The sequence below is a fragment of the Cupriavidus necator genome, assembly GCF_013141915.1.
Lineage (GTDB): Bacteria > Pseudomonadota > Gammaproteobacteria > Burkholderiales > Burkholderiaceae > Cupriavidus > Cupriavidus necator_B.
This window is the reverse complement of sequence record NZ_SROX01000006.1, coordinates 1-114,149: the sequence shown is the minus strand read 5'-3', so window position 1 is coordinate 114,149 and position 114,149 is coordinate 1. Positions and strand designations below refer to the sequence as shown.

Here is a 114,149-nt window from a genome sequence, read left to right as displayed (position 1 = left end):
GCGTCAGGGAGGAGGGGGCTTTTGCGCTGACCAACTATAGCGTGCCCGCGGTGGGCAGCCCTGTATTTGGGGTGGAAGGCTACCGGTCGGTCGCACTGGAGTGGGTTGCGCAAGGTTGCCGGCCCGACCATGTGGTCGTGCCCACCGCGCGCGGCGACCTGTTGTGGGGCATCTATAGCGCGCTACGGGATCTTGTCGCGCTGGGACATCTGCCGAAACTGCCGCGCCTCTGGGCGGTCGAGCCGTTCCCGCGGCTTTCACTGGTGCTTGCGGGTGCCTCCCAGCAGTCGGAGTTCGCCGGCGCGACGCAGCAATTCTCCACGGCCGGCTCGACCGTGACCGCGCAGCAAGTGCTTGCCGTCAGGCGGTCAGGCGGCGGCGCGGTGGTCATCGCCGACGCTGCTGCGCGCGCGGGCACGCGCCATCTCGCCGCCGCCGGATTCTGGGTCGAGCTGTGCGCCGGAGCGGGATTTGCGGCGCTGCAAGCACTGCGCGCCGACGGGCGCATCGACACCACGGAAGCCGTCATGCTGATGCTGACCGCGCGCGGCGACCGCGATCCGGGACAAGCCTAAAGATCGAGAACCTTGCGGAGACACTCATGAACGTCCGTTATCTGTTGGCTGCCATCACCTGCTGCCTGGCGGCCCACGCACCGGCGGCGCTGGCCGGCTATCCGGAAAAACCGATCCGGCTGATCGTGCCCTGGGCGGCCGGGGGCAGTACCGATGCGCTGGCGCGGGCAGTCGCCCAACGCATGAGCGAATCGATGGGCCAGCCCGTAGTCGTCGACAACCGCGCGGGGGCGTCCGGCCGCATCGGCGCCGACGCGCTGGCCAAAGCCGCGCCAGACGGCTATACGCTGGGCGTGATCGAGCTGGCGCACACGATTGCGCCCTCCGTGTTCCGCCAGATGCCATACGATGTGCTGCGCGACTTTACGCCGGCTTCGCTGCTGGGCGAGGCGCCGCTGATCTTGTTCGCTGACAGCACGCAGTATCGCGCCGGAGAGATCCAGCGCTTCCTGGCGGACTCGCGCAAGGCGGGAACGCCGCTGCAGCTGGCCACCAGCGGCAACGGTTCGATCAGCCATCTGGCCGCCAAGATGCTCGAGGGCCAGGCTGGCATCGCGGTCGACCCGGTGCCGTACCGGGGTTCGGCGCCGGCGCTGACCGATGTGTCCGCGCAGTTGGTCAAGGGCCATTTCGCCACGCTGGCAAGCGGCAGCAGCCTGCTGGGCGGCAACAAGATCTCGGCCTTGATGGTGACGGGGCCGGTGCGAGTGCCGGCGTTGCCCGGGGTGCCGACAGCCGCCGAAGCCAGGCTGCCGGGTCTGCAGGTCAGCCAGTGGTGGGCGCTGGTGGCGCCCGCACGGACACCGACGGCGGTAGTGGGCAAGCTTGCCGAAGAAGTCCGCCTGGCATTGGAGAACGCGCAGACCAGGGCCCGCCTTGACAGCCAGGGCATCGAACTCAAGGCGTCCAGCTCGGCCCAGCTTGGCGATCGGCTGCGCGCGGAAGTGGCCCGCTGGGGCAGCCTGGTGAAGCAGTCGGGTATCCAGCCTGAATAGTGCGCTTTCGAGGCCGGGCGCACATGCCTGCAAGTCCACGTCTTGACTTCCTCTCCCTGCACACTAGATTCAAGCCAGGCCGCCCGTCGTGCGGGGACGAGAGGCAGGCGCTCATGACGTCAGGCGCAAGGAGAACTGCCATGATCCCCTGGGAAATCGAAGGCACCGAGCTGATCAATTGCAATTGCTCATACGGCTGCCCGTGCCAATTCAACGCGCTGCCAACCCACGGCTTCTGCGAAGCCATGGGCGCAATCTCGATCAGCACCGGCTACTACGGCGACGTGCGACTCGACGGTACCAAGCTGGCGGTTGTGTTCCAGTGGCCCGGCCCGATCCACGAAGGGCGGGGCAAGTGTCAGCCGATCGTCGACGAACAGGCAACCCCCGACCAGCGCGAAGCCATCCTGAAGATCATGACCGGCCAGGACACCGAGCCGTTCGCGACAATGTTCGCGGTGTTCGCGTCGACGCTCGAGCAAGCATTCGATCCGATCTTCACGAAGATTGACTACGACGTCGATGTCGATGCCCGCCGCGGCCGGATCCATGTCGAAGGCGTGTTCGATACCGTCGGCGAACCGATCCGCAATCTGGTGACCGGCGATGAGCATCGTGCCCGGATCGACCTGCCGCACGGCTTCGAATACGAGCTTGCCGAGATTGGCTCCGGCACCAGCCGGTCGCAAGGCAATATCGCACTGGATCTCAAGGGCACCTACGCGCAGTTCGCGCGCGTGCACATGAACAACAAGGGACTGGTTCGACATCGCACTGCCGCATGAGCAGCCTTGAAAGCGTCCTCGGACGCGAGCGCGCCATCACGTTGCTCGGCATCGTCGTCATTGTCGCGTTGTCGTGGGGCTATCTGTGGACGGGGGCGGGAACCGGCATGTCCGCGCTCGACATGACGGCGATCACGCTTTTCCCGCATCGGCTGCCGGGTGGCATGGGCGGCATGGATACGTCGTTGGCCACCGTAATCCTGATGTGGTGGGTGATGATGATCGCGATGATGACGCCCAGCGCGGCGCCGGTCGTGTTGCTGTATCGGCGCGTATTGCGGCATCACGACGCCTCCGAGGGCAGGTCTGCCGCAACCTCGGTGTTCCTGCTGGCCGGCTACCTCACGGCATGGCTGGCATTCTCGATCGGCGCGGCAGCGCTGCAGTTGGCGCTGCAACCGGCCGGCCTTATTTCGGCAATGATGCTGTGGTCCAGGAGCGCGCTCCTTTCCGCGCTCGTGCTGCTCGTGGCAGGCGTCTATCAGTTCTCGCAACTCAAGCGCACGTGCCTGGCACAGTGCCGCGCGCCCGCGGAATTCCTCGTCGCGCACTGGCGCCCCGGCGTCGCCGGCACGTTCCTGCTCGGCATGCGTCACGGCGCTTACTGCGTGGGTTGCTGCTGGATGCTGATGACCTTGCTGTTCGTCGGTGGCGTGATGAATGTGGTGTGGATTGCTGCGCTGTCCCTGGTCGTCTTCGTGGAAAAAATCCTGCCCGGCGGCGACCTTGTCGGCCGTGTGCTGGGTGCCATGCTGATCGTCTGGGCCGGCGCCACCCTGGTGGTATAGGGTCCGGTCCGCCTGCCAGCCTTCCCTGACGCGTGCAGGCAGGCAGCCCTGCTGGATACGGCACGGCAACGCCCGGGAAGTTGACCTATAATGCTTGACAACGCAACGATTGATCGAGCAATAAAATGAACCCCGAGCCACACAGTGCTCCGCCCGCCGGCCAAATCCTGCCTTTTCGCGAATCGCTGATGGCCATGCTGGGCGTGGCCTTCGTGGTGATGCTGGTGGCGCTGGACCAGACCGTGGTCGGCACGGCACTGCCCACGGTGGTGGCGGAGCTGCAGGGGTTCGAATACTACGCGTGGGTGGCTACGGCCTACCTGCTGACCTCGGTGATCACCGTGCCGGTGTTCGGCAGGCTGGGAGACTATTACGGCCGCAAGCCGTTCGTGCTGGCCTCGATCGTGGTGTTCTCGGTCGCCTCCGCGCTGTGCGGCATGGCGCCGAGCATGCCGTTCCTGGTGCTGGCGCGCGCGCTGCAGGGCATTGGCGGCGGCATGCTGGTCGGTACGGCCTTTGCCTGCATTGCCGACCTGTTTCCGGATTCCCATGTGCGGCTGCGCTGGCAGGTGATGCTGAGCGCGGCGTTCGGCGTTGCCAATGCGGTCGGGCCGTCGCTGGGCGGCCTGCTGACGGAGTGGTACGGCTGGCGCGCGGTGTTCTATGTCAACCTGCCGGTCGGGGTGCTGGGCCTGTGGTTTGCCTGGCGCTACCTGCCGCATCTGCGCCAGCAGACGCATCGCGGGCCGATCCGCGTGGACTGGTTGGGTGCGGTGCTGATCGCGGCCGGGCTCGGCAGCCTGCAGATGAGCGTGGAATTGTTGCCGGCGCGTGGCCTCGATGGCTACACCGCGGGCCTGCTCGCGCTGGCCGTGGTCGCACTGCTGGCGCTGTGGCAGTGGGAGCGGCGCTGCGCCAATCCGATCCTGCCGGTGGAGATGTTCCGTGACCCGGGGCTGGCGCCGCTGTTCAAGCTGGCGGTGTTCACCGGCTTCACCATGTTCGCGCTGTTGCTGTATGCGCCGCTGCTGTTCCAGGGCGGATTTGGTTATTCGCCGAAGCAGGCGGGCGTGTTGATCACGCCGCTGGTGGTCTGCATCACCGTGGGCAGTATCCTCAATGGCCGCATCGTGACGCGCATCCGGCGCCCGAACAACATGCTCTATGCCGGCTTCGGCATGCTGGCGCTGTCCTGCCTGGGGTTGTCGCAGGCAACCCGCGGCATGCCGCACAGCGTGCTGCTGGCCATCATGCTGGTGGGCGGGCTCGGCCTGGGTTTCATCATGCCCAACCTGACGGTATTCGCGCAGCAGACTGCGGGGCGCGAGCACCTCGGCATCGCCACCGCCATGCTGCAGTCGCTGCGCATGGTAGGCGGCATGGTCGGCACGGCGATCGTGGGTACGCTGGTGACGCGCAGCTACACCGGCGGCGTCGAACAGGCGCTGTCCGGCGCCAATGCCAGCCAGTGGGCGTCGCGCATGGCCGACCCGCAGGTGCTGATCGACAAGGCGTCGCAGGTGGCGCTGCTCGGCCAGCTGGACCAGGCCGGGCACAATGGCGCATTGCTGCTGGAGCAGGCGCGGGTGTCGCTGGTGGGATCCATCCACCTCGGCCTGGTGGTGGCAGGCGCGGCGGCCGCGCTGGGCGTTTGGTGTGCGCGCCAGGTGCCGTCGATCAGGCTGACCCGCGGCCCCGCGCCGGCGATGGCGGCGGACTGAAGCCGGCGGCAACTTACCCTGAGGAGAATGGATGGAACTGGAGCGACAGAGCGTGGCCGTATTGCAGCAGTTCGGCCGAACCTATCGCGCCTATGCGGGGGCGTTCGAGCAGCGCATGGGACTGCCCTTGCCGCGCTGGCGCATCCTCCATGCGCTGCATCACCAGGAGGGCGCCATCGGCCAGAAGGCACTGGCCGACCTCGTCGTCATGGACCCCGGTGCGCTGACGCGCCAGCTCAAGGCCATGCAGGAACTGGGCTGGGTCGAGCGCTCCACGTCCGAGCGCGACAACCGCGTGACCCATGTCACGCTCTCGCCGGCCGGCCGCGAGGTGGTGGCCCGCGCCATGCCGCTGCGCTCGGCCTTTCTTGAGGACGTGCTGTCGGAGGTGTCGCCCACGACCATGCGCGAGCTGTCGCGCGGGCTCGCCCGCCTCGAGGCGGGCATTGCCCACGCGCAGGCGCGGGCGGCGGAGCAGGCCGACGCGGCCTGATGCCGTGGCGCCATCAGAGGCGCGCGGCGTGGCGCTCAGCCGCTCAGCAGCAGGCCGTTGAGCGCGGCAAACTCGAACAGCTCGCGGTCGTTGGTTACGCCGAGCTTCTGCATGGCGCAGTTCTTCTGCCGGCTGATGGTCTTGACGCTGCGGCACAACTGGATGGCGATCTCGCTGACCGAGCGCCCGGTCAGGTATAGCCGCAATACCTCCATTTCCCGCCGCGACAGGCGTTGCGCACCGGCCCGTCCCGTTCCCAAGGGGCCGCCCGGATCGGCATGCGACAGGACTTCCATGGCCGACTTGCCGATGTAGTGAAAGCCGCGCTGGATCCGGTAAACCACCGTGACCAGTTCGGTCAGCGGGGCGTCCTTCAGCACCAGGCCATGGATCTGGGTGTCGAGAATCGAGCGCAGCACCAGCGGGTTGGTAATCATGGTCAGCACGATCACGGCCATTGACGGGTGCCGTCGCCGCAGGCTCGCCAGCAGCCGCAGTCCGTCGCTGTTGCGTTCGCCCTGCGCGGGCATGTGGTAGTCCGTGATGACGACATCGGGGCGCAGGCTGTCGATGCTGTTGAGCAGCGCGGTCGCGCTGGTGACGCTGCCGCAGACTTCCCAGCCGGTCTGGGTGTGCAAGCGGTCTGCGACGGCCGCCGAGACCAGCGGGTGGTCGTCGGCAAGCAGGATCCTCAATGCCATCGGGTTGCTCCTCGATTCTTGTTCAGGCGGCGCAGCCTTCGGCGAACGTCAAGAAAACGCCGCACGCCAAGGGGACGTGCGGCGCAAAAATGACGCCAGACAGCAAGGCGCCGGACAACTGCTTGCATCGCTGCCGGTCCGGGCCAAACGGGAGACGGCCGGACTGCGGCAATGCCATGGCAGCATAGCGGCGCATCAGTCCGCCCGAACTAGGAGGATTCGTAAATCATGGCCCGGCATGACGCCTGGGCCAGCCAGCGCGCCGCCCCGCAGCCTCAGGTGGCAGCGGTCTCGGCCTGGAATGCGGCGCGTGCGTTGCGGCGTCCGTCGATGGCCTTGAGCGGGTCGCGCAGCACGGCGCTGCCGACTTCCATTACGTCGCGCAGCACGCCCTGGTCGCGGCTGCGGTCCGGCCCCCAGAAATGCAGCGCGGCCCATTCGGGGAAACTGCTTGGCGGCGCCAGCAGCCGGGTCTTGCGCTCGCGCGTGACCAGCGGCACGTTGAAATCCAGCACCGGGCAGATGCCGCCGGCGGAATGCAGCAGCGTGATCTGTGTATGCCAGGATGGCACCACAGTCTCGCGATGGCCGGGTGTGATGGCTTGCCGGCTCAGGAAGGCTCGCAGCGGGCTGCCGGCCTCGCTGTCTTCCTGCAACAGGATCCAGGCACTCTCGCTGTCCGGGCTGCCGCCGCGCGTGGCGCTGACCAGCCGCCGCGGCGTCGCCATGATGTTGTGCTGGCGCACGCGTTCGGGATCGTGCGCGCTGTCGACCACGAAGGCGCAGTCAAGCTCGCCATCGCCCAGCTGGCCGGCAAGCGCAGCGTCGGCAATCACCGGGCGCGTGACAAAGCTGTCTTGCGGAAATTGCTCGCACAGCGCGGTCAGGATCTCGGTGATGACCGGATCGCCGATCGACGAAGAAAAGCCGATGGAGACACGCCGGCCGCCGTCGCGGCGCTTGTTCAGGCCAGATTCGCCGGGCCGCACCAGGTGATTCCATTTGGCCAGGATCTGGCGCGCCGTCTGTTCCAGGCGCAGCGCGTGCGGCGTGGGCTCTAGCATGCCGTTGCGCTTGACGAACAGCGGGTCGCCGGTGATTTCGCGCAAGCGCGCCAGGCTGTAGGCCACCGTGGGCACGCGTCCCTGGGTGCAGGCGGCAACCGCGGTCAGGTCGCGGTATTCCATGACGAGAACAAAGACATGCAACAACTTCGTGCTGACATGACGCATTCCGACTTCTCCCGATACATGACTTCGCTTTCTTTTTCTGTCGGTCCGACGCAAACAGCAAGGCGCCAGTCATGACGCGCATGAAACCAGGGCGCACCGCGCGCTTCAGCCAGGTACGCTGGCGATGGCGCCACGCAGGGCGAACTGAGTGGACTAATACGAAGCCCGCAAGCAAAGTCTCGGGCACGATGCTTCACGACACGCGTGACACGCCGGTGTCCGACAGGACTCGACCAACTGCGTCGCGCCGCTTTGATCCACCAAAATCCGGCGCGTGCCGGCGGCCCGGGATGGAACCGGCGTACTGGGCGACTCCTTGACGGTGCACGCTGCCAGGACCGCGCTTCTGCCGGTGCCGTGGGGCATCGTGCGAAGGCGTTTGAAATTTAGTTGTGCCGAGGAAGCTTAATACATGCTTAGAAAAAGTCATAGAAACTTGAATTGATGACTGACTTATTGAATTCTTTTCCCTAGTTTTGTATCGCGCCCAAGACATGGCTTAAAATCAGCGTTTGCGGCCTGGTTTGGCGCCAAATGCCGGTTTCCAGAAAACTCGTCATCCCCCGCTTGGGTGAGGTTTAGTAACAATGAGTTCGCGCTCGTTCCAAATTGGAATAACGAAATTTCGTAATCCGTACCGAGGTTACGGCACCGGTGTGCCCCGATAATTTTCTTAACTCGCACCGCGAAGACACTGAATTGCCTTTTGCGGCGGCCGTAGGCTAACTTACGGCGAGAGTCGGCACGGTGGGCGTCGCGGCTATGCGACGCCTGCGCCTCGCCGTTGCGAAGCGGAGAGATTCGTGAACAGACGGTATTCGGAAGAGCAGATCCGTGGTTATCTGGCCGAGGCGGCCAGCGGCGTGCCGGTGCGCGAGTTGTGCGCGCGCTATGGCTTCAGCGATGCATCGTTCTACGGATGGCGCAGCCGCTACGGCCAGCTGGGCAACGGCGAGGCGCGTGACGGGCGCAAGCTGCGCGAACTGCAGGAAGAAAATGCGCGGCTGAAGAGTATGCTTGCGGATGCGCTGCTCAAGCTTGAGTTGATGCGCAACCGTACCGGCCGCCGTGGCGGCAGCGACAAGGGCCGCTAGCGGCGGACGGTTCCTGCAACCTGCCCACGGCAGGCACAGATTTGTCGTGGATGGCTCTGGAGTCTAGGTTTGACGAAGTTTCTGATCAAGGCGGGCATGCTGGCCTGCACCGCCATGGCGGCGGCCCCGTTGTGGGCAGCCGGCAATGCCAGCGCGGCTTCGGCCGCGGCGGCCGGCACGCCGATGGTGGCGCCGCCACCGCCACGAATGCTGGATGAGGCCACGGCGGTGGTGGAAGGGCCTGGCGGCACGCTTTCAGCGTCGCAGCGCCAGCACTGCCAGGGCTTGCTCGACCAGATCAATGCATTGCCCGGTGGGCCCCAATGGTCCACCGGCAAAGAGTCGGTCACCACGGCTGACGGGCGCACCTACCCGACGCTGGAACGCCAGGCGGATCGCAAGCGCCTGGAAGAAGCGTATCGCCAGCAGTGCGCGCAGGAACGCCGCTGAGCGGCGCACCGCGGCCGGCCGGCTGTCACTTGCTGACTTGTGGAGCGTCACTATGCATCGTCTTCAACAGCTCTTCGCATGGTGCCTGGCACTGATGTTGACGGCGCCGCTGCAGCCCGCGCTGGCGCAAACCACGCTGAGCCACGCACAGCTGGACCAGCTGACCGCGCCGGTGGCGTTATATCCGGACGCGCTGCTGTCCCAGGTGTTGATGGCGGCCACCTATCCGGCCGACGTGGCCGCGGCGGCGCAATGGTCCAAGGCCAATCCCAGCCTGTCGGGCGACGCCGCGACCAAGGCAGTGGCCAGCCAGAACTGGGATCCCAGCGTGCAGTCGCTGGCCGCCTTCCCGTCGGTGCTCGACATGATGGGACGCCAGCCGCAGTGGGTGCAGTCCGTCGGCGATGCGTTCCTGGCGCAGCCCAACGATGTGATGGACTCGGTGCAGCGGCTGCGCTTGCAAGCGCAGAACGCGGGCACGCTCAAGACCACCGAGCAGCAGAAGGTGGTGACCCAGAGTTCAGGCGGCACCACCATCGTGCAGATCGAGCCGGCCAATCCGCAAGTGGTCTACGTGCCCGCCTATAACCCGACCACGGTGTACGGCACCTGGCCGTATCCGGCCTATCCGCCGGCGTATTACCCGCCGCCGCCTGGCTCGGTGTTCGCCACGGCACTGGTGTCCGGCATCGGCTTCGGGCTGGGCGTGGCCGCGGTCGATGCGATGTGGGGCGGATTCGACTGGCACGATCACGATGTCAATATCAACGTGAACCGCTACAACAACATCAATGTCAACCAGCGCCTGGATGTGAATCGCGCCAACGTGAACTGGCAGCACGACCCGGCCCGGCGCGGCAATGTGCCGTACAACAATGCGGCGGTGCGCGGCCGTTATGACCAGCAGCGCCAGGCCGGCCTGGCCAATCGCCAGGCGGGGGCGCAGCCGGGCCAGCGCGTCGGCGGCGCCGGGGCCGTGCCGCGCGAGCCCTCCGCGCGCGACCAGGCACGCGAGCGCGCCGCCCGTTCGTTCGAAGGCCGTACCGGCCAGGCGATTCCTGGCCATGCCGGCGGCGTGGCCGGTCGCGCCGAGGGCGCGCGGCCCGGCGCGGGCACGCGCACGCCGCGGCCCGCGGGTGCCGAGCACCAGCGCGCGGACCAGGCCGCAGCGCGCGAGCGCGCGCACCACGCCAATCGCGACAGCGCGCTGCGCGACGCCGGCAATGGCGACCGCATGCGCCAGCAGACGCAGCGCGCCGCGTCGTTTGAGCACCATGCGGCGCCGGTGCGTCCGGCCGGGTTCCACCAGGGGGCCGTGCGTCAGGGCGGTGGACCGGGGGGCGGAGGCCGGCTGGGCGGCGGTGAACATTTTGGCCATGGCCGGAGGTAAAGCATGATGCGCAAGACCGGTAACCTGATTTTTGCGCTCGGCTTTGCGCGCGGGGCGCGCGTGCTGCCGCTGGTGGCTGCTGCCCTTGCCTTGTCGCTGGCCGTTCCCGCCGCGGCGCAACAGGTTTTTCCGAGCCCGCAAGCGGCGGCCGATGCGCTTGGCGATGCCATCGCGCGCAGCGATGGCGACGCGCTGCAGCGCGTGCTTGGCCGGCAATACCGGTCACTGGTGCCGCAGGGCTCGATCGACCAGGACGACGTCTATGACTTCCTGGGTGCATGGGCGCGCCACCACGCCGTGCAGCCCGACGGCGACCGCCGCGCCCGCATTGCAGTGGGAGAGAGCGGATGGACCTTCCCCGTGCCGCTGGCCCGGCAGAAGGACGGCTGGCAGTTCGACCTGCCAGCCGGCAAGCAGGAAGTGCGCCGCCGCCGCCTCGGGCGCAATGAGCTGGTCACCATGGAAACCCTGCTGCAGCTGGCGGACGCGCAGCAGCGCTATGCCGAGCAGGTGGGCCAGGGCCGCTACGCCAGGCGGCTGATCAGCACGGCAGGCAAGACCGACGGACTTTACTGGCCTGCCGCCAGCGAGGAGGATGCAAGCCCGCTTGGCCTCGACGCACTGGCGATGGGCCCCGAAACGCCTGCCGCCGACGCGTTCTACGGCTATCACTACCGCATCCTGCCTGCTGGCCCCGGGGGCGATGGCGGCTACGGCCTGATCGCATGGCCTGCGCGCTACGGCGATACCGGCGTCCATACCTTCCTGCTCGGCAGCGACCGCGTGTTCTACGAACGCGACCTGGGTCCCGGCACGGCCGCGCGCGCCAAGGCCCTTCGCAGCTTCTCGCCCGACGGCTGGAAGCGGGTGGCCGATCGCTGACCTCTGCGGCTTGCGCTGTCCGGCGGTCGTGGGGCCGCCGGAGGGCACCGCGGCACTTCCGCCGTTGCACTCCGGCTTACCTCGCCGCCGATGGCGGGTGGGCTTCTCTTGGCTGTGGTATGCTGCAACGCAACAATACAGGCATAGGGGGAGATTCCGTCATACAGGAGTCCTCATGACCAAGAGTCTTGCCACCGACTGGCAGGCGCGCATGCGGCGCCTAAGCCGAGTGCAGGCCCGTACGGAAGCCCAGGTAAAGTCCTGGCTCGAGCACATGGATTCGCTCAATCCGCTCACGCCGGCACGCCCGGCGGCCCCTTCCCGGCGGGGCCGAACCGCGCGGCAGTTACCTCCGTCAGATACCTTGCGAGGCACCTGGCAGGCGCACCGTTTGCGCCTAGCGCCCATGCCGGGCGAACTGGTGCCCCAGCTTTCCTACCACCTCTACATCCCCTCCAAGGCTCACCGCGGTCCGTTGCCGGTGGTGGTGTTGCTGCATGGCTGTCGGCAGACGCCCGATGATTTGTCCGCGGGCACGCGCATGAATGCCCTGGCCGAACGCGAGGGCTTTATCGTCGCCTACCCGCAACAGCCATTGCGCCGCCAGATGCAGCGCTGCTGGCAGTGGTTTGACCTGGGCGCGGCCGACGGCGGACGCGAGGCGCAGGCGGTGGCGGCGCTGGTCGACGCGCTGGCGGCGCGCCATGATGTGAGCGAGCGCGAGATCTACCTGGCGGGCATGTCGGCCGGCGCGGCGATGGCCGCGGTGGTTGCGCTGCGCTACCCGGACAAGGTGGCGGCGGTGGCGCTCCATTCCGGCGTGGTCATCGGCGCGGCAGATAATCCGCGCGCCGGCTTGCGCGCGATGCAGGCAGGCTCCGAGGCCGAGCCCGCCTGGCTGCTCGATGCCGCCGGCGTGACGCCGGGCGGTCCCGAGATGCCCGCGCTGGTGATCCATGGACTCGCCGACGATGCGGTGCATCCGGTCAACGGGCGCCTGCTGGCGCGGCAGTTCCTGGCCTACAACGGCCTTGAAGACCGCCTCGCCGGCCGTCCCGCGCGGTTCGAGCCGGAGGGTAATGTCCCCGGCCGGTCTCATGAATACCGCTTCGGCCGCTGGCGCCGCGACCTGGTGACGCTGGTCGAGGTAGAGGGACTGGGCCACGCGTGGAGCGGTGGCGACGACCGCTACAGTTATCACAGCGATATCGGGCCGGATGCCAGCACGATGATGTGGCAGTTTCTCCGCCAGCACCGACGCTGAGGCGCGCCCGCGCGTGCACATGACAAAGGGAGGGCGTCAGCCCTCCCTTCTTGCCTGCCGCAACGGTGGCATCAGCCGCGCGCCCGGTCCTTGACGAACAGCGCGGTCACCATGCCAAGCACGCACAGCGCCACCACATAGTGCGCCGGCGCCAGCGGGTCGTTCTTCAGCATCAGCGTCACCGCCATCGGCGTCAGCCCGCCGAAGATCGCATAGGACACGTTGTAGGAGAACGACAGCCCCGAGAACCTGACCTGCGCCGGGAACGCGTTGACCAGCACGAACGGCACCGCGCCAATGGTGCCGACCAGGAAGCCCGCGAGCGCATACAGCGGCAGCAGCAGGTCCGGGCGGGTGAAGAGGGTGGTGTAGAACACATAGGCGCACACCGCCAGCAGCAGCCCGCCGAAGAACAGCGTGCGGCGTGCCCCGATGCGGTCGGCCAGCGCGCCGGAAACGATGCAGCCGGCCGTCAGGCACAGCGTGGCCACGCTGTTGGCAACCAGCGCCGTGCGCGCGTCGAAGCCATACAGCTTCTGCAGGAAGGTGGGCGTCATCAGGATCACCACCACGATGCCGGCCGACAGCATCCAGGTCAGCAGCATCGACACCGCAACGCTGCCGCCGTGGTCCCGCATCACCGACTTCAGCGGCATTTCGGCGGCCAGCGCCTTGCGCTGCTGCAATTCGGCAAAGACCGGGGTCTCGTGCAGCCAGCGCCGCAGGTACATCGAGGCGATGCCGAACACGCCGCCGATCAGGAACGGCACGCGCCAGCCATAGTCAGCCAGCTGCGCCGGGGTGAAGACCGTGTTGATGCCGGTCGCCACCAGAGAGCCCAGCAGGATGCCGGCGGTCAGCCCCGCGGTCAGCGTGCCGCAGGCATAGCCGACATGGCGCGCCGGCACGTGCTCGGAGACAAAGACCCAGGCGCCCGGCACTTCGCCGCCGACGGCCGCGCCTTGCAGGATGCGCAGCAACAGCAGCAGCACCGGCGCGGCCAGCCCGATCGACTGGTAGGTCGGCATCAGCCCCATCAGCAGCGTGGGCACCGACATCAGCAGAATCGACAGAGTGAACATCTTCTTGCGGCCGAGCAGGTCGCCGAAGTGCGCCATGATGATGCCGCCGAGCGGCCGCGCCAGGTAGCCCGCGGCAAAAATGCCGAAGGTCTGCAGCTGGCGCAGCCAGTCGGGCACCGACGGCGGGAAGAACAGCTCGCCGATCACCGTCGCGAAGAACACGAAGATGATGAAGTCGTAGAATTCGAGCGCGCCGCCCAGGGCGGCAAGGGAAAGGGTCTTGTAATCCTGGCCGGTGAGCGCGCGCGCGCCGGCGCGCGGCGTGCCGACACCCGCGGCGGTACTGCTGGTGGTAGACATGGAATGGACTCGCATGGAAGAGGACGCATGCGAAGCGGGCAGCACGGAATAACGTGATGGATGTGGCCGGAGGGTACAGCGCAGGGGAGGCAGGCACGACGCGGCGGGTAAGCCACAGGCTTGCGACGCTTCGCAAAGGACGTAAAGATACCAGATCGGCCCATTAGGCGTTGAGCGGTCAAGCTGGCGCCGATCCGATTTCTTTGCTTTGTCTGTAACCGTTGCCATAATGTCGAAAAATGTGAAATCCGGGGCACAAAGAAGCGTGCAGCGCCGGAGCGCGGGGTCAGATCTTCTGGAACATCATGGCATTCAAGCAATCCATCCAGGCTGCAGCCACCGTGGCTGCCACGCCGCGCGGCCGGCTGGCCATGCGTATCGCGGGCGGCGTGGCGGCGGCGCTGGCGGTGTTCGGGCTGGCGGGGTATTTCGGCGGCCCGCCGCTGATCCAATACCTGGTTGAAAAGCACGCGACCGAGGCACTTGGGCGCAAGGTCACGCTGGGGCAGGCGCATGTGCGGCCGTTCGAACTGGCGGCCACGCTGACCGACCTGACCATCTACGAGCGTGACGGCAAGACGCCGGCGCTGACGCTGGGCGAGGCGCAGGCCGATACCTCGCTGGCCTCCATCTGGCACCTGGCGCCGGTGGTGGACAACCTGCATGTCGACCGCCTGGCGGTGCACGTGGTGCGCGGCGCCGACGGCCGCATGAGCTTTGCCGATGTGCAGGAAAAGTTTGCGGCGCTGCCGCCCAAACCGGCCGATGCCGAGCCGGCACGCTTCTCGGTGAACAACATCGCCGTGACCGGCAGCAGCCTGCGCTATGACGACAAGCTCCTCGACACCACGCTGCGCGTCGACAACCTGACGCTGACGCTGCCGTTCCTCTCCAACCTGCCGCACGACGTCGAGATCGTGACCCGGCCCACCCTGAGCGCGCAGGTCAACGGCACGCCGCTGGCGCTGGACGGCGAGGTGCTGCCCTTTGCCGATTCGCGCCAGACCCGGCTCAACGTCAACCTGGACGGGCTCGAAGTGGCGCGGCTGATGGCGTTCGCGCCGACGCTGCGCGATGCCGAGGTCAAGTCCGGCAAGCTTGATACGCGCCTGAGGGTGGCGTTCCGCCAGCAGCAGGACACGCAGGAGATGGTGGTGATGGGCACCGCCGCGCTGCGCGATGCCGAGGTGCGCACGCGTGCCGGGCAGCCGCTGGTACGCAGCGGCAAGCTGGCGGTCGATATCGCCAGGCTGGAGCCGCTGGCACACCGCGCGCAGCTGCGCAGCGTCGAGATCGAAGGGCTGGCGGTGGAGGCGGCGCGGCGCGCCGACGGCTCGCTAAACCTGGCCACGGCATTCCTGCCGCAGGCGGCGAGCCGATCCACCGATGGGGTGGCGCCGGCGCCCACGCCGGCCTCGGCCCCCGCGGCAGCTTCGGCGGCGCCGGCTAACCCCGCGACGGCGGCGGCCAAGGAAATGCCGTGGCGCTATGCCGTCGACCGCATCGTGGTCCGGCAGGCCCGGCTGGGATTCGCAGACGCGCTGGCGCCATCGGGCCCGGGCAAGCTCGCGCTCGGGCCGCTCGATGCCGAGGTCAAGGGCTTGGCCGGCACCGACGGCGACAAGCCCGTGCGCGTCGAGGCTACGCTGACCGTGGCCGATGGCCAGACCCTGCACCACACCGGCGACCTGCTGCTGCGCGACGGCTCGATGGCCGGCACGCTCGAAACCACCGGCTTGCGGCCGCAAGGGTTTGCCGCCTGGTGGCCGCGCGAGTTGCGCAGCCAGTTCGGCACCACCGCGGTCAATGCGGAACTGCATTACCGCATGGCATGGGGCGCGCCGCAGTTCCAGTTCGTACTGGAAAAATCGCGGCTGGAGTTGGCGCCGCTGTACCTGGCCACGCGCGAGCCGGTGGTGATGCCGGCCGCCGCCGCGCCGCCCGGCACTGAAGCCAATGCGCCGGCCGCGGACCGGGCGCAGGGCGCCGGCCGCCGTGCGCGCGACCGCGCCGGCGACCGCGACGGTGCCGCACTGCCGCTGCTGCAGGCGCAGAAGCTGGTGCTGGAAGATATCGAGTTCGACCTCGCCAGACAGACCTTTGCCACCCGCCAGGTCACGCTGGCACAGCCGCAGATCGCGGCCACGCGCGACCATCGCGGCGAGCTGAGCGAGATGGCGCGGCTGTGGGCGGGCGAATCCGCGCAGCAGGCGCGCGCCACGCCGCGGCGCGCGGCGCCGGCCAGCGCCAATGGCGCTGGCGCGGGCGCGGGCGGCGCCTGGAAGGCCAATATCGGCAAGGTCGTGGTGGAAGGCGGCAGCGCCCGTCTCGCGGACTACCAGCCGGCCCAGGCCAACCGTGGCCGCCCGGTGATCCACCAGTTCCGCAATATCGGCCTGACCACCGGCGCCGTGGCCTGGCCGCTGACGCCGGCAGCGGTGCCGCTCAAACTGCATGCGGAGTCCGGCCGCCGCGGCGTGATCGGCATCGATGGCACGGTGTTGCCGGCCGTCCCGGCCAGCCGCCTGCAGCTGGACTTGCGCCAGGTCGACGTGAGCCCGTTGCAGCCTTACCTGGCCGACCGCTTCAACGCCGCGCTGCGCAGCGGTACGCTCACGGTCAAGGGCCGGCTCGATGTCGATGCGCCCACCGGCAAGCCGCTGTCCACGCATTTCAACGGCAATGTGCAGACCGGCAATGTGCGCACGGTGGACCGCGTCAGCGGCGACGACTTCCTGCGCTGGCGCTCGCTGGCGGTATCGGGCATCGACTTTGCGATGGACGACAGCAAGGGCCCGATGCGCGTGAGCCTGGGCAATGTCGCGCTGTCCGACTTCTACGCCCGCGTGATCCTGAACGCCAACGGCCGCCTGAACCTGCAGGATGTGATGTCCGGCGGCGCGGAGAAGGGCGAGGCCGCACCATCGACCAGCCTGACCCAGGCCAACCCGGCCTCGGCGCCGGCCGCGCCGCCGGTGCAGGCCGGCGATACCCGCACGGCCCAGGTCGAGCAGAAGCCCGGCGGGCCCAAGCCGCAAATCCGCATCGGCGGGGTCTCGGTCGACAAGGGCAACATCAATTTCTCGGACTTCTTCGTCAAGCCCAACTACACCGCCAACCTGACCGGCATGAAGGGCTCGGTGTCCAGGGTGTCGTCGGGCGATCCCACGCCGGCCGACCTGGTGCTGGACGGCCGCATCGACGACGACGCGCCGGTCAATATCAGCGGCAAGCTCAATCCGCTGGGCGAGCAGCTGTTCCTCGATATTGCCGCCAAGGCCTCCGGCGTCGAACTGACGCGGCTCACCCCCTATGCCGCCAAGTACGCCGGCTATCCCATCACCAAGGGCAAGCTGACCGTCGACGTAGCCTACAAGATCGAGAACGGCAAGCTCGATGCGCGCAACCACCTGTTCCTCGACCAGCTGACCTTTGGCGAACGTGTCGACAGCCCCGACGCGACCAAGCTGCCGGTGCTGCTGGCGGTGTCGCTGCTCAAGGACCGCAACGGCGTGATCGACGTGAACCTGCCGGTGTCGGGCTCGCTGTCGGACCCGGAGTTCAGCATCGGCGGCGTGATCGTGCGTGTGATCGTCAACCTGCTGACCAAGGCAATCACGTCGCCGTTCTCGCTGATTGCCTCGGCCTTCGGCGGCAGCGGCGAGGAACTGGGCTATGTCGAGTTCGCGCCCGGCACCGCCACGCTGACCCCGGCGGCGAAGGACAAGATCGCCAAGCTGGGCCAGGCGCTCAATGACCGGCCCTCGCTGCGGCTGGAGATCAGCGGCCGTATCGATCCCGCCACCGATGAAGCCGGCGCGCGCCGCGCGTGGCTCGATGCGCGCGTGGCGGAGCAGAAGCGCCGCGACCTGCGCGACAACGCGCAGGCGGGTGCCGACGCCGGCGAAGCCGAAGCCGGCGCGCAGGGCGCCGAGGTCAAGGTCAGCAAGGCCGAGTACCCCAAGTACCTGGAGCAGGTCTACCAGCGCACCTCGATGAAGAAGCCGCGCAACTTCGTCGGCTTTGCCAAGAGCTTGCCGCCGGAGGAGATGGAGAAGCTGCTGATGGCCAACGCCACCGTTACCGAGGCCGACCTGAAGCGCCTTGCCGAACAGCGCGCGCTGGCGGTCAAGCAGTCGCTCGAGCGCGATGGCAAGGTGCCCGAAAGCCGGCTGTTCCTGACCGCGCCAAGGCTCAGCGCCGAGGGCATCAAGGACAAGGGCACGCCCAACCGCGTGGACTTTTCCATCCGCGGCTAGTCCGGGTGGCGGCGCCGCACCGCGCGGCGCCGCCGCAGGCCCTGCGCCGAAAACCGGTATGATTCGGCCCGAACAATCCGTTCCATCGCCGAATCAGGAGTGAGTTTTGCAGCAGGACCAAATCGAAGCGACCGTCGCCTTCAAGACCTGGGTATGCGTGATCTGCGGCTGGGTCTATGACGAAGAGCAGGGCTGGCCGGAAGACGGCATTGCCCCCGGCACGCGCTGGGAGGACATCCCCGATGACTGGCGTTGCCCGGAATGCGACGTCGGCAAGGGAGAATTCGCCATGATCGAGTTGTAACGCCGCAGGCACTTCCAGTTATGGCCTTGGCCGCGGCCCACCCAAGGCCCGGCACCAGGCTAGCCGGCAAGGCCGGCGTCCATGCCGTTGAAGAAGGCGCGGCCATTGGCGGCAAGCGCGTCAAGGTGATACCCGCCTTCCTGCACGACCAGCGTTGGCAGGCCCATCGCCACAACGCAGCGGCCCAGGCGGCCAAAGCCGTCGGTCGATACCTCCACCAGCGACTGCGGGTCTTCGCGATAGATGTCGAAGCCAAGTGCCAGCACCAGCACGTCTGGCGCGAAGCGCTCGTAGCGCACGCGGGTCTCGAAGACACCGCTGACAAAACCCGCGATCACCGCATAGAAGGCGGCCATGCACACCACCGCCAGCGCGATGCCAAGCACGATGGCCGGGGCCTCGCGGGTCTGCACCAGCAGGAACATCGGATAGGGAGAAGCCATGGCCAGCAGCGCGGCCAGCTTGAGGAAGCGCGCGCCGGTGTGAAGCGGCGTGAAGCATCGCCAGGGCACGGCTTCAGTGGTGGTGCCCGCCGTGCTTGTGCAGCGCGTGTCGGCACAGCCCCGCGCGCTGGCGCTGTGCCGCGCAACGCCGGTAGCGCATCCGGTAGGGATGGCTGCAACGCCATAAGGCGCGCAACACGGTAACGCACAGCAGCGCCGCCATGAGGGCGGCAAGCAGGCCGATCGACATGGCGGCCCCTCCTCTCACTGCGCGTGCAGCAGACCCCGGCGGAGTCAGATCAGCAGCGGTAATGCCTCCAGCACCAGCACCGCGACCAGTGCGCCGATCAGCGCGCCCATGGTGCGGCAACTGATGCGCAGGAACCTGGCGGTCACCGGGATCGAGCCCATGGCGATCACGCCTACCAGCGCCATCGGAATCAGGAATACAAGATCATGCGCGGTGAAGTGCATGGCGGTCTCCTGTCTCTCTTTTGTGGTTCCAGTATAGGCAGTGTGTGCCGGATGCACGGTACGCGCATCGGGATTGTCCCCGATGCGCCGCTTGCGGCTGGCCCTCCAGGTATCGGGGGCCGCACTTGCGAATCGACGATCGTTGCGCCACGTACGCATTCCGAGCCTTTTTTCGGCTGGCCGCCTTCGAAGCGGGAAACACGTGTCCTATGCTGAGCAGAGACGCGGGGCGTGTTTCCCCTTTCGTGCGATGCCCCGCCGACGAGAGACGGAGGTGGGCTATGGAACTTCACATGCAATCGCACCACTACGTGCGGCGACTGCCGGACTGGACCGCGGCAGCGGTGTCGGGGCTGGCGGCGGGCGCGTTGCTGCTGGTGCTGGAACTGTTCTGGTCATCGATGGTGTCTGGCGTGAACCCGTGGGTGGTCACGCGCATGATCGCCGCGATCGTGATGGGGCCCGAGGTGCTGCAGACCTCGCTGTTCAGCGTCGGCACCGTGGCCGCGGCACTGGTGATCCACTTCGTGCTGGGTGCCGTGCTGGGCATGATCCTGGCTGCGATCCTGGCGCCGTTTACGCTCGATTCCAGCTTGGGCATGGCCATGCTGGCTGGCGCGGTATTCGGGGTGGTGGTCTATGTCTTCAACTTCTATGTGATGACGCGAGCGTTCCCGTGGTTCGTCGAGGTGCGCGGCTGGCATACCTTCGTCGGCCACCTGATCTTCGGCATCGCGGCGGCGGCATCCTACTGGAAGCTGGAGAGCAAGGACGTGTCGCACTGACCCGGCGCTGGCCCGCACACGGACCGGCACATGGCGCTGCGGCGGCGGGGACCAGGGGTTCCCGCCGCCGCTTTTTTCCTTGCGCCGCGCGCTTGTGCAGCGCGACACCGATGTGCCGGCGTGTCGCCTTGCAGTGACCTGACGGCATGCACTAGTCTTATCTCTACCTGCGTGACTTGCGCATCCCTCGCCGCGTGCGAGGAGGAGGGTGGATATGGCGATGGCCATCGCACTCGTCGTCATGGTTGCCGCTTCGGTGCTCTTCCATTTCCTGAGCCCGTGGTGGGCGACGCCGCTGGCGTCCAACTGGAAACAGATGGACGACACGCTGACCATTACCCTCATCATCACCGGCATCTTCTTCATCGGCATCAACCTGTTCGTCGGCTACATCGTCTGGCGCTTCCGCCATGACGCGCCGCATCCCGGCGGCGGCACCGGTCACCGCGCGTCCTATCACCCCGAGAACAGCAGGCTGGAACTGTGGCTGATCGGTGGCACCACGCTGGGCGTGATCCTGCTGCTGGCGCCGGGCCTGTTCGTCTACGCCGATTACGTGCGCGCGCCGCGCGAGGCGATGGTGATGGAAGTGGTCGGACAGCAATGGTCGTGGGCCTTCCGCTTTCCCGGCAAGAGCGGGCAGCTGGGCGCTTCCGACGCGCGCTTCGTCACCGGCGCGAATCCGCTCGGGCTGGACCCGGACGACCCGCGCGGGCTCGACAACATCGTCATCGTCGGCCCCGAAGTGCACCTGCCGCTGAACAAGCCGATCAAGGTGCTGCTGCGCTCCAAGGACGTGCTGCATGACTTCTACGTGCCGCCGTTCCGCGCGCGCATGAACATGGTGCCGGGCATGGTGACGTCGTTCTGGTTCACGCCCACGCAGGCGGGACGCTTCGACATCCTGTGTGCGCAGCTGTGCGGCGTGGGCCACTACAACATGCGCGGCACGGTGGTGGTGGAAGAGCCGGCCGCCTACGAGGCGTGGCTGGCGAAGCAGCAGACCTTTGCCATGACGCTGGCGAAAGCCGCGGCGCCACCCGCGGCCATGGCCGCCGCCGCGCCCGGCGCGGCGGGCGCTGCCGGCACCATCGAGAAGGGCCGCGCGCTGGCGCAGAGCAAGGGCTGCGTGGGTTGCCACAGCATCGACGGCAACCCCGGCGTGGGCCCGACCTGGAAGGACCTGTACGGCAAGACCGAGACCTTTGCCGACGGCAGCAGCGCCAAGGTAGACGATGCCTTCCTGCACAAGGAGATCGCCGAGCCGCAGGCACGCCTGGTCAAGGGATTTGGCCCGGTGATGCCGAAACTGCCGCTGAGCGACGATGAGATCGCCGCGCTGACCGCCTATATCAAGTCGGCCGGCAGCGGCGCGGCGGAGGCGGGCACGGTGGCGCCGGTCGCCCCTGCCGATGTGCCCGCCGGCCCCGCCGCCGCGACCAGTGCCGCCACCACGGCAGCGGCGCGCTCGGCCGCGCCCGCGGCTACGCCCGGGGCCGCGTCCGGCACCTATACGACATCGACGGCCGTCGCCGTGCCGCCGTCGGCGGCGCCCGCGCCGCCGCGCAAGTGAGGAGACCTGCATGGCTTACGCCGACGATGCTGCCCATCACGCGCCGCAGAGCTTCTGGACCCGCTATGTCTGGAGCCAGGACCACAAGGTCATCGCCGTGCAATACACCATCGTGGCGATCGTGGTGGGCCTGGTGGGCGTGGCGCTGTCCAACCTGATGCGGATGCAGCTCGGCTTCCCGGGCCGGTTCGAGTTTATCGACGCCAACCGCTACTACCAGTTCGTCACCATGCACGGCATGATCATGGTGATCTACCTGCTGACCGCGCTGTTCCTGGGCGGGTTTGGCAACTACCTGATCCCGTTGATGGTCGGCGCGCGCGACATGGTGTTCCCGTTCCTCAACATGCTCAGCTTCTGGGTCTACCTGCTGTCGGTGATCGTGCTGCTGACCAGCTTCTTCGTGCCGGGCGGGCCCACCGGCGCGGGCTGGACGCTGTATCCGCCGCAGGCCATCCTGCCCGGCACCCCGGGCCATGACTGGGGCATCATCCTGATGCTGGTGTCGCTGGCGATCTTTATCGTCGCCGCCACCATGGGCGGCCTCAACTACGTCACCACCGTGCTGCAGGCGCGCACCGAGGGCATGACGCTGCTGCGCATGCCGCTGTCGGTGTGGGGCATCTTCATGGCCACCATCCTGGCGCTGCTGGCGTTCCCGGCGCTGTTCGTGTCGGCGGTGATGATGCTGCTGGACAAGACGCTCGGCACCAGCTTCTTCATGCCGGCGATGGTGTCGATGGGGCAGCAGCTGCAGTACAAGGGCGGCAGCCCGCTGCTGTTCCAGCATCTGTTCTGGTTCTTCGGCCACCCCGAGGTGTACATCGTCGCGTTGCCGGCCTTCGGCATCGTCTCTGACCTGGTCAGCGTGCATTCGCGCAAGAGCATCTTCGGCTACCGCACCATGGTCTGGGCGATCCTGGCGATAGGCGTGCTGTCGGTGGTGGTATGGGCGCACCACATGTTCGTCAGCGGCATGAACCCGTACTTCGGCTTCTTCTTCGCCACCACCACGCTGATCATCGCGATCCCGACCGCGATCAAGGTCTACAACTGGGTCATCACGCTGTGGCGCGGCGATATCCATTTCACCGTGCCGATGCTGTTCGCCATCGCCTTCATCAGCACCTTCGTCATCGGCGGGCTGACCGGGCTGTTCCTGGGCAATGTCAGCGTCGACATCCCGCTGTCGAACACCTACTTCGTGGTCGCGCACTTCCACATGGTGATGGGCGTGTCGCCGATCCTGGTGGTGTTCGGCGGCCTCTACCACTGGTACCCGAAGGTCACCGGCAGGATGCTGGACGACACCATGGGGCGCATCCATTTCTGGGTGACCTTCGTCGGCACCTATGCAATCTTCTTCCCGATGCACTACCTGGGCGTGCTGGGCATGCCGCGGCGCTACTACGCCTACGAGAACTACGCCTTTATCCCGGAGTCGGCGCATGTGATGAACATGTATATCTCGTTGGCGGCCTTCATCGTCGCCACGGCGCAGCTGCTCTTTGTCTTCAACCTGGTCTGGAGCCTGCGACACGGACGCAAGGCCGACGCCAATCCGTGGCGCGCCGCGTCGCTGGAATGGCAGACGCCGCAGACGCCGCCGGCGCACGGCAACTGGGGCCCGCACCTGCCGGTGGTGTACCGCTGGGCCTATGCCTACAGCGTGCCGGGCGCGCCCGAAGACTTTATCGCGCAGAACGCGCCGCCCGAGGCCGGCGGGACGGACGGGTCCGAGCCTGAACCGCATGAAAGCCGAGGAGCCGTCGCATGAATGCCGAGGCGCTGTACAAGGTCAGCCGCGATGATTTCGGCGGCAATCCGTCCGGCGAGAATGCCGCCAACCACCGGCCGCGCGGGCGCGCGCCCGCAAGCCTGGGGCTGTGGGTGTTCATGGGCGTGGTGAGTTCGCTGTTCGCGCTGTTCCTGACGGCCTATGCGCTGCGCATGGACAGCCCGGACTGGCACCGCATCGGGCTGCCGTGGCAGGTGTGGTTGTCGACCGCGCTGCTGGCCGCGGGCAGCGTGTCGATGGCGGTGGCGTCGCACGCCGCGCGGCGTGGCGAGATGGCCATGGCCCGGCGCGCGCTGCGCCTCGGCGGCCTGGGCGCGGCCGGCTTCGTCGCCTCGCAGCTGTGGGCCTGGCAGGCGCTGGGCGCGATGCAGGTGATGCCGGCTGGCAACCCGGCCGGCAGCTTCTTCTACCTGCTCACGGCGATGCATGGCCTGCACGTACTGGGCGGGCTGGCCGGCTGGGGCGTTGCCATGTCGGCACGCGGCAGCGGCGCCACCGCGGTGCTGCGCATGCAGCTGTGCGCGCGCTACTGGCATTTCCTCCTGGCGGTATGGGTGGTGCTGCTGGCGGCGCTGGGGTGGCTCACGCCCGAGCTGGTGCGTTACATCTGCGGCACGGCCTAGCGGCGGCGGCAAGGAGGAGGACCGGCATGTCCACGCAACTGTCTTCACCATCGGCCAACCCGGCGGTGGCGCCCGCGCCCCCGGTGGGCGGCGTGCGCGGCCTGCTGGCCGACTGGTCGTCGGACCAGCAGGCCTTCAAGGTGTCGTGGGGCAAGGCGATGATGTGGATCTTCCTGCTATCCGACACCTTCGTCTTCAGCTGCTTCCTGACCGGCTACATGACCGTGCGCATGTCGACCACGGTGCCGTGGCCGAACCCGAGCGAGGTGTTCGCGCTGCATGTGGGGGGCGCCGACATCCCGCTGCTGCTGATCGCCATCATGACCTTCGTGCTGATCACCAGCAGCGGCACCATGGCGATAGCGGTCAACTTTGCCTACCGCCGCGCGCGCCGCGAATGCGCGACGCTGATGCTGGTCACCGCGCTGTTCGGCGTGCTGTTCGTCGGCATGCAGGCGTTTGAATGGACCAAGCTGATCGTCGACGAGGGCGTGCGTCCGTGGGGCAACCCGATGGGCGCGGCGCAGTTCGGCTCGACCTTCTTCATGATCACCGGCTTCCACGGCCTGCACGTGTCGTGCGGCGTGGTCTACCTGGTGATCGTGGCCACGCGCGTGCTGCGCGGACGCTACGAGGCGACCGGCAACTACCAGATCGTCGAGATCGCCGGGCTGTACTGGCACTTCGTCGACCTGGTGTGGGTCTTCATCTTTGCGCTGTTCTATCTCTGGTGAGGGCGGCCATGGCATCGAATCCGGCATCTCCCGCAACCCCTGCCACGCCCGCGCACGGTACGCCGCAGGGCATGTCGCACGGCCCCGGCCCGGACGCCGGGCCTGCCGCGCACCACGGCCAGCAGCACCCCATCGGGCTGTACCTGAAGATCTGGGCGCTGCTGTTCGTGCTGTCGACGCTGTCGTACCTGGTCGATTATTTCCACTTCACCGGGTATCTGCGCTGGACGCTGATCCTGCTGTTCATGGCGATGAAGGCGGGACTGATCGTGGCGGTGTTCATGCACATGGCGTGGGAACGCATGGCGCTGATCTGCGCCATCCTGATCCCGCCGATGTGCCTGCTGGTGCTGGTCTGGCTGATGGCGGAAGAAGCGAATCATACGTTCCTGACGCGCGGCATCTTCTTCCGCTGACGGGGAGGCGCCGCCGGCCCCGGGGAGGGAGCCGGCGGCACGCCGCCCTGCACCTACCCGGGCGCTCAGGCCTGGGTGATGAACTTGGTCACCAGGTAGCCGTCGAAGGTCTCCTGGCCACCTTCGCTGCCGATGCCCGAGTCCTTGGTGCCGCCGAACGGGGTCTCGGCCAGCGCCATGCCGAAGTGGTTGATGTTGACCATGCCGGCTTCCAGGCCGTTGGACACTTCGGTCGCGGTCTTCAGCGAGTTGGTGAACACATAGGAAGCCAGTCCGAAGGGCAGGCTGTTGGCGCGGCGCAGCACCTCGGCGGTGTCCTTGAAGCGCGTCACCGGGGCCACCGGGCCGAAGGGCTCGTCGGTCATCAGGCGCGCGTCGTCGGGCAGGTCGGTGACCACCGTGGGCGCGAAGAAGTAGCCCTTGTCGCCCAGGCGCGAGCCGCCCGCCACGACCTTGCCGCCGCGCTGGCTGGCATCGTCGAGGAACTGCTCCATCGACAGCACGCGGCGCTCGTGCGCCAGCGGGCCCATCTGGGTGCCGTCATCCAGGCCGTTGCCGACCTTGATCGAGCCGATCACCTCGGTAAAGCGCGCCAGGAAGCGGTCATAGGCCTTCTCCTGGACGTAGAAGCGCGTCGGCGACACGCACACCTGGCCGGCATTGCGCAGCTTGAAGCGCGCCAGCATTTCGGCGGCCGGATCGATGTCGGCATCGTCAAACACCAGCACCGGCGAATGGCCGCCCAGCTCCATGGTCACGCGCTTCATGTGCGCGCCGGCCAGCGCCGCCAGCTGCTTGCCCACCGGCACCGAGCCGGTGAACGAGATCTTGCGCACGATCGGCGATTCGATCAGGTAGGTCGAGACCTCGGCGGGCACGCCCCAGACGATGTTGAGCACGCCCGGCGGCAGGCCGGCATCATGGAACAGCTGCGCCAGCGCCACCACCGCGCTGGGCGAGTCCTCGGGTCCCTTCAGGATTAGCGTGCAGCCCGCGCCCACCGCGGCGACGATCTTGCGGATCGCCTGATTGAACGGGAAGTTCCACGGCGTGAACGCGGCGCACACGCCGATCGGCTCGCGCACCACCAGCTGGCGCACATTGGGCTGGCGCGGCGGGATCACGCGGCCGTAGATGCGGCGGCATTCCTCGGCGTGCCAGTCGGCGTGCTCGGCGCAGACCATGATCTCGCCGACCGCTTCGGCCAGCGGCTTGCCCTGGTCCAGCGTGATATTGCGGCCGATGTCCCGGGCGCGCTCGCGCGCCAGTTCGCCGACGCGACGCAGGATCTTGCCGCGCTCCAGCGGCGAGGTCTTCTTCCAGGTTTCAAAGGCGCGCTGCGCGGCGGCCAGCGCGCGATCCAGGTCGGCGCGCGTGGCGTGCGGCAGCTGGCCCAGCACTTCCTGGGTGGCCGGATTGATGACCTCCTGTTCGCGCCGGTCGCCTCCCTTGATGAATTCCCCGTCGATATAGAGGGCGAGATCCTGGTACATGCGTGTTCTCCTGGTGGGCGGTGAAACCGCAAGCTTAACCCGCCCGCCGCGATCATGCACCGCGCCGGGCGGGGGGGCCCCCAAAGAAAAAGTGCCCGGAGCGGCGCTCCGTCCAGCCGGCCGCGCTGTCTCGTCAGTCCGCTGATCGTTGAAATCCTTGTCAGGCCGGATCGCGCGTGCGTGCCATGGCGGCGGGTCCGGCCACGGCGCCGGTGCGGGTGGCTTCCACCACCAGGATCACCAGCAGCGTGATCAGGCTCAGCCCGAATACCGCATAGCCGATGCTGTCGCCCTCGATCGCAAACAGGCTGGGCGCGTAGGCCGGGCTGGTGCAGATCATGGTGCCGGCCGACATGCCGGTGTAGTGCATGCCGCAGACCGCCACCCCCATCACCACGGCCGCCGCCAGCTGCTTGCCGCCGGTCTTCACCGTGACCGCCAGCCACAGCGCCACCACCGACACCACCACGGCGATCACCACCGACAGCGCGATGATGGCGAGGTCCCAGTCGAAGCGCGTGTTGGAGCGGATCGCCGCCATGCCGGTGTAGTGCATCGCCACCACGCCCAGCCCGGTCAGCACGCCGCCCTGCACCACATTGCCGGTGCGGCTGCCGCGCGGGCGCGACGCGAGCGCCAGGCCGGCGCCCGCCAGCACCATCACCACCAGCAGCGAGGCCAGCGTGGTGAACAGGCCGAACTCGCGATGGGTCGGGGTCTGGTAGGCCACCATGCCGATGAAATGCATCGACCAGACCGCGCCGCCGCCCAGAGCGACGCTGGCGCACAGCAGCCGGTCGACATCCAGGCGCCCGTCGGGCTGGCGCACCCGGCGCGACCAGCGCAGGCCGACGTAGGCGCCGCATACCGAGATCAGGAACGACAGGCCCACCATCGGCCAGTCATAGGCAAACGGCACCAGCGCGCCGGCAACAGGCTCGAAACCGACAAACATGACCCCACCTCCTTGTTTTGACTGCGACGGATGGCGCGTGCGCATGCCGGATCGATCCGGATAAGACCCGGATAACCCCGTCCGGCAGCCGGCCCGGGACGCAGTAGTCCCCCGCGGAGTATGGGGTCGCCGGCTATCGCCGGGAAATAACTCATTCAGGTAAAAAGCGGGGACGATGCGCGGCCAGGCGTGCTTGAAGGGCGGCGTGGGCAGGCATAGACTGGGCGGATTTCCGCCTTCCGACGCCCCATGAAGCCCGATGCCAGACTGACCACCGGCCCGATCGGCCGGACCTTGCTGCTGTTCTCGCTGCCGGTGCTTGGCAGCAACATCCTGCAGTCGCTGAACGCCTCGATCAACTCGGTCTGGGTCGGGCGCTTCCTGGGCGAGGCCGCGCTGACCGCCACCTCCAACGCCAACATCATCCTGTTCTTCCTGCTGGGCGTGGTGTTTGGCATCAGCATGGCCAACACCATCATGATCGGCCAGGCCGTCGGGGCGCGCGATGTGGACGAGGCCCGCCGCGTGGTCGGCACCAGTACCACCTTCTTTGTCGCGCTGTCGGTGCTGGCGTCGGCGCTCGGCTACTTCTATACGCCGGACATCCTCGCCGCGATGCGCACCCCGCAAGATGCCGCGCCGCTGGCCGTGGCTTACCTGCGCATCATCTTCCTGGCGCTGCCGTTCATGTACTTCTACAACTTCGTCATGATGACGCTGCGCGGCGCCGGCGATTCGCGCACGCCGTTCTGGTTCATGCTGTTGTCCGTGGTGCTGGACGTGGTGCTCAACCCGATACTGATCTTCGGCGTGGGGCCGATCCCAGCCATGGGCATCGCGGGCTCGGCACTGGCCACGCTGATCGCCCAGCTGACGAGCCTGGTGGCGATGCTGGCGCTGCTGTACCGGCGCCGGCATTTCCTGCTGCTGCATCGCGGCCAGCTGGCGTTGCTGGTGCCGGATCCGGCGATCCTGCGCGCGCTGGTGGTCAAGGGCCTGCCGATGGGGCTGCAGATGGTGGTGATCTCGTCGTCCGCCATCGTGATGATGGCGCTGGTCAACACCTATGGCTCGCAAACCACCGCTGCCTACGGCGTGGCCTCGCAGCTGTGGACCTATGTGCAGATGCCCGCGCTGGCAGTCGGCGCGAGCGTGTCGTCGATGGTGGCGCAGAACGTCGGTGCCGGGCTGTGGCAGCGCGTGTCGCGCATCACGCGCATGGGGCTGCTGTTCAACGTGGCCATGACCGGCGCGCTGGTCGCGCTGATCTACCTGTTCAACCGCCATTCGCTGGGCCTGTTCCTGGGCAGCGACGGCGTGGCCATCGGCATTGCCCAGCATATCAACGTGGTGGTGCTGTGGTCGTTCATCCTGTTCGGCTTCACCATCGTCATCTTCGGCACGGTGCGCGCCACCGGCGCGGTGATGGCGCCGCTGGTGATCCTGTTCCTGTCGATGTGGGTGATCCGGCTGCCGTTCGCGTGGGCGCTGGGTCCGCGCATTGGCGCCGACGCGATCTGGTGGAGCTTTCCGCTCGGCTCGGTGGTGTCGCTGGCCCTGGCGCTCGGCTACTACCGCTTCGGCAACTGGCGCCGCAGCCAGATCCTGCCGACCGCGCCGCACCCGGCAGAAGCCGTGGGGCAGGCGCCCGATACCAGCATGGGCACGCCCTGCGAAGACGCGGGCGAGGTGGTCGACGCGGCCAGCACCGCACGCGCAACGGCCGAAGCCGCGCGTTGATTGCAGGGCAAGTCCCGCATTGAAAGCCTTCCGAAAGATCGATGTGTCATCGTGTCACCGCTGGCACTCCCTCCCAGCGCACGCGCACCCCTGCCGGCGCGGCAGGGGTGCGTGTCTTTGCGGCCGCGCCTTGCTTTGATGCAAGCGCGCGCGCCGTCTTGTTCGTCTGACGTTCCTGTCGTCCTTCCCTCGATTTCAAGGCTGTTTAAATACATCACGTTGTGATGTATTCCGTCGCGCGTTGCGGCTGGATTTGCCTTGTTTTAAGGGGTCATTGGTAAATACCCCTAAAACAGGACAACTGAAAGGCACCTGAAAGATCACGTCTCTAAGGTTCGGGTCGACCGTCGGGAGAGCATGCCATCTTGCATGCGTGGCGCGCTTGAGCCAGTGCGCCCCCGGCACGGCATTTCGTGAACTTTGAGGAGAATCGTTTTGCGCATACGCAGCCAAAAGGACTTTGCCTCCGGCCTGATGTTCATTCTGGTCGGTCTGGGCTTTTCCTGGGTCGCTCGCGGCTATTCCATGGGAACAGCCGCCAAGATGGGACCCGGTTATTTTCCCTTCCTGCTGGGCCTGGTGCTCGCTGTGCTGGGCGCGGTGGTGTTGCTGACCTCGATGACGCCGAAAGGCGAGCAAGACCATCTGGCGCGCTGGGACCTGAAGACGTTGCTGTGGATCCTCGGCTCGGTGGTGCTGTTCGGCCTGCTGCTCAAGCCGCTGGGCATGGTGCTGTCGGTGTTCGTGCTGGTGCTGGTGTCGTCGATGGCCAGCCATGAATTCAGCTGGAAGGGGGCGCTGCTCAACGCGGTGGTGCTGGTGCTGATCAGCCTGGGCGCGTTCGTGTACGGCATCAACCTGCAGATGCCGGTGTGGCCGGCCTTCATCACCGGTTAAGGAACCCCGACATGGAATTGTTTGATCACCTTGCGCTGGGCTTTTCCACGGCCCTGTCGCTGCAGAACCTCGCCTACGCCTTCCTCGGCTGCGTGCTGGGCACGCTGATCGGCGTGCTGCCGGGCCTGGGGCCGCTGGCCACCATCGCCATGCTGCTGCCGATTACCTACACGCTGCCGCCGGTGGCCGCGCTGATCATGCTGGCCGGCATCTACTACGGTGCGCAGTACGGCGGCTCGACCACCGCCATCCTGGTGAACCTGCCGGGCGAATCGTCGTCGGTGGTGACCACCATCGACGGCTACCAGATGGCGCGGCGCGGCCGGGCAGGGGTGGCGCTGGCCACTGCGGGCCTGGGCTCGTTCTTCGCCGGCTGCGTGGCCACGCTGATCCTGGCCGCATTTGCCACGCCGCTGTCCGAAATCGCCTTCAAGTTCGGCCCCGCCGAGTATTTCTCGCTGATGGTGCTGGGCCTGATCGGCGCCGTGGTGCTGGCCTCCGGCTCGCTGCCCAAGGCGATCGCGATGATCGTGCTGGGCCTGTTGCTGGGCCTGATCGGCACCGACGTGAACTCCGGCGCGGCGCGTTTCTCGTTCGACGTGCCGGAGCTGACCGACGGCATCGACTTCGTGGCGCTGGCGATGGGCATGTTCGGCTTTGCCGAGATCATTGCCAACCTGGAGCAGAAGGAAGCCCGCGAGACCTTCACCAACAAGGTCACCAACCTGTTCCCGACCCGGGAAGACTTCAAGCGCATGATCCCGGCCGTGCTGCGCGGCACCGCGCTGGGTTCGGCGCTGGGGATCCTGCCGGGCGGCGGCGCGGCACTGGCGTCGTTCGCGGCGTACTCGCTCGAGAAGAAGACGTCGAAGTACGCGCATGAATTCGGCAAGGGCGCGATCGAAGGCGTGGCCGGTCCGGAATCGGCCAACAACGCCGCGGCGCAGACCTCGTTCATCCCGCTGCTGACGCTGGGCATTCCGCCCAACGCGGTGATGGCGCTGATGGTGGGGGCGATGACCATCCACAACATCCAGCCGGGCCCGCAGGTGATGACCAGCAACCCGTCGCTGTTCTGGGGCCTGATCGCCTCGATGTGGATCGGCAACCTGATGCTGATCATCCTGAACCTGCCGATGATCGGCATCTGGGTGAAGCTGCTGACCGTGCCGTACCGCTTCCTGTACCCGGCGATCCTGGTGTTCTGCGGCATCGGCGTGTACTCGGTCAACAACCAGACCTTCGACGTGTTCATGGCCGCCGGCTTTGGCGTGATCGGCTATCTGTTCCTGAAGCTGAAGTGCGAACCCGCGCCGCTGCTGCTGGGCTTCGTGCTGGGGCCGATGATGGAAGAGAACTTCCGCCGCACGCTGCTGCTGTCGCGCGGTGATTTCACCGTGTTCGTGACGCGCCCGCTGTCGGTCGGCCTGCTGATCGCCGCCGCCGCGCTGGTGGCCGTGGTGGCCCTGCCGTCGATCAAGGCCAAGCGCGAGGAAGCGTTCCAGGAAGAATAGCGCCCGCGCGCCCCGGAATGGCGCCGGCGCCCTGGACGCGACCGGCGTACGCCATGCAAGCATTCGGGGTGCCTTCGTGCACCCCGTTTTCATTTGCGGGCTGAGCGCTGCGCGTTCGCTCGCAATACCACCAGAGAGTGCCCGACTGCGGCAGCAGTCATGGCCGCGCATGATGATCAGGATTCCCGCACCATCGGTGCGCCGACAGCGCCCATGAAACCGCCTACCTTCGACCGGTTTTTCTCACGCATCTATGTGCTCAAGCTGGTCCAGTCCAGCCCGTCGACCGTGCTCAGCCTGGTGGACCGGCTGCGCGAGCGCGGCATCGACAAGAACATCCGCTCCCTGCGGCCGATCCTGCGCAGCCTGATGATGGCCCGGGCCATCACCGCGGAGCTGGTCGAAGGCAGTGGCCGCGTGTATTGCATTACCGCGCAGGGGCGGGCGGAACTGGAGGCGTATATCTCGCACCTGGCCGTGCTGAAGGCAGAGCTTGAACCTGCCGCCGAACCGCCGGGGCGGCCTGTCGCCGAGCCCTGAAATAAAAAGAGGCCGGTCCTTCCGGACCGGCCCCCCGCGTTGCCCGCCTGCCGCAGGCAACCGCGACAGCGGTTATTGCGTCACCAGTTCCAGACCGGCTTGCGATTCGTCGTCGCCACGCGCCACCAGCACCTTGATCTTGTTCGGCGTCAGGCCGCCGATGCCATCCACCGGGATCGTGGTGATCAGCCAGTCGGCGTTGTTGGCCAGCGTCAGTGCGCCCGAATCAAAGATGACAGTCTTGGTGCCGGCCGTGGTGATGCGCAGGCGATAGGTGGTGTTGCCGTCCAGGTCGATCGAATCCTGGCCCGAGGCCGGCGATGCCTGCTTGTAGCCCACCGCGGCAAAGGTCGGCGACACGGAGTTCAGGTCGACGGCCGGCAGGGTGATGTAGACATCGATGTTCTGCGCATTGAACGACGCGTTCAGCGAGCGCACGCGGGCCTTATTCGACAGCAGGCCTTTGCCGTACGGATCATCGATGGTCACCGTTTCTGCCGTGGTCGCACCGGGCAGCGTCACCACGGTGTACTTGTGGCCGGTGGCGGCGACCAGGCTGGCGCGGCCCAGTTCTGTCTGCGTGCCCGCCACGTTGAACGAGATCAGCTGGTTGCCCGTTTCAACGTTGAAGTAGGTCGAAACGAACTTGTAGGGCTTGTTCAGGAAGCTGGTGCGCGCGCCGTTCTGCAGCACGTCGACATTGGGGCCGCCGGTAATGGCGTGGATCGCGCGGATCGAGGGCTTGCTCAGGCCGATGCGGTCGTCGATGCCGTCATCGCCGCCGCCGCACGCTGTCAGCACGGCGGTCGCGGCCAGCGCGAGGCCGAGGAGAAGGGTCTTGGATCGAAGCATGGGTCACCTCTTGCTGTTGGAGTCAGAGACGAGCTGGCCCATGCCGGCGCGGATCGCGGCGGCCGCTTGGCCAGTTGCTATCTGGTATGCAGGCGCGGGATCACGCTTGCCGTGATGCAACGATAGGTTTGAAGCGGTAGGCCAGACAGGCGCGACGCTCCGAATTCAGTGTCGGACGATTCCGACAGGAAGTGATGCAGGCGCGCGGCGCCAGGCGGCGCGCCTTGGCAGCACAAGCGCGGCGGCGCGACGGGCCGCGGCCGCAGGTGGCCGTGCCGCCTGCGCAGATGTGTAACTGCTTGTTGCCGCCACGTTGGTGCCATGGTGGCGGGCAGCCGCGCCGGCGTGCGGACGCGGCTCAGGGCGGCGACATCATGACCAGGTTGCGGCCATTGCGCTTGGCCTGGTAGAGGCCCGCATCGGCCGCTTCCACCAACTGGCTGGGCTGCGCGCCGGCCTGCGGCACCAGCACCGCACCACCGATGCTGACGGTCACGCAGTCCAGGGTAGGCGAGCCGCTGTGGGCAATGGCCAGCCCCTGCACCGCGCGCCGCACCTTTTCGGCCAGCAGCCGCACGCCGCCGGGCGAGGTAGCCGGCAGCACCATGGCGAACTCTTCACCGCCGAAGCGTGCGGGCAGGTCGGCGGCGCGCACGCAATTGTCGCGGATCACGGCGGCCACGCGGCGCAGCACCTCGTCGCCGGCGACGTGGCCGTAGGTGTCGTTGTAGGCCTTGAACGCGTCGACATCGATCATCAGCAGCGCCAGCTGGGTCTGCTCGCGCAGTGCGCGGCGCCATTCCGCGCCGAGGTATTCGTCGAAATAGCGCCGGTTGGACAAGCCGGTCAGGCCGTCAGAGTTGGTCAGGCGCTGCAGTTCCAGGTTGGTTTCCAGCAGTTGCTGCTGGCTTTGCCGCAGCGCACGGTAGGCTTCGTCGCGCTGCAACTGGTTCACGTAGGAGCGCGAGTGATAGCGGATGCGTGCAATGAGTTCGATGCTGTCCGGCAGCTTGACCAGGTAGTCGTTGGCGCCGGCGGCAAACGCCGCGCCCTTGGTCGCGGCTTCTTCCTTGGTCGATAGCACGATGATCGGGATATCGCGGGTGGCGGGGTTGTCGCGATAGCGTTGCACCAGCGTCAGGCCATCGACGCCCGGCATCACCAGGTCCTGCAGGATCACGGTGGGCTTGGTGCGCTGCGCCACGGCCACCGCTTCATCCGGCTGCGCGCAGTAATGGAAGTCGATGTCCGGCTCGCTGGCGAGCGCGCGGCGCACGGCTTCCCCGACCATGGCCTGGTCGTCCACCAGCAGCACCATGGCCAGGTATTCCTGCTTGTCGACGGCCGGCGCCGGTGCGGGCATGCCGGATGGGTTAAGGGATTCGGGTTGCATATTCAATTCCAGGTCTCGCGGTCCCGGCGCGGCCGGGACCCATTGCATGCATTCAGGCGGTCGGGGCGGGCCACGGCAGTGCCGCGGGCCCGCACGCCTGCACCAGCCGTGCCGCGATGCGCGGCAGCGGCAGGATCTCGGCGGCGGCGCCAAGGGCGGCGGCGGCCTTGGGCATGCCGTACACGGCGCTGGTGGCGCGGTCCTGGGCGATGGTCAGGAAACCGCGGTCGCGTATCGCCTTCAGGCCGAGCGCGCCGTCGCGGCCCATGCCGGTGAGCAGCACGCCGATCACGTCGCCGCGCCAGTGTTCCACCACGCTTTCGAAGAACACATCGATGGAGGGGCGATAAAGGTAGTCGCAGGGTTGCTCGGTGTAGGCCAGCCGGCTCGGTCCGGCCAGGCGCAGGTGGTCGTTGGTGCCGGCCAGCAGCACGGTGCCGGCCTGCGGCGCCTCGCCGGCGCGCGCAATGCGCACCGGCAGCGCGCATTGCCCGTCGAGCCAGTCGGCCATGCCGGCGGCAAAGGCCTCGTCGACATGCTGCACGGTGACCACCGCGGCGCTGAAGTCCGCCGGCAGCGCACCCAGCAGCGTGGCCAGCGCGGCCGGGCCGCCGGCCGAGGCGCCGATCGCCACCAGCCGCGGCGCGCTGCCGGCGCGCGGCGCCGCCGGCAGCGCGTGCTGCGGCGCCACCCGGCCCGCCAGCAGGCGCGCAATATTGCGCAGCTTGCGCAGCAGCGGCCCGGCGGCCAGCTGCGCGTCGGCTTCGGCCAGGGTCGGGGTATCGACCGCGTCGATGGCGCCATGGCCCATGGCGTCGAACACCTGCGACGCGTTGCGGCCCAGGTCCATGGTCACCACCACGATGGCGCACGGCGTGGCGGCCATGATCAGGCGCGTGGCCTCGACGCCGTCCATGACCGGCATCAGCAGGTCCATCAGGATCAGGTCGGGGGTCTGGCGCGCAGCCAGTTGCACCGCCTGGGCGCCGTCGCCGGCAACCCATGCGATCTCGAACGCCGGATCCAGCGCCAGCGCGCGGCGCAGCGCGGCGACCGCGAGCGCTGAATCATTGACGATGCCGATTTTCATGGACGTGCCTCGCCGATCAGGTCCTGGACCGCGTCGAGCAACGCGGCGTCATGGAAACTGCCCTTGGCCAGATAATAGTCCGCGCCGGCCTCCAGCCCGCGCTGGCGGTCCTGCTCGCGGTCCTTGTACGACACCACCATCACTGGCAACTGGCGCAGCGCGGCGTCCTGGCGAATCCGGCGCACCAGCTCGATGCCGTCCATGCGCGGCATGTCGACGTCGGTGATGACCAGGTCGAAGGGCTCGGCGCGCAGCACGTTCCAGCCGTCCATGCCGTCGACCGCGACCGCCACGTCATAGCCGCGCCCGGCCAGCAGCTTGCGCTGCAGCTCGCGCACGGTGAGCGAGTCGTCCACCACCAGCACGCGCCGCGCGCGCGCCTGCACGCTGGCCGCTTCGGCCTGGCGCACGCCTTCGATGCGGCCCTCCGACACCAGCTTCTCGACCGAGCGGATCATGTCCTCGACATCGAAGATCAGCACCGGCGTGCCATCGTCGGTCAGGCTGCCGGCGGCAATGTCGCGGACCTTGCCTAGTGCCGCGGGTAGCGGCTGCACCACCAGCAGGCGTTCGCCCAGCATGCGGTCGACCGCAATCGCATAGGTCCGCTCGGCCTCGCCGATGATCACCACCGGTACCTGCGCCTGGGCCGCGCCGGCCTCGGCGCCGTCCCGCTGCAGCACCTGTGCCGCGCTGACCAGCCCGATGGCACGGCCCTCGTGGCGGAAATGCTGGTGGCCTTCGGTCTGTTCGATCTCGCTACGCGCCACCGAGGTCGCGCGCAGCACGCGGCCGAGCGGGAAGGCATAGGCTTCGCCGGCCACGTCCACCAGCAGCGTGCGCACCACCGACAGCGTCAGCGGCAGCTCGAGGCTGAAGTGCAGGCCCTGGCCAGGCTGCTGCGTCAGGCGCAGGCTGCCGCGCACGCGTCGCACCATCTCCTGCACCGCGTCGAGGCCGACGCCGCGGCCGGAGACTTCGGAGACGGTGTCGCGCATGCTGAAGCCGGGCAGCAGCAGGAAGTCGAGCAGCTCCGCCTGCGACAGCCGCGCCGCCGTGTCTTCGGAGGCCAGCCGCCGCCGCACGATGGCGCGTCGCAGCGCGTCCAGGTCGACCCCGGCGCCGTCGTCGGAAATCTCGATCTGCAGCCGGCCCGCGTTGTGGCGCGCGTGCAGCATCACGCGGCCTTGCGCCGGCTTGCCCTGGGCCTGGCGCACCGCCGGTGCCTCGATGCCATGGTCCACGGCATTGCGCAGCAGGTGTGCCAGGGGTGCGTCCAGCGCCTCGAGGATGTCGCGGTCCACCTGCGTGCCGGCGCCGGACAGCTCCAGGTGCACTGGCTTGCCCAGCGAGCGGCCCAGATCGCGCACCATGCGCGCGTAGCCGGCCAGGCCGTCGGAGAGCGGGCGCATGCGCGAGGCCAGCGCGCTGTCATAGAGCCGCCGCGCCAGCCGCGTGGCGCGATGATCGTACTGCTCGAACTCGTCGAGCCGCGCCGCCAGTTGCTGGTGGCCATCGTCGAGCAGCTGGCGCAGTTCGGCCAGCGCCGCCTGTGCCGCCGCTGACGCATGCGCGCCGCCGCCATCCTGGGTCTCGCGCAGGGCCTGCTGCAGCGTATCGGCCGCGGACAGCGCGCGCGCCTGCTGGCGCCGCGCCTTTTGCAGCGCTTTGCCGAAGGGCCGCAGCCAGTGCGATTCGACCATGGCCTCGCCCGACAGTGCCAGCATCTGGTCCAGCGCATCCGCATTGATGCGCAGCATGCGCTCGTGGCCGTCTGTGCTGTGCGCGGCCATCGGTGCCGGCGGCGCGATGTCGGGCTCGAGCGTCGGCGCAGGGGCGGGGGTGCTGACCGGGGCGGCAGCGGGGGCGGTCGCGTCGGCAGCGGCGCGCTGCGCCGGCGCGCCGCCGCCGTCGAGCGAACCCAGCCGCTGCACCACCGCGTCGATCTCGGCGCGGCCGGCCTGCTCGGACCAGTCCGGGTCGCCTCCGGGCGGATGGCCGATGCGCAGCAGCAGGTCGGTGCCCTGCAGCAGCGCATCGATATGCGCGGCAGCCAGCGGCATGCCGCCCTGGGCGGCGACCAGGCAGTCTTCCATGGCATGCGCCAGCCGCACGCCGCCGTCGAGCCCGACGATGCGGGCCGCGCCCTTGAGCGAGTGCGCCGCGCGCATGCACGCCTCGAGCTGCTCGGGTGCGCCCGGGTTGCGCTCCAGCGCCAGCAGCCCGGCGTTGAGGATCTCGGCCTGGGCGTCGGCTTCGAGCGCAAACAATTCCAGCAGCGAGGCGTCGCGCAATTGTTCCGGGTTCATGCCAGGCTCCGTGCCAGTGCCTGGCGGACTTGCGCGGCGTCGAGCAGGCCGACGCTGCGGCCCTGGTCGAGAAAGAGCGCCTGGGTATAGCGGGCCGAGCCGCGCGCCAGCGTGGCGGGCAGCGGCAGCAGCGCGGCGCGCCGCACCCGTACAATGCCGGAGATCTCGGCCACCGGCAGGGCGATCGCGGCGCGCCCTTGTCCAAGGATCAGGAAGCGGCTGCCGGCAGCGTTGAGCTCGGCGCGGGCTGCGCCCGTGTCGAACACGTGCGCCAGCGACAGGCAGGCCAGCAGGTTGCCGCGCACCGCGGCCAGCCCCAGTACGGCGGCATCGCGCCGGTGCGGCAGCGAATGGATCGGGCCTGGCGCGGTGACTTCGCCCAGCGCGGCGGTCGGCAGCGCCAGCCATTCATCGCCGATGCGGAACACCAGGCAAGCCAGCGCGGTGCCGCTGTCGTTGCGGTCGTCGCCGGCATGGCCATCATTGCCATCGCTGCCGCCGGCATCGGGCAAGACCTGCAGATCCTGCTCCAGCTCCCGGGCGTCCAGCAGCCGGGCAGCGGCCTGCGCGTAGGTTGGGCAGTTGCGGCAGTGGGCGTGCTCGGCCAGCGCCGGGCAACTGCCGTCGCCGCGCACGCCGATGCGCCGCCAGCAGTCGTCCACGCCGTCGGCGTCCACCACGGCGGCAAAGGGATGGGCGCGGGTCTCAGCCATGGTGCTTGCGGGTGTGGCGCTGCGCGCGCTGGCGCAAGCGGGTGGCGCCATCGTGGTCGCCTTCGGTGTCGAGCAACGCGGCCAGGTGATACAGGCTTTCCTGGTGCGATGGGTCCAGGTAGAGCGCCTTGCGGTAGGCCGCGTGCGCCTGGGCGACGCGGCCGGCGGCGTCGTGCAGCACGCCGAGCATGCCATAGGCATCGGCCATGGCGGCGCCATCGGTATCCGGCGCGGCACGGTCGAGCAGCGCCAGGCACGCGGCCGTGGCGGCGTCCAGTTCGCCGCGGTCGGCCATTGCCGCGATCGCGGCCAGCTCCGATGCGCGCGCATCGGAAGCTGATGGTGCGGCCGGCGCGGAGGGCCGCAGCGCCGGAGGACGCATGGACGCGGGCGGCCGCGGCAGGCGCGGCGGCGCGGCCATGCGGCGTGGCTGGGTGGCGTGGACCGGCGGGTGGGACGGGGCCCGCGCACGCAGCGCCGCGGCGGTGGGCTTGCGGAAGGCAAAGGTCAGCGGGATGCCGACCGGCTCCAGCCCCTGCGCGCTCAGCACGCTGGCCTCGGCCGGCCCGACGAAAAGCAGGCCGTCGGGCATGGTCAGGCGCACCAGGGTCTGCACCGCCTGCCGCTGCCCGGCGGCGTCGAAGTAGATCAACAGGTTGCGGCAGAATACAAAGTCATAAGGCGCTTCGCCGGCGAGCAGGCCAGGCTCGACCAGGTTGCCCTGCAGCAGCCGCACCTGCGCGCGCACGCGCGCGTCCAGCGCGTAGCCGGTAGGCGTGGCGGTGAAATAACGGTCGCGGAAGTCCAGCGGCGCGCTGCGGAAGGCGTTGGCGCTGTATTGCCCCTGGCGCGCACGGGCCAGCGCACGCGCGCTGATGTCCACCGCGTCGATATAGAAGCGCCCCGGCGGCACGCCGGCATCGAGCAGCGCCATGGCGATCGAATACGGCTCTTCGCCGGTGGAGCAGGGCAGGCTCAGCAGCCGCAGCGTGCGCCGGCTGTCGGCAAAGGCGCGTTCGGCGGCAAAGCGGCCCAGCGCCAGCAAGGCTTCGCGGTGCCGGAAGAACCAGGTCTCGGGCACCACCACGGCCTCGATCAGCGCCTGGAATTCGTCGGCCGTGCCTTGCAGCAGTTGCCAGTACGCCTCGGTATCGGGCGCGTGCCGCGCCTGCTGGCGTTCGCGCACGGCGCGCGCCACCGCGCCGCTGCCGATGGCGCCGGCGTCCAGGCCGATGCGGGCCTTGAGCAAGGCTTCGATATGCGCGGCGGTGCTCATGCGGCGTCCTCCCCGGCGGCTTCGGCGAACAGCATGGCATGGACCTCGTCCGGCAGCAGGGCGCCGACCCTGACCCATTGCACCAGGCCGCGCGCGTCATGCCGCACCGGACCGAGATAGCGCGGGCTGGCGCCGGACACGCCGGCGTCGAGGAACGATTCCGCCGGACAGCGCAGCGTCTGCGTGGCCGCTTCCAGGCGCAGGCCGAGCAGCCGCACGGGTTCGCCTTCAGCGCGGCGGTAATGGACCAGCACCGTGCGCGTGCTGGTGCGCAACGCGGCGGGCACGCCGGTAGCCAGCGCGGGCAGGTCGAGCACCGGCACCGGCTGGCCGCGCCGCTCCATCAGTCCCGCCACCCAGGCCGGCGCGCCGGGAATTTGCTTCAGCCGCGTCAGCGGCAGCACTTCCGCAATCTCGGCGGCATCGAGCGCGTAGTGGTCGGCGCCCAGGCGGAACAGCAGGAAGAGTTTCATGGCGGCGGCGCGCGACGGCCCGGTGCGGGAACCGGCAGCCTAGACCTTGAAGCGCGACACGCCGCTGCGCAGGTCGTTGGCGACCAGTGTCAGTTCGTCGATCGCCTGGCTCGACTGGCGCAGCGATTCGACGGTCTGCTGCGCGGCCTCGGACAGCTGCATCAGCGCCTGGTTGATCTGCTCGGCGCCGCCGGCCTGGGCCTGCATGCCTTCATTGACCATCAGCACGCGCGGCGCCAGCGACTGCACCTGGGCGATGATCTGCGACAGCTGGTCGCCCACTTGCGTGACCTCGGACATGCCCCGGCGCACTTCCTCCGAGAACTTGTCCATGCCCATCACGCCGGCCGACACCGCCGACTGGATCTCGCGCACCATCTGCTCGATGTCATAGGTGGCCACCGCGGTCTGGTCGGCCAGGCGGCGGATCTCGGTGGCCACCACGGCGAAGCCGCGGCCGTATTCGCCGGCCTTCTCGGCTTCGATCGCGGCGTTCAGCGACAGCAGGTTGGTCTGGTCGGCGACCTTGGCGATGGTGGTCACCACTTGGTTGATATTGCCGGCCTTTTCGTTGAGCGTGGCCAGCTTGGCGTTGACCGAGCCGGCGGCATCCATCACATGCTGCATGGTGCCTTCCATGCGCGACAGGCCGCCCTGCCCGGTGCCGGCCAGCGCCGCGGCCTGCTCGGCGGCGCTGGAGACTTCGTGGATGGTGCGCACCAGGTCGCGCGCGGTGGCCGAGATCTCGCGCGAGGTTGCACCGATCTGCGTGGTGGTGGCGGCGGTCTCGGTGGCGGTGGCCTGCTGCTGGCGCGCCGTGGCGGCGATCTCGTTGACCGAGGTGGTGACCTGGATCGCGGTGCGCTGGGCCTGGCCCACCAGCGAAGTCAGCTCGCCGGTCATCTGGTTGAAGCCTTCTTCCACTTCGTGGAACTCGTCCTTGCGGCGCAGCGCCATGCGCAGGCGCAGGTCGCCGCCGCGGATGCCGGCCAGCAGGCCGACGATCGACTGCATCGGCACCGTGATCGCGCGCAGCAGCAGGTAGCCGCATACCAGCGCCACCCCCAACGCCACGATCAGCGCCGCTTCGATGCCAAGCTTGGCGGCATTGACGGCATCGTCGATGCCTTGCGCGGCGCGGGCGTTGACCGCGCTGTTGTCGTCCACCAGGTGCTGGGTCGCCTTGCGTGCCTCGATCCAGCGGTCATGCGCCTCGCCGCGCAGCGCTGCCGAGGCGGCGGCGCTGCTCCAGTCGCCCTGGCGTGACAGGACCTGGGCCGCCTGTTCATAACGCGCGCGCACGTCGCGATAGGCCTTGAAGGCGGCCCGGTCTTCGTCGCGCGTGATGGTGGCCTCGTATTGCTGCTCGAGCTTGTCCAGGCGGCCGGCAGCCTCCTGGCCTTGCTGCTGGAAGCTGCGCCGCTGCGCTTCGTCGGTGGCGTTGATGGTCTGCCATGCCAGCACGTAGCGCTCGCCCCAGACGCCGCGGATGCCGGTGCTGTAGTTCAGCCCGGGCAGCGCGTCCTGCAGCATCAGCGTGGTGCCTCGTTCAATCGCGCTCAGGCGGGTATAGGCGACTACGCCCATCAGCGCCATGACAAGCAGGATCAGCGAAAAGCTTGCCAGGATGCGCGTGCGGATGGTCCATTCATTCACGGTGTTATCCCGGTGATGTTCTTGTTCGGGGCGCGGCCGAAGCCGGCAAGGCGGGCCGTGGGGAGGGCCGGGACTGCAGGGGCGGGGCGCCGATGCGCGGTAGGGTACTGTATGCGGCCGCCCGATTCAACGCGCACGCGGCTCCCGGCAGGCCCGGCGTTGCGCCGGCGCCTAGGGGTTTTGGCCAGTATGGGAACTGCTTGATTTTTTCCAAGTTTTCGTCACACTTGCTAAATTGCTAGCGGGTAACAATGTCGACAATTACAGATGGGGCAGGGATGGTGGCCAAGTCGGGGGCGAAGTCGGCTGGCGCCTCGCCAGGCTCGGATCTCGATCCGCTGACCGGCGTTGACAATCGTCAGGGCTTTCTGGAACGGCTGGAAGCACGCCTGCATAGCGAGGCCGTGCCGCGCTGCGCATTGCTGCTGATCGGCATTGATGACTTCCGCGCCTTCAACGACATGCATGGCCATGCCGAAGGCGACATCATCCTGCAGCGCGTGGCCCGCCGCCTGCGCGATGCCTCGCCCCGCGACGCCGTCATTGGCCGCATCGGCAGCGACGAATTCGGCGTGCTGCTGCCTTCTATTGCCGATCCCACCCTGGTGCGCCACGTCAGCGCCGCGATCCTGTCGATGCTGTCCTCCCCGCACGAGCATGCCGGGCGCCGCCACCACGTGCTGGCCAGCATCGGCGCCTGCGTGGCGCCCGCGGCCGGCGAACAGGGCTCGGACATGCTGGCGGCGGCCAGCCTGGCGCTGGCGCGGGCCAAGCACGACGGCGGCCGCACCATCCGCTTCTTCAAGCCGCAGATGCGCTCGGACGTGACCGCGCGCCTGTCGCTGGTGCAGGCGCTGCACGAAGCCTATGCCCAGCGCCAGTTCGAACTGCTGTACCAGCCCCAGGTCGACCTGCGCGACGGCCGTGTCCATGGCGCCGAGGCGCTGATGCGCTGGCGCCATCCCACCCGTGGGCTGCTGTCGCCCGCCGCTTTTATCGACGCGCTGGCTGGCAGCAGCATCGCCAGCGATGTCGGCATGTGGCTGCTGCAGACTGCCTGTGCCCAGGCGCGTGCCTGGTCGCTGGCGTTTCCGCGGCCGCCGCGGGTGGCAATCAACCTGTTCGCGGCCCAGCTGTCCGAAAGCCGCCTGCTGACCGAGGTGCGGCACGTGCTGCGGGCGCTGGAACTGGCGCCCGACTGCCTCGAGATCGAGATCACCGAGACCATCGCCCTGCAGCAGGGCGACGAGGTCTCGGACCAGCTGCAGGCGCTGCGCCGCGACGGCATTACGCTGACCTGCGATGACTTCGGCACGGGCTATGCCTCGCTCAGCTTCCTGAAGTCGTTCCCGGTGGACCGGCTCAAGATCGACCAGTCCTTCATCCGCAACGTGACCGAAGACCCGGTCGACGCGGCCATCGTGCGCTCGGTGATCAATGTGGGCGCCAGCCTGCACATCGGGGTGGTGGCCGAAGGCGTGGAAACCGCCGAGCAGCGCGATTTCCTGCTGGCAAACGGCTGCCATGAGGCGCAGGGCTACCTGTACGGGCGTCCGATGACCGCCGAGAACCTGACCGAGATGCTGCGCCAGCAGGACGGCCGCTGAGCGGCATCCGGCCCGGACCTTGCCGCCGCGCGAGCAAAAGTTGTTTCCACCTTTGACGGCAGGCCCGGCCCCGCCAGGCCGGCGCCGGCCGCCTGCCCGCCCGCAGCCTGCCGCGCGCCCCGGCCCCCGCGGCCCGCCGTCGCCACCTGGCGAAATACCAGCTTACAAACTGTGCCGCGCCGAACGCGCCGCCGCACCCCGTGCCATGTATGGTGACAATAGGGTTGCCGCCGGCGTGGGCCGGCCTGCCCGCCGACCCCAGTGGTTGTCCTGTTCCTGCCCTTCCATGTCCGATCCCTTCCAATCCGCCGCCCTGGCCCGTGGCCGCTCTGGCGGCAGGCTGGCGCTGACCGCGCTGGCGACAGCTGTTGGCCTCGCAGTGGCGGCTACTGCACTGGCGCAGGTGCCCGCCGCGCCCGGCGAACCTTATCTCGATGCGCCGGTTGCCGACGCCGCGCTGCAACAGGCGGATCCCTCCTCGCGCATCGCCACGCTGACCGCGGTCGACGGCCAGTTTAGTTTTGCGCCCGCGGGCTCGGACGACTGGGCCGCGGCCGGGCTGAACCGGCCGGTGACCACCGGCGACCGGCTCTGGCTGGAGCCCGGCGGACGCGCTGAGCTGCACGCCGGCACGGTAGCGCTGCGCATGGGCGGCGCCACCGCCGCCAGCATCCTGAACCTGGATGACAGCGCGACGCAGGTCAAGCTGACGCAGGGTACGTTGCAGGTACGGGTGCGCGCGTTGCCGCCGGGCCAGACGGTCGAGGTCGATACCCCCAACCTGGCCTTCGTGCCGCGCGAGCCCGGCGACTATCGCCTGGACGTGGCGCCTGACGGCAGCACCACCACCGTGACCCTGCGCCATGGCAGCGCGGTGGTTTACGGCGACAGCCGCACGGTCGAGCTGCGGCGCGGCGACCGCATGCGCTTTGCCGGCACCGACCTGGCGGATGCGGGCGGCGGCGCGGTGCCGGAAGACGCGTTCGACCGCTGGACCGCGGCCCGCGACGCGCGCGAAGACGCGTCGCAGTCGGCGCGCTACGTGCCGCGCGAGATGCCGGGCTACGCCGCGCTGGACGGCTATGGCGACTGGCAGGAAGACCCCGGCTACGGCGCGGTGTGGTTCCCGCGCGTGGTCAGCGTGGGCTGGGCACCTTACAGCGCCGGCCACTGGGCCTGGATTGCGCCGTGGGGCTGGACCTGGATCGACGACGCGCCGTGGGGCTTCGCGCCGTCGCATTATGGCCGCTGGGCCTATGTGGGCGCGCGCTGGGGCTGGGTCCCCGGGCCGCGGGTGCGCCCGTGCTACGCGCCGGCGCTGGTGGCCTTTGTCGGTGCCGGGCCTGGCTGGAACGTGCGCGTGGGCAGCGGGCCCGGCGTGGCCTGGTATCCGCTGGGACCGCGCGACGCCTACCGGCCGGTCTATCGCGCCAGCCCGACCTACGTCGCCCGCATCAACCGGGTCACCGTCAATAACTTCGTGATGGGCGACCGCCGGCCGCCGCTGTATGCCAACCGCAACGTGCCCGGCGCCATCACCGGCATGCCGGCGCGCAACTTTGTCGAAGGCCGGCCGGCGCGCGGCCTGCACCGGCCCGAGTGGCGCAACCTGCCGGCGGGCGAAGCCCGCGGCGCGCCGCCGGTGGCACCGGTGAAGGGCAGCCTGGTGGGCGCGGCGCCGCTGCGGCCGCTGCCGCCGCAGGCGCGCCATGGCTTCGAACGCCAGGCCATCGCCGCGCGCGAGCCGGGCCGTCCGGCGACGGATGACCTGGCCCGGCGCTTTGCGCGCGAGGGCGGGGTCGTGCCCGGAGCTGGCCCCGCCTGGCGCGGCGGCAATGAACGGCGGCCCGGCCGCGACGCACGGCCGGTGCGCGACGTGCGCATGAGCCAGGCGGCCATCGCGTCGCGTGACCACGCCCAGGGCCAGCCACGCGGCGGGCGCCCGGATGCCGGTGCAGACGACCGTGCCGAGCGCAACGATGCCAGTGTCCGGGGCGAGCCGTGGCGTGGCAATGGCCGCGGCCAGAGCACCCGGCCCGACGAGGCACGCGGCTTTGCCGGACAGCCAGGCGTGGCGGGTGGCGCCCAGCCGCAGCAACCGGCCCTGCAGCGCGAACCGCAGCGCCAGCAGATGGAACAGCAGCGCGCCCTGCGCGAGCAGCAACGGCAACTGGACGAGCAGCGCCAGCAGCGCATGCCGCCGCGCCAGTGGGCTGACGGGCAGGAGCGCCCCGATCCGGCGCGGCAATCGCAGGAGATGCAGCGCCAGCGCTTCGAACAGCAGCGACAGATGCAGCAGGCCCAGCAGCAGCGGCAGATGGAGGAAGCGCGGCAGCGCCAGCCCGACGCGCAGCGCCAGGCCGCCGAGCGGCAGGGGCAGGAGATGCAGCGCCAGCGTTTTGAGCAGCAGCGGCAGATCCAGGAAGGCCAGCAGCGCCAGGCGCAGGAACAGCAGCGCCAGCAGGCGATGCAGCACCAGGCCGAACAGCAGCAGCGGCAGATGCAGGAGCAGCAGCGTGCCATGCAGGAGCAGCAGCGCCAGCAGGTCATGCAGCGGCAAGCGGAACAGCAGCAGCGCCATATGCAGGAGCAGCAGCGCGCGATGCAGGAGCAGCAGCGCGCGATGCAGGAACAGCAGCGCCAGCAGGCGATGCAGAGGCAGGCGGAACAGCAGCAGCGGCAGATGCAGGAGCAACAGCGCGCGATGCATGAACAGCAGCGCGCCATGCAGGAACAGCAACGCCAGCAGGCGATGCAGCGGCAGGCGGAACAGCAGCAGCGCCAGGCCGAGCAGCAGCAACGGCAGATGCACGAGCAGCAACGGCAGATGCAGGATCACCAGCGTCAGCAGATGGACCAGCAACGCCAGCAGCAACAGCAGCAACATCAACAACAACAACAACGCGTGCAGCATGAGCGCGGCCAGCTGGAGGCGCGCCAGGGCCGCGACGGCGATCGCCGCTAGCCGCCGCCCACGCAGCCGCCGCAACAAAAAACCCCGGCAAGCCTGGCGGGCCCGCCGGGGTTTGTGCTGGTGCGCCGCCGTACCGGCAGCGCCGCCGCGTGTCGCTTTACTTGGCCAGTTCGGACAGGCGCACCTGCGAGATCTTGCCGTTCTGCACCCATCCGACCACGGTGTCGGCCATCGAGCCACCCTTGGCGTCGATACCGTCGACCTCGTTGGGGTTGACCTCCTTGGCCAGGCCCTTGACGGCATCGGGCATCTTCGCGCGGATGGCCGCGGCGTCGCTGGTGGTGCCAGCCAGCTTCATCGCCCCGGCCAGCGCATACACCATGGTGTAGTTCAGCGACATCTCGGTGGTGGCGTCGCGTCCGTCATGCAGCTTCTTGTACCTGGCATTGAACGCCTGCGCCGCCGGGCGGTTGTCGTTGACCAGCGGCAGCACGCCGATCGAGCCTTCCAGCATGCCCAGGCCGTTGGTAACCTTCGCCATCTCGTCCATCTTGGCCTGGTCCATCACGATAAAGCCGCCCTTGAAGCCGAGTTCTCGCGCCTGCTTGACCACCAGCGCGGTCGGCTCCGACGGGCCGCCTACGAACATCACGTCCGGCTTTTCGCTGATGGCGCGCGATACGCCGCTATAGAAATCGGTGGCCTTGGTGTACGACATCGGGTTGTTCGCCACCACCTTGCCGCCCGCGGCTTCCCAGGCCGGCAAGAAGGCCTGCACCCAGGCCTTGGCGTAGTCGTGGTCGGCCGGGGCCAGCGCCACGTTCTTGCCATAGCGCTTCATCTGCGCCTTGATAAACGGCTCGATGTAGCCGGTATAGGCGGGCGGGATGCGGATGGTCAGCTTGTTGCCGGCGTCGGTGATGCGCGGCACGCTGGAGTAGGCCATCACCAGGAATTTCTCCTGCTCGTTGAAGGCCTGCAGCGCGAAGATGCCGCCCGAATGCGGCACGAACACCGCCGGGGTCTTGTGCTGCTGCACCAGGCGGCGGCCGTTGATGGCGGCCTCGGCCGGCGAGTACTTGTCGTCCAGCGCCACCACTTCCAGCTTGACTTTCTTGCCCTTCACCTCCAGGCCCGAGGCATTGATCTCGTCCACCGCCATCTGCATGCCCGACAGCACGTTCTTGCCATACAGCGCGGCGCCGCCGGACAGCGGGCCGGTAAAGCCGATCTTGACCACTTCCTGCGCCAGCGCGGCGCCCGAGACCAGCATCGCGGCCACAGCGGTGGCGGCCAGCGGGAAGATACGGCGCATGAATTTGCTTTGCATTGCTTTGTCTCCTGAATGTACTGCGCTTGTTATGTCTGAAATTCGTTGACGACCGCTCGGTATGCGCCCCTCTCCCGCTTGCGGGAGAGGGAGCACCCCATCGCAAGGGATAGGGCATTCGATCTTTTTTACCCCCCGATATACGCCTTGCGAATCCCCTCATCCTTCAACAACGTATCCCTGTCGCCCTCCATCACGATCTTCCCGCTCTCGATCACATAGGCGCGATGCGCAATCCCCAGCGCCGCGTAGGCGTTCTGCTCCGCCAGCAGCACCGTGGTGCCCGCGCGGTTGATGCGCTGGATGATCTCGAACATCTGCTTGACCACCAGCGGCGCCAGCCCCAGCGACGGCTCGTCGAGCAGCAGCGCGCGCGGGCGGCTCATCAGCGCCCGCCCCAGCGCCACCATCTGCTGTTGCCCGCCGGACAGCGAGCCGGCCGGGTCGTCCTTCTTCTGGCGCAGGATCGGGAACAGTTCATAGACCTCGTCCAGCGTCTTGCGGATGCCGGCGCCGTCGCGCCGGTGCACATAGGCGCCCAGCACCAGGTTCTTCTCCACGCTCATCGCCGGGAACAGCTTGCGGCCCTCCGGGCAATGCACCAGCCCGGCCTGCACGATCTGCGACGGCTTCATGCCGGACAGCTCGCGCCCGTCGAAGCGCATGCTGCCGCCACTGATGCGGTGGATCGCGCTCATCGCCAGGAAGATCGAGCTCTTGCCGGCGCCGTTGGCGCCCAGCAGCACCACCAGCTCGCCGGCGCCCGCGTGCAGCGTGATGTTGTCCAGGGCGCGGAAGCTGCCGTACGACAGCGAGACGCGTTCAAGCTGCAACATGGTCGGCTCCCAGGTAGGCCTCGATGACATGCGGATCCTGCTGGATCTGCGCGGGCGTGCCTTCGGCAATCTTCTCGCCGTAGTTCAGCACCATGATCTTGTCGGCCAGCCGCATGATCATGTCCATCTTGTGTTCGATCAGGCAGACGGTCTTGCCATGGCGCACCATCTTGCGGATCAGCTCGGCCAGGCCCACGGTTTCTTCGGGATTGACGCCGCCGGCGGGTTCGTCGAGCAGCAGCAGTTCCGGGTCGGTGGCCAGTGCCAGCGCAAAGGCCACGCGCTTGCGCGCCTCCTGCGTGATGTCGGCGGCCACCTCGTGTGCCAGGTGCGACAGGCCGACGAAGTCCAGCGCGGCTTCGGCCTTGTCGCGGCACAGCCGCTCTTCCTCGCGCAGGCGCCGGGTGTTGAACAGCACGTCGCCCAGGCCGGAGCGCGTGCGCAGGCGATGGCCGACGATCAGGTTGTCGAGCACCGTGGCGCGGTCGAACAGCGCGGTGGCCTGGAAGGTGCGGGCCACGCCGAGGCGCGCGATCTGGTCGGCGCGCAGGCCGGCCACGTCCTGGCCCTTGAACAGGATCTGGCCGGAGCTGGGCGCATGCGTGCCCGCGACCAGGTTGAAGAAGGTGGTCTTGCCCGCGCCGTTGGGGCCGATGATGGCGTTGATACGGCCTTGCTCGAAGGTCACCGAGACATCGTGCACCGCGGTCAGGCCGCCGAATTTCTTGGTCAGGTTGCGGATCTCAAGCATGGTCGGCTCCGGCGCGGGTGGTCGGGACAGCGGTGGTGTTGCTGCTGCCGGCGGCAGCGGGCTGGGCCTGCTTGCCGCGGCGTGCGGCGGCGGCCTTGCGCGCCTGTTTCTTCAGGTACGAGCCGACGATGCCGTCGGGCACGAAGATGATCAGCAAGATCAGCACCGGGCCGAACACCAGCATGCGGTAGTCCTGCATGAATTGCAGCGACTGCGTGATCCACGGCACCAGCACCGCGCCCAGCAGCGGCCCGAAGATGGTGCCGATGCCGCCCACCAGCATCGACATCACCATGTCGAAGGTCAGGTCGGTGCGGGCGATGTCCGGGCCCAGGAAGCGCACCTGCCCCGCGTACAGCGCCCCGGCAAAGCCGGCGTAGCCGACCGACAGCACGAACGACAGCACCTTGGTGCGCATCAGGTTGAGGCCCAGCGCCTCGGCCAGCGCGTCGCTGTTGCGCACCGCCATGAAACTGCGGCCCAGCAGCGAGGTGACGATGCGGTGCATCAGGAAGGTGCCGACCGCCAGGAAGGCCAGCACCAGGTAATACTGCGCCTGCACGCTGTCAAAGCTGAGCGGCCCGATCGCCGCCGGTACCGGGATGCCGATCAGCCCCACCGTGCCGTGCGTCAGGCTCTCCCATTTCTCGATCAGCAGGTAGATGATGTAGCCCACGCACATGGTGAAGATCGAGAAGTAATGGCCCTTCAGGCGCAGCGAGACCACGCCGACCACATAGCCCAGCACCATGCAGATCACCCCGGCCAGCACGAAGGCCAGCCAGAATGGCACCTGGTGGTCCACGGTCAGGATGCCCAGCGTATAGGCGCCGATGGCCATGAAGCCGCCATGCGCCAGGTTCAGCTGGCCGGTGTAGCCGGTGATCAGGTTCAGCCCGAGCGTGGCGATGGCATAGATGAAGGCCAGCGTCATCACGGTCAGGTAATAGCTGTTGGGCGTGATCAGCGGGAAGGCGATGGCCAGTGCCAGCAGCAGCATCCAGCCGGTTTTTCCTTGCAGTGCTTTCATGTCTTCAGACTCCCTCAGGCGGCCTTGCCGGCAAACAGGCCCTGCGGCCGGATCGACAGGATCACCACCAGCAGCACGAAGGCGATGATGTCCTTGTAGTCGGTGGAAACGTAGAACCCGCCGAAGCTCTCGGCCATGCCGATGATCAGCCCGCCGACGATGGCGCCGGGGATGCTGCCCATGCCGCCGAGGATGATGATGACGAAAGCCTTGGTGATCACCAGGTTGCCCATGCTCGGGTAGACCAGGTTGATCGGCGCGTAGAGCGTGGCGGCGATCGCGGCCAGCGCGCCGGAGATGGCAAACACCAGCAGCGTTACGCGCGTGGCGTCGATGCCGACTAGCGCCGCGCCTTCGCGGTTCTGCGCCATCGCCATGATGGTGGCGCCGGTCATGGTGCGCGTGAGGAACAGGTGCAGCAGCACCATCAGCGCGAATGCTGCACCGATGATCAGCAGGCGCTGCAGCGGCGCGGTCAGCCCGAACACCTCGACGATCTGGCCATAGGGCGTGGGCATGCGGTGGAAGTCCGCGCCCCACAACGCCTGCGCGCCGGCTTCCAGGAACAGCAGAATGCCGATGGCGGCGATCATGTCGTGCAGCTCGGGCGCATTGCGCAGCGGGTGGAACACCAGCCGGTCGGCCAGCATCGACAGCAGCGCGACCACCAGCGCCGCGCCCAGCATCGCCAGCCAGTAGTTCACACCGAGCGTGGTCATCAGGTAGTACGACACATAGGCGCCGGCCATGTAGAAGGCGCCGTGCGCAAAGTTGGGCACGTGCAGGATGCCGTAGACCAGCGTCAGGCCAAGCGCCACCAGGCTGTACACGCCGCCCAGCGTCAGGCCGTTCAGGAACTGTTGAAGGAACAATGCCACAGGGGTACCTCGTACGGTTCGGGAAACCAGCACGCGCCGGCGAGTGCCGCGCGTGTGCCGTCGCGGCGGCGTCAGGCGCGGCCGCGCGGATCAAAAAACAAGCGGTGGGATCAGGCGGGCGCCAGCACCCCCAGTGGTGCCGGGGTGTGCGTCAAGGTATGCCGGCACGGGTTCACGTGCGGTCCGTGGCGATGGCGTTGCGCGATGCTGTGCTGCGGATGCTGCATGGCGGTGTCTCCTGTGCGATGCGGCACGATGGCCGCCCGGCAAGCCGGGCGGCATTGCCACCCGGTGACGCCGTGTCGGGAAGTATTCCCGCACGATCGTTCGTTTTCACCGACTTTTGCATAGGCCCACAGGCACCGTCAAGGAAAGCCGCCGGCTATTCCGCACGGCGAAATAGCAGCGGCGAGCGTGAGGGTAAGTCCCGACAGGGCTGTCCCGCAATCATGGCGCTGCGGCATGGCCTGCATGCCGCGCCTGCATGGTACGGACCAGCTTGAAAAAGCCGCCGCCGCTTTCTATGGTGCCTTCATCAGCCCAGGCACTGTCGCGGCAATCCACTCTGCAGCCTGCTTATCAGACGGGGGAAGCCGATGAAGATTGCGCAGATTGCACCACTCGCCGAACGCTGTCCGCCCTGCTTGTACGGGGGGACCGAGCGCATCGTCTCGTACCTGACGGAAGAACTGGTGCGGCAAGGCCATGAGGTCACGCTGTTCGCCAGCGGTGATTCGGTCACGCGCGCCGAACTGGTGCCGTGTTGCGACATGGCGCTGCGCCTGGATGCGCGCGTCGGCGAGCATCTGCCCTACTACGTCACGATGCTGGATCGCGTGATGGCGTGCGCCGGGCGCTTCGATGTCCTGCATTTCCATATCGACATGCTGCATTTCCCGCTGCTGCGGCGCATGCCGGTGCGGGCGGTGACCACCTTGCACGGCCGCCTGGACCTGCCGGAGCTGCAGCCCTTCTATGCGCACTTCCCCGATTTTCCGCTGGTGTCGGTGTCCGCCGCGCAGCGCGCGCCGATGCCGCCGGTGAACTGGGTGGGCACCGTGCACCACGGCATCCCCGGGGCGCTGCTGGACTATTGCGCCAATCCCGCCGGCGACTACCTGGCCTTTCTCGGACGCATCTCGCCGGAGAAGCGCCCGGACCATGCCATCGAGGTCGCCGTGCGCGCGGGCATGCCGTTGAAGATCGCGGCCAAGGTCGACCGCGTCGACCGCGCTTATTGGCAGGATGTGATCCGGCCGCTGGTGGCGGCGCACCCCAACGTCGAGTACATCGGTGAAATCGACGAGTCCGCCAAGTCCGCCTTCCTTGGCAATGCGCGCGCACTGCTGTTTCCCATTGCCTGGCCGGAGCCGTTCGGCCTGGTGATGATCGAAGCCATGGCCTGCGGCACGCCGGTGATTGCGTTCGCCTGTGGCTCGGTGCCGGAAGTGATCGAGCCGGGCATCAGCGGCTATATCGTGCACGGCATTGATGAAGCGGTGGCCGCCGTCGCCAGCGCCGCCAGCCTGCCGCGCGCCGGCGTGCGCGCGGCGTTCGACGCGCGCTTTTCCGTCGAGCGGATGGCGCGTGACTACGTGCGCATCTACCAGGGCTTGTCGAATCCCGGCGACGCGGGCGCGGCACATGGCGAGGCCGGTGAACTGGCGCTCGCGTAACCCGACACGACCACAGCTGGAGAAACCTTCTCATGCCCGCGGAATCCACGGAACATCCCAACCGGTCGGTGGCGGTCGCCGGCGCCAGTGACGTCGCGCAGTTCTATATCCCGGCGGCGGCGTCGCTGCAGGAGCGGCGTCCGCGCACCCTCAAGCATGGCGACACCTTCGCACTGTTCGACCATAACGGCGATGCCATCGGTGCACCGGGCAGCCCCGAGGGGCTGTTCCATTTCGATACCCGCCATCTGTCCTTCCTGCGGCTCACGGTGGAAGGGCAGCGCCCGATGCTGCTGTCGTCAACGCTGCGCGATGACAACGCCGCCCTGACCTGCGACCTGACCAATCCCGACCTGTTCGACCCGGAGGGCGCGCTGTGGCTGGAGCACGACCTGATCCACCTGCGCAGGTCGCGGTTTCTGTGGAACGGCGCCTGCTATGAGCGCCTGAGCTTGCGCAACTTCGACGACCGGCCGCGGCGCGTGCGCATCGACATCGCCTTCGATGCGGACTTTGCCGACCTGTTCGAAGTGCGCGGCACGCAGCGGCTGCGGCGCGGGACCCTGCATGCACCGCAGGTCGACGGCGCCGCGGTCACGCTGAGCTACACCGGCCTGGACCAGGCGCGGCGCGAAACCCGCATTTCGTTCGATCCGGTGCCACAGGCGCTGAGCGGTAGCCGCGCCAGCTTCACGCTGCTGCTCAAGCCGTCATGCGCGCAATTGCTGCGCATGGAGATCCGCTGCAAGTCGGTGGACCGGGAAGAGGAGGAGAACCAGTCCTTCCTCGGCGCACTGCTGCAGTCCAGGCGCGAGCTGCGGCGCTCGTGCGGGCGCGCGGCATCTATCACCACCTCCAACGAACTGTTCAACGAAGTGGCGCGGCGCAGCATCTCCGACCTGTACATGCTGCTGACCAACACCGCGCACGGGCCTTACCCGTATGCCGGCATCCCATGGTTCAGCACGGTGTTCGGCCGGGATGCGCTGATCACCGCGTTGCAGACGCTATGGCTCGATCCCGAGATCGCCCGCGGCGTGCTGCAGTACCTCGCCGCGATGCAAGCCGAAACGGTCGACCCGCACGCCGATGCCGAGCCCGGCAAGATCCTGCACGAAATGCGCCATGGCGAAATGGCCCGCCTGGGCGAGGTCCCGTTTGCGCTCTATTACGGCAGTGTCGATGCCACGCCGTTGTTCGTGCTGCTGGCCGGCGCCTACCTGCGGCGCACCGGGGATGTCGACACCATCCGCGCGCTGTGGCCGAACCTTCAAGCCGCGCTGGACTGGATCAGCGATTATGGCGACCGCGACGGCGACCTGTTCGTCGAATATGGCCGGCTGTCGCCGGAGGGCCTGATCAACCAGGGCTGGAAGGACAGCCGCGATTCAGTGTTCCATGAGGACGGGCGGCTTGCCGCCGGCCCGATCGCGCTGGCCGAAGTCCAGGCCTATACCTATGGTGCCTGGCTGGCCGCGGCGCAGATACGCGCGGCACTGGGCGACAGCGAGGGCGCGGCGATCTATGCCGCCAAGGCGGAAGTGCTGCGCGACGCCTTCGACAAGCATTTCTTTGATGCAGCGCTGGGCACCTATGTGCTGGCCTTGGACGGCAACAAGCAGCCGTGCCGCATCCGCGCGTCCAACGCGGGCCATACGCTGCTGACCGGCATCGCGCTGCCGGAGCGGGCGCCGTCAGTGGTGGCCACGCTGATGCAGAGCAGTTCCTTCTGTGGCTGGGGCATCCGTACCGTCGCCGCGGATGCGGCGCGTTTCAACCCGATGAGCTACCACAACGGCTCGGTATGGCCGCACGACAATGCCCTGATCGCGGCGGGCATGGCGCGCTACGGCTACCACCCCGAGGCGAACCGCATTTTCGAGGGGCTGTTCGCGGCATCCAGCTATATCGACCTGCGCCGCCTGCCCGAGCTGTTCTGCGGCTTCGCGCGCCAGCGCAGCCAGGGCCCGACCTTCTATCCGGTGGCGTGCGCGCCGCAGGCGTGGGCCGCGGCCGCGCCGCTGCTGATGCTGCAGGCCTGCCTGGGGCTGGACTTCGACACGCAGGAGCCGGCGATCACGTTCGAGAACCCGTCGCTGCCGCCGTTCCTGGATGAGGTGGTGTTCCGCAATCTGGGGGTCGGCGGCGGCAGCGCCGACGTGGCGGTGCGCCGCTCCGGCGAGCGCGTGGTGGTCGACGTGCTGGAGCGGCGCGGGCCGGTGCGCGTGCTTACGCGCAACTAGGCGCGGCGCCCGGCCACGCGCGGCGGGCTAGGCCACGTCTGCCGGCAGCGCGCGCAGGCTGGCGACCAATGCCGCCACCATATCGTCCTCCACCGGCTGGCGCCGCCACATCACGCCTACCGGCGGCAGGTCCCAGCTCAGCATATGCGGCAGCGTCATCGCCCCCTTGGACTCGGCCAGTTCGGCGGCGACCGCGCGGGGCACGATGGTGGTCGCGCCCGGATGCTTGCGCATCAGCGTGGCCATGGTCTTGATCGAATAGGTCTCGACGATGGGGGTGGGCTGGGCCACGCCCGCCACCGCGAAGATGGTGTTGATAGTGCGCCGGATCGGCGTGTTGGGCGGCGGCAGGATCCAGTCGCGCTGGGCCAGCTGGTGCCAGTCGAGCGCGCCGCGCGCCAGCCGCGCCGCGGCCGCGGCGGGCACCACCAGCGCCGGTTCTTCGCGATACAGCGGCTGCTGCACGAGATCCGCGCCCGGCGCATAGAAGGTGCGCGCGATGACGCAGTCCAGCTCATGCTCGCGCAATGCGCTGACCAGTTCGTCGGTGGTGCCCTCACGCACCAGCACCGACACCCGCGGGGCCTGCGACAGGCCGAAGGTGCACGCCGTATCGAGCACGCCGCGGCTGATGTAGGGAATCACGCCAAGGCGCAGCCGGCCCGACAGCCCCGCTTCGATTGCCGCCAGTTCGCGCCCCAGCGCATCGGCATCGGCCAGCGTCAGCCTGGCGTGCGCCAGCACCGCACGGCCGGTGGGGGTGGGCTCCAGCCCGCGCCGGGTGCGGGTAAACAGCGGCACCATGAAGATGTCTTCGATCTCGCGCAGGGTCTTGGTGACGGCGGGCTGCGACAGGTTGAGCTCGGCCGCCACGCGCGACACCGAGCGCTGCCGCGCCAGCGCCAGCAGCAGCGGCAGGTGCCGCAGGCGCAGCCGCGATACCAGGTTGTGGACCACTTTGTCGGGGGCGATGGACATGGGGCTTGCCGCCATGCAGCGGTCTAGTCGTATTACCAAATGGTAATACCACAATAACCAATCAGACGCTGCTGGTTATCCGCTAATCCTATACTGGCCGGTATCACAGGAGCATCGACCATGTTCACCACCCGTCCCGAGATCATTGGCACCTTCGGCGTCGCCGCCTCCACGCACTGGCTGGCCACGCAGACCGCCATGGGCGTGCTCGAGCGCGGCGGCAACGCCTTCGACGCCGCGGCCGCCGCCGGCTTTGTGCTGCAGGTGGTCGAGCCGCACCTGAACGGCCCCGGCGGCGAGGTGCCGATCCTGTACTGGAGCGAGCGCGAGCGCGCCATGCGCTCGGTGTGCGGGCAGGGCCCGGCGCCGGCTTTGGCCGATCCGGCCGCGCTGCGCGCGCTGGGCCTGGACCTGATGCCCGGCATCGGCCTGCTGCCGGCCGCCGTGCCCGGCGCCTTCGGCGCATGGCTGACCATGCTGCGCGAGCATGGCACGTGGTCGCTTGCCGACGTGCTGGCGCCGGCCATCGGCTATGCCCGCGACGGCTTTCCGCTGGTGCCGCGCATCGCCCGCGCGATCCTCGCGGTGCAGGCGCTGTTCCGCGACGAATGGCACAGTTCGGCGCAGACGTGGCTGCCGGACGGCAAGGTGCCGCGCCCCGGCAGCCTGCATACGCTGCCGGTGCTGGCGGCCACCTATACCCGCATCGTCGAGGAGGCCCAGCGCCGCAGCGATACCCGCACCGGCCAGATCGATGCCGCGCTGGACTGCTGGTACCGCGGCTTCGTCGCGCAGGAGATCGACGCGTTCTGCCGCCAGACGCCCGTGCGCGACACCACCGGCGAGCAGCACACTGGCCTGCTGCGCCGTGACGACATGGCCAGCTGGGCACCCGAGATCGAGACGCCGGTGACCCTGGACTTCGGCCGCTATACCGTGGCCAAGTGCGGCATCTGGAGCCAGGGGCCGGTGTTCCTGCAGCAGCTTGGCATGCTGCGCCATGCCGGCCTGGAGCAGCACGCGCCCGAGTCGCCCGAGTTCGTGCACCGCATTGCCGAGGCCGCCAAGCTGGCCATGGCCGACCGGCTGGCGTGGTATGGCGACCCGCATTTTGCCCAGAGCCCGCTGGCGGGGCTGCTGGACGATGGCTACCTGGCGGCGCGCGCGCAGCGCATCGGCGCGCGGGCGGCTTTGGGCCTGGACCCCGGCACGGTGAACGGCATGGCGCCGCGCCTGCCCGACCTGGCCGCGGCCGAACGCACGCTGCAGCGCGCCGACGTGCGCTTCGGCGTGGGCGAGCCGACCTTTGCCGAACTGCCGCCAGTGGCCGAATGGGCCGAGCAGGAGATCTTTGTCGGCGATACCTGCCATATCGACGTCATCGACCGCCACGGCAATATGGTGGCGGCCACGCCGTCGGGCGGCTGGCTGTCGTCGAGCCCGACCATCCCGGCGCTCGGCTTTGCGCTCAACACGCGCCTGCAGATGACGTGGCTGGAGCCGGGGCTGCCCAATACCCTCGCGCCCGGCAAGCGGCCCTGCACCACGCTGTCGCCGTCGCTGGCGCTGCGCGACGGTGAACCCTACATGGTGTTCGGCACGCCCGGCGGCGACCAGCAGGACCAGTGGTCGCTGGCGTTCTTCCTGCGCCATGCCGTGCATGGCATGAACCTGCAGGAAGCCATCGACGCGCCGGCCTGGCATGTCGACCACTTCCCGGCCTCGTTCTGGCCGCGCCAGACCGTGCTCAATCGCATCAGCATCGAATCGCGCTTCCCGGAAGGCACGCTCGCGGCGCTGCGCGAGCGCGGCCATGACGTGCGCGTGGGCGAGCCGTGGTCCGAGGGCCGCATGTCGGCCTGCGCGCGCGAGTTCGATGCGCGCGGCCGGCTGGTGCTGCGCGCCGGCGCCAATCCGCGCGGCATGCAGGGCTATGCCGCGGGGCGCTGACGATCCGGCAGGTTCGACCTGCAGATAAACCGACACGGCGCGGCGCATCGTGCGCCCGCCACCGAAAACGGAGGAGAAACACCATGCGATGGATGACCAAGACCCTGCTGGGCGGCATGGCCGCGCTGGCCATGTGCCTGAGCGGCGCCGCAAGCGCGGCCGACAATTGGCCGCAGAAGCCGATCACGCTGATCGTGCCGTGGGCCGCCGGCGGCTCGACCGATATCCTGGCGCGCGTGCTGTCTGAACACCTGACCCGCTCGCTGGGCCAGCCGGTGATTGTCGACAACAAGCCCGGGGCTTCGGGCAATATCGGCTCGGCCATGGTGGCGCGCGCACGGCCCGACGGCTACACGCTGCTGGTCGGTTCGATGAGCACGCACGCGATGAACCCGGCGCTGATGCCGAACATGCCGTTCCGCGGCGTGGAGGACTTCACGCCGCTGGGCCTGCTGGCCTACGTGACCAACACGATGGTAGTGCACCCGTCGGTGCCGGCGCACAACGTCAAGGAACTGATCGCCTACGCCAAGGCCAACCCGGGCAAGCTGGCGTACGCCAGTGCCGGCCCCGGGTCGACCAACCACCTGAGCGCGGTGCTGTTCGAGAAGATGGCCGGCGTGCAGATGCTGCACGTGCCATACAAGGGCGGCGCGCCCGCCGTGGTCGACACCGTGGCCGGCCAGACCCAGCTGCTGTTCTCGGCCGGCACGCAGACGCTGCCGCATGTGAAGGGTGGCAAGCTGCGCCTGCTTGCCGTCACCGAGAGCAAGCGCTCGCCGCTGCTGCCCAATGTGCCGACCGTGGCCGAGACCGTGCCCGGCTATGAACTGGCGGTGTGGTACGGCGCCTTTGGGCCGAAGGGCATGCCAGCGGACCTGGCCGCGCGCCTGAACCGCGAGATCAACGCGGTGATGTCGCTGCCCGAGGTCAAGTCCAAGATGAACGCCATCGGCGTCGAGACCGCTACCTCAACGCCGCAGCAGTTCGGCGCCATCCTGCAGCGCGATGCCGACCGCTACGGCAAGTTGATTCGCGAACTCGGCATCAAGGGGGAATGACGTGAGCCCCCTGCGCACGGCCGTGCTGGTGACCACGGCCAACGACCTGTGTGACCAGCTGCAGCAGGCCCGCGACCCCGCTGCCGCGTTCGCGGCGATCGGCGCCGCCACCCTGCAGGCGATGGGGCCGGGCCTGCTGACCATCAACGCCTGGCACGCCGGCCCAGCACAAATTGAACGCCTGTGGTCTTCCGATCCTTCGGCGTACCCGGTCGGCGGACGCAAGTCGAAGGGCGACAGCGCGTGGCGGCGCCAGTTGCTCGAGCGCGGCGAAGTCTTTGTCGGCGAGGGCGATGCCGCGCTGGCTGCGGTGTTCGATGACGTGCAGGTGATTCGCGGACTTGGCTGCACGGCGGTGGTCAATGTGCCGCTGTGCGTGCAGGGGCGGGTGATCGGGACCTTCAACTATCTGGCGGATCGCACCGTGTGGTCGGAGACGGAACTGGTGGCGTTGCGTGTGCTGGGGGCTCTGGCCACGCCTGCCGTGGGTGACCTGCTGGCGGCGCAAGCCTGACGGCGGCGCCTGGTAACGCTGCCCGGCGCGGCATGACAGGCTGGCACGCCCCGTGTGCCAGTGTGGTCTGATACCCCCATCGGGTCACGGCGCGCGGTTCAGGATACGTTCGGTATCCTCGCCCAGATTGGGAGCGGCCTTATAGATGGATGCAGGCGTTCTTGAAAAAAGCGCTGTTGGCCGGGTCGTCACCACTTCGCCTTCGGTGGCGTGCGTCATGGTCTGGAACAAGCCTGTGCTTTGCACCTGGGGATGGTTCTGGATGCTGTGGATCGAATACATCTCCGCGACCGGGATGTCCATCTCCCGGCAAACGTCCATCATTTCCCTGGTGGTGTATTGCGCGGTGATGTTGCGCAACTCCGCGTAGATTGCCTGGATGTTCTTGTTGCGCTCGATGCGGCTGCTGATATTGAACTGCTCGATGAACTCGCCGCGCCCGAAGCGGTGGAAGAAGTCCCTCCAGTGCTGCTCCGTATAGGGCAGCACGGCGATATAACCGTCCCGTGTCGGCGAGGGCTTGCGCCCGCCCTTGAGCAGGCGTGCATAGCCGGCATCGCCGATGGGCGGATGGAAACCATGGCCGCCCAGGTGCTCGGTCATGGTAAAGGCCACCATGGTTTCGAACATCGGCACTTCCACGTACTGGCCTTCACCGGTGCGGGCCTTGTGCACCAGTGCGCCGAGAATGGCGTTTGCCGTGGCCAGGCCGGCGATCTTGTCGGCCAATAGCGTAGGCGGATAGTCCGGAACGCCGCTTTCGTGGCCCACCAGGTGGGCCAGGCCGCAGGCCCCCTGGATGATGTCGTCGAACGCGGGCTGGCCGGCAAATGCGCCGCCCTCGCCAAAACCAGTGGCGGCGCAGTAAACAATGCCCGGGTTGATCTGTGCCACCTCATCGTAGCCAAAGCCCAGCCGCTGGATCGCCTTGACGCGGATGTTGTGCACCAGCACGTCGCAGCGGGCAATCAGCTGGCGCAGCTGCGCCTTGCCTGGCTCGGTCTTCAGGTCGATGCAGACCGAGCTCTTGTTCCGGTTGATATTCATGAAGGTCGAGCTCATGCCGGGCGTGCGGCTTACGCCGTTGGCACGCATCAGGTCGCCCTCGGGCGGCTCGACCTTGATCACTTCGGCCCCGTAGTCCGCCAGCACCTGGGTGGCGACCGGCCCCAGCACCACGGCGGTCAGGTCCAGGACGCGGATACCGGCGAGAGGGCCGCGGGAACCCGTGGCGTGAGGTTGCGTCGGGTCGGTCATATCGCTTGCTTTCATGGTGGACTGCTTCTCCTCGTAATTACCTAGAGCGAACTCGATGCATTCACTATAGAGTTTTGCTTGTTCGCAAGCAAGTAAGGATAAGCATGGATACGTTGCACATTGCGGCTGGCGACTTGCCGCAGGAATGCGAGGCGCTGCGCGAGGAAGTCAGAGCATTCGCCAAAGAGCACATGACCCGGTATTCCCGCGTCGAGCGCGCGCATAACTGGGCCGGGCGGGATCCCGTCTTCTCGAAAGAGATGGGCGAAAAGGGCTGGCTCGGCATGACCTGGCCGACCGAGGTCGGCGGCGGCGGCAAGAGCATGCTGGAGCGCTATGTGATGCTCGAAGAGCTGCTGGCGGTGGGCGCGCCGATGGGCGCGCACTGGGCCGCGGACCGGCAGATGGGTCCCCTGCTGATCCGCTACAGCCGCGACCAGCTTGCCCCGAAGATCATTCCGCAGATCCGCCGCGGCGAGGCCTTTATCTGCATCGGCATGAGCGAGCCGGACTCGGGCTCCGACCTGGCTTCCATCCGCACCCGCGGTACCCGGGTGGAAGGCGGCTGGAAGATCAACGGCCGCAAGGTATGGACCTCGGGCGCCCACCATGCGCACTACATGGTGGCGCTGGTGCGCACCAGCGAACGCGGCGATGACCGCCACGCCGGCATGAGCCAGATCTTCATCGAGATGGACCGGCCGGGCGTGACCGTGCGCCCGATCGTGTCGCAACTGGGCACACGCATCTTCAACGAGGTGATCCTCGACGATGTGTTTGTCCCCGACGACCACCTCGTCGGCGAAGAGGGCAAGGGCTGGAGCCAGGTCATCAACGAACTGAAGTACGAGCGCTCCGGCGCGGAGCGCTTCCTGAGCAGCACGCAGTTGCTGCTGGAGATGCTCGATGCCGCCGATGCCGGCAACCCTCAGCAGGCTGTGGCGCTTGGCAAGGTGATCGCGCGCTATGCCACCTTGCGGCAGATGTCGCAGGGCATCGCGCTGATGCTGGCCGAGGGCCAGGACCCGTCGCTGGCCGCCTCCATCGTCAAGGACCAGGGCGCGCTACTGGAGCAGTCACTGCCCGACATTGCGTATGAGGTGTTTCCTGCCCGGCTGGGCGACGGCAGCGAGTTTGACCAGGTGCTGAACCTGGTCACGCTGGCGGCGCCATCGTTCTCGCTGCGCGGGGGCACGAGAGAGATTTTGCGCGGGATTATTGCGAAAGGACTGGGGCTGCGATGAACGACAACATGATTGGAGAAACCGTCAGGCGACTGCTGGCCAACGAGGTGGACCGCGACCTGCTGACGGCGGTCGAGGCCGGCGCATTCGCCGGCGCGCTGTGGCAAACCATTGCCGAAAGCGGCATGACCAAGATCCTGTGCCGCGAGGCGCACGGCGGGATCGAAGCGTCCTGGCCGGAAGCATTGCCGCTGTTCTACCAGGTTGGCTACACGCAGGCGCCGGTACCGCTGGCGCAGGCCGTGCTGGGCCAGTACCTGGCATCGCGCGGCGGGCTGGACCTGGCGGCCGACGGCGTGTTCGCGCTCGCCGCGGGAGCGCAGACGCGGTCATTGGTATTGTCCGGCGGCGAGGGCGGCAAGCCGGCCACCCTGTCCGGCACGATGACCGCCGTGAAGTGGGCGCGCCATGCCCAATGGCTGGTGGTCGAGGCCGGTGGCGACCTTGCACTGGTGGATGCCAAGGGGCCCGGCGTGCGTATAGCGTTCAAGGCCGATGCCGCATCGCTGCCGGCCGATACGGTGGTGCTGGATCAGGCTCCGGTTTCTCATACGCTGGCTGCTGGCATTGCAGGCCTAAGCCGGCCGCTGGAAGTGTGCTACGCCGCCACCACTGCGGCGCAGCTGACCGGCGCGCTGGACTACGCGCTGGACCTGGCGGTGCAGTATGTGAAGGACCGCGTACAGTTCGGCAAGCCCATCGGCAAGAACCAGGCGATCCAGCAGCAACTGGCGGTGCTTGCCGGCGAAGTGGCCTGCAGTTATGCGGCGGCCACGACCGCGCTGCGCGACCTGCCAGCGATCCACCAGCACAGCGCGCCGCAGGCGGAATTCAGCGCAGCGGTCGCCAAGGTGACGGCCAGCGACGCGGTGCGCACCGGCGCCTCGATCGCGCACCAGGTCCATGGCGCCATTGGCTTTACCTACGAATACCCGCTGAATTTCGCCACCCGGCGCCTGTGGGCCTGGCGCGCCGAGGCCGGCACCAGCACCGAATGGGCCGAGCGCCTGGGCCAGGCGTTCATCCAGGCCGGCTCCGAGCAGTTCTGGCCGAACCTGACGGCGCGCACCCTGCCGTGCGCAGAGGGCGCGGCGGGCGCGCCGGCCCGGCACGCCGAATCGATGCAAGCAGAAAGGAACGCAACCCATGCCTGATACGACGGACCAAGTCATCCTGAGCCGACGCGACGGCCATGTCGCTATCGTCGAGCTGAACCGCCCGCCGCACAATTTTTTCGATGTGGACATGATTGCCCGCATTGCCGACGAGCTGGACCGGCTGCAGGCCGACAAGACCTGCCGCGCGGTGCTGCTGCAAGCGGGCGGCAGCGCGTTTTGCGCGGGTGCGGACTTTTCGCGGCGCGACGGCGCCGCGGCACCGCGCAGCGCCTCGCGCATCAATCCAATCTATCTCGAGGCCTTGCGCATTTTCAGCTTCGGCAAGCCGATCGTGGCAGCGATCGAAGGGCCGGCAGTCGGTGGTGGCCTGGGCCTGGCACTGGCGGCGGATTTTCGCGTGTCGTGCACCGAGGCGCGCTTTTCCGCCAACTTCAACCGTCTCGGCTTTCATCCGGGGTTTGCGCTTTCGTACACGCTGCCCGCGCTGATCGGCAAGCAAATGGCGGCATGGATGCTTTACACCGGCATCCGCGTCGATGGGGCGCGCGCCCGGGAGATGGGCCTGGTGGACTTCCTCGTGCCCAGGACGGAGGTACGCGGCGCCGCGCTGGCACTGGCGCGGGAACTGGCCACTTCGTCGCCGCGGGCACTGCAGTCCACCCGCCACACCTTGAAGGCCGACTCGCTCAGCCATATCCGCAATGCTATCTCGCGCGAGAGCGCCGAGCAGGCGGTCCAGTTCGCCGGGCCGGACCTTGCCGAGGGTGTGAAGGCCATGGCCGAACGACGCCTCCCGGTCTTTGAGGACTGATCGCCTGCGGGGCAGGCCATGACAATCGATAACGGAGACAAAGACATGCAACGCAGACAATTCGGCGCCACCCTGCTGGCGGGCGCGGTAACGCTGGCATTGCCCGGCATCGCGCGGGCGCAGGGCAAGGCGATTCGTGTGATCGTGCCGTTCACGGCGGGCAGTGGCTCGGACGAGGGCGCGCGCTTTTACGCGGAGCAGATTGGCAAGGCCCTGGGCCGCGCCATCGTGGTCGAGAACAAGCCGGGCGCCAGCGGTCTCATCGCCGTGCGCACCGTGCTGGCGGAGCCGGCTGACGGCAATACCATCCTGCTGGGCAGCAACTCGCTGATCGCGGTCAATCCGGTGATGGTGAAGAACCTGGGTTACGACCCGTTCAAGGACCTGGTGCCGCTGCACGGTGTGGGCATCTCGGCCGCCGCCTTCGTGGCTGGCAACGATTCGCCGTACCACACCATTGCCGATGTGGTGGCCGCCTACAAGACCACCGGCAAGCCAATCTCGGTAGGCAACTATTCCGAAGGCTACCGGCTGGTGGGCGAGTGGCTGGCGCAGGCGACGGGCATCAAGACCACGCCGGTGCCCTACAAGGGCGGCGCGCCGATGGTGACGGACGTGATCGGCAACCGGCTGGACATCGGCCTGAACGATATCACTGGCATCGCTCCCATGGAAAAGGGCAAGAAGCTGCGCGTGCTTGCCATCACCGGCGGGGTGCGCGACAAGCTGTTGCCCAATGTCCCGACCATGAAGGAACTGGGCTACACAGACTTCGAATCCTACGTCTGGTCATCTTTCTCGATGAAGGCCGGCACCCCGCAGGACAAGCTCAACGAGCTTGCCGCAGCCATCTCCGCCGCGCAGAAGACGGAAGAGGCAAAGGCCTACCAGGCCAAGCGTGCCGGCACTTTCCTGAACAAGGCGCTGGGCGAGTTGGGCGAATTCCAGCGCGCGGAATACCTGCGCTTCAAGCGTGTGGCGGAAAAGGCCAATATCCAGCCCGGCTGAGCCGCCGGGCCCGCACCGCTGCGCCGGCAACTTGCGCACGCGGCAGCCGGCATTGCACGCGGCTCGGCGGGGCAGCGCTGCCTGGAAAGCACGCATTTCCCTTCGGTACAATCTGGTACGGCACGATTCGCGTTGAACCAGCCGGATCTTTGGTCGACACGAGGCACGACGACACCACCAACCACCGCAGGCGGCATCACATTCACTACCTATGAAGCAGCAATCCAGTCGCACCCAGGAGCAACGGCGCGAAGAGTCCGTCAGCCGCATGGTGCAGGCCGCTATCGAGCTGATTTCCGAGAAAGGCCTGGCGGGGCTGACCATGAATGAAGTCGGCACCAGGGCAGGCTATAGCCGCGGCCTGGCGCACACGCACTTCGGCTCCAAGGAAAAGCTGCTGGAGGAGTGCCTGGAACAGCTGTCGCGTGAATTCAATGCGCGGCGCAAGAAGGATGGCAGCGATACCAGCGGCATTCATGGCATCTATTCGCTGGTGGACGCCTACACCCAGCGCCCGGAAAGCGCGGTCAACAGTATCCGGGCGATGTTCTTCATCGTACTCGACTCGTCCGTGGCGGACTCGCCGCTGCATGGCTTTGTCCACGACTACAATGAAAAGAACATGGCCTACGTCGAGTACAAGATCAACGAAGCCAAGGCTCTGGGGCAGATCCGCGCTGACGTCGATGCAAAATCCGCGGCCTTCATTCTGATGAGCCTGCTGCGCGGTATCTCCGTGCATCGCCTGAACCGGGCCTCCATGGACCCGGCCGCCGTTAAGGCGGAAATCCTGCGGCTGATCGGGGAGTGGTTGTTGTAGACGAGACAGCGCCGCAGCGGCGCGGGCCAGGGAGGGATTGCCATGGACAGCGGCATGGTCAAGTCGGCAAATCGCGTGTTCGACCTGCTGGAACTGTTCGAGCGCGTGCGCCGGCCGCTGCGCGTCGGCGAGATCGCCGAGCGGCTCGGCATCCCGCAGTCCAGTGTCTCGATGCTGCTGCGGACCATGGTCGCGCGTGGCTACATGGAGTTCGACGCGCAGTTGCGCACCTATTGCCCGTCGGTGCGGGTCGCCTTCCTGTGCGGCTGGACCACGCGCAAGCAAGGCGCCGGCGCATCGGTGCACGACGCCATGCGCCGCCTGTCGAGCGAAACCGGCGAGACCGTGCTGTTGGGCCGCCAGAGCGGCAACATGCTGCAATACCTGTCCGTGATCGAATCCAGCCATGCGCTGCGCCTGTCTGTATCGTCCGGCATTCTCCGGCCCATACATCGCACCGCGATCGGCATCATGCTGATGAGCCGGATGGAGGACGAGCAGATCGGACGCCTGCTGCGCCGCTACAATGCCGAGGCGGCCGCCGGCGAGCCCCTGGCACGACCCGCCGAGATCCTGCGCGAGATCGCGCTGGCGCGTCGCCAGGGCTACTACGAATCGGCCAGCCTGGCCACGCCGGGGGCTGGCGTGATTGCCACGCTGATGGCCACACCCATCCGCGGACAGTGGCTGGGCATCGGCACCGGCGGCCCGGTGGCGCGCCTGCACGCGCGCCGCAAGAAGCTGCTGGCCGCGGTGCTGGCCGTGGCCCAGGACTGCTGAGCACTGGCGCGCGCGTTCAGTGGGCGGGCCGCTCCCTGCGCGCCCGGATGGCGTCGAGCCGCGCCAGCAGGCGCGTGGCTTGTTCCAGGTGCAGGCGCTCGACCATGCGCCCGTCCAGGTTGATCACGCCCGCGGCGGCATGCTCGGGCCGCGCGAAGGCCGCGACGATCGCCCGGGCCTCGGCAGTGGCGGCGTCTGACGGCGTGAACGCCGCATTGGCCGGATCGACCTGCGACGGGTGGATCAGCGTCTTGCCGTCAAAGCCCATCCTGACCGACTGCAGCACTTCATTGTCGAAGCCGGCGCGGTCGCCAAAGTCATTCCACACACCGTCGAGCACGTCCGTGCCATGGCGCTTTGCCGCCAGCACCACCGCCATCAGCCAGGGCAGCAGGTACGCGCGATGGTCGCCCGGATAGACGCCGGTTTCCTTGGCCAGGTCATTGGTGCCCACCACCAGGCAGTCGAGTTGCACCTGCCGGCGCTGGCCGGCTTGCAATATGCCGTCGATATGGTGGATCGCGGCGGCCGTTTCGATCATGGCCCATAACCTGGGCGCCGGGCCGTTGGCGATGGCGCCGATGGCCGCGGCGAAGCGCTCCAGGTCCGCACCGGTGTCGACCTTCGGGAGCAGGATGGCATCGGGCCCGCATGTGGCGGCCACGCGCAGATCGGCATCGAACTCGGTGGTTGCCAGCGCGTTGACCCGGATCACCGTTTCATGCGCAGCGAACGGCTGCGCGGCAAACGCACTGGACAGGTTATCCCGGGCCTGGGCTTTCATCGCCGGGGCCACGGCGTCTTCCAGGTCGAACACGATGGCGTCGCAGGGAAGGTGGCGCGCCTTCTCGATGGCGCGGGTATTGGTGGCAGGCACATACAGCACAGAGCGGCGGGGTGCGGGCTGGGTCATGGTCATGAGCGGTGGCGTCGTGGACGCGAAAAGGTTGACGAAGGCGGCATAGGGCGGCCATGCGCGGTACTGGGCGCCGCGCACGGCCACGGACGAAAGTTTCGGTCCCCCACGCGCGCACATCCATCACATATGTGATGGATGCCAGCGGCCGGGATTCATCACATATGTGATGCCGCGCCCGTCGGCGTTCGCCAATACTGGGTCCATCGACAACAACATGGCGCCGGCAACGCGGCGATGCTTCCGGTGGAACCTGAACTTACCTTCGACAACGCCGCGGACCGCACCGGCTTCACCCGGGCGCTGGCCGACTGGACCAGCACGGTTGACGATGCCGAGCTCGGCGCGCCGGCCTTCGCCTGGGCGCGCCATGCCATGCTCGACTGGATCGCGGTGACCCTCGCCGCCGCGCGCGAGCCGCTGGTCGAAATGCTCGTCGCCGAATATGCCGGCCTGCGCGACCTGCCGTGCGCGCTGGTGGGCAGCCCGCTACGTGCGGAACCGGCGCAGGCTGCGCTGATCAACGGCGCCGCGGGCCATGCCCTGGACTTTGACGATGTTGCCTCGGCTATGCACGGGCACCCGACCGTGCCGGTGGCGCCCGCCGCGCTGGCTATGGCCCAGGTGGCTGGCGCCAGCGGCAAGGATCTGCTGCGCGCGCTGATCCTGGGGCATGAAGTCGAAAGCCGGGTCGGCGAGGTGGTGGGTGCGGAGCAGTATCGCCTCGGGCTGCACCCTACCGGCACCACCGGCACGCTGGGCGCGGCAGCGGCCTGTGCGCGGCTGGCTGGTCTGGACCCCGCGCGCACCGCCAACGCCCTCGGCCTCGCGGCGACGCAGGCGGCCGGACTCAAGTGCATGTTCGGCACCATGGCCAAGCCGCTGCACGCGGGCAAGGCCGCCATGAACGGTGTGATCGCGGCCCGCCTGGCCGCGCGCGGCTTCACTGCCAATGCCAGCGGCATCGAGTGCGAGCAAGGCTTCGGCCGCACCCAGGCGCCCGCCGCGCCAGCGTTTCCGGCGACCTTCGAGGGCCGCGCAGGCATGGCGATCGAACGCACGCTGTTCAAATTCCATGCGTCCTGCTACCTCACGCACTCCACCATCGAAGCCGTGCGCCAGGCCTGCCGCGAGCACCGTGTCGACCTGGACGCGCTCGAGTCGATGACCATCTTCGTGTCCGGCCCGCATCGCGGCGTGTGCGATATCGCCAACCCGCAGACCGGCCTGGAGATCAAGTTCGCGATCCAGCATCTGGCGGCGCTGGCGATGGACGGCGCGCCCACGGCGTCGCTCGCGCTGTATTCGCCAGAGACCGCGCTCGCGCAGCGCTATGTCAGGGCGCGGCAACGGATCGCGCTGCAGGTGGTGCCTGGTCCGGACCGCAACGCCGCCACGGTCGAGATCCTGACGCGCGACGGCCGCACGCTGCGCGCGCAGGTCAATGTCGCGGTGCCGGCCACGGACCTCGCCATGCAGTGGCGGCGCCTGGTCGACAAGGCGCAGGCCATCGTCGTGCCACGCATCGGCGCGGCCAAGTTCGCGAAGCTGGTGTCGGTGGTCGACACGCTCGACCGGCTTCCTTCCGTCGAACCTTTGTTTGAGGCAATGCAATGACATCCACCCAACCCGCCATCGGGCACGTCCCCGAGATCCCCACCGATCCGGTGGTCGCGCGCCTGAAAGCCGAGGCCAGGCTGCGCGGCCGCGGCAACCGCTACGAGGATTTCGAGCCGGGCCGCCGCTTTAACCACCACTGGGGCCGCACCGTCACCGTGTCGGACAACACAATGTTCTCGGTGCTGACGCTGCACTACAACCCGCAGTACACCAACGAGGCGGTGGCGCGGGCTAACGGCCACCCCGGCGTGCCGGTCAATCCGCTGCTGGTGTTCAACACCGTATTCGGATTGTCGGTGGAAGACCTGTCCGAGGGCGGCGGTCCCTTTCTCGGTGTCGACGAGCTGGCCTACCTGCGCCCGGTCTACCCCGGCGAGACGCTCTATGCCGGCTCCGTCGTGGTGTCGCGCAGGCCGGCCAGCAACCGGCCCGGCTACGGCATCGTTACGTGGCACACGCACGGCACCAATCAGCAGGGCGATGCGGTGATCGAATTCAAGCGTACCAATCTGGTCAGGATGAGGGGATAAGCATGTCAGGAGACGGTCTGGGGTACATGACGGAAGCGCGTTGCATGATCCGCGATGCGGCGCGCGAGTTCACGATGAAAGAGGTGCTGCCGGTTGCCAATGCGCTGGACGGCCCGGATGCGGAGATCCCGATGTCGCTGCGCGACAAGATGGCCGAGATGGGCTACTTCGGCATCACCATCCCGGAGGAGTACGGCGGCCTCGGCCTGGGAATCTTCGAGTATTGCCTGATCTGCGAGCAGCTGTCGCGAGGCTGGATGTCGGTGGCGTCGATCGTGGCGCGTGCACAGGGCGGCTGGATCATGAAGTCGATGCCCGAAGACATGCGCCACGAATACCTGCCGCGCGTGGTGCGCGGCGAATTTCTCAATGCCAGCGCGTTGTCCGAGCCGGATACCGGTTCCGACCTGGCCTCGATCTCGTGCCGCGCCGTGCCGGATGGCGATGAGTGGGTGCTGACCGGCAACAAATACTGGTGCACCTTTGCCGACGGCGCCGACTACCTGATCCTGTTCGCGCGCACCTCGGCGCCGCCATCGCCCGACAAGCGCTGGGAAGGGATTTCGTGTTTCATGATCGAGAAGCAGCGGGGCGGCTTCCCGCCGGGCATGACCGGCTCGCCGATCCCCAAGATCGGGTATTTCGGCTGGAAGACCTTCGAGCTGGCGCTCGACGGTGTGCGCGTGCCCAGGCGCAACCTGATGGGCCCCGAGGGCAAGGCCTTCCTGCTGATGGCCAAGGGCCTGGAGGGCGCTCGCGCGCATACGGCGGCCCGAGCGATCGGGCTGGCGCAGGGCGCGCTGGAAGACGCGATCGCCTATTCGCTGGAACGCCGCCAGTTCGGCATGCCGATCGCCGAGTACCAGGCGATCCGCTTCAAGATCGCCACCATGGCGACCGAGGTCGAGGCCGCGCGCCAGTTGCTCTACTTCGTCTGCAACGAGATCGACAGCGGGCGCCGCTGCGACAAGGAGGCGTCGATGGTGAAGTACTTCGCCTCGGAGATGGCTGAGCGCGTGACTTCGCAGGCGCTGCAGATCTTCGGCGGCGCGGGCTATACCAGGCTGTTCCCGGTGGAGCGCTACTGGCGCGACGCACGCCTCACCAAGATTTTCGAAGGCACTTCCGAGATCCAGCAACGCATCATCGCCAACAGCTTGCTCGGCAAGTCCGAGGTCGAGGGCATGATCGCCGGCCGCGCATTCGGGGGGCAGGTCCGGCAATCGAAGGAGGCGGCATGAAACTCGGCGCACTTACCAGCTCCGACGGGTACTTCGAGCACTTCGAGCCGGGCATGCTGATCCGCCATGCGCGCGGCAAGACGGTGACCGAGATGGACAACGTCATGCTGACCAACATGGTCATGAATACGGCCGAAGGGCACTTCAACGAGGACGCCATGCGGCGAGCCGCCGGCGGCATCTTCGCGCAACGCGTGGTCTTCGGCGGGATCAACCTGTCGATGGTGCTCGGGCTTGCCGCGCAGGACACCGCCGAGCAATGCCTGCAAGAACTGACGCTGGACAAGATCCGCCTGTCGCATCCGGTGTTCCACGGCGACACGCTCTACGCCTTCACCGAGGTGCTGGCCAAGGAAGACGCCGATCGCGAGGATGCCGGCATCGTCCGCTTCCGCCACTACGGCGTCAATCAGGACGACAAGCTGTGCGTGCAGGCGGAACGCACCGCGCTGATCAAGCGCAAGAGCCATTGGGGCGGACGATGAGCACGGATGGCCACCCCAGCGGCGCGCTCGACGGCATGGTGGTGCTCGACCTGACCCAGATGCTGGCCGGCCCGTATTGCTCGATGATGCTCGCCGACCAGGGCGCGCGCGTGATCAAGATCGAGCCGCCCGGGGGCGACCAGACCCGGCGCAACGGCCCGCATCTCGAGGGCGCGTTGCGGATGGAAGCAGGCGGGTTTGGCGGCTACTTCGGCTCCATCAACCGCAACAAGGAATCGCTGGTGCTGGACCTGAAACAGCCCGCCGGGCGCGAGACCCTGCTGCGGCTTGTGCGCGGCGCCGACGTGCTGGTCGAGAACTACCGCGCCGGTGTGATGGAGCGCTTCGGGCTGGGCTATGAACGGCTCGCGGAGGAGAACCCGAAACTCGTGTACGCGGCGCTGCGCGGCTTCGGCGACCCACGCAGCGGCGCGAGCGCCTACGCCGGCTGGCCCGCCTATGATCCCGTCGCGCAGGCCATGGGCGGAATCATGGGCATTACCGGTCCGCAGCGCGGTGGCGCACCGACCAAGATCGGCCCGGGCGTCGGCGATATCGTGCCGGCCATGTTCCTGGCCTATGGCGTGGCGGCGGCGTGCTGGCATGCGCAGCGCACCGGTCGTGGCCAGTTCGTGGATGTGGCCATGGTCGACGCCGTGCTGGCCGTGTGCGAGCGCATGGTGTTCCAGTACAGCGCCTCGGCACAGGCGCCGGGACCGGAGGGCAACGGTCATCCGCTGCTGTGCCCGTTCGGCCTGTTCCCGGCCAGCGACGGTTATATCAGCCTGGGGGTGCCGAACGACCGCTTCTGGCGGCTGCTGGTGGAACGGATGGGCCATCCGCCATGGACCGACGATCCGCGCTTTGCCACCAACGAGCTGCGCGTTCGCCACCGCGCCGAGGTGGAGCAGGCGGTCGCCGCCTGGACCGTGCGTCACACCAAGCGCGCGCTCGCTGGAATGCTCGGCGGCGAGGTGCCGTTCGGGCCGGTGTTCGATGCCGCCGACATCTTCGACGATCCGCATTTCCGCATCCGCGGGATGCTGGTCGAGGCCGAGCAGCCCGGCGCTGCGCGCGCGCTGACGATTGCCGGCAGTCCGGTGCGCATGAGTGCCACGCCTGGAGGCGTACGGCAGCGGGCGCCGATGATTGGCGAGCACACCGACCGTACCCTCGCCGACCTCGGTTTCAATGCCGGCGAGATCGCCGCGCTGCGCGCGGAAGGCGTGGTGCAGTAAGCATCGGGCCACGTCGTGGCGAAGCGACAGACAACACGAATACAACAAGCAGGAGACAACATCATGCAGGAGAAGATCAAGCGGCTGCGCCGCTGCCAGCTGTCCGTGCCGGGCTCGAGCGAGAAGATGATGACCAAGGCCGCGGCCATGGGCGTGGACTTCGTCTTCCTCGACCTGGAAGACGCCGTGGCACCCAGCGAAAAGCGCCCGGCACGGCGCAAGATCGTCGACGCTCTCAACGGGCTCGACTGGGGCCGCACCACGCGCTGCGTGCGCATCAATGATCTGACCACCGAATACGCCTACGAGGACATCATTGAAGTGGTCGAGGGTGCCGGCCGTAATCTCGATGTCATCATGCTGCCCAAGGCCATGGCGGCGGCGGACGTGCAGTTTGTCGACAAGCTGCTGTCGATGATGGAAAAGAAGCTCGGCCTGCGCCACCGCATCGGCATCGACGTGCTGATCGAGGAAGTCGAGGCGATGATGAACGTCGAAGCCATCGCCGCGTCGACACCGCGGCTGGAATGCCTGATCTTCGGCATGGGCGACTACTCGGCCAGCCAGGGTGTGTCCATGCGCGACATCGGCGGCAGTGGAGGTTATCCGGGCGACATCTGGCACTACCAGCGTCAGCGACTGACGATTGCCGCGCGCGCTCACCGGCTCGATGCCGTCGACGGCCCGTTCGCCGACTTCCGCAGCCCCGACGCGTTCCGCGAGGAAGCGCGCCGCGCCATGATCCTCGGCATGGTTGGCAAGTGGGCCATACATCCGTCGCAGGTCGAACTCGCGCAGGATGTCTTCTCGCCCGCCGCTGCCGACGTGGCACGTGCCCGCGACATGATCCGCGCCTATGACGAAGCGCTGTCGCAAGGCCTGGGCGCGGTCCAGTACGAGGGCAAGATGATCGACATCGCCTCGGTGCGCATCGTCAGGAACCTGGTGCAGCGCGCCGACCTGATCGGCATGTAACGGCATGCCATCCGTGCCGGCCGTGGCGCATTGCCGCGGCCAGGGTGCCCGCGTTCCAGTGCGGGCGCGGGCTTGAAGCATTCGGGAGAAGACCCATGCATTCCATACCTGGTCCGGGCAACGACTTGCCCGCGGATACCGTCAACCTGCGCCGACGCCAATTGCTCGGCGCCGCGGCTGCGCTACCCTGGCTGCTACCCCGCCAGTCGCTTGCCAGCGACTGGCCCTCGCGCCCGATCCGGATCATTGCGGCGCAGGCGCCGGGCTCGTCCAACGACAGCACCGCGCGCGCGTTCGCCGAGTTCTTCTCCGCCAGGCTGAAGGTGCCTGTGGTGGTGGAAAACAAGCCCGGCGGCATCGGCATGATCGCCGCCGAGGCAGTGGCCCGTGCAAAGCCCGACGGGTGCACGCTGCTGTGCACCTTGCACAGCCAGCTGGCGCAGGCGCCGGTGCTGCTGAAGAAGCCGCCGATCGACCCCTCGCGCGAGCTCACGCCGGTCGCGTCGATGAGTACCGGCGTCGGCGTGATGGTGGCGACCAAGGGTTTGCCCGCCAACACCTTCAAGGAACTGATCGCACTGGCGCAGAAGCGGCCGGTCAGCGTCGGCAACTACGGCATCGGTTCGGGGTGGCAATTGATGGTGGCTCAGTTGAAGAAGCTGACCGGGGCCCAGCTCGACATCATCAACTACAAGGGCACGGGGGCGATGATCGGCGACCTGCTGGCCGGTCATATCGATATCGGCGCCGGTTCGCTGCTCGGCATGTCGGGTGGGTTGGCGTCCGGCGGGCTCAAGCCGCTGCTGGTGATCTCCGGGCCGCGTTCGGCCAAATTGCCCGGCATACCGACCTGGACGGACGAAGGCATCTCGGACCCCGTGTTCAGCAACCTGGCCGAGTGCAACATGCTGCTGGGGCCCGCCGGGCTGCCTGCCGGCATCGTCTCGACGCTCGCCACGCTGGTGCGGCAGTCGGTCACCGAATCGGAAGCGGTCAGGAATGTGCGCGAGCAGTTGGGCAGCCAGGACACGCCCCTGACCGGTGAAGCGCTGCAGCGGTTCATCGGCCGCACCTGGCCGACCTACCAGGCCATGACGAGGACGGTGGGGCTCCAGATGGAATGATGGTCAAGACGGACCCGGTGCCGCTACCGCTCGGCATGCACCGGTTCGCCAGCTGAGGTTGACCGCAGGATTTCCGCGACCGCGGCGGTGACGGCGCGCACCTCTAGACCCGCAGCGCCCGCGGCCACTCAGCCCAGCCTGGTACCGGTGGCACGCGCCAGTTCGGCCAGCAACAAGTCCTGGAAACGGATGTCGTTGACGGCGGGATGTGGCCTCTGGCGCTGCTGGTGGTACCAGTAGCCGCCGCTCGTCAGCGCCGCGGGGTCGTCACTGGTGGCGAGCCACTCCTGCGTCAGGTGCCCCAGCCGCAGGTTGTCCGGCGCATCCGGGCCACCCATCTTCGTCGGCACCCACCCTGGGTCGACGGCGTTGCTGATCACACCGGGCCACAGGCGCGCAACGGCCGCGGCAAGGGTAGTGATAAAGAGCTTGCTCTCCGAGTAGCCGCCCGTGGCGGTGCGGCCCGACCAGTCCATCCCGGCAAGCGTGGCGCGTGCGCCCCGGTGCATGCTGCTGCTCAGGTAGATCAGGCGCCGGGGACGCTGGACCAGCGCCGTGAGCAGGTACGGCGCCACGACGTTGACCACCAGCACTTGCGCACCGGAGATGACGCCGGCGTTATGAATGACGGCGTCCATCCGGCCGATCGCATTGACTTGGCGGGCGAGATCGCGGATCTGCGCAACCTCCGACAGGTCGCCGATCGTGGCGATGGCCCCCTGGTCCACGAGGGCTTTCACGGCTGGCAGCCGGGCCTGCGAGCGGACGTGCACGACCACCTGGTGGCCGTCGGCAAGCAGCGTCCGGGCCGCGGCATGGCCCAGCCCGTCGGACGAGCCGGTGATGAACACGCGGGCCTTGCGGCCTGCGCCACGTCGGGCGCTGGACATGGGGGGCTGCGTGCGGGGATCCGGCGGCGTCTGCGCCCGGGAGGTCGTGGCGGCGATCAACGATCCCGCGGCCAGGGCCGGACCCAGGCCGGCGCCTGCGGCAAGAAACTTTCTGCGATCCATGGGCATGATCCCCTTTCAGGCCGCTAATCTTTGGGCCGGCTGTGGTGGCTTGCTGCTGGCAACGTCCCCTAGCGTGAAATAGTATGCGCTTCGCCGGCTGCATTGCAGCCGGTGGCGGGCACCGCGCAACACTGTACTTCCTCCCTACCTCTCAATTTATACACCGACCCGCCCGCTGGAAATCTACGCTGGTGTCACCATAACGAACCGGCCGTCCTGGCCCCGCAATACAGGGGATCTGGTGGTGGGCGTGCTGGTAGGCCTGAAGACCTGCCCAATCTGTTCAATCCGTTTTTCACCACCAAGAAGCAGGTAGCAACCGGCCTCGGCCTGTCCATCAGCTACGCGCTGCTCGAGCGCTATGGCGGCCGCATTACCGCGGAAAAAGCACGGTTGAGCAGGGCGCGGAGTCTCAGTGCGACGCGCCCACCTCCGCCTTTTCTCGTCCCATGCTGTACTCGGCCGGCACCCATGCATAGCCCTTGCCCTGGCGCCGCACATGCCCGAGGCCCGGGAACGAGATATGCGCCGCGCCCACCCAATAGCCCTTGGCCGCGGCGTCAGCCATCGCCAGCTTGCGCATCTTCACCGCTGCGGTGGAGTCCACATCGAAATCGATGGCCACGCCCGGCTCCGGAAACTGCACGTGCTGCGCGTGGATGGTATCGCCCCACAGTTGCAGGCGCTGCCCTTCACTGCTGATCTCGTAGAACGCGTGGCCCGGCGTATGGCCCGGCATGCGCACCGGACGGATGCCGGGGAACAGTTCCTGCTCCCCGTCGAAGGGCCGGACCTTTCCGGCCTTCAGGTAAGGCGCGAATACCGCTTCCGATTGCGCGAAGTTATGCCGCTGGCCGGATGCCGCCTTTGCGGCGTTGGCGGGGTTGAGCCAGAAATCGGCATCGCGGCGGTCGACGTAGACCACAGCGTTCGGGAACACGGGCTTGCCGTCGACCGCGAGCCCGCCGGAGTGATCCACGTGGATATGAGTCAGCAGCACCGCATCGATCTGCTCGGGCTGGTAGCCGGCGGCGCGGATATTGTCCGGTAGCTTGCCGCCGACGCCAGGACCGAACAGGCTGCCAGCACCGGCATCGACCAGCACCAACTGCTGGCCGGTGTTGATCAGGAAGGCGTTGATCGAGGTCTCGGGCTCGGTGGACTGGTAGCTGCGCGCCTGCAGCGACGCGATGTGCTCGTGCGACGCATGCTTGAGCAGCTTGCCGATCGGTACGTTGACGGTGCCGTCCGACAGTGCGGTGACCTCGAACTTGCCGAATTTCATCCGGTAGTAGCCGGGTGCCTGGGTGCCGAGCTGGGGCGCCGCGGCATGGGCCGGCATGGCAACCACCGACCAGAGAAAAGTACCGACCAGCAGCGCGCGCTGCCACGGGGAGGGCGTTAGCGGGGAGTGGGGAGTGTTCATTTGTGCTTGCCTCGAAGTAGACCGCGAACGGCGGTCTGTGGCGTGTTGTGAGGATTCTGGTGGCCTGAGCGGCCTGGCACAAATCGTTTGGAATGATCGCCGGCATCGTCGTCGGCGATATCGCACCGGAGGTGCGGCGCGGAGTGTGGCCCCCGCGGCATTCATTCCGCCACGGAAACTATCCAACCACAAAACTTCACTAGGCTGGCGCCGGGCCGGCGCTGATACTCAACTCCACAGTTACACCACGATGACGAGGAAATCAGCATGAGGAAGACAGCAATTCAAGCACTTGCCGCGGGGATCTTCGGCGCGCTGCTGTTGGCGCCGGCGGCGGCGCAGGCGGCATGGCCGGAGAAGCCGGTGCGCCTGCTCGTACCGACCGCGCCGGGTGGCGCACCGGACATCGTTGCGCGCCTGTTCGGCGATGCGCTGTCGAAGCGGCTCGGCCAGGCCGTGATCGTCGAGAACCGGCCAGGCGCGGGCGGCAATATCGGCATGCAAGCGCTGCTTGCCGCGCCGGCGGACGGCTACACGATCGGCTACGGCAACAACGCCACGCTGTCGACCAACCGTTTCCTCTACAGCAAGCTGCCCTACGACCCCGACAAGCTGGTGCCCATTGTCGGTCTGGTCACGACCTTCAATATCCTTGCGGTCAACCCGTCGCTGCCGGTCAAGACCACGCAGGAACTGGTGGCCTATGCCCGCGCCAATCCGGGCAAGCTGTCGATGGGCTCCGCCGGCAACGGCACCACCAGCCACCTGGGCGGCGAGCTGTTCAAGGTCATGGCCAGCCTGAACATCGCCCACGTGCCCTACAAGGGCAGCACGCCGGCGCTGCAGGATCTCGTTGGCAACAACGTACAGCTGATGTTCGACAACGTGCCGTCGATCGGGCCCTACGTGGTGTCTAACCGCGTGCGCGCGCTGGCGGTGACGTCGAGCAAGCGCTCGCCGAAATTCCCGGACCTGCCGACCATGGCGGAGGCCGGCCTGAAGGGCTACGAGCTGACCGCATGGGCGGGACTTGTGGCCGCGCCGGGCACGCCTGCCGAGGCCATCGAGCGCCTGAACCGGGAAGTCAACGCCATCATCAAGGATCCGGCTTTTCGTGCGCACCTGGACAAGCTCTCGTTCGATCCGCTGGGCGGCACCGCGCGCGACTTCCAGCAACTGATCGCAACGGAGACCGTCAAGTTCGGCGAGCTGGTGCGCAAGAGCGGCGCCAGGGTCGATTGAGGAGCGCGCCATGCAAATGCACTATGACCTGATCATCCGCAGCGGCGACCTCATCGACGGCACCGGCGCGCCGCGTCGCGCCGCCGACATTGGCGTGTTGAACGGCGAGATCGCCGCGATCGGCAACCTCGCGGCGGCGCGGGCGGACACCGAAGTCGATGCCACCGGCCTGATCGTCGCCCCCGGCTTTATCGACACCCACACACACGACGACTGGATGGTGTTCCAGTCCCCGGAGATGTTGCCCAAGGTCACGCAGGGCGTCACCACCATCATCGCCGGCAACTGCGGCATCAGCCTGTTCCCGCTGGTGACCGACAGCATCCCGCCGGCTCCGCTCGACATCATGCGCGGCGGCTACCGCTTCGATTCCGTGCGAGCCTACCGTGAATCGTTCGCGGCGCAGCCGGCCGCGGTCAATGTCGCGGTGCTGGTCGGCCAGTCCACGCTGCGCGCCAGGCATTTGCGCCAGCTTGGCCTGCCCGCCAGCGATGCGGAGATCGAAGGCATGCGGCAAGACGTCGACGCCGCGCTGCGCCAGGGGGCGATCGGGGTGTCCACCGGCACGTTCTATCCGCCATCGGCCGCGGCGCCCGAGGATGAGATCGTGCGCATGTGCGAGCCGATGAAGCGGCTCGGCGGCGTGCTGGTCTCCCATATGCGCGATGAAAGCGACAACATCGGCGAGTCGATCGACGAGACCGCGCGCATCGGCAAGGCACTGGGGGTATCGACGGTAATCTCGCACCACAAGCTGGTGGGCAAGCAGAATCACGGACGCAGCCGCCACACGCTGGCGCAGGTGCGCGGGCTGGCCGAAACCATGCCGCTGTGTCTGGACTGCTATCCGTATGCGGCGTCGTCGACCATGTTGCGGCCCGAGCGTGTGCATCAATGCGACCGCATCCTGATCACCTGGTCGGCCCCGCACCCTGAAGCCGCCGGGCGCTACCTCGAAGACCTTGCGCAGGAATGGGGCCGCTCACGGCATGAAGTCGCCCAGGCGCTGGTGCCGGGCGGTGCCGTGTACTTCATCATGGACGAGACCGACGTGCGCGACATCCTGGCCTATCCCGACACGATGGTCGGCTCCGACGGCATCCCTTCCGATGAAACGCCGCACCCGCGGCTGTGGGGAACGTTCCCGCGCGTGCTCGGCTTGTACTCGCGCGACCTGGGTCTGTTCCCGCTGGAGCGCGCGGTGCACAAGATGACCGGCTTGCCGGCACAGCGCTTCGGGCTGGAGCGGCGCGGGGAGCTCAGGACCGGCCATGTCGCGGACATTACCGTCTTCGATCCGGCGACGATCCAGGATCGCGCCACCTTCGATGATCCGCGGCAGCCTTCCGTTGGTGTGCGGCACGTGTTCGTCGCGGGGAAGGCGACCCTTCGCGACGGTCAGCCGGCCAGCAGCCGACCCGGACGCTTCGTCACCTCCACCCTGGTGAAGGCGCAGCGGTAGCGCCTAGCGCCTGTTTGCGCCGGCGGTCTGCTCCAGCAGCCACGCGATGAAGGTCTCCATCGCAGGGCTGTCGCGCTTGTCCTCGCGGCAGATGAAGTAGTAGGCCTTGGGCGAGACGTAGGGCTCGTCGGACAGGCGCAGCAGCCGGCCAGCCTTGATGTCTTCGCCGGCAACATACTCCGGCAGCAGCGCCAGGCCCATCCCGCCGAGGGCGGCCTGCAGGCCCATGGTCAGCAGGCCATAACGCGGGCCGTCATCCGGGCGCGCGAGCTTGATGCCGGTCTGCTCAAGATAGGCAGGCCACGCTTCCAGCGCGGCGTTCTGGTGCAGCAAGGGCAGACGCTTCACCGCTTTGGCCAGCGTAGTGCCGGCCGGCAGCAATTCACGGGCGCACACCGGATACAGTTCCAGCGGCATGACCTTCAGGCTGAAATGGCGCGGTGGCGGACCCGCGCAATACATGATGGCGGCATCGAGCCCGGTGCTTTCGAGGTCGACCGGCCCGACCTTGGTGGTAACGTTGAGCTGGATATGCGGCTGTTCGCGCGCGAACCTGAGCATGCGTGGCAACAGCCAGATATTGCCCAGCGACACCGGCACCGACAGGTTCAGTCGCCCGCCCGAGGCGCGCCCCGACTGCACTTCCATCGTGGCTTCCTCCAGCATGGCCAGGGCCTTGCGCACGCTCTTGAGGTATTCCTCGCCGGCAGGCGTCGCCGCCACGGCGCCCTTGCGGCGGTTCAGCATGCGCACGCCGAGGAAGGATTCCAGCTCGGTGATCTGCTTGCTGACCGCGCTTTGCGTCAGGCACAGCTCTTCGGCCGCGCCGGTGACGCTGCCCGTGCGCGCCGTAGTCTCGAATGCAATCAGGTTCGCCAGCGCGGGCAGGTGGCGGCCGTTTGTACTTTTCATGTCGGTAGGCGTGGCAGGAAGCCGATTCCGGTTGCGGGGGCGCGTGCCGGCATTGTCGTGCATTCATTCCGGGATGGAAAGATGGACCGATAAAACATCCATTGCCTGCTGGCACCGGCGGGCCAATACTGCACGCCTACCGAAGGATCGACGATGACTCCCAATTCTTCCGCTGCTCCGACTGACGGCTTCGACCCGTTCGAAGCCTCCCTCCGGGAACTCGCTGCCGCCATGCGCGCTGGCACCGTTTCCGCGGCCGGTTTGGTCGCCTTCTACCTCGCCCGCATCGCCGCCTTCGATAAGTCCGGCCCGCTGATCAATGCGATCAGTTGCGTCAATCCCGCCGCCATGCACGAGGCGCGTGCACTGGACCGGGAACTGCGCGCAAGCGGCCCGCGCGGGCCGTTGCACGGCATTCCCATGGTGGTCAAGGACAACATCGATACCGTCGGCATGCCCACCACTGCCGGGTGTTCGGCGTTGCGCGAGGCTTATCCGAACGCGGACGCGCCGTGCGTGGCGCGCCTGCGCGAAGCCGGTGCCATCGTGTTGGCCAAGGCCAATATGTCGGAGCTGGCCGCTTCCAACGGCCGCTTCGGCTACAGCTCCGCCAACGGCTTGACGCGCAATCCCTATCGCCTGTCGCGCAATGCCAGCGGTTCCAGCAGCGGCACCGGCGCGGCGGTGGCGGCCAACTTCGCGGCCTTCGGACTTGGCACCGACTCGTTCGGTTCCGTGCGCGGTCCGGCCTGTGTGCATGCGTTGACCGGCATGCGGCCGACCCATGGGTTGCTTGAGGCGAAAGGCGTACTGCCGCTGGCAGCATCGTTCGATACCGTAGGACCGGTGGCGCGCAGTGCCGCCGATGCGGCCGTCGTTTTGGACGCGCTGGTCCCAGGCGCAGGTTTCATCGACACGCCAGCGTCGATGCGCGGCTGCCGGCTGGGCATCGTGACCGACTTCGCGGGCGGCAACGACGAGATCGATCTGCGCTTCCTGGCGGCGACGCAGACCATGCGTGAGGCAGGCGCCGAGACCATACTCGTGCGCCTGCCGGCGGGCGCGCGCACGCTCTACACCGACCTGCTGGGCGATATCGCCCGCGCTGAATGGGTGCGCGGGCTCGATGCCTGGCTGGGGCAGTTGCCTGCCGGCGCGCCTGGCAATACGTCCGCGTTGCTTGCGCGCATGGCCGCAACGGATGGCCGCCATCCGGTGAATCCGCTTACCCTTGCCGCGCTACGGCAAGCGTACGAGACGCGAGACCTGCCGCCGCAAGTCGATGGCCTGGCGGCACGCCGCTTCGGCGCCATGCTCGACGATATCTTCCGTGCCGACGGCGTAGAGGCGCTGGTATTCCCCACGCTGGCATGCCCTGCATCGCCGCGCTTCGACATGGCCGATGCCACCTACCACTGCCGCGCCGAACAGCCCCTGGCGCCGATGCATATGGCGAGCGCCGCCGGCTTTCCGGAGATCAGCGTGCCGATGGGATTCACGTCGGCCGGCGTTCCCGCTGGCGTGTCGTGGCTAGGCCGGGCAGGCAGCGATGCGCTGCTGCTGCCGCTGGCGTCGGCTTTCGAGCAACTGACCCGCCACCGCCGCCCGCCCGCCAGTACGCCGGCGCTGCGATGACGATAACGGCTTGCCTTGCCGCGGGCATCGCGCGATAGTTCAATGCTGCCAAATCCGACGGAAGGTAGCCAAGGTGAGTATCAAGGAAAGCCATTTTCGCGGCGTCGACCTGAACCTGCTGGTCACGCTGGCCGTGTTGCTGCGCGAGCGCAGCGTCTCGCGAGCGGCGGCGCACCTGCACCTGGGGCAGCCGGCCGTCAGCGGTGCGCTTGCGCGGCTGCGGGAGCTGTTTGACGATCCGCTGCTGGTCAGGACCGCTCGCGGCATGGAGCCGACCGAACGCGCCCTGGAACTCGAGCGGCGGCTGATGCCGGCACTCGGAGATATCGAGACCGCCCTCCTCGAACGGCGTGAGTTCGACCCGCCCACGTCGGACCGGACCTTTGTCGTGGGCATGCCCGATTGGGTGGAACTGTGGCTTGCGCCGGCGCTACTGGCCCGGCTCGATGCGCTGGCCCCGCGCGTGCGGCTGGCCATCGTGCCGACCGACCCGTTCCGTGGCACGGACATGCTGGAGCGCAACGAGATGGACCTCGGCATCGGCCCCTTCGTCAGGGGGCCGGCATGGCGGCGCGAGCGCGCACTGCGGACCATGGGCTTTCGCTGTGTCTATGGCGCGGCGCCGCTGCGCGCCGGACAGGGCCTGTCGCTGCGTGACTACCTGCGGTTTCCCCATGTGCTGGTGTCCTATCGCGGCGCCTTCGACAGCGCGGCCGACGCCTGGCTGGCGGAACGGGGCCAGGCAAGGGACGTGCGCTACAGCAGCGCACGCTTTGCCAGCGTGCCGGCGATCCTCATGGGAAGCCCCGCGCTGGCGACGGTGCCGGCGGTACTCGCCGGCCAATGGTGCAACAGCGCCGGCCTGCGCGATGCGCCTTCCCCCGTGCCGATGCCGGAGTTCACCGTGATGTCGGTCTGGACGGCCGCGCGGGACAGCGATGCCGGACTGATGTGGCTGATGGACCTGATCGCAGCACTGGCGCAGGGCGATGCGGCGACCTAGTGCAGCGTTCCATTTTGTTTGGAACACAAGCGGCGGTTGCTGTCAGGTCCTAGCTGAACGTCACGGCATTCACCCCAGTCCGGCTAATTCCGGATTTCCAGTCCAGCAATCTGATCGGTAGTCCGGCTAATTCCGCGTTCCTACAAAAAATCTTGTGAGGAACTGGAAATTCGTGAGAATGCGTCTTCCGAAAATTCAACGACTTATCAACTACTTCGGTCGTCGCTCGCTGGTCTTAGAACTGGAACTAGTGAGACTGCCCTGACGCGAAGTACGAATTCGTTGGACGGCTCCCCAGCCATGCTCAGCACACCAGCGGGCCGGCGAGAAGGCGTAGTCCCGTCCCAGCCATCATTCGATCTCGACGACCACCTTGGCGCGCGCGGTGCCTGCGGTGACAAGTTCGTATGCCTGCTCCGCCTGCGCCAGCGTGAAGCGGCGCGGATCGACCACCGGCCGCAACAGTTCGCTTTCCACCAGCCGCGTGGCCTCGCTCATGATCTCGCCGTGATGGGCGCGCAGCTTGCCGGTGAGCAGCGGATAGAGTGTGAACACGCCGGAGTAGGTGGCTTCGCGGAACGACAGCGGGGCCAGCGCATGCGTTCCCCAGCCGAGCGCGCTGACCACGTGGCCGAAGTGCTTGACGGCGGCAAATGAGGCGTCCAGCGTCGGACCGCCGACCGTGTCGACGACCAGCTCGAAGCCTTCACCCTGCGTGTGCGCGGCGACGTATGCTTCGACGGGCTGCGCGCGGTAGTCAATGGGCGTTGCGCCGAGCTCGCTCACCAGGTCAAGATCCTTCTCACTGGCCGTGGCAAACACTGTGGCGCCCAGCGCGCGTGCCAGTTGCACCGCGATATGGCCCACGCCGCCGGCGCCGCCTTGGACGAGCACGGTCTGGCCGGTCCGCAGGTGCGCCCGATCGACGATACCGGCATAGGCAGTGATGAAAGCCAGCGGCAGGGCCGCGGCTTCGCGCATGGACAGATTCGATGGCTTGCGGGCCAGCAGGTCGGCGTCAACGGCGGCGTACTGCGCGAGCGAACCCTGAAGCCCGGCCACGCCGCCGGTCATGCCGTAAACTTCGTCGCCGGGGTGAAAAGTGGTAACGCCCGCGCCGACTGCCTCCACCGTGCCAGCCATGTCGATGCCCAGCACCAGCGGCAGCGGATGCCGCGCATGCGCGGCGGCGCCTGCCCGGATCTTGGTGTCGAGCGGGTTGAGGCCGCTGGCAGCGATGCGCACCAGAACCTGGCCGGGGCCGGGGGCGGGCATGGCCAATGTGGTGGGTTTGAGGGGGCCATTGTATTGGTTCAGTACCAGGGCCTGCATGGACATTGTCATCTCCTGAGTTTCGGTTCGGTCATCACGCTAGGAGGGCTTGCTTTCCGCGCGTCGTTGGACTCATGATGGTTTATGCGTAATCGCATGGAAATAAAAAATTGTGAACGACATCCAATCAAAAATGAATGACCGCAGACTCGAATGGAGCGATGTCCGGATCTTCCTCGCTATCGCCCGAGCCGGAACGCTAGGTGGGGCGGCGCGAGTGATTGGCCAGACACAACCGACCATGGGCCGTCGCCTAAGGGCGCTTGAGGATGCAGTAGGGCACTCCCTTTTCCACCGGACCAGCGACGGCCTAGTGCTGACAGATGAAGGTAGCTCCGCCCTTGTCCACGCAGAGCGCATGGAGGAAGAAGCACTCGGACTTTCCAGAGCACTGGCCGGGCAGGGCAACACGCTGACCGGCTCGCTGCGTGTCACGTCGTCCGACTGGTTCGGCATGCATGTGCTGACCCCGGTATTTGCCTCGTTTCTCAGGCAGCACCCGGAGGTATCGGTGGAATTGGTGACGGATTCCCGCCAATACAGCCTGGCGCGCCGCGAGGCCGACCTGGCTTTTCGCATCACGCCGTTTGAGGAGCCCGACGTGATCCAGCGCAAGCTGTTGCACATGCAGTACGCCCTGTACGGTCACCGGGACTTGGTGGTGCCCCATGCCGGCGACGGCCAAGGAGCCGCGCTCATCGGTATGGATACCGCTTTTGGCACGCTTCCTGACGTGACATGGGCCGGGCGAATGCTACCCAGGGCACGTATTGCTTATCGTAGCAACAACCGTGGCGTGCAGGCACGCATGTGCGCCGAGGGCGGTGGCTTCGCAGTGCTGCCTTGCGCGCTGGGCGATGCGACGCCCGACCTGCGGCGCATCGATCTGGGCGAGGCGCCGCCAGGGCGAGACGTTTGGTTGGGAATTCACCGCGACCTGCGGCGGCTGGCACGCTTGCGGGCGTTAGTGGACCTGACGGTGGCGCTTCTCGGAGACCAGTAGGGCAATGGGGCGTGGCACTTCGCGGCCAGCCCTTTTCAAATACCCGCCTCAGACGCAGCCAAACCGCCAACGTTGAGTACGACGCTACTGGCCGAAGTCAGGGCTTCAATCATTGACTAGCGGAACGACTCCATTATCGGTCCACGCCAAGTTGCGGCATTCCGCTGCGCGCTTGAAGACTTGCGCTGCGGCCGAAATGCCCCCGTTACCGTTATTTGGCGCCCATAGTGACCCCGACGACTGCCGACCTGCTGCAGATATCATCTGCGCCGTGCCGGCCGAAAAGCGCTGGGCGCTCGAAAGAGGCGGCACGTCAGAGCCATGCCAGTGTTCCCCTACGCTCCAAGTCGCGATCAGTGCGGGCTGGGCCATGGTGCGGCGCGAGAACATCGAGCTTCACCTCTAGCCGCTGGCCGCCGATGTGCAGCTCCATCGAAAGCGGTCGCCACAGCGTCCCAATTTTGAAAGGCGCTTCAGGATCGACCGCTGCCTCTCGCCGGTAGCCTTGTCGGCCCGGCGACGGCGGAAGTCGCGCCGACCTTATGTCATCGCAACTACGCGTCGCGCGCGAGCCCAAGCCAGTCTCACGCGTTCCGTTTTTCCAGTCTCATGAAAAGCGGCTGGGTCTCACTAATTCCGTTTCCCTGCAATCTGGGGAAACCTTCCCGCGTAAAAATATATGGCCATTGGCGCGCTGGCGGGCGTTAGCAGCCAGAAGGGTGTATCCCGTGTAGTCCTCCTCAACTGAACGGACTGCGTAAGCGGCTTGCATATATTCGAGTTCGCCCGAGCTGCATGCATCAACTACGCGAGTGATTGCATCTGAAATCGCGCCAACGGTCGCAACTGATCGGCTATGACAGAGAGATTCCATAGCATGGGAAACTCTGATGAACCATTGCTCGGAGGTCGGTGCTTCAAAGCGCTCGCAGCGAAATGACCCGTCTGGAAGCTGTACATGGCGAAGCTCGGGGCCTTCCTAGGACCTATCAAGCTCGTCAGTACCCTATATCCCTCTGGGTCGCCAATATAGGCACGCGTTGCACGCTGTACGGCAAGGAGTTGATGGGGAATATCGTGTGCCTCCCCGCCCTGAATGTCGTTGTTGATCTCGGCTATCAACTCGCATGCCAAACTTGGATCGCCAGCGAATGCCACAGACACATGGCCGGATAGCACATGAATCTTTAGGGTATGACCTGTGCCGCCCACTGGTCAAGCCTCACCACGCAGCGCTACCGAGGAGCTCAGTAGTGTGTCTGCGACTATGAAACCTATTCCTCGTCAGCATGGGCAACTACAAGTGTCATAACGGGCCCCCGGTTCCTGCACGGTGATTGATCCAACTTCTCGGGCCGCATCTTGACACGAATTCGCCCCAGACCGCTGTCGACCCATCTTGGTCATTAGACGCCACGGCCTTGAATGATCGATCCGGGAGCCATGAGTCGGGCACATGGAAGCCTTGCTTAAATCCAGTCGGTATATGACCAGGGTGTTACGAGCCTGCGATTCCGCTGCGTTATCAGACAAGTCGCCGGCGTTATCCTTCCTCCCGCCCTCTTCCTCTAACTTTTGCGCTGAGCCATACGACAAGAAATTCTTAGAAGAGGGGGAACGAAATGGGAGGAGGATGGAGGAGGCGACTTGCCATTGGCGGCCTAGCTCTAGGTGCCGGCGCCGCACATGCCGGGTCGGTGCAATTGTACGGGGTGGCGGACCAGGCGGTGGAGTACGCCAAGGGCTCGCGCAGCGTAGTCCGCGTCGACGACGGCCGCCAGGCGGCCTCGCGGTTCGGCATGCGCGGCGTGGAAGACCTGGGCGGCAACCTGAAGGCGATATTCGTCGCCGAAGCAGGTTTCCGCACGGACACGGGCGCCGAGTTCTTCGGCAACGGGTCGATGTTCGGCCGGCAAGCCCTTGTCGGCCTGAAGGGCAACTGGGGCGAAGTGCGCATGGGGCGGCAGTACACGCCCGCCTTCTACGTCATCGCGCGACTCGATCCCTTCTCGCTCAATGCGGCGGTCTCGCCGTTCACGCTGGTCGCCAAGTCGAGCGCCCAGGGCACGGGCTACGTGCCCTACGCATCGCGCGTCGACAATGCCATCACCTATAGCACGCCGGACTGGAACGGACTGACCGCGTCGGCCACCTATGCATTCGGCGAGGTGCCCGGTGAAATGCAGCAAGCCAGTACCTATGGCGCGAACATCCAGTACCTGCGCGGGCCGGTCTACCTAATGTATGGCTTCCAGGCCAGCACCAACAAGCCGGCCACGGCCGCCATTCCGCAAGGCCAGACGCGTTCCCACTACGTGGGCGGCACCTACAACTTCGCCAAAAAGGTGGAGCTGGGTGCGTTCTTCGGCTACAGCGCGAGCCAGATCGCCGCCACCGCGGCTGCCCGCTACTATGCGCTGACGATGGACTGGGTAGCCACGCCGGCGTGGACGATCAAGCTCGCGGCAGTCAAGCGCGTCGTGGTGGGCATGACCGAGCGGCCGCTGGGCATGGCGTTCGGCGCGGACCACGCGCTGTCGCGCCGTACGCTGGTGTACAGCCGCGTAGCCTACATTCGCAATTCGCCAGGCAGTAGCGTCACCATCAACGCCATCCCGATCGACCAGGGCAGCGGGGACAATGGATACTCCGTCAGCCTGGGCATCAAGCACATTTTCTGATCGCGCCAACCCCATCTCACCGAAGGTAACGCATGAGTAAATCGAACTTTGCGGCGGATCGACGCCGTTTCATGGCCGGGGCCGGCGGCCTGCTGGGATTGAGCGCCATGGGCGCCATGGGCTTGCCGCTGCGCGCATTCGCGGCGCAATGGCCGGAGCGCACGGTGCGCTTCGTCACGTATTCGGGCGCCGGCGACCCGGTGGACCTACGCCTGCGCGACTTCCTGCAAACGCTGGCGCACGAGTACCGCAACACGCCGATGATCGTGGAAAACAAGACCGGTGCGGCCGGGCAGATCGCAGCCCAGTCGGTACTGATGGCGCCGCCCGAAGGCTACGATTTCCTGCTGGCCAACGCCACGTTCACGATCACGCCGTCGTACTTCCGCAAGCTCCAATACAAGCCGCTGTCGGACTTCGTGCCGGTGGCGCTGTCCGGCTCGGCCCCGATCGGGCTAGCGGTGCCGGCATCGAACCCAGCCCGCACGTTCAAGGAGTGGGTGGCATGGGCCGGGCAGCAGCGAGGCACCCTGAACTACGCGTCGCTAGGCAACGGATCGGTATCGCACCTGTACGGCTTCCAGATTCGCGACGACTTCAAGCTCGAAGCCACCCATATTCCGTACAAGGCGTCCGGCGCGGCACTGATCGACATGCTGCGCGGGCAGATCTCGTACATCATGCTCGACACGTTCAACCTGCGCCCGCTGCTGGCGAAGAAGCAGGTGCGCATCCTGGCGGTGACCGGTGCAGACCGCTCGCAGTACCTGCCCGATGTGCCGACGTTCCGCGAACTCGGCTTCTCCGGCTACGAGCGCACCGGCTGGACGGCCTTCATGGCCAAGGCCGGCACGCCGCCTGACATCGTTGCCTCGCTGAACCGGTCGATCAACAAGGTCAATGCCACGCCAGAGTGGGCGCGCAAGCGCGACGAGGTGTGGTCAGTTTGGAAACCGCTGACCCCGGCCGAACTGCAGAAGCAGCTTCAGGCCGAGGTCGCCGCATGGGGCGAGCTCGTGCGCCGCTCCGGTGTATTTGGAGACTGACAACCATGACTACGCAAGTGACGACAATGCAGGCCCATACCGATGCCGTGCCCGAAGAGCAGGTCATGGCCGGATTCCCGCCGGCCCCGGAGACGCGCGTCGGGCCAACAAACTGGTTCAAGCTACCGTGGCTGCGCTGGTCGCTGATCCATCGTTCGCTGTCGGTGCCGACCGTCGACATCTGGCGCGGCGACGCTGCGCCTTCGGCATTGCCGTCGGGCGAGGCACTCGATGGTGCTACGGTGGTTTCGGGGCCTGACGGGTTAAAAATGGGCCTGGACGAGGCCCTGGGCAAACTGGAAATCGATGCCTTCATGGTGCTGCATCGAGGCAAGGTGGTGTTCGAGCGCTACCTGCATGGTATGGCGCCTCACCTGCGGCACGGCAGCGCGTCGATCAGCAAGTCCTACCTGGGCATTGTCGCCGGCATACTCGCGGCCGAGGGTAAGCTCGATCTAAGCGCCACGGCGGAAAGCTACGTGCCCGAAATGCGCGGCACGGCAATGGGCAGCGCCACGCTCCAGCAGTTGCTGGACATGCAGGCCGGCATCGTGCGACCGGACCTGGGTGACCGGCCGTCCGCGCTCGGGGCCCAGGACGGCGGCGTGTTCGAAGTGCTTGGACTACTGCCGCGCCGGCCCGAATCTCCTACCGATTTCTACGATTTCGTGCTCAAGAAACCGGTTGCCGGCCGTCATGGCGAGCGGCTGTACTACGATAACGGCCAGCCCGAGGCGCTGGCCTGGGTGCTGCGGCGCGTCACGGGCAGATCGATTGCGGATCTGATGTCGGCATACCTGTTCCAGCCGATGTCGACCGAGCGCGACGGGTTCTACTCGGTCGACAAGACAGGTGCCGAGTTTTCCTCCGGCGGGCTGAGCCTGACGCTGCGCGACCTGGCACGCTTCGGCGAAACCATCCGCGGCAATGGCTTTTTCAACGGCCGGCAGATCATTCCCTCGGCCGTGCTGGCCGACATCCGCGCCGGCGGCGACAAGGCGTTGTTTGCCGAAAGCCGCTTTGCGGCGGCTTACCCAGGCGGCTCCTATCGCAACTACTTCTACCTGTCTCACGACCGCCTGCAGGGTATGTCGGCGCAAGGACGCTACGGACAGCGTCTTTACGTATCGCCCGCGGCCGATGTCGTGATCGCGCACTTTGGCGCGGCACCGGGGCAGTCGCCGCATCCGTTCGAAGTGCCGTACGCACGCCTGCATCGCGAGATTGCAGAAACGCTGATGGGTTGAAACCGCATCCTCCGCTGACAGAGAGACCCCGCTTGCGCGGGGTCTTGTCGTTTCGGAACCGGCAAGGGCTGGTCAGGCTACGCGCCGTTCGTGATCCTTCCAGAACGCTTCCCGTACCGCCTTGCGGGACAGCTTGCCGTTGGCGTTCTTGGGCAATTCGGCCACCATGTCGACAGACCTCGGCTTCTTGAAATCGGCCAGCCGTTCGGCGCAATGCTGGATCAGGTCGCTGGCCTGCGCGCTCGCGCCTTCGCGCAGCACCACTACCGCCTTGACGCTTTCGCCCCAGACCGGGTCCGGCACGCCCACCACGCAGGCTTCGTAGACGGCGGGGTGCTGGTACAGCACCGTTTCGATCTCGGCGGGATACACGTTGAAGCCGCCCGAGATGATCATGTCCTTCTTGCGGTCGACGATGTACAGGTAGCCCCGGTCGTCGGCGCGCGCGAGGTCACCGGTATGGAGCCAGCCATTGCGCAGCGCGGCGGCGGTCAGTTCGGGTTCGCGCCAGTAGCCGGCAAACACCTCGGGGCCCGCGATGACGATTTCGCCAATTTTCCCGGCCGGCACCTGCTGGCCAGCATCGTCTACCAGGCACACGCGCGCTTCACTAAACGGACGCCCACACGAAGCCAGCCGCTCGGGCTTGCCTTGCTCGATGGCCTCGCGATGGTCGTCGATGGTCAGGGCGACCAGTCCGCCAGTGGTTTCGCCGGCGCCATAGCCTTGCGACAGGATCGGCCCGAACGCGTGCCAGGCTTCGACGATGCGTGCCGGGGCCATCGGCGCGGCTCCGTAGGTCATCGAGCGGAGCGCGGAAAGATCGAAGCGCGCGCGGTCCGGCACTTCCAGCAGCTTGTTGATCATGGTGGGCACGACGAAGGTATGCGTGACGCGATGCGCCGCCACCGATGCCAGAAAGGCTTCAGGCTCGAACCGCTCGTGCAGCAGGATGGTGCCGCCCTGCGACAGGAAGGGCTGGATGAACATGCCGCTGGCATGCGTAATGGGGCCAGCCAGCGCCAGCACGTCGCCGGGGGTGACGCGCATGCGTCCGGTCAGCACCTTGCGCAGCGACGCCATGCGGTTGCCCATGGTCTGCATGGCCGCCTTGAGCTTGCCGGTGGAGCCGGACGTGTAGTGAAGCACCGCCAAGTCGACATCGGCCAGTTCCACGTCGGGATTGGCGTTGGAAGCTTGCGACAGCATCCGTTCATAGTCCAGAAAGCGCGGATCGGTGCCACCAAACAGAACCCGGTGGCGCACTGACGGCACGGCATCGGCCAAGGCATGCAGGCGCTCCGCGTGGACAGGGCCGCTGATCAGCACGGCGGGCTCCGCATTGCGCAGCGTCTCAAGCACTTCGTCATCGGAAAGCCGCGCGTTGAGCGCAACCTTGACCAGCCCGCTCTTGTACAGCGCGGTTTCGAGTTCTATCAACTCGGGCCGATTCCAGGATTGGACGGCCACGCGGTCTCCCTTTTGCAGGCCCAGGCCCAGGAGCGCGTTGGCCAGTCGGCTGGAACGGGCGTCGAGTTCGGTAAAGGTGATATGGCGGTCGGCAAAGAGGATGGCCGGCCGGTCGGGCCAGTACTGTGCGCTGCGCGCGACGAATCGCCCCAGATTCATGATGTTTCCCGGTGGATAGATGGGGCGATCAGTCTAGGCAGGGGCGCAGTGCATGCCGATAGCGGCGCGTGCTTTGCCGATAACGCCACGGAATCGTCAAGGCCACGGTGAAGCCGGCCCTTGCGTGGGCGGCTTCAGCTAATCGCGATAGACCTGTGAGCGTTCCAGCAGGATTTCGATCAAGCGCTCTGCCAGCGGAGACTGGTAGGCATCCTTGCGACGCAGCACGCCGATGGACCGCTGCCAGCGGGCCGACGCGATTTCAAGGATGGCGAGGCCCTGGGTCTGTGCCACGGTGCGGCGGCCAAGCACGGTCAGGAGGTCGCTGCTGTGGATGACAGAGAGCAGGGCGGCGGCCGACGAGTTGGTCTCCATGGCCACGTTTGGGGCAGGCAGGCCGGCTTCGGCGAAGCGCGCCTCCACCAGGCGGCGCGCCACCACCTTGGCATTGGGCAGCAGCCAGGAGTAGTCGCACAGGTCGGCAAGCCGCAGCGAGCGCCGATCCAGCAAAGGATGCCGATCACGGGCGATCACGACGAGTTCGTCGTCGAACAGCGGAATCTGCTCGAATTCCGGATCGCCCTTGCGCGCCAGTGCCGCGATGCACAAATCCAGATCGCCGAGCCGCAATGACGAGTAGAGCGAATCGTTGAGGCCTATGGTGATCTGGATATGGGCAGCCGGCCGTTGTTTGACGAGTTCGGTGCAGGCTTCCGAGAAGAACATGCTCAGGATCGAAGCGGGTACACCTACGCGAACCAGGCCGATCTTGCCGAGGTGCAGGTCGTTGGCTTCCTTGATGGCATCGTCGAGCGAGGACCTTACTTGCAGCACGCGTTCGAAGAATACCGTCCCGGCGGACGTCAGCGTCATGCCCTTGGCATTGCGTTCGAAGAGCTGTATGCCCAGTTCCTGCTCCAGCCGCTGCACCCCTTTGGTCAGTGCCGGCTGACTCTGGCCAAGCTTGTGCGAAGCACGTCCCACGTGGCCGGCCTGCGCCACTTCCAGAAAATAGTTCAGGTCCTCAAGCCTCATCTGATTCCGCCGCGTTATCGAAACTGACGTTCCGATCATGGGGGAGGAATGCCGGCCGGTCAACACTGTCTGGATCGGAAGAGGAGTCAAAAATGCCCGACTTTACTGCCAACTTTGGCGACCTGCGTGCCGTGCTGCATCGCTACCTGGAAGACGAACTACTGCCATTGGAGCGGGAACAGAACATCGGCTACGAGGACCGGATCTCGCGCGAACTGGTCCGTTCGATCTGGCGGCGGAGCCGGGAGTTGGGGCTTTACGGTGCCCATTTTCCCGTCGAACTAGGCGGGCAAGGTCTTTCTGCGGAGGCGATGTGCCAGCTCAAGGACGATGTGGCAGCGTCGGGTGCCATCCTGTTTCCGCATGTGCTGGGAGACTGGGGCGGACCTTCGCGCGTGGGCAGTCTCGTCCAGTTTGCCACGCCTTACCAGCGGAAACGCTTTATCGACCCCGTGATCGCCGGCGAACGCGGCGCCTGCTTTGCCATGACGGAACCGAATTCGGGATCGGACGCCGCAAGCATCCAGACACGCGCTGTCGTGGACGGCGACGAATACATCATCACCGGCCGAAAGCACTTCATCACTGCCTCGGTATTCGCGGACTACGCGCTCACGATGTGCGTCACGGATCCCGACAAAGGCAATGAAGGCATTTCTGCTATCTTCATCGATCTCGATAGCCAGGGCGTTACGCTTGATACCGCTTGCGTGCCAATTACCGGGCAGTACGTGGATGCCGACATCATCTTCGACCACGTCCGCGTGCCGCGCAGTAACTGCATCGGCGGAGAAGGCAACGGCTTCCGGCTTGCGATGAACCGCGTCAGCCTCAATCGGCTGCTCCACTGCCCGACTATGATCGGCTTGGCCCGCCAGGCGCTGCGCCTGTCCATTGCCTACGCAAACGCGCGCCGCCAGTTTGGCGGGCCGATCATCCGTTTCCAGGCCATTCAGCACATGCTGGCCGACATGGCGTCAACCCTGTTCGCTTGCGAAAGCATGGTGCTGGCGGCCGCACGCAAGGCCGACTTGGGCGTCGACGTCCGCATGGAAGCGTCGATGTGCAAACTCTTCGTCTCGGAAGCCTGCTTCCAGATTGCCGACAAGGCCGTGCAGATCCATGGCAACGTGGGCGTCACAAAGAACCATCCGGTGGAGTTCATCTTCCGACGGCTCCGGCTTTATCGGATCGTCACCGGCACCAGCGAAATCCAGCGCAACACAATCGCCAAGGAAATCATGCAAGGATATGGAGCATGAACAGGGGACTGAGTGTCTTTGATATCTTCAAGGTGGGCATTGGTCCCTCCAGTTCACATACCGTCGGACCTATGCGGGCGGCCGCGACATTCGCGGCAATGCTCCAGTCAAATGCAGTCGACGGGACCGTGCATCGGGTGCGTTGCGAACTATTCGGCTCCCTCGGCGCCACAGGGAAGGGTCACGCGACGGACCAGGCCATCCTGCTCGGCTTGTCTGGGTATCAACCAGATACGGTTGACGTCGAGTCGATTCCTGGGTATCTGGAGCAGATCAGGGCGAGTCATAGCATTGACTACCTGAATGTCCTGCGTTTTCAGTTTATTGAAGCGGATGACCTGATTTTTCATCGTCGTCAATCATTGCCAGGGCACCCAAACGGCATGCGTTTCACTGCGCTGTCGAAGGATGGCAATGCTATTGCCAGTCGCATTTTCTATTCGATCGGTGGCGGCTTTGTGCTTGAAGAGGAAACGGCCGAAGCGCAACGGGTACATTTGGTACCTTCCCAGGATTCCCACGCCGCTGGCATCGGCCAGATGCCTTTCAATTCTGCGAAGGAGTTGCTCAATCAAGCTGAGTTGTCCGGATGCAGTATTGCTGAGGGTGATGCTCCGTAGTGAGCGCCGCTGGCGAACCGATGCTCAAACGCGCGATGGCCTGTTGTCGATCTGGAATGTAATGCAGATGTCGATTGCCCGCGGCATGCGCACAGAAGGGGTGTTGCCAGGTGCATTTCGCGTGCGTCGGCGCGCGCCAGCATTATTTCGCCGATTGACTACGCCGGGCGCCGGTATGAACGATCCGATAGCTGCGATGGACTGGATCAACCTGTACGCGTTGGCGGTGAATGAGGAAAATGCCGCAGGTGGCCGCATTGTCACAACACCTACAAACGGTGCCGCAGGCATTGTGCCGGCAGTCCTGAAGTACTACACGACGTTTGTGGCTAACGCCTGTGAAGATGGGGTCGAAGAATATCTTCTTACGGCGGCTGCGATTGGTATGCTCTTTAAGAGGAACGCATCGATCTCGGGAGCCGACGTAGGATGCCAAGGGGAGGTTGGAGTGGCCTGCTCAATGGCTGCAGCAGGACTCTGCGCTGTGCTGGGAGGCACCCCGAAACAGGTAGAGAATGCTGCAGAAATCGGCATGGAACACCATTTGGGTATGACGTGCGATCCAGTCGGTGGGCTCGTGCAGATCCCGTGTATCGAACGAAATGCCATCGCTGCGGTCAAGGCGGTAAATGCGACCCGTATGGCGTTGCATGGTGATGGCGAGCATCATGTCAGTCTTGACCAAGTTATTAAAACTATGCGAGACACCGGGGCAGATATGCTGAGCAAATACAAGGAAACGTCGCTCGGCGGACTTGCTCTCAATGTGGTGGAGTGCTGAGAAGTTGTCCGAATTCGATAGGTAGGCATCCGGCACGCACGGTGGTTTCCGTAGTCAGGTCGATGCCATCGCGCCCGTACAGCTTCTCGCTGGCCAGCGCCGGGGCGAAATCGGCGTCACCAGCTTGGGCTTGACAGCCAGCAGCAAGCGCCGCGGGATGGGCAGCGACAACAAGCTTGATGTCGTCGGCATGACGAACCGGTATCGTCGTCAGGAAACGAGCTTTGCCAGGCAGGATGAGCTTGCGGAGGTCAGAAGGCCGTTGGGCGATTATGCCCAGTGGTATGGCCATCCTCGACTTCACGGCAGCACCGCCTACAATCATGTAATGACAATGGGCCGTGAGGCTACCGCGGAAAGGAGCGCGCCATGTCTGCATACCTGATTGCCGATGTCGACGTAACAGACCCCGCCCTTTTTGAAGAGTACAAAAGAGAAGTACCGGCTACTGAGGCGCGCTACGGTGGAAAATATTTAGGCCGTGGTGGTCGGGCCAAGGTTCTCGAAGGTGACTGGCAGCCGCATCGTCTTATCATTGTCGAATTCCCGGATATGGATTCGTTGATGGCATGGTATGACTCGCCAGAGTACGGCCGCCTTAAGGCGATCCGTGAAAGATGTGCGACGACAAGGATTATCGCGCTGGAAGGAATTACAGCCGTAGCGTCGTAGGATGTTTTTCCGGAAAACAGGCTCGCCGTTTTTGGCCGGCCTCGACAGTCGGTACTTCCTTCGTGAACGGTCCTTCGCGGATCAAATCGCAAACGACCGTTCATGGCCGGAGGCGGTCGCGCTCAGGCACCGACGCAGAGTGGGTCCGCGAGCTTCCGTAGACGACGTTTGAGCCAGTCCGTTTCCGATCCTCGACGACCGAGATGGCCCGTAAAACGGACACTTAAGATTCCAACAATTAACAACGTCTCTCCTTTTCAATGCCCCCGAGACCGCCGCCAGGTTTGCCACCGACGGCGCCGCCCCGGCCGACGGCACGCCGCAGCAGTTTGCCTCGCTGATGGGCCGCGAAGTGAAGACCTGGTCGGAGATCGTGACGAAGATCGGGATCAAGCCTGACTAAGCTTGCCTGACTAAACCGGCAGAAAAGGCTGGCCGTGTTCCGCGCTAGCCCTATAACTGTCAGTCAGATTCCATATTGGAATTTACACGGTGGCCTCGGTACAGTGGGCCGGACAAGGTGCAGGACGCCGTTGTCCTGACCGGAACACTGAGGAGACCAGGTCATGCCAGGCAACACGGAGCAGCAAGCGCAGGCAACATCGTACGCCCGCGACAAGCAAAGCGCAGTCCGGCGCTACGAAGTACCGCGCTCGGCGGTGATCTCCATTGAGGTCTACGAGCTGGGTGCCGGGCCGGCCGTCGTCTTGCTGCCGTCGCTCGGCCGCGGCGCAACGGACATGCTGGAATTGGCCGCGCCGCTTTCGGCTGCCGGCTATCGCGTGCTTTGCCCGGAGCCGCGCGGCAATGGCCGCAGCGTTGGTCCGCTTGCCGACAAGACGTTGCACGACTGGGCAGGCGATATCGCGGCGGTGATCGAGCATGCGGGCCAGGCGCCGGTTGTTATCGTCGGGCATGCCCATGGCAACTGGATCGCTCGCACCGTGGCCAGCGACCGGCCTGACTTGGTGCGCGCGCTGGTCCTGCTGGCCGGCTCGGCGGGAAAGGTGCCGAAGGAGGTCGATGCAGTGCCGATTCCGCCGGAGGTACGCGCCCAGATCGAGCGTTGCGGTGATACCAGCCTGCCGGACACGGTTCGCCTGGAAAGCCTCCGCGCGGTATTCTTCGCGCCGTGCAATGACCCTGCGCCCTGGCTGCAGGGCTGGAACACAGAACTGATGACGATGCAGACGCTGGCGCAGAAGCGCACGCCGGTCGATGACTTTTTTGCCGGCGGCAACGTGCCAATCCTGAATGTCCAGGCAGAGTACGATGTGATTGCACCGCAGCGCTATGCCAATGTGCTGCGTGACTACCTGGGCGAGCGCGTGACCAACCTCACCATCCGCGACGCCGCGCATGCGTTGCTGCCGGAGCGGCTGGACGAGGTTGTGGCCGCGATCCTCGACTATGTGGCCGCGCTACCTCCGTCACAAAGCACGGTGGCTTGACTGACGGCTGCGGGAAGCGGCTTAGTCCCCGATTGGTTCGCTCATCACTTCGCTCACCACCCGCGTGACCAGATCGCTGGGGGCCTGCTCACGCCAGATTGCATAGAGCTGGATGTGGCCAGCGGTATGCCCGATCTCGCGGAACGCCACGCCTGGGAGGCCTGCACGGGCGTAGGAACGCGGCACCAGCGCCACCCCCAGGCCGAGCTTGACCATCTGAAAGGTGGTCAGTGGATTGCGCGCCGTGTGCGCAATGACGGGACTGAAGCCGGCATGCAGGCATGAGGCGATCACGCCGTCGAACAGCGCCGGCGCGTGCTCGCGCGAGAATGCCACCAGCGGCACCCCCTCCAGGTCGCGGAGCGCCAGTGCAGGCCGGGCGGCGAGTTCGTGGTCCTCAGGCATGACGATAGTGAAATTCTCGGTGAAGATCGGTGCCTTGCCGAGGCCGCCGCGCGTCGGGATCGAATGCACGATGCCAATATCGAGCTTGCCTTGCATCACGGCATGCGCCTGGTCGGCCGAGCCCATGTCGGTAACGGCGATATGCAGACCGGGGAAACGCTCTGCCATGCGTGTCAGGATGGTGGGCAGCACGTGGAAGATGCCTGACGTCACCATGCCGATCTGCAGCGTGCCGATGTCACCGGCCGCCGTGCGCCGCGCGGTGGTCACAGCGACGCGCAACTGTTCGAGCACGGTGCGGCAGTCCGCCTGGAAGGCACGGCCAGCGTCAGTCAGGCGGACTTCCCGTCGATTGCGTGCCAACAGCTCCACGCCCATCTCGTCCTCCAGTGCCTTGATTTGCTGGGAGAGCGGTGGCTGCGACATGTGCAGCCGCACCGCGGCCTTGCTGAAGTTCAACTCATCCGCGACGGTCACGAAATAGAGGAGTTGCCGGAGTTCCATGGTGCTGGTTTCCTTGCGGGACGGGGCACTAGGATAGCCGCAACCAACGCACGGGAGCGCAGTGCCGTGTCATATGCCAGCCCTATAACTCATGGAGCGAAACAGTATTGGACGGTCCGTCGGCCCGTCCCTACAGTGGCCTGCATAGCGCGGCGCCATGCGGACGGAAGGCTCCGGAAGACCAGGAAGCCGCGCAAAAACCGAGGAGACAGCCATGAGCAGGACAGGTAGAAACGGGCGGCGTACGGTGCTGGGTGTGATCGCTGCGATGGCGATGATGATCGGATCGCAGCCGGTGGCGTACGCGAGCGACGCGTATCCCAATCGCCCGATCAAGATGATCATCCCTTACACCCCGGGCGGCTCGATCGATACAGTCGGGCGCCTGGTGGCTGCGCAGCTGCAGCGCCAGCTTGGGCAAGCGATCGTTATCGAGAACCGGCCGGGCGCGTCGGGCATGATCGGGTCCGAGGCGGTGGCGAAGGCATCGGCCGACGGCTACACGCTGCTCTTCAATGCCTCCAGCCAGGTCTACCTGCCGCTGGTCGCGAAGAACGCTCCTTACGACGCCATCAGGGATTTCACCCCGATCGCACAGGTGGGGCACGTGCCGCTACTCGTCGTTGCCAACACCAGCCTTCCCACCAACTCGCTGCGCGACCTCGTCAAGCTGGCGCAAGCGAAGCCGCGAACCTATACCTGGGCCACCTCCGGGCTAGGCACCACCAGCCACCTGGCCGAAGAGATGATCCGCCACGCGTTCAAGCTGGAAATGGATATCGTGTCCTACAAGGGCGCCGTGCCGCAGTTGAACGACGTGATGGGCGGTCACGTGTCGGCGGCGGTGTCGCCGATGCCGGGTGCGTATCCGTTCGTCAAGACGGGGCGGCTGAAGGTGCTGGCGGTCACGAGCAGCCAGCGTATCCCGCAGCTTCCGGGCGTGCCGACCGTTGCCGAGAGTGGGCTGCCGGGTTTTGAACTGCTGTCGTGGTACGGGCTTTGGGGTCCCGCCGCCCTGCCTGCGGACATCACCCGCAAGCTGTCGCTGGAACTCAACAAGGCCGTGCGTGAAGCCAGCCTCAAGGCGCGCTTCGACGAGCTGGCCTTTGAAGCCGTACAGTCCACGCCTGAGCAGTTCAAGGTGGTGATCAAGGATGAGATCGACAAGGTCGCGGGCATCGTCAAGGCAGCCAGCATCCGTATCGATTGAGCGAAAGACAGGAACAAGGACCAGCAAGCATGCCTCAGCAAACGCAAGGGGTGCCCATCACCCGGGAACTTGCAGGATGGATCGCCGGGATCCGTAATGCCGATCTGCCGGACGCGGTCCGGCAGGCGGTCGCAGGCCTCTCCCTGGATACGTTTGGCGCCGCCCTGACCGGACATGACGAGCCCTGGTCGCAGGCCATCCGTGGCTGGGCGGATGATGGTTACCTCGCTCCGCGCGGTGGCGGGGCACGCGCATGGGGCCGGCCGGGCATGACGTATCGGGCCGCCGATGCCGCGCTGGTCAATGGCGCCGCTGCGCACGCCTATGAGCTGGACGACTTTCACAATGCAAAGGTCCACTTGGGTGCGGTCGTATTGCCGGCGGTCTTCGCGTTGGCCGAGACTCGCGAGGTGCCGCCCGAACGGGCCGAGACCGCTATTGCCGTCGGCTACGAAGCCATGATCCGCTGCTCACTGGCGCTGCAGCCGGCGCTGGCCAGGATGAAGGGGTGGCATATGACCGCCGTGTGCGCGCCGCTGGGCGCGGCAGCGGCATCGGCGGTGATGCTGGGGCTCGACGCCGAGCGCACCGCGTGGGCGCTGGGTCTTGCCGGCACCCAGTCGGGCGGACTGTTTGCGTTCGCTTGCGACGGCACGGATTCCAAGCGCTTCCACCCTGGGCGCGGCGCGCAGGCCGGCGTGATGGCTGCGGAACTGGCGGCGCGCGGCCTCACCGGCCCGACGCAGTTGTTCGAGACCGGAGACGGTGGCTGGCTCAAGGCATTCTCGGAGTCGCCCAAGCCGGAAAGGCTGCTGGAAGGGCTGGGCAGCGACTGGCATATGCCGCGGACCAATTTCAAGCCCTATGCGTGCTGCGGCAGTGCCCATGCGCATGTCGATTGTGCGCTGCGGCTGCGTGCCGACTGGGTGGGACAGGGGCCGATTCGCGTCGGCATGCCAACCGTAGTCGATGTGCAATGCGGCTACCGTTACGCGCCGGGCAGCGTGCTGAACGCGCAGATGAGTGCCCGCTACGCGCTGGCGGTGGCGCTGCTGGATGGCGAGGTATTGCCGGCGCAGTTCGGGCAGGCCCGCCTGGCGGACGCGCAGATCGTCGCGCTGGCCAACGCGATCGAGATCGTCCGCGACCCCGAACTCGACGCGCTATATCCGGCCAGCTTCTGTGGCTGGGTGGAGCTGATGTCAAAGAACGGCGAGCGGGTGCGTGCGTACCAGGCCAATCCGTCGGGCTCCGCGGAGAATCCGGCGCGCATGGCAGCCATCCGGGACAAGTTCCGCGCCGTGACGGCGGGCGTGCTTGCGCCCGCGCAGGCGGAGGTGCTGATCGACGTATTTGGCAAGCTGACGATGACGCCGGTGCGCCACATCCTGGCCGCCGCCGAATCCGTCGCCTGAAGGGGCTACGCTGGCGGCACCCCGAGCGAACGCAGCGCGCGCTGCAGCACTGGCGAGCCGTTGTCGGGATTCCAGATCGCCGAGTACTCGGCGACGGCGGGCTCGCCGGTGAGGTCGCGCAAGGCCACGCCGGGCAGCGAGGCCTTCGCGAGCGTGGCCGGTACCAACGCGATGCCGCGGCCCAGCCCCACCAGGCTGACCACTGACAACAGGTGCTTGGCGTAATGCCGGATATGCGGGCTGAAGCCGGCCTGGACGCAGGTGGAAGTCACCAGGTCGAAGTACGCCGGCGCACTGTCGCGCGGGATCGTGACAAAGGGCATCTCGGCCAGCCGCACCAGGTCGATGCGCTTGCGTTTGGCGTACGGGTGCGATGCCGGCAAAGCCGCCACCAGCCGCTCCTTGTGGATGACATGGGCGCGAAGCTCGCCCGGGGGCGTGCCGATCTGCGCGAACCCCAGGTCGATGCGGTCGCGCTGCAGCGCATCGACCTGCTCGGCGGTGCTGGTCTCCTCCCAGGTGATATCGATCTCGCCGATATCGTGCTCGAACTTCTGCACGATGCGCTCGACGTTCATGTACAGCACTGCCGCGACAAAACCGATGCGCAGATGGCCGGTCTCGCCGTGCTCGGCCTTGCGCACCGCCTCCACGGTGGCGTCGAGCTGGTTGAGCATGCGGCGCGCTTCGCGCACCAGTGCCGAGCCGGCGGGCGTCAGCCGCACCGTGCGGCGGTTGCGATCGAAAAGCAGCACGCCGAGGTCTTCTTCGAGCTGCTGGATGTGCTTGGTCAGCGGCGGCTGCGAGATCAGCAGGCGCTGGGCGGCGCGCCCGAAGTGAAGCTCCTCGGCGAGTACGAGGAAGAGGCGGAGGGTACGGAGTTCGAGCATGGCGCGTGGGCTGAAGAAAGGGGACGACCAAGTCGACTTATTCTAGAACGGAATCAGTCTCTTCCTAAAACTGTATTGGACGCTATCGTAGCCGGCGACCAGAATAGCTTCCATCAAACCAACAATGAAGCGGAGACAGCCCGGCCGACCCCGTCGGATCGCGCGCCCCATCGGTGCCCTGGCCTGTGTTCCGTTTCTGAGCGTCGACACGGAGCGCAAGCGAATGGAACGCCTCAAGCCACTGAAACCCGAAGAACTGACGCCCGAGCAGCAGGAAGTCCACGCGGCGATTGCCGCCGGTCCACGCGGGCAGGTTCGCGGGCCGCTTGCGATGTGGCTGCACCGCCCGGGCCTGGCCAATCGCGCGCAGGCGCTGGGCCAGTACTGCCGCTATGACTCGTCGTTGTCACCGCGGCTGTCGGAGCTGGCCATCCTGGTGATGGCCCGCATCTGGATGTCGGAATTCGAATGGTGGGCACACAAGCCCATCGCGCTGAAGGCAGGTGTGGCCGAAGACGTGGTCGAGGCGATCCGCGCAGGGCGTGAGCCGGTCTTCGTCAACGAGGATGAGCGCGTGATCCATGAGTTCCTGACTGTGCTGCATGCCACGCGCAATGTGCCGGACGACCTTTACCAGCGCGCGATGGCGGTGCTGGGCAAGGATCAGGTGGTGGACCTTGTTGGCCTGGCGGGCTACTACACGCTGATCTCGATGACCATCAACGTCTTTGATGTCGCGCCCCCGGACGGCAGCGCACCGGAATTGGTGTGCGCCTGATTCCCGTTCAAACCGTTACCCCGAAACACAAAAGGATTCCGTATGTCTGGCCGTCTTGAAGGAAAGGTTGTCATCGTTACTGGCGCGGGTTGCGTCGGCCCCGGGTGGGGCAATGGCCGCGCCGTTGCGGTGCGCTTTGCACAGGAAGGCGCAAAGATTTTCGTGGTCGACAAAAGCGCTGATGCGATGCGTGAAACGCTGGAGCGGCTGGGCGCCGCGGGTGCGGAGTTTGACTCGCACCTGTGCGACGTGACCGACACAGCAGCGGTCAAGGCCATGGTCGATGCCTGCGTGGCGCGCTTCGGGCGCGTGGATGTGCTGGTGAACAACGTCGGCGGCTCGGCCAAGGGTGGCCCGGTGCAGCTTAGCGAAGAAGACTGGGACCGCCAGCTCAACTTCAACCTGAAGAGTGTCTTCCTGACCTGCAAGCACGTGCTGCCGCACATGGAGCAGCAGGGCGGCGGCGCTATCGTCAATACCGCGTCGACTTCGGGCATCCGCTGGACCGGTTCGGCCCAGGTCGGCTACGCCTCGGCCAAGGCGGCGATCATCCAGCTCTCGCGCGTGGTCGCGGTCGAGTACGCCAAGAAGAACATTCGCGTCAACACGGTAATCCCCGGTCAGATGCATACGCCGATGGTGGAGGCACGTCTTGCCGGGCAACGCGCGGGCGGTGATGTGGACACACTGCTGGCCCAGCGCCAGGCACGTATTCCGCTCGGGTTCATGGGCGATGGCCGCGATACCGCCAATGCGGCGCTGTTCCTGGCATCCGATGAAGCGCGCTTCGTCACCGGTACGGAGATCGTAGTCGACGGTGGCATGAGCGTGCGCTGCGACTGAATCGCATCAAGCGCAAAACCAGCAGGCAATAGCTTTGGAGTTGCAAATGAAGTTTTCACTTGGCATCGGGCGCCGCCAGGCGCTGAGCCTGATCGCCGGCGTCATGCTCGGCACACTGGCATCCGGCGCGCATGCCGCGACGTTCCCGGACAAGCCGATTCGCCTGGTGGTGGCGTTCTCGGCAGGCGGACCGACGGACATCCTCGCCCGCGTGATTGCGCGAGATATGAGCACGCGGCTGGGTCAGCAGATCATTGTCGATAACCGTCCCGGCGCTGGTGGCAATATTGCAGCAGAGTTCGTGGCGAAATCGCCGGCGGATGGCTACACCCTGCTGTACAACAGCTCGTCGATCGCGATCTCGCCGGCGCTGTTCAACAACACCAAACTCAATCCGGACCATATCTTCGCGCCCGTCGGCTACGCTGCTACGGTGCCGCTGGTGCTGATCGTCAACGCCGAATCGCCGGTAAAGACGCCGGCCGATTTCATCAAGCTGCTGAAGGCCAAACCGGGGCAGCTCAACTTCGGCTCGTCCGGCAACGGTACCATCGATCACCTGACTGGCGTGGTGTTTGCCGACAAGACCAAGACCAGGTTCAACCACGTCCCCTACAAAGGCAATGCCGCGGCACTGCCGGACCTGCTCGCCGGACGCATCGACTTCATGATGTCGGGAAGCCTGAACGCGGTGCTGCCGTTCATCAAGGAAGGCAAGCTGCGCGCGGTCGCGGCCACCACCGTCAAGCGGGTTTCGGTGTTGCAGGACGTGCCGACGCTGGATGAGTCGGTGCTGCCGGGGTTCGATTCCGGTACCTGGCAGGGCCTTGTGGCGCCAAGGGGCACGCCCACGCCGGTGGTCGAACGGCTCAACCGCGAACTGAACGCCACGCTCAAGGCGCCTGAGGTGATCAAGGCCCTGCATGCGCAAGGCGCGGAGCCTACCGGCGGCACACCAGCCCAGTACCGGGACCTGATCCACGGCGAGTACGCCCGCTGGACCAAGGTGGTGAAAGACACCGGCGCGACGGCGAACTGATGGCAGCCAGCGACGAAGCCAAGATGCCCGCCTCGCCGGCAGTGTGGGACTGCCACACGCATATCTACGGCCCCTATGACCGCCACCCGCTGCCCGACGATGCCGTGTATGCGCCGCAGGCGGCACCGTTCGATGCCCTGCGCGCCATGCACCGGTCGCTTGGCATCACGCACGGCGTAATCGTGCAGGCGGCCTGCTATGGCAGCGACCATAGCGCGCTGCTGGCAGCGCTCGAAGCAGGCGATGGCGCGTATCGCGGCATCGCCGTGATTGCGCCTGACATGGACGAGACGCTGCTGGCGCAGATGGCGGCACGGGGCGTCAAGGGCGTACGTATCGGCCTGATGAGCCATCTCGGCAATGCCTTTGATGCGGGTCGCGTGCGTGCGATGGTCGCACGCATCCGCCCATATGGCTGGCACGCGCTGATCCATGGCACGCCGGGGGATGTGGTCAAGGCGGTCGAAGCCGTGGGCCATCTCGGCAGCCCGCTTGTCATCGACCATATGGCGCGGGTGGCGGTCTCCGAGGCCGGGCTGGCCCGCCAGCTCGACAACGTCTGCGGGTTGCTGCGCAATGAATCGGTGTGGATCAAGGTCTCAGGCGTCGACCGCATCACCGCGGGTGACCTGGACGCACCGCACGTGCGCACTGTACTGGAGCGCCTGTTGGCAGTGGCGCCCAGCCGCGCGATTTGGGGCACGGACTGGCCGCATCCAAACCTGTCCTATCCGGTGCCGGACGACCGCGTGCTGCTGAGCTGGCTGCAAGCTGCGGCTGGCAATGACTCACTGCTGCGCGCCGTGTTGTCGGAGAACCCGTCCCGTCTTTACGGATAACCCCTTTTTCGGATCCTCCGGACTGAACGATGACCATGCACTCTTTTCTTGCCCCGGCCGAGCCGGTGCGCTACCCGGATGCGCGCGTCCAGGCACTGAGCCCGCGCTTCGAAAAGTACCACCTGCCCCTTGCCGCAATCGACCGCATAGCCACCGGCTGCCGTTGGAGCGAAGGCCCGGTCTGGTTCGGTGATGGCCGCTACTTGCTGTGGAGCGATGTCCCGAACAACCGGATCCTGCGCTGGGATGAGGAGACCGGTAACACCAGCAAGTTCCGTAGCCCGTCAAACCATGCCAACGGCAACACCCGCGATCGGCAGGGTCGACTGGTGACCTGCGAACATGTCGGCCGGCGCGTCACGCGCACCGAGTATGACGGCAGCATCACTGTGCTGGCGGACCGCTATGACGGCAAGCCGCTGAATTCGCCCAATGACGTGGTGGTGAAATCGGACGGCTCGATCTGGTTCACCGATCCGCCGTTCGGCATCGCCGGCTACTACCAGGGCGAGAAGGCGACTTCGGAACTGCCGGAGCGCATCTACCGCATCGAACCGGTCAGCGGCCGCCTTGACATCGTCGCCGATGATGTCAGGGGGCCCAATGGCCTGGCATTCTCGCCTGACGAGGAAGTGCTGTATGTGATCGAGTCGCGCACACGGCCTCGCCGCATCCGAGCTTTCCAGGTCAGCGAAAGCGCCAAGGGGCTGGGCAACAGCCGAGTACTGGTTGACGCCGGACCCGGCACCCCGGATGGCTTCCGTGTCGATACTGATGGCAACCTGTGGTGCGGCTGGGGCATGGGCACGCCGGAACTCGACGGCGTGCGCATCTTTGCCCCGGACGGCGAACCCATCGGGCATATCAGCCTGCCGGAGCGCTGCGCCAACCTGTGTTTTGGCGGACGCCATCGCAACCGCCTGTTCATGGCGTCTTGTACGTCCATCTATGCGCTGTATGTCAATACGCAAGGCGCGGCCGGCGGCTGAGCGCAAGCACCCACAGAAGCGAGGCATTGCAACATGAGAAGGACTTTCCTGAAGGGTTCGCTGGCGGCGGCGCTGGCGATGTCATTTGGCCAGGCGGCCATGGCCGGCGACGTGGTGCGGATGGTGGTGGCATTCCCCGCGGGCGGACCGGCGGACGCGCTGGCGCGCGCGATTTCCAGGCAACTGGAGACGGAACTCAAGCACACCGTCATCATCGACAACCGGCCCGGGGCCAACGGCGCCATCGCCGTCAGCGCGGTCACCAAGGGTCCGGTAGATGGCTCGGTGTTCTTCCTGACCAGTGCCGGGGCCATCGTCATCAACCCGTCCTTATACAAGAACCTGGCGTACCGCCCAGAGCGAGACCTGATGCCGGTTTCGCTGGTGGTCACCACGCCGCAGGTGCTGGTGGTGCCAGTGCAGTCGAAGATTGGCTCGGCGAAGGACCTGGTGGCGCAGAGCCGGGCCGGCCGGCCGGTGTCGCTGGCGTCCTCCGGCATCGGCAGCATGCCGCACATGGCGATCGAGCTGTTCAAAGCCTCAACCTCGGCCGAGTTCCTGCATGTGGCGTACAAAGGTGCGGCGCCGGCTATCACCGATACGATCGGCGGGCAGGTGGATGCGTTCTTCGGCGATGCCTCGGGACTCGTACCGTTCATCGAGGGCAAGAAACTGAAGCCTGTCGCCGTCACTACGGCCAAACGCCTGCCGTACCTCCCGGACGTGCCAACGCTGGATGAAAGCGGCATCCAAGGCGTCCATGCGGAGAACTGGTACGGCATGATGGTGCCCGCGGGCACGCCGCCAAAGGTTGTGCAGAAGCTGAATGAGGCCATCCGCAAGACGTTGGAGGACAAGGACGTCAAGGCCAATCTGGCAAAGATGGGCCTGACGCCGGCACCGTCGACTGCTGCGGAATTTGCCGGTCGGATTCGTGCGGACCGCGACAAGTGGTCCAAATTGATTGCGGACCGAAACGTCAAGCCTGAGTAATGTGCTCGCCGGCCTACGTCCGGCGTTGGTTTGCTGTCCTGAATTCCCCGGGCTGGCGATCTGGGACTGGTTTTGGGGAAGACGGTTGGCGCCCGCAGGACGGCAATGGTGAACGTCGCCTCCTGGCCGGATGCGGTCAAATGCGCCCCCGGTCAGTGCTTCCCCACGGTTACGGGACCCTAGCGCGCAGCCCGCCCCGTCTCAAGGGAAGCGCCCGCCAGTCGCACTAATTCCAAATTTCTAGTCTCACGGAAAAGCACCTAGTCTCACGAATTCGGGTTCCGTACACAGCATCCTGCCTCAGGAACATCCTCCCGAGCCTGCGGAGTGTGCGATACATGCGGAGGGTGACTTGGTCGCGCTTTGTGTGTCGCCTCATATTCTCCAGGGTGTTTGGTCGCGCGTATTAAGCTCCACATGGTGTAAGGAGATGCGCGAATTCGTTGGACTGTCCGCGCCAGTTGGCTCACTGTCTGTTGCCGGCCATGAAGGGCCGCTTAGTCGCTCCATTGGCCAGACGTTCGGATGTCCGTTGTGCCCACGAAAATGTCTTGTGGCCCTAGTGGGTGGGTCCCATGACGAAGTGTCTGGTTCCGCACCGACGTGCCCGGGTCTTCGGCAAGAATAGCCAGTCCAGTGTCGGAGTTTCACACATGAAGACTTTCTGCACGCTGCACATCCGCTCAGCCTCGCAAGACCGCTTAACGTAGCCAACGTCGATGCCAAGCTCGGTAATGGGTTTTCTTTCCTCGCACCACAGCGCCGGCCTTGCATGCTGGAGGTATTTGCCTACGGCCATGGTGTGACTGCGGATGGTGACATGGCTAACGCGTCCGGAAGTTGGTAACAAGAGGTCCATGACCCGCATGGCCTGCCGGTAGGGCATTGTGGCGCCGTGTTCAGCATGCTGCATAGCGCCGGTGGCGGGCACGCGTCGGCTCTCGCACGGTCTAGCGTGGGCTGCTCGCCGTTCCGGCCCAGCGTAGTTCGCACAGGTAGTCATGCCCGGCGGTCACCATCCATGACCTTCGATATTCGACAGGAGCCCCGTTCAGATCGAATGCCACGCGGATTGCCAGCAGCACCGGCTCACCCGGAGCAATGCCGAATTCCGCGGACAGTTCTTCGGGTAGCAGTGCTGCCTGCAGCCGGTCCTCCACGCGACTGACCGAGACGCCGCATTGCTGCTCCAGGAACGAGTAAACCAGATGCGCCGCGGCACCGTCTTCTCCCCATTCTTTGCCGCCAACACGTTCGTACGGAAAGGCGATTGTCTCCAGCACCAGCGGCACGCCGTCCAACGCACGGCGGCGCCGTAAGCGATAGACAAGCGAGTTGGCGGGCAAGCGCAACGCCGCACATTCGGCGGCCTCGGCCGTCGCGCGCTCGCGCAGCAGGATCGTATCGGTCGGGATCCGCCGCATGCCGTCGTCGCGGTCCACCAGCCGGTAAAAGCTGGTGAAGGCGCGTTCGTGCGTCGCCCGTGCGACGAACGTGCCGCGGCCGCGATGACGCGTGACTAGGCCTTGGCCGCTGAGAACGTCGAAGGCCTTGCGCACCGTTCCCACGCTGACCTGCAGTTGCTTCGCGAGGACTTCCTCCCCGGGCATGAGCTGGCCTGGCAGCCATTCGCCACGGACGATGCGCTCCCGGATATGCCGGGCCAACCGGACAAAGGCCGGGCTGAGGTCGAAATCAGTCATGGGTTGATTCTATATAGAATATAGAATCAACGCTATAGAATTTGATTCCCCGCGGGCGCCGAACTCCTTACAGTGCAGGCACATGGCGGCGGCAGGCAAGCTGCGCCACATACAGGACACAGAGGAGACAGCCCCATGAGCCGTATTGCCACCACCGCCCGCCTGCTGGCGGCGTTCGCCCTGACCGGCATGGTCGGCGCCCCGCACGCGCAGGAACCGTATCCGTCCCGTACGGTCACGATCGTCGTGCCGTACTCGCCCGGCGGAACCACCGACATCATCGCGCGCCTGGCAGCGCAGTACCTGACCGAGACCATGGGCAAGAGCTTTGTCGTGGACAACCGGCCGGGCGCCAGCGGCACTATCGCGACTGCGTTGGTGGCGAAGGCCGCGCCGGACGGCTATACGCTGCTTGCCAACGAAGTCGGCCAGACCGCAACGCCGGCGCTCTATCCAAACCTGAAATACGACCCGATCAAGGATCTTGCACCCATCACGCTGATCGCCGAGACGCCGGTGGTCCTGGGCGTCACGCAGCATGTTCCGGCGAATTCGCTGAAGGAGCTGCTGGCTTATGGCAAGTTGCATCCGGGCGCGCTGAATTTTGGCTCCGGCGGCGCAGGCAGCGGCCCGCATATCGCCGGCGAACTGCTCAAGCAGGTGGCTGGCGTACCGATGACGCATGTGCCGTACAAGGGCTCGGGAGCCGCGGTGACCGATCTGATCGCCGGACAAATCCAGTTGCTGAGTTCCGCGGCGCCGACGATCGCGCCGCACGTCACCAGCGGCAAGATCCGCGCCTTCGCCGTGGCCGGTCCGCGCCGTGTCCCGTCGCTGCCGAATGTGCCGACCGCCGCTGAAGCCGGACTGCCCGCCTTCCAGTTCAGCATCTGGTTTGGCTTTGCAGCGCCCAAGGGCACGCCTGCTGAAATCATCAACAAGCTCAATGGCGCGCTGCAGGCCATGGTGAAGAACCCGGCCATGCGCGACAAACTGGCGGCCGCGGGCGCGGACCCGGTTGGCGCGGGGCCCGAGGCCTTCGGCAAGCGGATCGCGTCGGAGACCCAGCGCTGGGGCGACCTGATCCGCAAGTCCGGCATCCGGGTGGATTGAAGGGCGCAAGCCCGTTCCATTGCGCTTGCCACGCGCGTACGTCACGACTCCCATCACGCAGCAGACATCTTCATGACCAAGCAAATCCATCGCATCGCCTCCGTCGAGGCACTGCACGTCGGCCAGTTCCTCTATGCCCGCATCCGTACCGAGGCCGGCCTGACCGGCTACGGCGAGGCCGGTTCGTGGGGCCATATCGAGGCCGCCAGCGCGGCGCTGGAAAAATTCGGCCGCTACCTCGTCGGCAAGGACGCCAACCAGATCGAGCTGCACTGGAACGTGATGCAGCGCTTCTCGCACTTCCGCGGGACAGCGGTCAATGCCGCGGTCTCGGCCATCGACATCGCGCTGTGGGATCTGCTCGGCAAGCGCCTGGAGGCGCCGGTATGGCAGTTGCTGGGCGGCGCATATCGCGACAAGCTACGCGTCTACGGCCATGTCTATGCCGAAACGCTGGAAGAGGTGCTTGCCGATTGCCGCCGCCTGCGCGAAGAAGGCTTTACCGCGGTCGGCCACATCAACCCGTTCCTCGACGAGCCCGAAGGACAGTCCTATTTCCGCTCGCACGCCGGCAAGGTGCGGGATGCCAAGGAACGCGTGATGGCGTTCCGCGAGGCGGTCGGATCGGATGTGGACCTGCTGATCGAGATGCACCGGCGCCTCAGCCCCGCGGAAGCCATTGCCATCGGGCAGGTGCTGGAGCCCCTGACACCGATGTGGCTGGAAGATCCGCTGCGTCCCGAGTTCTACCAGCAGATGACCACTGTAGGGCAAAGTATCCGCGTGCCGATCGCCACGGGCGAGCGCTTCAGCACCCCGGCGGAGTTCGCGCTGCAGCTATCGGGCGGGGCAGTGCGGTATGCCCGCACCTCGGTGTGCGTGTGCGGCGGCATCACCGGGGCGAAGAAGATCGCCGCACTCGCGGAAGCCCAGAATGTCGACATCGCCCCGCACAACCCGCTGTCGCCGATCAGCCTGGCGGCCTGCATGCAAGTGGCCGCCGCGGTACCGAATTTCGCCATCCAGGAATATCCGACGGGCTTCGAGAACCTGGTGCTCAAGTCGGGCAACACGCTGCTGGGCTCGGACCTAGTGAAAAGTCATCCGGTGCCCAAGGCCGGCTTCATCGCCGTGCCGGATGCGCCGGGCATCGGTGTCGAACTGGTCGACGATGTCGAGAACCGTCGGGCACCGCTCTATCGCCCGGTGTCGATGCGCAGCACGGTAGACGGCGCACCATTGGACCAGTGAAGCGAATGCGCGGCATCTGTGACCAATCGTTTGTCTCGGGAGCGGAAAATAAACTGAGGCAGGCCGCCGGCTTGGGGAGCGTACAAAGGAATTGCAGCAGATCTGCGCCTACGACCGAGCCAGGAGAAGGTGCCCGCATTGTGGAACGTATCGCCGCATCAAGAATTGACGCCCGTGGGCGTTCGATACTGCGCGGGGGCACAGTTCATGTTCGCGTTCCGCGGGTGGTGCTCCGCGCCACTTATTGAAATCGGCATTACGCCGAGTCTCAGATGCTGGAATCAGCGTGGCATTCGCAGCGACCCGGCTCATTCGGCCAGCATCACCAAATGGGTACCAGCCAACTAACGGATTTGCCTCCCCACGTCAGGCGCTGAACAACTGACGGCAGGCGCCTTGTTGGCGGTGCATTACGTTTCAAACCGGGGACGATGTCCGTCGGCAGAGGATGCCAAACCGACGAGGCTCCGAGTCCATGGGCAACCGGGAGCGAGATGATGCGGAAGCCGTTAAAAAGCCCGGGACGCTCTTTGCCAGGGCCAAGACACACGTCGTTGCAATCCACGGAACCTCTCGCTGAGCGAAATCCTGAAACTCCGTCGTTTTGGGTCGGTCCGGGTAGCCGAGACGTGCGTTCGGCGCTGGGATTTGCCGGGACGGCAATCCCAGCAGTCCCATCAATTCGGTCTTTTCAGTCTCACGGACTCGCCTACAGTCTCACTAATTCGGTTTCCCTGCAGTTCTAGACGTGATCAAGTAGACCTTGCCCTAGGCACCAAAGCGGACCGCCGGCGAAAGGGTGAAAGACTCGCGCATGTCGCGTGCCTCCTCAACCGGCGTTCTTCCAAAAAGGCGCTTGAACTCCCGGCTGAACTGTGAAGGGCTTTCGTAGCCGACGCGTCCTGCTGCCGCCGCGGCAGTGACGCCGTCGCGGATCATCATCAGGCGCGCCTGGTGGAGACGGGTCGATTTGATGTACTGGATTGGCGAAGTCTGCGTCACCATGCGGAAGTTCGCGTGAAATGCCGGCACGCTCATGCCTGCTTCCTCGGCAAGACGTGTCACATTGAGCGGCGCAGCATAGTCGGCGTGGATGCGCTTCAGCGCTTTCGCGACGCGGCCAAACCGTCCGTGGTGGACAAGTGCGGCACGCATCGCGCCGCCCTGCGCGCCCGTCAGTACCCGATAGCAGATCTCCCGCACAAGGCTCGGTCCCAGGATTTGCGCATCCATTGGCACGGTCAATGCCTCCAGCAGCCGGACTGTTGCGCCGGCCAGAGTCTCGTCAAGCCGTGTAGACACCATACCATTCGGCGGCTCGTCGGAAAGATCTCCCGCCGCACCGATCTGCGTGATCAGGTCGCTGAGTTCGAGGAGGTCCAGGCGGATGGAGACCGCAAGCATCGGCTCCTCCGGCGACGCCTGGGTTTCCGTCGAAAACGGCAGCGGCACAGACAGCACGAGATAGTGCTGCGCGTCGTAGACATAGACCTCATCACCCAGAAAGCCCAGCTTGCGGCCCTGGCAGACGATCACGATGCTCGGCTCGTACAGCACTGGCGTGCGCCCAAGGGGCCGATCTGAACGCATCAGCCGAACGCTATCGAGCGTCGACTGCGTGTAGCCCTCGTTAGGCGCCAATTTCTCGATAAGGCTGACCATCTTGACGGAAGCGGGGGAGCGGACCTTCGACATCACGTTCTCCTGTGTGTTCGCTATAGGCGCCAT

The 114,149-nt window shown here is 66.7% G+C and carries 98 protein-coding genes and 4 pseudogenes (1 of these 102 running past the window's edge); 66 read left to right on the top strand and 36 right to left on the bottom strand.

Annotated features, from left to right (window positions below):
• The 6 genes from E5S69_RS13730 to E5S69_RS13705 all read left to right on the top strand — a co-directional run.
• On the top strand, positions 1-575 hold the end of the coding sequence (locus E5S69_RS13730) for a pyridoxal-phosphate dependent enzyme (RefSeq protein WP_171515202.1). It extends 598 nt beyond the left edge of the window; 575 of the gene's 1,173 nt are visible here — the last part of the coding sequence; its start codon lies beyond the left edge, outside the window; it ends in the stop codon at positions 573-575.
• A 26-nt stretch (positions 576-601) separates the two neighbouring features.
• A complete protein-coding gene (locus E5S69_RS13725; protein ID WP_171515201.1) occupies positions 602-1,570 on the top strand; it encodes a tripartite tricarboxylate transporter substrate binding protein in 969 nt (322 codons plus the stop codon).
• A 140-nt stretch (positions 1,571-1,710) separates the two neighbouring features.
• Entirely contained in the window at positions 1,711-2,355 is a 645-nt protein-coding gene (locus E5S69_RS13720; RefSeq protein WP_171515200.1) for a DUF1326 domain-containing protein, read from the top strand.
• On the top strand, positions 2,352-3,143 hold the full coding sequence (locus E5S69_RS13715) for a DUF2182 domain-containing protein (protein ID WP_171515199.1): 792 nt from the start codon (positions 2,352-2,354) through the stop codon (positions 3,141-3,143). Before E5S69_RS13720 ends, E5S69_RS13715 begins: the two co-directional genes overlap by 4 nt.
• 125 nt (positions 3,144-3,268) lie before the next feature.
• A complete protein-coding gene (locus E5S69_RS13710) occupies positions 3,269-4,864 on the top strand; it encodes an MFS transporter (protein ID WP_171515198.1) in 1,596 nt (531 codons plus the stop codon).
• A 31-nt stretch (positions 4,865-4,895) separates the two neighbouring features.
• On the top strand, positions 4,896-5,357 hold the full coding sequence (locus E5S69_RS13705) for a MarR family winged helix-turn-helix transcriptional regulator (RefSeq protein WP_171515197.1): 462 nt from the start codon (positions 4,896-4,898) through the stop codon (positions 5,355-5,357).
• A gap of 35 nt (positions 5,358-5,392) precedes the next feature.
• Here E5S69_RS13705 and E5S69_RS13700 read toward each other — a convergent pair whose 3' ends face one another.
• Both E5S69_RS13700 and E5S69_RS13695 read right to left on the bottom strand, forming a co-directional pair.
• Entirely contained in the window at positions 5,393-6,058 is a 666-nt protein-coding gene (locus tag E5S69_RS13700; RefSeq protein ID WP_171515196.1) for a response regulator, read from the bottom strand.
• A 275-nt stretch (positions 6,059-6,333) separates the two neighbouring features.
• Positions 6,334-7,290 carry a LysR family transcriptional regulator gene (locus E5S69_RS13695; RefSeq protein WP_171515195.1) on the bottom strand — a complete coding sequence of 319 codons (957 nt, stop codon included), beginning with the start codon at positions 7,288-7,290 and terminating at the stop codon, positions 6,334-6,336.
• An 803-nt stretch (positions 7,291-8,093) separates the two neighbouring features.
• Between E5S69_RS13695 and E5S69_RS13690 the strand changes: the two genes are divergently transcribed.
• The 5 genes from E5S69_RS13690 (at position 8,094) to E5S69_RS13670 (ending at position 12,370) form a co-directional block, all read left to right on the top strand.
• Complete coding sequence (locus E5S69_RS13690; RefSeq protein ID WP_171515194.1) at positions 8,094-8,384, top strand: transposase; 291 nt, start codon at positions 8,094-8,096, stop codon at positions 8,382-8,384.
• 69 nt (positions 8,385-8,453) lie between these two features.
• Entirely contained in the window at positions 8,454-8,834 is a 381-nt protein-coding gene (locus tag E5S69_RS13685; protein WP_171515193.1) for a hypothetical protein, read from the top strand.
• A 52-nt stretch (positions 8,835-8,886) separates the two neighbouring features.
• The gene (locus E5S69_RS13680) at positions 8,887-10,224 is read left to right on the top strand and encodes a DUF3300 domain-containing protein (RefSeq protein WP_171515192.1); all 1,338 of its coding nucleotides are present in this window, start codon (positions 8,887-8,889) and stop codon (positions 10,222-10,224) included.
• Positions 10,225-10,227: 3 nt separating this feature from the next.
• Entirely contained in the window at positions 10,228-11,106 is an 879-nt protein-coding gene (locus E5S69_RS13675; RefSeq protein ID WP_171515191.1) for a DUF2950 domain-containing protein, read from the top strand.
• A 175-nt stretch (positions 11,107-11,281) separates the two neighbouring features.
• The gene (locus E5S69_RS13670) at positions 11,282-12,370 is read left to right on the top strand and encodes an alpha/beta hydrolase family esterase (RefSeq protein WP_171515190.1); all 1,089 of its coding nucleotides are present in this window, start codon (positions 11,282-11,284) and stop codon (positions 12,368-12,370) included.
• A 71-nt stretch (positions 12,371-12,441) separates the two neighbouring features.
• Here the strand turns inward: E5S69_RS13670 and E5S69_RS13665 are convergent, their stop codons facing one another.
• Positions 12,442-13,752, bottom strand: coding sequence for an MFS transporter (locus tag E5S69_RS13665; RefSeq protein ID WP_171515189.1), 1,311 nt, complete (start codon positions 13,750-13,752; stop codon positions 12,442-12,444).
• A gap of 305 nt (positions 13,753-14,057) precedes the next feature.
• Here E5S69_RS13665 and E5S69_RS13660 point away from each other — a divergent pair, with 305 nt between their 5' ends.
• Together E5S69_RS13660 and E5S69_RS13655 are read left to right on the top strand one after the other, a co-directional pair.
• A complete protein-coding gene (locus E5S69_RS13660; protein WP_171515188.1) occupies positions 14,058-18,011 on the top strand; it encodes a DUF748 domain-containing protein in 3,954 nt (1,317 codons plus the stop codon).
• A gap of 106 nt (positions 18,012-18,117) precedes the next feature.
• Positions 18,118-18,315 (top strand): rubredoxin, encoded by a 198-nt coding sequence (locus E5S69_RS13655; RefSeq protein WP_171515187.1) that lies wholly within the window; start codon positions 18,118-18,120, stop codon positions 18,313-18,315.
• Between the two features lie 59 nt (positions 18,316-18,374).
• Here E5S69_RS13655 and E5S69_RS32945 read toward each other — a convergent pair.
• From E5S69_RS32945 to E5S69_RS13640, 3 genes and pseudogenes are all read right to left on the bottom strand, one after another.
• Positions 18,375-18,794, bottom strand: a pseudogene (locus E5S69_RS32945) (hypothetical protein); the annotation flags it as partial.
• Positions 18,795-18,831: 37 nt separating this feature from the next.
• Entirely contained in the window at positions 18,832-19,008 is a 177-nt protein-coding gene (locus tag E5S69_RS13645) for a hypothetical protein (RefSeq protein ID WP_171515186.1), read from the bottom strand.
• Between the two features lie 44 nt (positions 19,009-19,052).
• Positions 19,053-19,232, bottom strand: coding sequence for a hypothetical protein (locus E5S69_RS13640; protein ID WP_012356585.1), 180 nt, complete (start codon positions 19,230-19,232; stop codon positions 19,053-19,055).
• Between the two features lie 281 nt (positions 19,233-19,513).
• Here E5S69_RS13640 and E5S69_RS13635 point away from each other — a divergent pair, with 281 nt between their 5' ends.
• The 6 genes from E5S69_RS13635 to E5S69_RS13610 all read left to right on the top strand — a co-directional run bounded on the left by E5S69_RS13635 (position 19,514) and on the right by E5S69_RS13610 (position 25,161).
• Positions 19,514-20,017, top strand: a complete 504-nt coding sequence (locus tag E5S69_RS13635) for a hypothetical protein (protein ID WP_171515185.1) — start codon at positions 19,514-19,516, stop codon at positions 20,015-20,017.
• A 214-nt stretch (positions 20,018-20,231) separates the two neighbouring features.
• Positions 20,232-21,590, top strand: coding sequence for a cytochrome c oxidase subunit II (locus E5S69_RS13630; protein WP_171515184.1), 1,359 nt, complete (start codon positions 20,232-20,234; stop codon positions 21,588-21,590).
• Positions 21,591-21,600: 10 nt separating this feature from the next.
• Complete coding sequence (ctaD, locus tag E5S69_RS13625; protein ID WP_171515183.1) at positions 21,601-23,367, top strand: cytochrome c oxidase subunit I; 1,767 nt, start codon at positions 21,601-21,603, stop codon at positions 23,365-23,367.
• Complete coding sequence (locus E5S69_RS13620; protein ID WP_171515182.1) at positions 23,364-24,011, top strand: cytochrome c oxidase subunit 3; 648 nt, start codon at positions 23,364-23,366, stop codon at positions 24,009-24,011. The genes ctaD and E5S69_RS13620 overlap by 4 nt, the downstream gene beginning before the upstream one ends.
• Before the next feature lie 26 nt (positions 24,012-24,037).
• Complete coding sequence (locus tag E5S69_RS13615) at positions 24,038-24,745, top strand: heme-copper oxidase subunit III family protein (protein WP_171515181.1); 708 nt, start codon at positions 24,038-24,040, stop codon at positions 24,743-24,745.
• 8 nt (positions 24,746-24,753) lie between these two features.
• Entirely contained in the window at positions 24,754-25,161 is a 408-nt protein-coding gene (locus tag E5S69_RS13610; RefSeq protein WP_171515180.1) for a cytochrome C oxidase subunit IV family protein, read from the top strand.
• 65 nt (positions 25,162-25,226) lie between these two features.
• Here the strand turns inward: E5S69_RS13610 and E5S69_RS13605 are convergent, their stop codons facing one another.
• Both E5S69_RS13605 and E5S69_RS13600 read right to left on the bottom strand, forming a co-directional pair.
• Positions 25,227-26,654, bottom strand: a complete 1,428-nt coding sequence (locus E5S69_RS13605; protein ID WP_171515179.1) for an NAD-dependent succinate-semialdehyde dehydrogenase — start codon at positions 26,652-26,654, stop codon at positions 25,227-25,229.
• 160 nt (positions 26,655-26,814) lie between these two features.
• Positions 26,815-27,609, bottom strand: a complete 795-nt coding sequence (locus E5S69_RS13600) for an MHYT domain-containing protein (protein WP_171515178.1) — start codon at positions 27,607-27,609, stop codon at positions 26,815-26,817.
• Positions 27,610-27,858: 249 nt separating this feature from the next.
• On the opposite strand from E5S69_RS13600, the gene E5S69_RS13595 reads away from it, so the two are divergent.
• From E5S69_RS13595 to E5S69_RS13580, 4 genes are all read left to right on the top strand, one after another.
• Positions 27,859-29,349 (top strand): MATE family efflux transporter, encoded by a 1,491-nt coding sequence (locus tag E5S69_RS13595; protein WP_171515177.1) that lies wholly within the window; start codon positions 27,859-27,861, stop codon positions 29,347-29,349.
• Positions 29,350-29,784: 435 nt separating this feature from the next.
• Positions 29,785-30,246, top strand: a complete 462-nt coding sequence (locus tag E5S69_RS13590) for a tripartite tricarboxylate transporter TctB family protein (protein WP_171515176.1) — start codon at positions 29,785-29,787, stop codon at positions 30,244-30,246.
• A gap of 11 nt (positions 30,247-30,257) precedes the next feature.
• A complete protein-coding gene (locus tag E5S69_RS13585; RefSeq protein WP_171515175.1) occupies positions 30,258-31,760 on the top strand; it encodes a tripartite tricarboxylate transporter permease in 1,503 nt (500 codons plus the stop codon).
• 213 nt (positions 31,761-31,973) lie between these two features.
• Positions 31,974-32,300 (top strand): helix-turn-helix transcriptional regulator, encoded by a 327-nt coding sequence (locus tag E5S69_RS13580; RefSeq protein ID WP_171515174.1) that lies wholly within the window; start codon positions 31,974-31,976, stop codon positions 32,298-32,300.
• Between the two features lie 72 nt (positions 32,301-32,372).
• Here E5S69_RS13580 and E5S69_RS13575 read toward each other — a convergent pair whose 3' ends face one another.
• The 8 genes from E5S69_RS13575 to E5S69_RS13540 all read right to left on the bottom strand — a co-directional run bounded on the left by E5S69_RS13575 (position 32,373) and on the right by E5S69_RS13540 (position 42,062).
• Positions 32,373-33,152 (bottom strand): DUF4397 domain-containing protein, encoded by a 780-nt coding sequence (locus E5S69_RS13575; protein WP_171515173.1) that lies wholly within the window; start codon positions 33,150-33,152, stop codon positions 32,373-32,375.
• A gap of 358 nt (positions 33,153-33,510) precedes the next feature.
• The gene (locus E5S69_RS13570) at positions 33,511-34,545 is read right to left on the bottom strand and encodes a diguanylate cyclase (protein ID WP_423766628.1); all 1,035 of its coding nucleotides are present in this window, start codon (positions 34,543-34,545) and stop codon (positions 33,511-33,513) included.
• A 52-nt stretch (positions 34,546-34,597) separates the two neighbouring features.
• The gene (locus E5S69_RS13565) at positions 34,598-35,635 is read right to left on the bottom strand and encodes a chemotaxis response regulator protein-glutamate methylesterase (protein ID WP_171515172.1); all 1,038 of its coding nucleotides are present in this window, start codon (positions 35,633-35,635) and stop codon (positions 34,598-34,600) included.
• Positions 35,632-37,944, bottom strand: coding sequence for a hybrid sensor histidine kinase/response regulator (locus E5S69_RS13560; protein ID WP_171515171.1), 2,313 nt, complete (start codon positions 37,942-37,944; stop codon positions 35,632-35,634). Before E5S69_RS13560 ends, E5S69_RS13565 begins: the two co-directional genes overlap by 4 nt.
• Positions 37,941-38,657 (bottom strand): chemotaxis protein CheW, encoded by a 717-nt coding sequence (locus E5S69_RS13555; protein WP_171515170.1) that lies wholly within the window; start codon positions 38,655-38,657, stop codon positions 37,941-37,943. The genes E5S69_RS13560 and E5S69_RS13555 overlap by 4 nt, the downstream gene beginning before the upstream one ends.
• Positions 38,650-39,933, bottom strand: a complete 1,284-nt coding sequence (locus E5S69_RS13550) for a CheR family methyltransferase (protein WP_171515169.1) — start codon at positions 39,931-39,933, stop codon at positions 38,650-38,652. Before E5S69_RS13550 ends, E5S69_RS13555 begins: the two co-directional genes overlap by 8 nt.
• Positions 39,930-40,406, bottom strand: coding sequence for a chemotaxis protein CheW (locus E5S69_RS13545; RefSeq protein ID WP_171515168.1), 477 nt, complete (start codon positions 40,404-40,406; stop codon positions 39,930-39,932). The genes E5S69_RS13550 and E5S69_RS13545 overlap by 4 nt, the downstream gene beginning before the upstream one ends.
• Before the next feature lie 39 nt (positions 40,407-40,445).
• On the bottom strand, positions 40,446-42,062 hold the full coding sequence (locus tag E5S69_RS13540; protein WP_171515167.1) for a methyl-accepting chemotaxis protein: 1,617 nt from the start codon (positions 42,060-42,062) through the stop codon (positions 40,446-40,448).
• Between the two features lie 278 nt (positions 42,063-42,340).
• On the opposite strand from E5S69_RS13540, the gene E5S69_RS13535 reads away from it, so the two are divergent.
• Both E5S69_RS13535 and E5S69_RS13530 read left to right on the top strand, forming a co-directional pair.
• Positions 42,341-43,669: a putative bifunctional diguanylate cyclase/phosphodiesterase gene (locus tag E5S69_RS13535; RefSeq protein WP_171515369.1), complete on the top strand. Its 1,329-nt coding sequence runs from the start codon at positions 42,341-42,343 to the stop codon at positions 43,667-43,669.
• Positions 43,670-43,955: 286 nt separating this feature from the next.
• Complete coding sequence (locus tag E5S69_RS13530) at positions 43,956-46,634, top strand: DUF6600 domain-containing protein (RefSeq protein ID WP_171515166.1); 2,679 nt, start codon at positions 43,956-43,958, stop codon at positions 46,632-46,634.
• Between the two features lie 106 nt (positions 46,635-46,740).
• Here E5S69_RS13530 and E5S69_RS13525 read toward each other — a convergent pair whose 3' ends face one another.
• The 5 genes from E5S69_RS13525 to E5S69_RS13505 all read right to left on the bottom strand — a co-directional run bounded on the left by E5S69_RS13525 (position 46,741) and on the right by E5S69_RS13505 (position 51,408).
• Positions 46,741-47,913 (bottom strand): ABC transporter substrate-binding protein, encoded by a 1,173-nt coding sequence (locus E5S69_RS13525; RefSeq protein ID WP_171515165.1) that lies wholly within the window; start codon positions 47,911-47,913, stop codon positions 46,741-46,743.
• A 128-nt stretch (positions 47,914-48,041) separates the two neighbouring features.
• Entirely contained in the window at positions 48,042-48,749 is a 708-nt protein-coding gene (locus E5S69_RS13520) for an ABC transporter ATP-binding protein (RefSeq protein ID WP_171515164.1), read from the bottom strand.
• Positions 48,736-49,500: an ABC transporter ATP-binding protein gene (locus E5S69_RS13515; protein WP_171515163.1), complete on the bottom strand. Its 765-nt coding sequence runs from the start codon at positions 49,498-49,500 to the stop codon at positions 48,736-48,738. The genes E5S69_RS13520 and E5S69_RS13515 overlap by 14 nt, the downstream gene beginning before the upstream one ends.
• Positions 49,493-50,530: a branched-chain amino acid ABC transporter permease gene (locus tag E5S69_RS13510; RefSeq protein WP_171515162.1), complete on the bottom strand. Its 1,038-nt coding sequence runs from the start codon at positions 50,528-50,530 to the stop codon at positions 49,493-49,495. The genes E5S69_RS13515 and E5S69_RS13510 overlap by 8 nt, the downstream gene beginning before the upstream one ends.
• A gap of 14 nt (positions 50,531-50,544) precedes the next feature.
• A complete protein-coding gene (locus tag E5S69_RS13505) occupies positions 50,545-51,408 on the bottom strand; it encodes a branched-chain amino acid ABC transporter permease (RefSeq protein WP_171515161.1) in 864 nt (287 codons plus the stop codon).
• A gap of 596 nt (positions 51,409-52,004) precedes the next feature.
• Between E5S69_RS13505 and E5S69_RS13500 the strand changes: the two genes are divergently transcribed.
• Positions 52,005-53,084, top strand: a complete 1,080-nt coding sequence (locus E5S69_RS13500; protein WP_171515160.1) for a glycosyltransferase family 4 protein — start codon at positions 52,005-52,007, stop codon at positions 53,082-53,084.
• Between the two features lie 32 nt (positions 53,085-53,116).
• Positions 53,117-55,327, top strand: a complete 2,211-nt coding sequence (locus E5S69_RS13495) for an amylo-alpha-1,6-glucosidase (RefSeq protein ID WP_171515159.1) — start codon at positions 53,117-53,119, stop codon at positions 55,325-55,327.
• 27 nt (positions 55,328-55,354) lie between these two features.
• Here the strand turns inward: E5S69_RS13495 and E5S69_RS13490 are convergent, their stop codons facing one another.
• Complete coding sequence (locus E5S69_RS13490) at positions 55,355-56,305, bottom strand: LysR family transcriptional regulator (RefSeq protein ID WP_171515158.1); 951 nt, start codon at positions 56,303-56,305, stop codon at positions 55,355-55,357.
• A 120-nt stretch (positions 56,306-56,425) separates the two neighbouring features.
• Here E5S69_RS13490 and E5S69_RS13485 point away from each other — a divergent pair, with 120 nt between their 5' ends.
• The 3 genes from E5S69_RS13485 to E5S69_RS13475 all read left to right on the top strand — a co-directional run bounded on the left by E5S69_RS13485 (position 56,426) and on the right by E5S69_RS13475 (position 59,830).
• Positions 56,426-58,255 (top strand): gamma-glutamyltransferase family protein, encoded by a 1,830-nt coding sequence (locus E5S69_RS13485; protein WP_171515157.1) that lies wholly within the window; start codon positions 56,426-56,428, stop codon positions 58,253-58,255.
• Between the two features lie 92 nt (positions 58,256-58,347).
• The gene (locus tag E5S69_RS13480; RefSeq protein WP_423766634.1) at positions 58,348-59,316 is read left to right on the top strand and encodes a Bug family tripartite tricarboxylate transporter substrate binding protein; all 969 of its coding nucleotides are present in this window, start codon (positions 58,348-58,350) and stop codon (positions 59,314-59,316) included.
• 1 nt (position 59,317) lies between these two features.
• Complete coding sequence (locus E5S69_RS13475; protein ID WP_171515155.1) at positions 59,318-59,830, top strand: GAF domain-containing protein; 513 nt, start codon at positions 59,318-59,320, stop codon at positions 59,828-59,830.
• An 84-nt stretch (positions 59,831-59,914) separates the two neighbouring features.
• On the opposite strand, the gene E5S69_RS13470 is transcribed toward E5S69_RS13475, so the two are convergent.
• Positions 59,915-61,102: a CaiB/BaiF CoA transferase family protein gene (locus E5S69_RS13470; RefSeq protein WP_171515154.1), complete on the bottom strand. Its 1,188-nt coding sequence runs from the start codon at positions 61,100-61,102 to the stop codon at positions 59,915-59,917.
• Between the two features lie 89 nt (positions 61,103-61,191).
• On the opposite strand from E5S69_RS13470, the gene E5S69_RS13465 reads away from it, so the two are divergent.
• The 6 genes from E5S69_RS13465 to E5S69_RS13440 all read left to right on the top strand — a co-directional run bounded on the left by E5S69_RS13465 (position 61,192) and on the right by E5S69_RS13440 (position 66,868).
• The gene (locus E5S69_RS13465) at positions 61,192-62,331 is read left to right on the top strand and encodes an acyl-CoA dehydrogenase family protein (protein ID WP_171515153.1); all 1,140 of its coding nucleotides are present in this window, start codon (positions 61,192-61,194) and stop codon (positions 62,329-62,331) included.
• Positions 62,328-63,485, top strand: a complete 1,158-nt coding sequence (locus E5S69_RS13460; protein WP_171515152.1) for an acyl-CoA dehydrogenase family protein — start codon at positions 62,328-62,330, stop codon at positions 63,483-63,485. Before E5S69_RS13465 ends, E5S69_RS13460 begins: the two co-directional genes overlap by 4 nt.
• Positions 63,478-64,260: an enoyl-CoA hydratase/isomerase family protein gene (locus tag E5S69_RS13455; protein WP_171515151.1), complete on the top strand. Its 783-nt coding sequence runs from the start codon at positions 63,478-63,480 to the stop codon at positions 64,258-64,260. Before E5S69_RS13460 ends, E5S69_RS13455 begins: the two co-directional genes overlap by 8 nt.
• Positions 64,261-64,305: 45 nt before the next feature.
• Positions 64,306-65,268 (top strand): Bug family tripartite tricarboxylate transporter substrate binding protein, encoded by a 963-nt coding sequence (locus tag E5S69_RS13450; RefSeq protein WP_171515150.1) that lies wholly within the window; start codon positions 64,306-64,308, stop codon positions 65,266-65,268.
• A 211-nt stretch (positions 65,269-65,479) separates the two neighbouring features.
• Positions 65,480-66,088, top strand: coding sequence for a TetR/AcrR family transcriptional regulator (locus E5S69_RS13445; protein WP_236901326.1), 609 nt, complete (start codon positions 65,480-65,482; stop codon positions 66,086-66,088).
• 54 nt (positions 66,089-66,142) lie between these two features.
• Positions 66,143-66,868, top strand: coding sequence for an IclR family transcriptional regulator (locus E5S69_RS13440; RefSeq protein ID WP_171515149.1), 726 nt, complete (start codon positions 66,143-66,145; stop codon positions 66,866-66,868).
• A gap of 16 nt (positions 66,869-66,884) precedes the next feature.
• Here the strand turns inward: E5S69_RS13440 and E5S69_RS13435 are convergent, their stop codons facing one another.
• Complete coding sequence (locus tag E5S69_RS13435; RefSeq protein ID WP_236901325.1) at positions 66,885-67,787, bottom strand: HpcH/HpaI aldolase/citrate lyase family protein; 903 nt, start codon at positions 67,785-67,787, stop codon at positions 66,885-66,887.
• A 243-nt stretch (positions 67,788-68,030) separates the two neighbouring features.
• Between E5S69_RS13435 and E5S69_RS13430 the strand changes: the two genes are divergently transcribed.
• The 7 genes from E5S69_RS13430 to E5S69_RS13400 all read left to right on the top strand — a co-directional run bounded on the left by E5S69_RS13430 (position 68,031) and on the right by E5S69_RS13400 (position 74,997).
• The gene (locus E5S69_RS13430; RefSeq protein WP_336510593.1) at positions 68,031-69,401 is read left to right on the top strand and encodes an MmgE/PrpD family protein; all 1,371 of its coding nucleotides are present in this window, start codon (positions 68,031-68,033) and stop codon (positions 69,399-69,401) included.
• Positions 69,398-69,934 (top strand): MaoC family dehydratase, encoded by a 537-nt coding sequence (locus E5S69_RS13425; RefSeq protein WP_171515147.1) that lies wholly within the window; start codon positions 69,398-69,400, stop codon positions 69,932-69,934. The genes E5S69_RS13430 and E5S69_RS13425 overlap by 4 nt, the downstream gene beginning before the upstream one ends.
• A gap of 26 nt (positions 69,935-69,960) precedes the next feature.
• Positions 69,961-71,175 (top strand): acyl-CoA dehydrogenase family protein, encoded by a 1,215-nt coding sequence (locus E5S69_RS13420; protein WP_236901324.1) that lies wholly within the window; start codon positions 69,961-69,963, stop codon positions 71,173-71,175.
• Positions 71,172-71,660 (top strand): MaoC family dehydratase, encoded by a 489-nt coding sequence (locus tag E5S69_RS13415; protein WP_171515145.1) that lies wholly within the window; start codon positions 71,172-71,174, stop codon positions 71,658-71,660. The genes E5S69_RS13420 and E5S69_RS13415 overlap by 4 nt, the downstream gene beginning before the upstream one ends.
• Positions 71,657-72,898 (top strand): CaiB/BaiF CoA transferase family protein, encoded by a 1,242-nt coding sequence (locus tag E5S69_RS13410; protein WP_171515144.1) that lies wholly within the window; start codon positions 71,657-71,659, stop codon positions 72,896-72,898. Before E5S69_RS13415 ends, E5S69_RS13410 begins: the two co-directional genes overlap by 4 nt.
• Before the next feature lie 63 nt (positions 72,899-72,961).
• Positions 72,962-73,873: an HpcH/HpaI aldolase/citrate lyase family protein gene (locus E5S69_RS13405; RefSeq protein ID WP_171515143.1), complete on the top strand. Its 912-nt coding sequence runs from the start codon at positions 72,962-72,964 to the stop codon at positions 73,871-73,873.
• A gap of 95 nt (positions 73,874-73,968) precedes the next feature.
• Positions 73,969-74,997 carry a Bug family tripartite tricarboxylate transporter substrate binding protein gene (locus E5S69_RS13400; RefSeq protein WP_236901323.1) on the top strand — a complete coding sequence of 343 codons (1,029 nt, stop codon included), beginning with the start codon at positions 73,969-73,971 and terminating at the stop codon, positions 74,995-74,997.
• A gap of 128 nt (positions 74,998-75,125) precedes the next feature.
• Here E5S69_RS13400 and E5S69_RS13395 read toward each other — a convergent pair whose 3' ends face one another.
• On the bottom strand, positions 75,126-75,887 hold the full coding sequence (locus tag E5S69_RS13395) for an SDR family NAD(P)-dependent oxidoreductase (RefSeq protein ID WP_236901322.1): 762 nt from the start codon (positions 75,885-75,887) through the stop codon (positions 75,126-75,128).
• Positions 75,888-76,121: 234 nt separating this feature from the next.
• On the opposite strand from E5S69_RS13395, the pseudogene E5S69_RS32940 reads away from it, so the two are divergent.
• Positions 76,122-76,337, top strand: a pseudogene (locus E5S69_RS32940) (hypothetical protein); the annotation flags it as partial.
• Between the two features lie 85 nt (positions 76,338-76,422).
• On the opposite strand, the gene E5S69_RS13390 reads toward E5S69_RS32940, so the two are convergent.
• Positions 76,423-77,436 (bottom strand): MBL fold metallo-hydrolase, encoded by a 1,014-nt coding sequence (locus E5S69_RS13390; protein WP_236901321.1) that lies wholly within the window; start codon positions 77,434-77,436, stop codon positions 76,423-76,425.
• A 267-nt stretch (positions 77,437-77,703) separates the two neighbouring features.
• Here E5S69_RS13390 and E5S69_RS13385 point away from each other — a divergent pair, with 267 nt between their 5' ends.
• Positions 77,704-78,678: a Bug family tripartite tricarboxylate transporter substrate binding protein gene (locus tag E5S69_RS13385; RefSeq protein ID WP_171515141.1), complete on the top strand. Its 975-nt coding sequence runs from the start codon at positions 77,704-77,706 to the stop codon at positions 78,676-78,678.
• Positions 78,679-78,694: 16 nt separating this feature from the next.
• A complete protein-coding gene (locus E5S69_RS13380) occupies positions 78,695-80,140 on the top strand; it encodes an N-acyl-D-amino-acid deacylase family protein (protein WP_171515364.1) in 1,446 nt (481 codons plus the stop codon).
• Positions 80,141-80,143: 3 nt separating this feature from the next.
• On the opposite strand, the gene E5S69_RS13375 is transcribed toward E5S69_RS13380, so the two are convergent.
• Positions 80,144-81,052 (bottom strand): LysR substrate-binding domain-containing protein, encoded by a 909-nt coding sequence (locus tag E5S69_RS13375; protein WP_171515140.1) that lies wholly within the window; start codon positions 81,050-81,052, stop codon positions 80,144-80,146.
• A 153-nt stretch (positions 81,053-81,205) separates the two neighbouring features.
• Between E5S69_RS13375 and E5S69_RS13370 the strand changes: the two genes are divergently transcribed.
• Complete coding sequence (locus E5S69_RS13370; RefSeq protein WP_236901320.1) at positions 81,206-82,687, top strand: amidase family protein; 1,482 nt, start codon at positions 81,206-81,208, stop codon at positions 82,685-82,687.
• A 73-nt stretch (positions 82,688-82,760) separates the two neighbouring features.
• On the top strand, positions 82,761-83,690 hold the full coding sequence (locus E5S69_RS13365; protein WP_171515139.1) for a LysR substrate-binding domain-containing protein: 930 nt from the start codon (positions 82,761-82,763) through the stop codon (positions 83,688-83,690).
• Between the two features lie 351 nt (positions 83,691-84,041).
• Here the strand turns inward: E5S69_RS13365 and E5S69_RS13360 are convergent, their stop codons facing one another.
• The gene (locus E5S69_RS13360; RefSeq protein WP_171515138.1) at positions 84,042-85,028 is read right to left on the bottom strand and encodes a zinc-dependent alcohol dehydrogenase family protein; all 987 of its coding nucleotides are present in this window, start codon (positions 85,026-85,028) and stop codon (positions 84,042-84,044) included.
• A 127-nt stretch (positions 85,029-85,155) separates the two neighbouring features.
• Between E5S69_RS13360 and E5S69_RS13355 the strand changes: the two genes are divergently transcribed.
• The 4 genes from E5S69_RS13355 (at position 85,156) to E5S69_RS13340 (ending at position 90,999) form a co-directional block, all read left to right on the top strand.
• Positions 85,156-86,025 carry a LysR family transcriptional regulator gene (locus E5S69_RS13355; protein ID WP_171515362.1) on the top strand — a complete coding sequence of 290 codons (870 nt, stop codon included), beginning with the start codon at positions 85,156-85,158 and terminating at the stop codon, positions 86,023-86,025.
• 1,622 nt (positions 86,026-87,647) lie between these two features.
• Positions 87,648-88,706 (top strand): porin, encoded by a 1,059-nt coding sequence (locus E5S69_RS13350; protein ID WP_171515137.1) that lies wholly within the window; start codon positions 87,648-87,650, stop codon positions 88,704-88,706.
• 32 nt (positions 88,707-88,738) lie between these two features.
• Positions 88,739-89,752: a Bug family tripartite tricarboxylate transporter substrate binding protein gene (locus E5S69_RS13345; protein ID WP_171515136.1), complete on the top strand. Its 1,014-nt coding sequence runs from the start codon at positions 88,739-88,741 to the stop codon at positions 89,750-89,752.
• A gap of 5 nt (positions 89,753-89,757) precedes the next feature.
• Positions 89,758-90,999: a serine hydrolase domain-containing protein gene (locus E5S69_RS13340; RefSeq protein ID WP_171515135.1), complete on the top strand. Its 1,242-nt coding sequence runs from the start codon at positions 89,758-89,760 to the stop codon at positions 90,997-90,999.
• A gap of 72 nt (positions 91,000-91,071) precedes the next feature.
• Here E5S69_RS13340 and E5S69_RS13335 read toward each other — a convergent pair whose 3' ends face one another.
• Together E5S69_RS13335 and E5S69_RS13330 are read right to left on the bottom strand one after the other, a co-directional pair.
• Positions 91,072-92,628, bottom strand: a complete 1,557-nt coding sequence (locus E5S69_RS13335; RefSeq protein WP_171515134.1) for an AMP-binding protein — start codon at positions 92,626-92,628, stop codon at positions 91,072-91,074.
• A 138-nt stretch (positions 92,629-92,766) separates the two neighbouring features.
• Positions 92,767-93,663 (bottom strand): LysR family transcriptional regulator, encoded by an 897-nt coding sequence (locus E5S69_RS13330; protein WP_171515133.1) that lies wholly within the window; start codon positions 93,661-93,663, stop codon positions 92,767-92,769.
• Positions 93,664-93,755: 92 nt separating this feature from the next.
• Here E5S69_RS13330 and E5S69_RS13325 point away from each other — a divergent pair, with 92 nt between their 5' ends.
• Complete coding sequence (locus E5S69_RS13325; RefSeq protein ID WP_171515132.1) at positions 93,756-94,925, top strand: acyl-CoA dehydrogenase family protein; 1,170 nt, start codon at positions 93,756-93,758, stop codon at positions 94,923-94,925.
• Positions 94,922-96,326: pseudogene (locus E5S69_RS13320) on the top strand (L-serine ammonia-lyase). Before E5S69_RS13325 ends, E5S69_RS13320 begins: the two are co-directional and overlap by 4 nt.
• Here E5S69_RS13320 and E5S69_RS13315 read toward each other — a convergent pair.
• Positions 96,307-96,618: a hypothetical protein gene (locus E5S69_RS13315; RefSeq protein ID WP_171515131.1), complete on the bottom strand. Its 312-nt coding sequence runs from the start codon at positions 96,616-96,618 to the stop codon at positions 96,307-96,309. The pseudogene E5S69_RS13320 and the gene E5S69_RS13315 overlap by 20 nt on opposite strands.
• A 77-nt stretch (positions 96,619-96,695) precedes the next feature.
• Here E5S69_RS13315 and E5S69_RS13310 point away from each other — a divergent pair, with 77 nt between their 5' ends.
• Together E5S69_RS13310 and E5S69_RS13305 are read left to right on the top strand one after the other, a co-directional pair.
• Complete coding sequence (locus tag E5S69_RS13310) at positions 96,696-96,998, top strand: DUF1330 domain-containing protein (protein ID WP_171515130.1); 303 nt, start codon at positions 96,696-96,698, stop codon at positions 96,996-96,998.
• Positions 96,999-97,705: 707 nt separating this feature from the next.
• Entirely contained in the window at positions 97,706-98,449 is a 744-nt protein-coding gene (locus E5S69_RS13305; protein ID WP_236901319.1) for an alpha/beta fold hydrolase, read from the top strand.
• 21 nt (positions 98,450-98,470) lie between these two features.
• Here the strand turns inward: E5S69_RS13305 and E5S69_RS13300 are convergent, their stop codons facing one another.
• The gene (locus E5S69_RS13300; RefSeq protein ID WP_171515128.1) at positions 98,471-99,358 is read right to left on the bottom strand and encodes a LysR family transcriptional regulator; all 888 of its coding nucleotides are present in this window, start codon (positions 99,356-99,358) and stop codon (positions 98,471-98,473) included.
• A gap of 214 nt (positions 99,359-99,572) precedes the next feature.
• Here E5S69_RS13300 and E5S69_RS13295 point away from each other — a divergent pair, with 214 nt between their 5' ends.
• Positions 99,573-100,568, top strand: coding sequence for a Bug family tripartite tricarboxylate transporter substrate binding protein (locus E5S69_RS13295; protein WP_171515127.1), 996 nt, complete (start codon positions 99,573-99,575; stop codon positions 100,566-100,568).
• Between the two features lie 29 nt (positions 100,569-100,597).
• The gene (locus tag E5S69_RS13290) at positions 100,598-101,983 is read left to right on the top strand and encodes an MmgE/PrpD family protein (RefSeq protein ID WP_171515126.1); all 1,386 of its coding nucleotides are present in this window, start codon (positions 100,598-100,600) and stop codon (positions 101,981-101,983) included.
• A gap of 5 nt (positions 101,984-101,988) precedes the next feature.
• Here E5S69_RS13290 and E5S69_RS13285 read toward each other — a convergent pair whose 3' ends face one another.
• A complete protein-coding gene (locus tag E5S69_RS13285) occupies positions 101,989-102,873 on the bottom strand; it encodes a LysR substrate-binding domain-containing protein (RefSeq protein WP_171515125.1) in 885 nt (294 codons plus the stop codon).
• Positions 102,874-103,096: 223 nt separating this feature from the next.
• Here E5S69_RS13285 and E5S69_RS13280 point away from each other — a divergent pair, with 223 nt between their 5' ends.
• The 6 genes from E5S69_RS13280 to E5S69_RS13255 all read left to right on the top strand — a co-directional run bounded on the left by E5S69_RS13280 (position 103,097) and on the right by E5S69_RS13255 (position 108,354).
• Positions 103,097-103,651 (top strand): carboxymuconolactone decarboxylase family protein, encoded by a 555-nt coding sequence (locus E5S69_RS13280; protein WP_171515124.1) that lies wholly within the window; start codon positions 103,097-103,099, stop codon positions 103,649-103,651.
• 42 nt (positions 103,652-103,693) lie between these two features.
• The gene (locus E5S69_RS13275) at positions 103,694-104,494 is read left to right on the top strand and encodes an SDR family NAD(P)-dependent oxidoreductase (protein ID WP_171515123.1); all 801 of its coding nucleotides are present in this window, start codon (positions 103,694-103,696) and stop codon (positions 104,492-104,494) included.
• A gap of 46 nt (positions 104,495-104,540) precedes the next feature.
• The gene (locus E5S69_RS13270; RefSeq protein WP_171515122.1) at positions 104,541-105,533 is read left to right on the top strand and encodes a Bug family tripartite tricarboxylate transporter substrate binding protein; all 993 of its coding nucleotides are present in this window, start codon (positions 104,541-104,543) and stop codon (positions 105,531-105,533) included.
• Positions 105,533-106,372 carry an amidohydrolase family protein gene (locus tag E5S69_RS13265; protein ID WP_171515121.1) on the top strand — a complete coding sequence of 280 codons (840 nt, stop codon included), beginning with the start codon at positions 105,533-105,535 and terminating at the stop codon, positions 106,370-106,372. The genes E5S69_RS13270 and E5S69_RS13265 overlap by 1 nt, the downstream gene beginning before the upstream one ends.
• A 29-nt stretch (positions 106,373-106,401) precedes the next feature.
• Positions 106,402-107,361 (top strand): SMP-30/gluconolactonase/LRE family protein, encoded by a 960-nt coding sequence (locus E5S69_RS13260; RefSeq protein WP_171515120.1) that lies wholly within the window; start codon positions 106,402-106,404, stop codon positions 107,359-107,361.
• 99 nt (positions 107,362-107,460) lie between these two features.
• Positions 107,461-108,354, top strand: coding sequence for a Bug family tripartite tricarboxylate transporter substrate binding protein (locus tag E5S69_RS13255; protein WP_236901318.1), 894 nt, complete (start codon positions 107,461-107,463; stop codon positions 108,352-108,354).
• Between the two features lie 694 nt (positions 108,355-109,048).
• On the opposite strand, the pseudogene E5S69_RS13250 reads toward E5S69_RS13255, so the two are convergent.
• Positions 109,049-109,261, bottom strand: a pseudogene (locus E5S69_RS13250) (ISKra4 family transposase); the annotation flags it as partial.
• A gap of 43 nt (positions 109,262-109,304) precedes the next feature.
• Entirely contained in the window at positions 109,305-110,057 is a 753-nt protein-coding gene (locus E5S69_RS13245; RefSeq protein WP_171515119.1) for a GntR family transcriptional regulator, read from the bottom strand.
• Between the two features lie 135 nt (positions 110,058-110,192).
• On the opposite strand from E5S69_RS13245, the gene E5S69_RS13240 reads away from it, so the two are divergent.
• Both E5S69_RS13240 and E5S69_RS13235 read left to right on the top strand, forming a co-directional pair.
• A complete protein-coding gene (locus E5S69_RS13240; protein ID WP_171515118.1) occupies positions 110,193-111,170 on the top strand; it encodes a Bug family tripartite tricarboxylate transporter substrate binding protein in 978 nt (325 codons plus the stop codon).
• Positions 111,171-111,242: 72 nt separating this feature from the next.
• Positions 111,243-112,421 (top strand): mandelate racemase/muconate lactonizing enzyme family protein, encoded by a 1,179-nt coding sequence (locus E5S69_RS13235; RefSeq protein WP_171515117.1) that lies wholly within the window; start codon positions 111,243-111,245, stop codon positions 112,419-112,421.
• A gap of 768 nt (positions 112,422-113,189) precedes the next feature.
• On the opposite strand, the gene E5S69_RS13230 is transcribed toward E5S69_RS13235, so the two are convergent.
• Positions 113,190-114,116 (bottom strand): AraC family transcriptional regulator, encoded by a 927-nt coding sequence (locus E5S69_RS13230; protein WP_171515116.1) that lies wholly within the window; start codon positions 114,114-114,116, stop codon positions 113,190-113,192.
• Positions 114,117-114,149 lie beyond the last annotated feature (33 nt).

Coding starts and splice junctions, on each gene's coding strand:
- E5S69_RS13725 (WP_171515201.1), top strand. CDS start 602: ATGAACGTCCGTTATCTGTTGGCTGCCATCACCTGCTGCCTGGCGGCC.
- E5S69_RS13720 (WP_171515200.1), top strand. CDS start 1,711: ATGATCCCCTGGGAAATCGAAGGCACCGAGCTGATCAATTGCAATTGC.
- E5S69_RS13715 (WP_171515199.1), top strand. CDS start 2,352: ATGAGCAGCCTTGAAAGCGTCCTCGGACGCGAGCGCGCCATCACGTTG.
- E5S69_RS13710 (WP_171515198.1), top strand. CDS start 3,269: ATGAACCCCGAGCCACACAGTGCTCCGCCCGCCGGCCAAATCCTGCCT.
- E5S69_RS13705 (WP_171515197.1), top strand. CDS start 4,896: ATGGAACTGGAGCGACAGAGCGTGGCCGTATTGCAGCAGTTCGGCCGA.
- E5S69_RS13700 (WP_171515196.1), bottom strand. CDS start 6,058: ATGGCATTGAGGATCCTGCTTGCCGACGACCACCCGCTGGTCTCGGCG.
- E5S69_RS13695 (WP_171515195.1), bottom strand. CDS start 7,290: ATGCGTCATGTCAGCACGAAGTTGTTGCATGTCTTTGTTCTCGTCATG.
- E5S69_RS13680 (WP_171515192.1), top strand. CDS start 8,887: ATGCATCGTCTTCAACAGCTCTTCGCATGGTGCCTGGCACTGATGTTG.
- E5S69_RS13675 (WP_171515191.1), top strand. CDS start 10,228: ATGATGCGCAAGACCGGTAACCTGATTTTTGCGCTCGGCTTTGCGCGC.
- E5S69_RS13670 (WP_171515190.1), top strand. CDS start 11,282: ATGACCAAGAGTCTTGCCACCGACTGGCAGGCGCGCATGCGGCGCCTA.
- E5S69_RS13665 (WP_171515189.1), bottom strand. CDS start 13,752: ATGTCTACCACCAGCAGTACCGCCGCGGGTGTCGGCACGCCGCGCGCC.
- E5S69_RS13660 (WP_171515188.1), top strand. CDS start 14,058: ATGGCATTCAAGCAATCCATCCAGGCTGCAGCCACCGTGGCTGCCACG.
- E5S69_RS13645 (WP_171515186.1), bottom strand. CDS start 19,008: ATGTCGATCGGCCTGCTTGCCGCCCTCATGGCGGCGCTGCTGTGCGTT.
- E5S69_RS13640 (WP_012356585.1), bottom strand. CDS start 19,232: ATGCACTTCACCGCGCATGATCTTGTATTCCTGATTCCGATGGCGCTG.
- E5S69_RS13635 (WP_171515185.1), top strand. CDS start 19,514: ATGGAACTTCACATGCAATCGCACCACTACGTGCGGCGACTGCCGGAC.
- E5S69_RS13630 (WP_171515184.1), top strand. CDS start 20,232: ATGGCGATGGCCATCGCACTCGTCGTCATGGTTGCCGCTTCGGTGCTC.
- ctaD (WP_171515183.1), top strand. CDS start 21,601: ATGGCTTACGCCGACGATGCTGCCCATCACGCGCCGCAGAGCTTCTGG.
- E5S69_RS13620 (WP_171515182.1), top strand. CDS start 23,364: ATGAATGCCGAGGCGCTGTACAAGGTCAGCCGCGATGATTTCGGCGGC.
- E5S69_RS13615 (WP_171515181.1), top strand. CDS start 24,038: ATGTCCACGCAACTGTCTTCACCATCGGCCAACCCGGCGGTGGCGCCC.
- E5S69_RS13610 (WP_171515180.1), top strand. CDS start 24,754: ATGGCATCGAATCCGGCATCTCCCGCAACCCCTGCCACGCCCGCGCAC.
- E5S69_RS13605 (WP_171515179.1), bottom strand. CDS start 26,654: ATGTACCAGGATCTCGCCCTCTATATCGACGGGGAATTCATCAAGGGA.
- E5S69_RS13600 (WP_171515178.1), bottom strand. CDS start 27,609: ATGTTTGTCGGTTTCGAGCCTGTTGCCGGCGCGCTGGTGCCGTTTGCC.
- E5S69_RS13595 (WP_171515177.1), top strand. CDS start 27,859: ATGAAGCCCGATGCCAGACTGACCACCGGCCCGATCGGCCGGACCTTG.
- E5S69_RS13585 (WP_171515175.1), top strand. CDS start 30,258: ATGGAATTGTTTGATCACCTTGCGCTGGGCTTTTCCACGGCCCTGTCG.
- E5S69_RS13580 (WP_171515174.1), top strand. CDS start 31,974: ATGAAACCGCCTACCTTCGACCGGTTTTTCTCACGCATCTATGTGCTC.
- E5S69_RS13575 (WP_171515173.1), bottom strand. CDS start 33,152: ATGCTTCGATCCAAGACCCTTCTCCTCGGCCTCGCGCTGGCCGCGACC.
- E5S69_RS13570 (WP_423766628.1), bottom strand. CDS start 34,545: ATGCAACCCGAATCCCTTAACCCATCCGGCATGCCCGCACCGGCGCCG.
- E5S69_RS13565 (WP_171515172.1), bottom strand. CDS start 35,635: ATGAAAATCGGCATCGTCAATGATTCAGCGCTCGCGGTCGCCGCGCTG.
- E5S69_RS13560 (WP_171515171.1), bottom strand. CDS start 37,944: ATGAACCCGGAACAATTGCGCGACGCCTCGCTGCTGGAATTGTTTGCG.
- E5S69_RS13555 (WP_171515170.1), bottom strand. CDS start 38,657: ATGGCTGAGACCCGCGCCCATCCCTTTGCCGCCGTGGTGGACGCCGAC.
- E5S69_RS13550 (WP_171515169.1), bottom strand. CDS start 39,933: ATGAGCACCGCCGCGCATATCGAAGCCTTGCTCAAGGCCCGCATCGGC.
- E5S69_RS13545 (WP_171515168.1), bottom strand. CDS start 40,406: ATGAAACTCTTCCTGCTGTTCCGCCTGGGCGCCGACCACTACGCGCTC.
- E5S69_RS13535 (WP_171515369.1), top strand. CDS start 42,341: ATGGTGGCCAAGTCGGGGGCGAAGTCGGCTGGCGCCTCGCCAGGCTCG.
- E5S69_RS13530 (WP_171515166.1), top strand. CDS start 43,956: ATGTCCGATCCCTTCCAATCCGCCGCCCTGGCCCGTGGCCGCTCTGGC.
- E5S69_RS13525 (WP_171515165.1), bottom strand. CDS start 47,913: ATGCAAAGCAAATTCATGCGCCGTATCTTCCCGCTGGCCGCCACCGCT.
- E5S69_RS13520 (WP_171515164.1), bottom strand. CDS start 48,749: ATGTTGCAGCTTGAACGCGTCTCGCTGTCGTACGGCAGCTTCCGCGCC.
- E5S69_RS13515 (WP_171515163.1), bottom strand. CDS start 49,500: ATGCTTGAGATCCGCAACCTGACCAAGAAATTCGGCGGCCTGACCGCG.
- E5S69_RS13510 (WP_171515162.1), bottom strand. CDS start 50,530: ATGAAAGCACTGCAAGGAAAAACCGGCTGGATGCTGCTGCTGGCACTG.
- E5S69_RS13500 (WP_171515160.1), top strand. CDS start 52,005: ATGAAGATTGCGCAGATTGCACCACTCGCCGAACGCTGTCCGCCCTGC.
- E5S69_RS13495 (WP_171515159.1), top strand. CDS start 53,117: ATGCCCGCGGAATCCACGGAACATCCCAACCGGTCGGTGGCGGTCGCC.
- E5S69_RS13490 (WP_171515158.1), bottom strand. CDS start 56,305: ATGTCCATCGCCCCCGACAAAGTGGTCCACAACCTGGTATCGCGGCTG.
- E5S69_RS13485 (WP_171515157.1), top strand. CDS start 56,426: ATGTTCACCACCCGTCCCGAGATCATTGGCACCTTCGGCGTCGCCGCC.
- E5S69_RS13480 (WP_423766634.1), top strand. CDS start 58,348: ATGACCAAGACCCTGCTGGGCGGCATGGCCGCGCTGGCCATGTGCCTG.
- E5S69_RS13470 (WP_171515154.1), bottom strand. CDS start 61,102: ATGAAAGCAAGCGATATGACCGACCCGACGCAACCTCACGCCACGGGT.
- E5S69_RS13465 (WP_171515153.1), top strand. CDS start 61,192: ATGGATACGTTGCACATTGCGGCTGGCGACTTGCCGCAGGAATGCGAG.
- E5S69_RS13460 (WP_171515152.1), top strand. CDS start 62,328: ATGAACGACAACATGATTGGAGAAACCGTCAGGCGACTGCTGGCCAAC.
- E5S69_RS13455 (WP_171515151.1), top strand. CDS start 63,478: ATGCCTGATACGACGGACCAAGTCATCCTGAGCCGACGCGACGGCCAT.
- E5S69_RS13450 (WP_171515150.1), top strand. CDS start 64,306: ATGCAACGCAGACAATTCGGCGCCACCCTGCTGGCGGGCGCGGTAACG.
- E5S69_RS13445 (WP_236901326.1), top strand. CDS start 65,480: ATGAAGCAGCAATCCAGTCGCACCCAGGAGCAACGGCGCGAAGAGTCC.
- E5S69_RS13440 (WP_171515149.1), top strand. CDS start 66,143: ATGGTCAAGTCGGCAAATCGCGTGTTCGACCTGCTGGAACTGTTCGAG.
- E5S69_RS13435 (WP_236901325.1), bottom strand. CDS start 67,787: ATGACCATGACCCAGCCCGCACCCCGCCGCTCTGTGCTGTATGTGCCT.
- E5S69_RS13425 (WP_171515147.1), top strand. CDS start 69,398: ATGACATCCACCCAACCCGCCATCGGGCACGTCCCCGAGATCCCCACC.
- E5S69_RS13420 (WP_236901324.1), top strand. CDS start 69,961: ATGACGGAAGCGCGTTGCATGATCCGCGATGCGGCGCGCGAGTTCACG.
- E5S69_RS13415 (WP_171515145.1), top strand. CDS start 71,172: ATGAAACTCGGCGCACTTACCAGCTCCGACGGGTACTTCGAGCACTTC.
- E5S69_RS13410 (WP_171515144.1), top strand. CDS start 71,657: ATGAGCACGGATGGCCACCCCAGCGGCGCGCTCGACGGCATGGTGGTG.
- E5S69_RS13405 (WP_171515143.1), top strand. CDS start 72,962: ATGCAGGAGAAGATCAAGCGGCTGCGCCGCTGCCAGCTGTCCGTGCCG.
- E5S69_RS13400 (WP_236901323.1), top strand. CDS start 73,969: ATGCATTCCATACCTGGTCCGGGCAACGACTTGCCCGCGGATACCGTC.
- E5S69_RS13395 (WP_236901322.1), bottom strand. CDS start 75,887: ATGTCCAGCGCCCGACGTGGCGCAGGCCGCAAGGCCCGCGTGTTCATC.
- E5S69_RS13390 (WP_236901321.1), bottom strand. CDS start 77,436: ATGAACACTCCCCACTCCCCGCTAACGCCCTCCCCGTGGCAGCGCGCG.
- E5S69_RS13385 (WP_171515141.1), top strand. CDS start 77,704: ATGAGGAAGACAGCAATTCAAGCACTTGCCGCGGGGATCTTCGGCGCG.
- E5S69_RS13380 (WP_171515364.1), top strand. CDS start 78,695: ATGCACTATGACCTGATCATCCGCAGCGGCGACCTCATCGACGGCACC.
- E5S69_RS13375 (WP_171515140.1), bottom strand. CDS start 81,052: ATGAAAAGTACAAACGGCCGCCACCTGCCCGCGCTGGCGAACCTGATT.
- E5S69_RS13370 (WP_236901320.1), top strand. CDS start 81,206: ATGACTCCCAATTCTTCCGCTGCTCCGACTGACGGCTTCGACCCGTTC.
- E5S69_RS13360 (WP_171515138.1), bottom strand. CDS start 85,028: ATGTCCATGCAGGCCCTGGTACTGAACCAATACAATGGCCCCCTCAAA.
- E5S69_RS13355 (WP_171515362.1), top strand. CDS start 85,156: ATGAATGACCGCAGACTCGAATGGAGCGATGTCCGGATCTTCCTCGCT.
- E5S69_RS13350 (WP_171515137.1), top strand. CDS start 87,648: ATGGGAGGAGGATGGAGGAGGCGACTTGCCATTGGCGGCCTAGCTCTA.
- E5S69_RS13345 (WP_171515136.1), top strand. CDS start 88,739: ATGAGTAAATCGAACTTTGCGGCGGATCGACGCCGTTTCATGGCCGGG.
- E5S69_RS13340 (WP_171515135.1), top strand. CDS start 89,758: ATGACTACGCAAGTGACGACAATGCAGGCCCATACCGATGCCGTGCCC.
- E5S69_RS13335 (WP_171515134.1), bottom strand. CDS start 92,628: ATGAATCTGGGGCGATTCGTCGCGCGCAGCGCACAGTACTGGCCCGAC.
- E5S69_RS13330 (WP_171515133.1), bottom strand. CDS start 93,663: ATGAGGCTTGAGGACCTGAACTATTTTCTGGAAGTGGCGCAGGCCGGC.
- E5S69_RS13325 (WP_171515132.1), top strand. CDS start 93,756: ATGCCCGACTTTACTGCCAACTTTGGCGACCTGCGTGCCGTGCTGCAT.
- E5S69_RS13315 (WP_171515131.1), bottom strand. CDS start 96,618: ATGGCCATACCACTGGGCATAATCGCCCAACGGCCTTCTGACCTCCGC.
- E5S69_RS13310 (WP_171515130.1), top strand. CDS start 96,696: ATGTCTGCATACCTGATTGCCGATGTCGACGTAACAGACCCCGCCCTT.
- E5S69_RS13300 (WP_171515128.1), bottom strand. CDS start 99,358: ATGGAACTCCGGCAACTCCTCTATTTCGTGACCGTCGCGGATGAGTTG.
- E5S69_RS13295 (WP_171515127.1), top strand. CDS start 99,573: ATGAGCAGGACAGGTAGAAACGGGCGGCGTACGGTGCTGGGTGTGATC.
- E5S69_RS13290 (WP_171515126.1), top strand. CDS start 100,598: ATGCCTCAGCAAACGCAAGGGGTGCCCATCACCCGGGAACTTGCAGGA.
- E5S69_RS13285 (WP_171515125.1), bottom strand. CDS start 102,873: ATGCTCGAACTCCGTACCCTCCGCCTCTTCCTCGTACTCGCCGAGGAG.
- E5S69_RS13280 (WP_171515124.1), top strand. CDS start 103,097: ATGGAACGCCTCAAGCCACTGAAACCCGAAGAACTGACGCCCGAGCAG.
- E5S69_RS13275 (WP_171515123.1), top strand. CDS start 103,694: ATGTCTGGCCGTCTTGAAGGAAAGGTTGTCATCGTTACTGGCGCGGGT.
- E5S69_RS13270 (WP_171515122.1), top strand. CDS start 104,541: ATGAAGTTTTCACTTGGCATCGGGCGCCGCCAGGCGCTGAGCCTGATC.
- E5S69_RS13265 (WP_171515121.1), top strand. CDS start 105,533: ATGGCAGCCAGCGACGAAGCCAAGATGCCCGCCTCGCCGGCAGTGTGG.
- E5S69_RS13260 (WP_171515120.1), top strand. CDS start 106,402: ATGACCATGCACTCTTTTCTTGCCCCGGCCGAGCCGGTGCGCTACCCG.
- E5S69_RS13255 (WP_236901318.1), top strand. CDS start 107,461: ATGGCCGGCGACGTGGTGCGGATGGTGGTGGCATTCCCCGCGGGCGGA.
- E5S69_RS13245 (WP_171515119.1), bottom strand. CDS start 110,057: ATGACTGATTTCGACCTCAGCCCGGCCTTTGTCCGGTTGGCCCGGCAT.
- E5S69_RS13240 (WP_171515118.1), top strand. CDS start 110,193: ATGAGCCGTATTGCCACCACCGCCCGCCTGCTGGCGGCGTTCGCCCTG.
- E5S69_RS13235 (WP_171515117.1), top strand. CDS start 111,243: ATGACCAAGCAAATCCATCGCATCGCCTCCGTCGAGGCACTGCACGTC.
- E5S69_RS13230 (WP_171515116.1), bottom strand. CDS start 114,116: ATGTCGAAGGTCCGCTCCCCCGCTTCCGTCAAGATGGTCAGCCTTATC.